We start from the raw sequence: 114465 nt of genomic DNA on the forward strand, positions 1-114465 counted from the left end.
GTGACGCTCTTCGGCGCGACCCTCCCCGTCCGTGCCGCCACCCTCGCCGTGATGATCGGGAGCGAGCACGTCGACCAGGGCTACGGGACGGAGGTGGTCCGGCTGATCACGGCCCACGGGTTCCGCGAGATGGGCCTCAACCGCATCGAGATCCGCGTCCACGCGTTCAACGAACGCGCGCGAGCCGTGTACGCGCGGTCGGGGTACCAGCAGGAGGGCGTGCGACGCGACGCCACCTTCCACGACGGTCGTTTCCACGACGAGATCGTCATGTCCGCGCTCGCCCGCGAGTGGCATGAGCCGCCGGTGCGTCCGGTCTAGTCGCCGAGCCCGAGGATGAGGCGTCTGAGGAGCCCCGCGAGCTGGTCTTGCTCGTCGTCGGACACCCCGGCGAGGATGTCCCGCTCCGCGCCGAGCAGGTCCGCGATCGCCGAGTCCACCGCGCTCCGACCGGCATCGGTGAGGGACACGAGGATGCCGCGGCCGTCCCTCGGGTCGGTCCGTCGTGCCACGAGCCCGCGTGCCGTCAGTCGGTCCACCCGGTTCGTCATCGTGCCGCTCGACACCAGGGTCTGCTGCAGAAGCGTCTTCGGACTCAGCTCGTAGGGCGCACCCGCACGCCGCAGTGCCGACAGCACGTCGAACTCCCACGGCTCCATGCCGCTCGCGTCGAACGCTGCCCGACGTGCTCGGTCGAGGTGCCTGGCGAGCCGGTCCACCCGCGACAGCACCTGCAACGGGGCGAAGTCGAGGTCGTCGCGCTGCCGCCCCCACGCCGCGACGATCCGGTCGACCTCGTCCTCATGCGGCATCCCTCCATCTTGGCCGAACGCCGCGCGCACGGCCACCGTTCCGGTCATGGGAGGATGGACGGGCCCTCCGTGGGCGTTCCGCCTTGGTGTAATGGCAGCACGACGGCCTTTGGTGCCGTTAGGTCCGGGTTCGAATCCTGGAGGCGGAGCTCGGCGTCGCTCGCGCACGTGTGGAGGCGCCTCTGCCGACCTGCTTGCCTGGCGTCTCGCGCCGCGTACTCGGCGTCCACAACGCGAGACGAGTCCGTAGGCTTGACGACGGTCCCGCCGCCGGGACCTGATCATGGACATCACCGCCGATGTGCCGCCCGCCGACGCATCGAAGGACCCGCATTGCCCACGAACACCGATCGGACGCGCCGTCCGCGCACCCGCACCCCAGAGGACCGCAGCGCGTACACGGTCGGCATGGAGACGACCGCCATCCCCGTGCTCCCGCCCGACGCCACGGCACGGAAGCGGTTCGTCCGCGTCGTCGCCGCGGTCGCCGCGGTCGGCGGTGCGCTCTTCGGGTACGACACCGGCGTGATCTCCGGCGCCCTGCTCTACGTGTCGTCGGACTTCACGCTCAGCGTGTTCGAGGAGGGCATGGTCACGAGTGTCCTCCTCATCGGCGCCGCGGTGGGCGCGCTCGCCGGTGGTCGGGTGGCGGACCGGGTCGGCCGCCGACTCGCGCTCGTGCTGGCGGGCGTCGTGTTCACCGTCGCGACCGTCGGGTGCGCCTTCGCGCCCGACTACGCCGTCCTGCTCGTCAGTCGCGTCGTGCTGGGGCTCGCCGTCGGGGTGTCGTCGATCATCGTCCCGCTGTACATCGCGGAGATGGCACCCGCCGACATCCGCGGACGCCTGGTCTCGCTCAACTCGCTGATGATCGTCACGGGGCAGCTCCTCGCGTACCTCGTGAACGCCTGGCTCGCGCAGTACGGCGCATGGCGCTGGATGCTCGGTCTCGCTGCGATCCCGGCGGTGGTCCTGGTGGTCGGCATGCTCCTGCTGCCGGACACCCCCACGTGGTACCGGATGCGGGGTCGCGCGGACGACGCACTGCAGGTGCTGCGCCGCACGTACCCGGAGCGTGAGGCGCACCGGCAGCTGCGCACGATCCGCGAGACCCAGGAGTCGCAGTCCGCGGAACGCCAGGGATGGAGCGGCTTCCGGGAGCCGTGGGTGCGTCGCTCGGTGCTCATCGCCGTCGGCGTCGCCGTGCTGCAGCAGGCGACGGGCGTCAACACCGTCATCTACTTCGCGCCGACGCTCCTCGTCGACACTGGGCTGCCGTCGTCTACCGCGGTCGTCGCGACGATCGCGATCGGCGTCATCAGCGTGGTGGCCACGATCGTCGGCCTGCGGCTCGTCGACCGGGTCCCGCGCAAGAAGTTGCTCATCGGCGGCTCGCTCGGTGGCGTCGTGTCGCTCGTCGCGCTCGGCTGCACCTTCCCGCTCACCGAACGCGGCCCCGGTTTCAGCTACCTGACGCTCGGCGTGATGGTGCTGTTCCTGGCGTTCCAGCAATCCGCCGTCGCCACGACGACCTGGCTGATCATCTCCGAGCTCGTTCCCTCGGCGGTCCGGGGGATCGGGATGGGCGTCGCCGGGGTGTTCCTGTGGCTGGCGAACTGGGCCGTGTCGCTCGCGTTCCTGCCGGTCGTGCACGCCATCGGCGGCGCGTGGACGTTCGTCGCGTTCGCGGCGATCGGCGTCCTCGGTGTCGTGTTCGTGTGGCGCGCCGTGCCGGAGACCGGCGGCAAGTCGCTGACCGACATCGAACACGAGATGCAGGACGCGACCGACTGACCGCCGGAGGTCGCCGCGGTGGGCGGTGGCGATGCCGGACGGGAGGCCCGTGGCGATGCCGCCACGGGCCTCCCGTCCGTCTGGTGCAGGTTCTCGGGGTGCCGGCCGACGGCCGGTCAGGCTCCCGGAACGACCTCGGCCGCCGAGGGGGGAGGCGTGGTGCGGGTTGTGCGTGATGAGGATCACGCCGATCCCGCGGTCTCGTGATGGAACGATCGGCATGCGCTGTGTTACCTTGTGAACAGTTCGTCCGGTGTGTGAGAAGTGATGCCGGTCGTTCCCGACCATGACGAAGGAGTCTTGATGTCCGGACAGATCCCATCGCGCGAAGCCACCGAGCTCCCGCCGTTGACCACAGGGCCACACCGCAAGCGGATCGGGTTCATCTCGGTCATCGCCTGCCTCGGCGGTCTCCTCTTCGGGTACGACACCGGTGTCAGCAACGGTGCCGAGATCTCAATCCAGTCCCAGCTCGGCCTCGACGACATCGGACTCGGTGTCGTCATCTCGTCGCTCGTGTTCGCCGCGGCGGTCGGTGGCCTCGTCGGCGGCCCGGTCTCCGACCGCATCGGTCGCCGGACGACGATCATCGCGATGGCGGTGTTCTTCTTCTGCGGCACCCTACTGGCGGTGTTCTCCCCGAACTTCGAGGTCCTGCTCGCCGGCCGCATCGCGGTGGGTCTCGCCGTCGGTGCCGCGTCGATCGTGGTGCCGGTCTACCTCGCAGAGCTCGCACCGCTCGAGATCCGCGGGATGATCACCGGACGGAACGAGCTCGCGATCGTGAGCGGGCAGCTCGCAGCGTTCGTGGTGAACGCGATCATCGGCCTGGTGCTCGGTGACGAGGGCGGCGTCTGGCGCGTCATGTTCTTCATCTGCGCGATCCCCGCCGCCTGCCTGTTCTTCGGGATGCTCCGGATGCCGGAGTCGCCGCGCTGGCTCGTCGAGCACGGCCACGAGGCGCGCGCGCTCGAGATCCTGAAGACCGTCCGCAACGAGGAGCGGGCCGAGGCCGAGCTCGCGGACATCCGCCGTGTCACCGCCGAGGAGCCGAACGAGACCCGCCTGAACGGCCTGAAGGCGCTGTTCTCCAGCCGCTGGCTCATCCGGATCGTGCTCATCGGGTGCGGCGTCGCCATCGCGCAGCAGGTCACCGGGATCAACTCGATCATGTACTACGGGCAGCGCATCCTCATCGAGTCCGGTTTCGGCTCGAGCGCGGCGCTCGTCGCGAACATCGCCCCTGGCATCCTCGCGGTGGTGGGCGGCCTCATCGCGCTCCGCAACATGGACCGCGTCGACCGGCGGAAGACGTTCATCCTCGGCCTGTCGCTCACGACCACGTGCCACATCCTGATCGGTGTCTCGTCGCTGGTGATCCCGGACGGCAGCCCGATCCGGCCGTACGTGCTGCTGTTCCTGATCTGCGCGTTCGTGCTGTCGATGCAGTCCTGCCTGAACATCGCCGTGTGGGTGTGGCTCGCCGAGATCTTCCCGCTCAACATGCGCGGCCTCGGGACCGGGATCGCTGCCTTCGCCGGCTGGATGATGAACGGCGTGCTCGCGCTCTACGTGCCGTCGCTCATCGAGGGCATCGGCATCACCGGGACGTTCTTCCTCTTCGCCGTCATCGGTGCGATCGCCCTGCTGTTCATCGTCACGCAGGTGCCGGAGACCCGCGGATGGTCGCTCGAGAAGCTCGAGGAGGAGGTCACGACCGGAGCGATCTACATCGACACGATCAAGGGCAAGGCGAAGCGGGCCGGTCGCGACGACCACTGACCGTGCTGCAAGATGTGGAGCATGGCTGACGACGGGTCCACGGGAGCGGCGCGGCGCGCGACCATGCGCGACGTCGCCGTCCGCGCGGCCGTGTCGAAGTCGCTGGTCTCGCTCGCGTTCAGTTCGCCGGAGTCGGTCAGTCAGGAGCGGCTCCGGCGGATCCTGGACGCGGCGGACGCGCTCGGGTTCCGCCCGAACCGGGTCGCCCGGTCGCTGAACGGGGCGCGGGACGACTTCGTCGGGATCCTCGTCGCCGATTCCCGGAACCCGGTGTTCGCCGAGGTGGTGGATGCGGCCAGGCTCTCGTTGTCGGCCGGTGGCCGCCTCGGGCTGATGACGAGCGCGGTGCTCCCCGGCGCGGGTGCCCGCCTGGACCTCGAGGCGGTCGCGATGCTCGGCGACCTGCAGCCTTCAGGGCTCATCGTCGTGGGGTCGGTGCCGAGCATGGACCGCGTGGTGGAGGCCATGGGGTCCGCCCGGATCGTCATCGCCAGTGCCAGACCGGAGCGGCTCGCCGGCGCCGCGACCGTGCGCGGGGATGACGAGGTCGGAGTCCGGCTCGTCGTGGACCACCTCGCCGCTCTGGGCCACCGTCGGATCGGGCACGTCGGGGGCGCCGGCGGTCGGGTGGCATCAGGGCGCGCCGATGCGTTCGTCGCGGCGATGCGGGAGCGCGGCCTCGACCCCGAACTCGTCGCGGAGAGCGACTTCTCCGAGGCGGCCGGGTTCCGTGCGGCGCACGCGCTCCTGGACCTCGACGGTCCACCGACCGCGATCACGGCGGTGAACGACCTGGCCGCGATCGGGGTGACGGCCGCGCTGCGGCAGCGCGGCCTGACGGACTCGGTCGCCGTCACCGGGTACGACAACACCTACCTGGCCGCACTGGGGGCCGTCGAGCTGACCTCGGTCGACCCCGACAACGCCACGATCGGCCACCGCGCGGCCGAACTCCTGCTCTCGGAGGAGAACCCCGGCGAGGTGCTCGTCGCACCCACCCTGCGGATCCGGGCGTCGTCCGTGCCCGTGCGCGGCTGACGTCGACCAGCAGTTGACACCGCTCGATCGCCGGTCGTAGATTGAACCGGTCCAAGATTTTGGACCGGTTCAAAACCAGGAAGCAAAGGAGCCCCTGTGGCAGACAACAGCGCGCCCCGCACCGTTGGTGTCGGACTCATCAGCGTCGGGTGGATGGGGCGACTGCACTCCCGCTCCTACGCCCTCCTCCCGCTCCTCTACCCGGAGCTCGGCATCCGCCCGCGCCTCGTCGCCGCCGCGGACGTCGCACCAGCCGGCCGGGACTACGCCGCGGACGTCCTCGGGTACGAGAAGGTCGTCTCCGACTACCGCGAGGTCCTGAACGACCCCGAGGTCGAGGTCGTCTCGATCTGCGCCCCGAACTCCCTGCACGCGGAGATCGGCATCGCCGCCGCCGAGGCCGGCAAACCGTTCTGGATCGAGAAGCCCGTCGGCCGTGGCGCATCCGAGACCGAGGCCGTCGCCGCCGCCGCGGACGCGGCCGGGGTCGCCACCACGATCGGCTTCAACTACCGGCACGTGCCCGCCGTGCAGCACGCCCGCCAGCTCGTCCTCGACGGCGCGCTCGGCCGGATCACGAACGTACGGGGACGGTTCTTCGGCGGCTTCTCCTCGAACCCCGAGGACCCGCTGACCTGGCGCTTCGTCCGTGCCACCTCGGGCAGCGGCGTCCTCGGCGACCTGATGGGGCACCTCGTCGACCTGATGCACTACGTCCTCGGCCCGATCGGATCGATCTCCGCCGCCACGGGCACCTACCTCACCGAGCGACCCGGGCTCCCCGGCACGCCCGACGCCGGCAAGCTGCTCCCCGTCGAGAACGAGGACTACGCCACGATGCTCGTCCGCTTCGACGAGTCCGCGGTCGGTGCCGGTGCGATCGGCAACCTCGAGGCGTCACGCATCGCGGTCGGTCCGCGCTCCGAGTACGCGTTCGAGGTCTTCGGCACCGAGGGGTCGGTCCGGTGGGACTTCGAGCGGCTCAACGAGCTCGAGGTGGCCCTCGCCCGGACCGGGCAGCACGTCGGCTACACCCGCGCGTTCGCCGACGGGTACTTCCCGGACTACTCCCGCTTCCAGCCGAGTTCCGGCACGAGCATGGGCTACGACGACCTCAAGGTGATCGAGGCCGCCAAGTTCCTCACCGCCGCGACCGGAGGGGAGGCCACCGGGTCCAACATCCACGACGCCGTCGCCTCGGCCCGCGTGCTGAGCGCCGCCGAGGAGTCCGCGGAGTCCGGCCGCTGGGTCGACCTGCCCGTCGAACCCGGTGCCACCGCCAACGTCCGTGCGACCGCCGTGCACGCCGCAGAAGGGACACGAGCATGAGCCTCCGCATCGCCACCGCACCGATCTCCTGGGGAGTCAGCGAGGTGGACGGCTGGGGCTACCAGCTGCCGCCGGAGCGCGTCCTGGCCGAGATGACCTCCCTCGGGTTCGCGGCCACCGAGCTCGGCGCCCAGGGCTTCCTGCCCCCGGCACCCGAGGACAAGGCGGCCCGCCTGGCCGAGTTCGGCATGACCGCGATCGGCAGCTTCGTGCCGGTCATCGCACACCAGCCCGGCATCGACCCGCTGCCGCGCATCGAGCAGGAGCTCGCGGACTACGCGGCTTCGGGGGCGACCGTGCTCGTGGTCTGCGCCGACAGCGAGCAGACCGGGTACGACGCCCAGCGCGAGCCGCTCACCGACGAGCAGTGGGCCACCCTGTTCGCGAACCTCGACCGCATCACCGAGGCCGCGGCGGCCGTCGGCGTCACCGCGACGCTGCACCCACACGTCGGCACGGTCGTCGAGACCAAGGAGGACGTCGACGCCGTCCTCGCCGGCTCCACGATCCCGTTCTGCTTCGACACCGGGCACCTGTTCCTCGGCGGGACGGACCCCGTCCGCTTCGCCGCCGAGCACACCGACCGCATCGCCTACATGCACCTCAAGGACGTGTCGCTCGACGGCATGCGCCGGGTCGCGGACGGCGAGATCAGCTACTTCGACGCGATCAAGGCCGACCTGCTCTACCGCCCGGTCGGCCAGGGCGACGTGGACATCCGCGCGATCCTGACGAGCATGGTCCAGGCCGGCTTCGACGGCTGGATCGTCCTGGAGCAGGACAAGGTCGTGCTCGAGGAGCCGGCCGCCGGTACGGGCCCGATCGCGGACGCCCGTGCAAGCGTCGAGTACGTCCGCGCCCTCGTCGCCGAGCTCGAGGCCGCCGAGGTCGCACGGTGAGGATCGGCGTCGCCGGGCTCGGCCGCATCGGCACGATGCATGCGCGGAACCTCGCGCGGACCGCGGGCGTCGACGAGGTCGTCCTCGTCGGCCGCGACCCCGGCAGGACCGAGGCGGTGCGGAAGCGTCTCGACGAGCAGCGCGGGGACGAGCAGGGCTGGGCGGCGCTCTCCACCACGGTCGACCCGCTCGCCGACGTGCTCCCGTCGCTCGACGGTGTGCTCGTCGCATCGGCGACCGACACGCACGCCGAGCTCGCCCGTGTCGTCGCGGACTCGCGCACCCCGCTGCTCATCGAGAAGCCCCTGGCACTCGGCGTCGACGAGCTGACCGAGCTCTCCCGCGACCTCGACGCGACGGGGACGCCGATCATGGTCGCGTTCCACCGTCGCTACGACCCGGGCTACCAGCGGCTCCGGCAGCACGTCCTCGACGGCGACGTCGGGACGCTCCGACTCGTCCAGGCGACGGAGAACGACCACTACGCCCTGCCGATCGACTACATCCCGCAGTCGCACGGCATGTGGCTCGACCTGCTCGTCCACGACTTCGACATCATCCCGTGGACGGTCGGCGACCCGATCGTCGAGGTCTCGATGATCGGGTCTGTGCTCGACGAGCCGGTCTACGGCGAGCACGAGGACACCGACACCGCGATGGTGACGCTGCGCTTCGCTTCCGGCGCGGTCGGCAGCATCGGCGCACTCCGCCGCAGCGACGCCGGCCAGGACGTCCGGCTCGAGGTCACCGGCTCGAAGGGCGCGTTCGGCGCCGGCTACGGCCCGCGCACCCCGATCACCTCGACGGAGCCGGGCGGGACCGCGCCGTCTGACCCGTACGACACGTTCGGCGACCGCTTCGTCCCCGCGTTCGAGGAGGAGATCGCCCACTTCGTCCGGATGGTCCGCGGAGCGTCGGAGAGCCTCACGCCGCCCGCAGCCGGACTCGTCGCCACCGCGCTCGCCGAGGCCGCCGCGGAGTCGTTCCACACCGGGCGTCCCGTCCGGCCCCGCACCACCGCGTAGACGCGGCACAACCCACCACCCAGGAGATTGCAATGACGCAACAGACCCGGATCGGCCTCTTCGGCACCGGTCGCATCGGACAGGTCCACGCCATGAGCGTCGCCGCCATCGACGACGTGGAGCTCGCGTGGGTCTGTGACCCGTTCGTCGAGGGCGCCGAGCGCACGGCCGCCGAGTACGGCGGCAGGGTCAGCACGGACCCGGCCGAGGTGTTCGCCTCAGGGGAGGTCGACGCCGTCATCATCGCGGCTCCGACCGCGACGCACGTCGACCTCATCGACGCTGCGATCGACGCCGGTGTCCCGGTTCTCTGCGAGAAGCCGATCGACCTCGACCTGGCCCGCGTCGACCGGCTGCGCGAGAAGGCAGCGGCGGCGACCGTGCCGATCGTGCTCGGGTTCAACCGCCGGTTCGACCGCCACTTCGCCGAACTGCACCGCCGGGTGACGGCGGGGGAGATCGGCACGCTCGAGCAGCTGCTCATCACGAGCCGGGACCCCGCCGAGCCGCCGGCGGCGTACCTCGCCGCATCGGGCGGGATCTTCCGGGACATGACCATCCACGACCTCGACATGGCGCGGTTCTTCGTGCCGGAGATCGTCGAGGTCACCGCCCGCGGTGCGAACACCTTCAGTGCGTCTGCCAGGGAGTTCGGGGACTTCGACTCGGCGGTCGTCACCCTGCGCGGGGCGAACGACGAGCTGGTCGCCATCACGAACTCGCGGCATGCCTCGTACGGGTACGACCAACGGTTCGAGGTCTTCGGCTCGGAGGGGCTGCTCCAGGTCGGCAACCAGACGGACACGCTCGTGCGGCACTGGGGAGCGGGTGCGGTCGAGTCGCTCGAGCCGTACCAGAACTTCTTCCTGCAGCGGTACGCCGAGGCGTACCGGCTCGAGGTCGTCGAATTCCTGAAGGCGGTCAGGGGCGAGCCGTCGCGCAGCCCCGGCTTCGAAGACGGTCGCGCGGCGCTCGTGCTCGCCGACGCCGCCGACCGGTCAGCGCGGACGGGTGCGTCCGTCGCGGTGGACCTGTCACGATGAGCCGGGTCAGCCAGGACCTCGTCGCGACGTGCTGGACGACGGCCGGGACCGCGGTGCCGGACGGTCCGTCGGAGCGGAGCTCGTTCTCGGCGCGCGAACGGGTCAGCGCCGCGGCCGATGCCGGGTTCGTCGGTCTCGGGTTCGTCGTCGACGACCTGGAGGTCGTCCGCGACTCGATCGGGTTCGAGGCGCTCCGCGAACACGCCGACCGGGTCGGCATCCGGCATCTCGAGGTGGAGCTGGTGAAGGACTGGTGGCGTGACCCGGACGAGCGTCCGTGGCGTGCCCGGTGGGAGCTGCTGGCCGAGGCCGCACGGGTGTTCGGCAGCCCGATGGTGAAGATCGCACCGCCGCCCGCGCCCACGGTGGACTCGCTCGAACCGTACGTCGGACCGTTCCGGCGCCTGGCCGACGAGGCTGCGGGGATCGGCACCCGTCTCGCGCTCGAGCCGCTGCCGTTCGCCGGGATCTCCTCGATGCCGCAGGGATCGGAGCTCGTCCGTGCGGTCGACCACCCGCACGCCGGGTTGGTCGTCGATTCGTGGCACGTCTTCCGGGCGGGGACGTCCCTCGACGAACTCCGTCACACGCTCGATCCGGCGACCGTGATCGGGGTCGAGGTGAACGACGCCGACGCACTGCCGCAGCCGGGTCTGAGCCTGTTCGAGGACACCCGCGACAACCGGCGGTACCCAGGAGAGGGCGCGCAGGACGTCGTCGGGTTCCTCCGCACGATGGCCGAGGTCGGGTGGTCGGGGCCGTGGGGTGTCGAGATGCTCTCCACCGAGCATCGTGCGAAGTCGCTCGCCGACGCGCTCGACGCCGCACGGGACACGACGCTGCGGTGCCTCCGGCTCGCCGGGGCCGACCGCCAACCGGCCTGAGACGCTTTTCTCACAGCGGACGGTTCGTCCAGCAAGCGATAAAAGCGCTATGCTCGTCCTGTCCGAACGCAACGACGCAGAGAGGATCACAACATGGTCGACCCGCAGGTGCTCAAGCACGGCGCATGGGACGTCATCACCCCGGAGATCGCCGGATGGGAGTACGTCACCTTCCAGGTGAAGACGTTCGGCGACGGCGAGACCGTCGAACTGGCAGCCGACGGCAACGAGCGGGCGTTCGTGAACCTGCACGGTGACCTCGTCCTCACCGTGGGTGGGGTCGAGTACCGCATCGGCGGCCGGGACACGGTCTTCGACGGACTCGGGCACACCCTCTACGTCCCCCGTGACACCGCCGTGACGGTCACCGCGACACCGGGTGCCGAACTCGCGATCGCGAGCGCACCGGCCACCGAGCAGCACGAGGTCGTCCTCGTCACGCCGGACGACGTCGGCTCCGCGACCCGCGGCGCCGGGAACGCGACGCGGCAGGTCTCGACGCCGATGTCGCCCGACTTCCCGGCCGACCGTCTGCACGTCGTCGAGGTGTGGACCCCCGGCGGCAACTGGTCGAGCTTCCCGCCGCACAGGCACGAGCACGACGTCGACGGCGAGGCGCAGCTCGAAGAGGTCTACTACTACCGCACCCGTGACCCGGAGAACGGGTGGGCACTCCAGCGGGTGTACAGCCCGGAGCGCGACTTCGACCTCGACGTCCCCGTCCGCGACGGTGACATCTGCCTGATCCCCTGGGGTTACCACACCACCGTGGCGGCGCACGACCAAGACCTCTACTACCTCAACGTCCTCGCCGGACCCGCGCCGAAGCGCACGCTGCAGGCCGCCGAGGACCCTGCGCTCGCTCCGGCCCGCGCCAAGTGGGACGACCTCGGCACCGACCCCCGCGTGCCGTTCGTCCCGGTCCGCCCCTGACCCACCACAGAAGGAAGTCCGCAATGGCGCAACATCCTCAGCCGACCCGCCGCCTCACGGTGGGCCAGGCGATCGTCGAGTTCATGCAGGCCCAGCACGTCGAGCGCGACGGCGTCACGACGCCGTTCTTCGGGGGTGCGTTCGGCATCTTCGGCCACGGCAACGTCGCGGGTCTCGGCCAGGCGCTCCTGCAGTACCAGGACGTCTTCCCCTACTACCAGGGGCGCAACGAGCAGGGCATGGTCCACATCGCGACCGGCTACGCGAAGATGCGGAACCGCCTCGGCGCGCTCGCCGTCTCCACGTCGATCGGTCCGGGCGCGACCAACATGGTCACGGGTGCCGGCACCGCGACGGTGAACCACATCCCGGTCCTGCTCTTCCCGTCCGACGCGTTCGCGACCCGGTCGACCGGCGCCGTCCTGCAGCAGCAGGAGCACCCGTACGCGATGGACGTCACCGCGAACGACTCCTTCCGCGCGGTCTCGCGCTACTTCGACCGGATCAACCGGCCAGAGCAGCTCGCGTCGGCACTCCTCGAGGCGATGCGGGTCCTGACCAGCCCCGCCGACACCGGTGCCGTGACCATCGCGGTCCCGCAGGACGTCCAGGCCGAGGCGTACGACTTCCCGGAGGCGTTGTTCTCGCACCGCGTCTGGCACGTCGCCCGCAACCGCCCGGACCGTGCGGCGATCCAGCGCGCCGCCGAGCTGATCAGGAGCGCCGACAACGCGGTGGTGATCGCCGGTGGCGGGGTCGTGTACTCCGACGCGACGGACGAGCTCGTCCGCTTCGCCGAGTCGACCGGCATCGGCGTCGGTGTCACGCAGGCGGGCAAGGCGGGCATGCCGTGGGAGCACCGCCTGGCGCTCGGCGCGCTCGGCTCGTCCGGGTCGGCGTACGCGAACGCCATCGCGAACGGTGCGGACGTCGTGATCGGCATCGGCACGCGCTACACCGACTTCACGACGGCCTCGAACACGATGTTCCAGAACCCCGACGTAGCGTTCGTCAACATCAACGTCGCCGAGGTCGACGCGTTCAAGGAGTCCGGCATCCCCCTCGTCGGCGACGCCCGTGAGACGCTCGCCGAGCTCCGCGCCGCGCTCGACGGCTTCGCGCTCGACGCCGACGTCGTCGCGTCGAACGAGCGGGCCGCGAGCGACTGGCGTGCCGAGGTCGACCGCATCATCGAGGTGCAGGACGGCCCGACGCTGTCGCAGGCCGAGATGCTCGGACTGCTCAACACCTCGGCCGAGGCCGACGACGTCGTCATCAACGCCGCCGGTTCGATGCCGGGGGACCTGCACCGGCTCTGGCGACCGGGCAGCCCGAAGGGCTACGACATCGAGTACGGCAACTCGTGCATGGGCTACGAGGTCGCAGGAGGCGTCGGCGCGCAGCTCGCGGCCCCGGACCGCCGTGTCCACGTGCTCGTCGGCGACGGCTCGTACCTGATGATGTCGCAGGAGATCATGACCGCGGTGCAGGAACACCTGCGCATGACCATCGTGATCGTCGACAACTTCGGGTACGGATCGATCGCAGCGCTGTCGGAGACGCTCGGCTCGCAGACGTTCGGCACCCGCTTCAACGAGCGCGGTGAGGCCCTGCGTCACGACGGCCGGCGCCTCGAGGTCGACTTCGTCGCGAACGCCGCGAGCTACGGCGCCGAGGTGTTCTCCGCCGACACCGCAGACACCTTCCGGAACGCACTCGACGACGCCCGTGCGTACGACGGCACCAGCGTCGTCTACGTCCGCGTCGACGCCCAGGGCCGCTTCGGCGGCTCCGGCGCCTGGTGGGACGTCCCCGTCGCCGAGGTCTCGACCCTCGACAGCACGAAGGACGCCCGCGCCGCCTACGACGAGCACAAGCGGGACCAGCGGCTCTACCTGACGCAGTCCGCCCCGCATGTCCGAGAACTGGAGCACTCATGACCGACGCGACCGACGTCCTGGACTCGACCACGGACTCGGCGACCATCGTGGCCGGGGTCCCCACGGGCCTCCTGATCGGTGGGGTCGAGCGAGCCGCGTCGGACGGCGCGACCTTCGACGTCCACAACCCCGTCGACGGCAGCGTGATCGCGACCGTCTCGAGCGGCACCCGGAACGACGCGCAGGCGGCGGTGGACGCCGCGGCGGATGCCGCCGCCGAATGGGCGGCGACCCCGCCCCGGAAGCGGTCCGAGATCCTGTCGCGCGCGTACGACCTGATGATCGAGCGTGCCGACTGGTTCGCCCGACTGATCACGGCGGAGAACGGCAAGGTGTTCGCGGACGCGCGCGGTGAGGTCGTCTACGCGGCCGAGTTCCTCCGCTGGTACGCGGAGGAGGCCGTCCGGATCCCCGGGTCGCTGCAGACCGCGCCCGGCGGTGCGAACAAGATCCTGGTCGAGCACCGGCCGATCGGCATCGCGATCCTCGTGACGCCGTGGAACTTCCCCGCGGCGATGGCCACCAGGAAGATCGGCCCGGCGCTCGCCGCCGGCTGCACCACCGTCCTCAAGCCGGCGAGCGACACCCCGCTCACCGCGCTCGCGATCGGGAAGCTCTTCGAGGAGGCGGGCCTGCCCGCCGGTGTCCTCAACGTGCTGCCGAGCCGGTCCTCCGGCACCGTCGTCGAGCAGATGGTCCGGGACCCGCGTGCCCGGAAGCTGTCGTTCACCGGCTCCACCGAGGTCGGCGTCAAGCTCATGAAGCTCGCGGCGGAGTCCGTCGTGAACACGTCGATGGAGCTCGGTGGCAACGCGCCGTTCGTGGTCTTCGACGACGCGGACCTCGACGAGGCAGTGGCCGGCGCGATGATCGCGAAGATGCGCAACGGTGGCGAGGCCTGCACCGCCGCGAACCGCTTCTACGTGCAGGAGGGCATCGCGGCCGCGTTCTCGGAACGGCTGGCCGAGGCAATGGGGGCACTGCGCACCGGCGACGGTCTGGCCTCCGACGTCCAGCTCGGTCCGATGGTGAACGAGGGCGCCCGTGACGACATCGCCCGTCTGGTGGACGGCGCGAAGGAGGACGGCGCGACGGTGCTCACCGGCGGCTCGTCCCCCGACGGGCCCGGCTGGTTCTACCCGGCGACGGTGCTGAGCGACGTCCCCGAGCATGCTCGCATCCTCAAGGAGGAGATCTTCGGGCCGGTCGCGCCGATCGTGACGTTCCGCACCGAGGACGATGCGGTGCGGCTCGCCAACGGCACCCCGTTCGGGCTCGTCTCGTACGTCTACACGCAGGACCTCGCGAGGGGCCTGCGCCTCAGCGGCAAGATCGAGTCCGGCATGGTCGGTCTGAACCGTGGACTGGTTTCGGACCCGGCGGCGCCGTTCGGGGGCATGAAGGAGTCCGGCATCGGCCGCGAGGGCGGTGCCGAAGGGCTCCTGGAGTACATGGAGTCGCAGTACATCGCGGTGAGCTGGTAGCCGGAAGCCGGCAGGTGCGCTACTGCAGCGGGGTCGTCAGTTCGCTGGCGACCCCGCGCTCCAGTTCTGCCAAGGCCCCGAGTGCCGCGTCCACGAACTCGTCCGCACGCTCCCGGATGTCCACCGACCGACCGGCGATCGACAGGCACCCGATGAGTTCGCCGGCCGAGCCGAGCACGGGGAACGCGAGGGCACCGATCCCGATGGTCGCGTCGTCGAGCGAGAGCGTGTGGCCCTGGGCGCGGGTGCGGCGCACGTCCTCGCGGAGCGCGTCGGCGTCCACCATCGTCTTGCTGGTCAGCGGACGACGATCCGGGCCGTCCGACAGGTACTCCTCGACGTCGCGGGTGTAGGCGAGGACGAGCCGGCCGGCACCCCCGGCGTACAGCGGGAGCGACCGACCAGGGGCGAGCGTCAGGACGCCGATGCCCCGACCGGGCGCCCAGTCGATGCAGACCGCCTCGTCGCCACGAGGCACCGTCAGGAACGCGGTCTGCTCCGTGCGCTCGGCCAGGTCGTCGAGGACCCGGCGTGCCGACGCCCACTCGGTCATGGCGTCACGCGCGGCATCCGCCAGGTGCAGCCACTTCACGCTGAGCCGCGCCCGGTTCTCGTCCGTCGTCGTGGCCATACCGACTGCCTTCAGTCCGTCGATGAAGCGGTACACGCTGGGTCGCGGGAGACCGGTGGCCTCGGCGAGTTCGGCGGGGGAGAGGTCGCCGCGCTCGGCGAGTGCTTCGACGACCGCCATCGAGTTGGCGAGGACGCGCATCGGTTTCCGGTCAGCCACGTCGTCCTCCGTCGTACCCGAGATCGGCGCTGATCGCCGCAGCGGTGGACACCACGAGTGCCCCGAGTTCCGGTTCGCGGTCGATGAGACGCTCGCGGAGCCCGCTGATGGACACCGCCGCGACGAGCTCGCCGCGGTGGTTGAACACGGGGCTGCCGAACGCCGCGATCCCGATCGTGACGTCCTGGTCCGAGCGGGCGTACCCCCGTCGCCTGGTCGTCTCGAGCTCGGCCTGCAGGTCACCGCGGGACGGCACCGGGTAGGCCGGGTCCGGCGCGGCGACGAGCTCGTCGACGACGGCGTGCTGTTCGCCGGCGGGCAGGAACGCCAGGAGCGCCCGGGGTGCTCCGCCGACGTGCAGCGGGAGCGCGTCACCGACCTGCATCGCCACGGAGCGGACGTCGTGCCCCTCGAGGCGTTCGACGCAGACGGCCCGGGTCCCGCGGCGGTAGCACAGCAGCGCGGCGACGCCCGCGGTGGAGCGGAGCTCCCGCATCCTCGGCAAAGCCAGTCCGCGCACGTCGAGGGAGTCCTCGAGAACGCCGCCGATCTGCATGCACGCGAGTCCGAGCCGGTACGTCCCGCGTACCGGAGCCGGGTCGACCCAGCCCATCGCGATGAGACTCTGCAGCAGCCGGTAGGTGGAGCTCGTGGGCTCGTCGACCGCGTCCGCGAGGGCACTCACGGTCAGTGCCTCGGCGTCCGCCAACGCGTCGATGATCGCGCCGGCCTTGCTGAGGATCTCGATCCCGCCGTCGTCGGAGGCGCCGTCTGCCATGTCGTCATCTTCCCATGACCGATGCGCTCGTTGAATCTCACTCAGTAGACATGTCGTTCACGGAGTGATAGTTTTGGCGCACCACCGCAGAGCAAAGGAGTCGCCGTGACACGCAACGACGCGAGAGACGTCGAACACCTCGAGACCGTCGCCCGAGAAGGGAGATGGCGCGTCCTCGAGACGGTGGCTGCGAGCAAGGCCGGCCACGTCGGCGGGCCCATGTCGGCCATGGACCTGATGGTGGCCCTGTACTTCCACCAGCTCCGGATCGACCCCGAGCGGCCGCACGACCCCGATCGCGACCGGTTCATCCTGTCCAAGGGGCACTCCGCGATCGGCCTGTACTCGGTCCTGGCGCTCCGCGGGTACTTCCCCGTCGAGGAGCTCGCCACGTTCGACCACGGCGACTCGCGCCTGCAGGGTCACCCGGACATGAAGCTCACCCCGGGGGTGGACTCCTCCACTGGTTCGCTCGGCCAAGGACTCTCCGCCGGCTCCGGCATGGCGATCGCCGCCAAGATGCAGGGCAAGGACTTCCACACCTGGGTCGTGCTCGGCGACGGCGAGATCGAGGAGGGCATGGTCTGGGAGACCGTGATCCACGCCCCCCGGTACGGCCTCGACAACCTCACCGCGATCGTCGACCTGAACGGCCTGCAGCAGTACGGCTGGCCGGCGGGCGACCATGACCGGTACGACCGCAGCGAACCGATGGGGCACGTCAACCTGCCAGCGGTGTTCCGAGGGTTCGGATGGAACGTCATCGAGATCAACGGGCACGACTTCGAGGAGATCCTCGATGCCTACGCCGAGGTCGACGCCGCCCGCGGCACGACCGGCAAGCCGACCGCGATCATCGCCCACACGGTGAAGGGCAACGGCGTCTCGTTCACCCGCGCGACGTTCAAGTGGCACAACGGCGTCCCGACCGCGGAACAGCTCGACACCGCTCGCGCGGAACTGCTCATCGACCAGAAGACGGAGGCCCTCGCATGAAGGCGCAGCGCGCAGTGTGGGGCGACACCCTCACCGAACTCGCCGAGACGGACGACCGCATCGTCGTCGTCGACGGTGACCTCGCCACCTCGACCATGGCCGTCACGTTCGCGAACGCGCACCCGGAGCGGTTCATCCAAGCCGGCATCGCCGAGCAGAACATGGTCGGGATCGCCTTCGGCATGTCCACCCTCGGGTACCGCCCGTGGCTGTCGTCGTTCGGCGTCTTCCTGACGAACCGGGCCCTCGACCAGGTGCGCATGCTCGTCTCGCAGACCAAGGCACCGGTCCGTCTGGCCGCCGCCTACACCGGGCTGCTCAACGGCGCGAGCGGCAAGACCCACCAGGACATCGAGGACCTGTCCGTGATGCGGGCGCTCCCGAACATGACGGTCCTCGCGCCCGCCGACGAGACGGAGGCGGCAGCGATCATCCAGTGGGCAGCGGAGCACGACGGCCCCGTCTACCTCCGACTCGCCCGCGACGCCGTCGCCGACGTCTTCGACAGCGGCTACGAGTTCCGGATCGGCCAGCCGGTCCTGTTGCGGGACGGCGGCGACGGTGCCGCCGCGGAGGTGACGGTGGTGTCGACGGGGGTGCAGACGTCCCGGACCCTCGAGGCGGTCTCGGCGGTCGAGACTTCTGGCCGCAGCGTGCGGCACGTGCACCTGCCGACGATCAAGCCCCTCGACGACGACGCGCTCTGGGCGCTGCTGGACGGTGCGCGCACCGTCGTCACGGTCGAGGAGCACTCGGTGGTCGGTGGCCTTGGCGACGTCGTCGCCGCCGTCCTCGCCGGACACGCCAGCGGCGCTCGACTGACGAAGGTGGGGCTCGCCGACTCATGGGCCGAGTCGGGACCGAACGACTTCCTCCTGGACAAGTACGGTCTGTCGGCCGACCGGGTCGCCGCGCGCATCCGCGACGCGGTCGGCGAGCGGGTGCCGTCATGAGCGTCGTCGACGCGACGGCCGCCGGCACGACCATCGAGCCGGGTCCCGGAAGGGAGGCCCTGCATCGTTGGGTGGACCAGGTCGCGTCCCTGACGGAGCCCGACCAGGTCGTCTGGTGCTCCGGCAGCGACGCCGAGAACCGCGCGTTGCTCGACGCGATGGTCACGTCCGGTTCGCTGATCGCCTTGGACCCCGGCCTCCGGCCGGACAGCTACCTCGCCAGGAGCGACCCCGCGGACGTGGCCAGGGTCGAGGACCGCACGTTCATCTGCTCCGTCGACGAGGCGGACGCCGGCCCGACGAACAACTGGCGTGATCCCGCCGCGATGCGCGCAGACCTCACCGACCGGTTCCGTGGCTCGATGCGCGGCCGGACGATGTACGTGGTGCCGTTCTCGATGGGCCCGATCGGGGGCGCCATCTCCCAGGTCGGCGTCCAGGTCACCGACTCGCCGTACGTCGTCGTCTCGACCCGCATCATGACCCGGATGGGGGACGACGCCCTCACACAGATCGACGAGGACACGGTCTGGGTGCCGGCAATGCACAGCGTCGGCATGCCCCTGGTCACGGACGACGGCGACCGGATCACCGACGTCCCGTGGCCGTCCAACGAGACGAAGACCATCGCGCACTTCCCGGAGACCCGGGAGATCTGGTCGTACGGCTCCGGGTACGGCGGCAACGCGCTGCTGGCGAAGAAGTGCTTCGCACTCCGGATCGCGTCATCGATGGCGCGTGACGACGGGTGGCTCGCCGAACACATGCTCCTCATCCGCGTCACGACACCGGCGGGCAAGGTCCTGCACGTCGCGGCCGCCTTCCCGTCCGCGTGCGGCAAGACGAACTTCGCGATGATGACCCCGACGGTGCCCGGGTGGAGGGTCGAGACGATCGGGGACGACATCGCGTGGCTCCGGCCGGGTGCCGACGGACGACTCTGGGCGATCAACCCGGAAGCCGGCTTCTTCGGTGTCGCTCCGGGAACCGGCCCGGACACGAACCCGGCGGCCATGTCGACCGTCCGGTCCGGCACGGTCTTCACCAACGTCGCGATGACGCTCGAGGGTGACGTGTGGTGGGAGGGCGCGTCCGACACCCCGCCGCGGCACCTGATCGACTGGCGTGGCCAGCCGTGGGAGCCGGGGAGCGCGACGCCGGCAGCGCATCCGAACGCGCGCTTCACGGTCGCCGCGGAACGGTGCCCGACGATCTCCGACGACTGGGACAGCCCGGACGGGGTCCCGATCGACGCCATCGTGTTCGGCGGACGGCGCGCGTCGAACGTGCCGCTCGTCGCCGAGGCCGAGGACTGGGAACACGGCGTGTTCTTCGGCTCGACGATCTCCAGCGAGCAGACCGCTGCCGCCGAGGGCCCGGTCGGCGAGCTCCGCCTCGACCCCTTCGCGATGCAGCCGTTCTGCGGCTACAACATGGCGGACCACTGGGCGCACTGGCTCAGGGTCGGCGACCGTCTCGGGACGAAGGCGCCCCGCGTCTTCCGTGTCAACTGGTTCCGCAAGTCCACCGACGGCGACTACCTCTGGCCGGGCTTCGGCGAGAACGTCCGCGTCCTCGAGTGGATCGCCGGTCGGCTCGACGGGAGCGCCGACGTGCGCTGGAGCCCTGTCGGCGGGCTCCCCGGTGTGGGCGACCTCGACCTCGACGGACTCGACCTCGACGGCTTCGCACTCGACGCCCTGTTCGCGGTCGACCCCGCAGCGTGGACCGACGAGGCCGAACAGCTCCGCGAGCACTTCGACCGGTTCGGTTCCCGCGTCCCGGCGCGACTCCGCGCGCGACTCGACCAGCTCGTCCGCCGGCTCGAGGAGGCGGCGTGAGCACCGACAGCGAGCTCTGGGATGACTGGGACGCGCAGCTCGGGCTCGCCGAGCAGATGATCCCCTTGATCGGTCGCCTGCACCGACGCGACGGTGTGGTCGCCGGGGTGCACGGACGCCGCCTCGTGAACCGATCGGCGATCGACATCGTCAGGGCCCACCGGTTCGCCCGACACGTCGACGGTGCACCTCTGCCACTCGCCGAGTCGCTGCGGATCCTGCGCGCGGCCGTCGACACCGGTGCCCCCGGCCCCGCGTCGCTCGACGTCGGCGCGCTCGCCGCACGGCTCAGGGCCACGGAGGACGACGACGTGCACCACGCGACCGCGATCGCGGAGCTCCTGCGGGACGCTGCCGCCGGCGGTGCGCTCCCGACCACCGACGTCGTGCTCTACGGATTCGGGCGCATCGGTCGCCTCCTCGCTCGCATCCTCATCTCCCACCAGTCCGGCGGGTCAGGACTCCGTCTCCGCGCGATCGTCCTCCGAGCGTCGTCGGGCCGGGACGACCTCGTGAAGCGCGCCAGTCTGCTCCGCCGCGATTCCGTGCACGGCCCGTTCGACGGCACGATCACCGTCGACGAGCACGCCGAGACGATCACCGCGAACGGCACGCGCATCCAGGTCATCCGCGCGTCGGACCCCGCCGCGGTCGACTACGCCGCCTTCGGGATCGAGGACGCGATCGTCGTCGACAACACCGGGAAGTGGCGCACCGAAGCAGAGCTCCGTCGACACCTGCTCGCCCATGGGGCCGGGCGGGTGCTGCTCACCGCTCCGGGCAAGGGCGATGTCCCGAACGTCGTGCACGGCATCAACAGCGAGCAGGCCGAGCGCGCCGACGTGGTCGCGGCGGCGTCCTGCACGACCAACGCCGTCGCACCGGTCCTCGCGGCGCTGCACGCGGAGTTCGGCGTCGTGCGCGGGCACGTCGAGACGGTGCACTCCTTCACGAACGACCAGAACCTCACCGACAACTTCCACAAGGCCGATCGCCGTGGTCGGGCCGCGCCGCTCAACATGGTCATCACGGAGACGGGTGCGGCGCAGGCGGTGGCGAAGGCCGTTCCAGGACTCGCTGGTCGGCTCACGGGCAACGCGATCCGGGTCCCGACCCCCGACGTGTCGCTCGCGATCCTGCACGTGACGACCGAGCGCCGGGTCACTCGGGACACGGTGAACACGTTCCTCCGCCGGACGTCCCTGGAGTCGGACCTCCGGTCGCAGGTCGACTACGTGGAATCGCCCGAGTTCGTGTCCTCCGACGTGCTCGGCTCGCGGTTCGCCGGTGTGGTCGACGGGCTTGCGACGCAGACGAACGGTGATCACGACGTCGTCGTCTACGTCTGGTACGACAACGAGTTCGGTTACTCCTACCAGGTGATCAGGGTGGTCGAGACGATGAGTCGCGCGCTGGCGGTCTCCCGGGTCGCCGTGGCGTGACCGACCGAGCGTCCGGCCGCGATCTCCTGCGTGCGCCGGGCTGCCGGGAGGGGGCCGCCGCCCCGTACGGTCCCCTCCCTTCCAGCGGTCACCTCGTGAGCACCGCCGCGACCTCCGGGATGCGGTCCACGTAGCCGCGGACCAGGTCGCGCGCCACGGAGACGCTGTCGACGAGCGGGTGCAGCGCGAACGCCTTGAGCGCCTCGTCCTTCGACCCGGTGAGCGCCGCCCGGATGGTGTGCCGTTCGACGGCCTTCACCTGCGACATCAGCCCGATCTGGTGCAGGTCGGGCTGGTCGGCCGTCATCGGGTGCACGCCGTTCGCATCGACCATCGTCGGGACCTCGACCACGGCGTCGCGGGGCAGGCCGGCGATGGTGCCGTTGTTCCTGACGTTGAGGATCATCGTCTGGCGCTCGTTCCGGCTGATCGCGGCCATCACACCGAGGGCGACGCCCGCGTAGCCCTGGTGCGACGGGTCGGTCTCCCGTTCCTTGGGGTCGAGCGGCTCGTCCTGCGTTCCGCCCTTCGCCTCGGCCATGTAGGAGGCGCTCCGCCGCTCGACGGTCTCCCGCCAGAGCTCGGCGACGCCGCCCCCGGCGGCGCTCGCCCGGTCGTAGAACGCGGACTGGCTCTCGGCGAGGAAGTCCCCACGGGTCTTGCCGGAGCCGACGATGGAGCGCACGGCGTCCCGGTTGAAGTAGTAGTAGAAGAGGTACTCGTTCGGGATCGCGCCGAGGGAGCGGATCCAGTCGAGGCCGAAGACGTGCCCCTCCTCCATGGCACCGAGTCGCTCGTCGTCCGCCATGAGCTCGGGCAGGACGTCGCGGCCGTCGTACATGACGCGGCGCATCCAGCCGAGGTGGTTCAGGCCGACGTAGTCCATCTGCACGCGGGTGTGGTCGAGGCCGAGCATGCCGGCGACGCGGCGGCCGAGCCCGGACGGGGTGTCGCAGATGCCGAGGACGCGGTCGCCGAGGACGCTCTGCATCGCCTCGGTGATGATGCCCGCCGGGTTCGTGAAGTTCATCACGTAGGCGTTCGGGGCGAGGTCGCGGATGACCTTCGCCGCCTCGACCATCACGGGCACGGTGCGGATCGCGTAGGCCAGCCCGCCGGGACCGGTGGTCTCCTGCCCGAGGACGTTCAGGTCGAGCGCGACGTGCTCGTCGCAACGGCGCCCTTCGAGTCCGCCGACGCGGAGCGCGGCGAAGACGTAGTCGCTGCCCTCGACCGCGCGGTGCAGGTCCGTCGTGGGCTTGAGGACGGGCGCGTCGGGGAAGGCGGCGGCGAGCTCGGTCAGGATCGCGACCATCGCGTGCAGCCGGACCTCGTCGACGTCGTACAGCGCGACCTCGTCGACGCGGGGTGAGCCGGTGTCGCGGAGCAGCGCCTGGTACACGTACGGCGTGCGGAACCCGCCGCCTCCGAGGATGCAGAGCTTCATGTGATGATGACCTCTCCGCCGGCGTTCCGGCTGTGTGCGAGTGTTTCGTCGGGGGCGCCGGTCGTCGTGATCAGCGTGTCGACGTCGGTGAGGGAACAGAGGCGGAGCGCCCCCGTCCCGGGGAACTTGGTCTCCGATGCGAGCAGGACGACGCGCTCGGCGGCGGCGATCATCGACTGCTTGATCGGGGCCTCGACGGCCATGTTGTCGACGACGTGACCGTTCGCGCGGACGCCGGTGCATGACAGGAAGACGACGTCGGCGCTGACGTGCTCGAGCGCGGCCTCTGCCAGCGACCCGACGAGCGTGCGGTAGTTCCGACGGACCACGCCGCCGAGGAGCACCAGACGCACGGCCTCGTCGTCGCGGAGGACGTCGAACACCGCCAGGTTCGTCGTGATGACGGTGATGTCGCGCCCGCGGAGGAGCTCGGCGATCTGCGGCGTGGTCGTGCCGATGTCGAGGATGACCACCTGGCCGTCGGTGACCATCGCGGCGGCGGCGGCGGCCATGCGGCGCTTGAGGTCGATGTCGCCGGCCTCCTCGAACGGGGTCTCGACGGGTTCACCGTCGTCGCCGTCCTGCGCGGTCTGCCGCGGTGCGAGGACGGCACCGCCCCAGGTGCGGACGAGTTCGCCGTTGCGGTCGAGCATCTCGAGGTCACGGCGGATCGTCGCCGGACTCACGGACAGGGCGTCGGCGAGTTCCTGGACCGAGGCCGCCCCGTCGAGCCGGAGCGCCTTGATGATGCGGTTCTGCCGCTCTCGCAGGATCATGCCGTCACCATATCCGAAATCGCGCACGATCACGCAAGATCAATCATGCAAACACCGATTCAGATCAGACTTAACAAATCTGGAGCAATCGGGTAACGTCCTCGCAACACGAACCACGCAGGCTTGAGCACCACCAGCGGATCGGAATCCCGAATCGCGCAGACCTGCGCAGGGATGATCCGCAATGACGAGGAGAAGCCGTGCCCGAGGCGAGCCCGACCACCGATCCCGGCGCCTTGCTGTTCGCCGGCGATGTGTTCTGTGACCTGGTGTTCTCCGGTGTCACGGCCCCGGAGCAGGGCGCCGAGGTGTACGCCGACGCGTTCGCCGTCACCCCGGGCGGCGTCGCGAACCGTGCGGTCGCCGCGGCCCGTGCCGGCGCGCCGACCCGCGTGCTCAGCCGCCTCGGCGACGACGTCCTCGGCCGGCACGTGCACGGGCTGCTGACCGCGGAGCCCCTGCTGGACACGAGCCTGCTCGAACTCGTGCCCGGTCACCAGAGCTCGGTCTCCGTCGCGCTGACGGGGCCGGAGGACCGGAGCTTCATCACGTACGAGGAGCAGCTCGAGCCCCTGACGATCCCCGACGACATCGGCCGGGTGGCCGCCACGCACGTCGGCATCGCCCGTCCGCTGCCGGCGTGGGTCGCGACGCTCCGCGCCTCGGGGACCACGGTCGTCGGCGGCGTCGGGTGGGACCACACCGGCGAGTGGTCCGGCGCGGTGCTCGACCGGCTCGCCGAGGTCGACGTCTTCGTGCCGAACGACGTCGAGGCGATGCGGTACACCAGGACCGACACCGCGCTGGAGGCCGCGAAGGTCCTGGCCGAGCGGGTCCCGCTCGCCGTGGTCACCCGCGGCCGGGACGGCGTCGTCGCGGTGGACTCGGCGAACGGCGTCGTCGCCACCGCCGAGACGATCCCCGTCGACGTGGTCGACCCGACCGGCGCTGGTGACGTGTTCGTGGCCTCGTTCATGGCCGGCACGCACCACGGCTGGGACCTCGACACCCGTCTCCGGTTCGCCGCCGCGAGTGCCGCGTACGCCGTCACCGGACTCGGCGGCGCCGCGAGCGCCCCGCACCCGGCCGAACTCGTCGCCTTCCTCCGCCGCACCGCCGCCCCCGGTGACTGGTCGTTCCTCGACGCGTCCGTGCCCACCCGCGCCTGACCCCACCGACCCTCCCCAGCACCATCCACCCACTCGCAGAACTGGATGACCATGAAGCACATCAGCAAGACGACGATGCTCATCGGCGTCGCCGCGGCGGTCGCGCTCGGCCTGACCGCGTGCACCCCCGGCGGATCCGCGGCACCTGCGGCATCACAGAGCCTCGGCCCCGTCTCGAAGGACGTCGGTTCGGGGAAGACGACGCTGACCGTCTGGGACCAGAACACCGACACCGGCATCAACGACGCGCAGCAGGTGCTCAACGACGAGTTCGAGAAGGCGCACCCGAACATCACGATCAAGCGGGTCTCGCGGTCCTTCGCCGACCTGAAGACGACGCTCAAGCTCGCACTCTCCGGGGACAACCCGCCGGACGTCGTGCAGGCGAACCAGGGCTACCCGGACATGGGCGCCTTCGTGAAGGCCGGGTTCCTCCGTCCCGTCGACGACTACGCGAAGCTCTACGGCTGGGACGACTACTACCCGTCGAGCCTGCTCAAGCTCAACTCGTTCTCCTCCGACGGCAAGACCTGGCAAGGGGACGACCTCTACGGCGTCTCGCAGACCGGCGAGCTCGTCGGGCTGTACTACAACAAGGCGGTCCTGAAGGACGCCGGCATCGACTCGCCGCCCACGACCGTGGCTGAGCTGACCGAGGACATGCAGAAGGTCAAGGCGGCGGGCACGCTCCCACTGAGCTACGGCGACGTCGAGAAGAGCCCCGGCATCCACCTCTACGGCCTGGTGCTCTCCGCGCTCGCCGGTCACGACGCCGTCAACGACCTCGTCGCCGGCAAGTCAGGCAGCTGGACGGGTGACGACGAGGTGAAGGCTGCGCAGACCATCACGGACTGGGTCGGCAAGGGGTACGTGACCGAGGGCGCGAACGGCGTCTCGCGCGACGACGCCGTCGCGGCGTTCGGCAAGGGCGAATCAGCGTTCCTCATCACGGGCACCTGGTACCAGGCGACGCTCGAGGCCGCGGCGAAGGCCGACGACATCGGCTTCACGGCGCTGACCCCGCCCGACGCGTCGAAGCCCGTCACGATGGGCGGCGAGGGGCTGGCGTGGGCCATCACCTCGAAGACGAAGAACGCGAACGCGGCCGCCGCGTACGTCGACTTCGTCACGAACGCGAAGGCCTCCGAGACGCTCGTCCAGAAGGGCAACCTGCCGACGGTGGTCCCGGACGACGACACCCCGGCATCCGGCACGATCGCGGGCGACATCACGAGCAACTACAAGTCGATCTCGTCGTCGAACAGCATCACGCCGTACCTCGACTACGCCACCCCGACGTTCTACGACACGATCACGGCCGCGATGCAGGACCTGGTCGCCGGCAAGGCCAGCCCGGAGCAGTACACGAAGACGCTCCAGGACGACTACGCCGGCTTCGTGAAGAAGTAGCGAGGACCCCCGTGACCCAGTTCACCGGAACCACGGCGGGTGCTGCCGACCGCAGCGCCCGCCGCGGGCGGACCCGCCGGACGGCCGGCGCCGTCCGGAAGCGGCGGCGGAGCCTCGTCGCGTACCTCTACATCCTCCCCGCGTTCGTCGTGTTCGCGGTGTTCCTCGGGGTGCCGTTCCTGCAGAGCATCCAGTACTCGTTCTACGACTGGGACGGGCTCTCGGCCGCGACCTGGGCCGGGTTCGCGAACTACGCTGGCGTCTTCACCGACGCCCAGCTCCGAGCGTCGTTCGGGCACGCGCTCGTGCTGATGGTGTTCTACGCGGCGATCCCCGTGGTCGTGGCGCTGTTCCTGACCGCGCTGATCTCGCGGGTGAACGGCCTCCGTGGGATGTCGTTCTTCCGTACCGTGCTCTTCCTTCCGCAGGTCATCGCCTCGGTCGTCGTCGCGACCATCTGGGTCTCGATCTACTCGTCCGACGGCCTGTTGAACGACGGGCTCCGGCTCGTGGGCCTCGGGCAGTTCGCGCAGGTCTGGCTCGGCGGATACGACACCGCCCTGCCCGCGATCGGCTTCGTCGGCACCTGGCTCAACGTCGGTCTCTGCCTGGTGCTCTTCCTGTCCGGCGTCGGCAACATCCACCCGAGCCTGTTCGAGGCCGCGCGCATCGACGGCGCCGGTGCCGCTCGGGAGTTCTTCTCGATCACGCTGCCGTCCCTCCGCGGGCAGATCGCCGCCGCGCTCACCCTCACGGTGGTGTCCGCACTGAAGACGTTCGACCTGGTCTACGTCACGACGAGCGGTGGGCCGGGCAACTCGACGTCGGTGCCCGCGTTCGAGGCGTACAACCGGGCGTTCCAGACCGGGCAGGTCGGGTCGGCCGCCGCGGTCGCCGTCTCGCTCACCGTCGTCATCATGATCGTCACGGCCCTGATCGGCCGCCTCCAGCCGAAGGACGTCGCATGAGGATCTCCGTCCGCGAGAAGACCGTGAACTACGTCATCCTGACGCTGTTCGCGCTCTTCGCGATCATCCCGCTCATCGGGGTGCTGCTGTCCTCGGTCACCCCGTCGGCGCAGAACTCCGGCGGGTTCAGCGTGCCGACGTCGATCGACCTCGGGAACTTCGGCGCCGCGTGGAACCAGGGACACTTCGCGAGCTACATGTTCTCGAGCGTGCTCGTCACGGTCTCGGTGGTCGTCCTCACGACCGTCCTGGCGGTGTTCGCCGGGTTCGCGTTCGCACGGCTCGACTTCTTCGGCTCGAACGTGCTCTTCTTCGTGATGCTCGCCGGCCTGATGCTCCCCGCCGAGGCGTTCATCATCCCGCTCTACTTCAACCTGCGGAGCGTCGGGCTGACCGACACCTACACGAGCCTGATCCTGCCGCAGACCGCGCAGTCCTTGGCGTTCGGGATCTTCTGGATGCGCAGCCAGTTCCGGAGCTTCCCCGGGGAGGTCATCGAGGCCGCCCGGCTCGACGGTGCCCGGGACGTGCGGCTGCTCTGGCAGGTCATCGTCCCCGCGGCCGTCGCCCCGATCATGACGATGGCGCTCCTCATCACGATGTGGACCTGGAACGAGTTCCTGCTGCCCCTGGTGCTCATCACGAGCGAGGACCACCGGACCGCGCCGCTCGGCCTCGCCTTCTTCAAGGGCGCCCACCTGACCGACTACTCGCTGTTGTCCGCCGCGGGGGTGATCGTCGCGCTGCCGATCGTGGTCCTGTACTTCTTCCTGCAGAAGCGGTTCATCTCCGGGATGCTCGGCGGCTTCGCGGACCGCTGAGGAGCGCCGACGTGGAGATCGTCATCCTGCCCACGCCCGCTGAGGTCGGTCGCGTCGCCGCGGCGAAGATCGCCTCGGTCGTGGCGAAGAAGCCGTCAGCCGTCATCGGTCTCGCGACCGGGTCCAGCCCCCAGGGCATCTACACCGACTTGCAGCGCCGCGTGGACGCGGGGGAGATCTCCTTCGCCGAGGCACGCGGGTTTGCCCTGGACGAGTACGTCGGGATCCCGCTGGAGCACCCCGAGTCGTACGCGTCGGTGATCGCGCGTGACGTGGTGGCGCCGCTGGGTTTCGACGCGTCGCGGGTCCGGGTGCCGGACGGTCGTGCTGCGGACATCGAGTTCGCGGCGAAGGAGTACGACGCCGCGATCCGTGCCGCTGGGGGGATCGACGTGCAGATCCTCGGGATCGGGGCGAACGGGCACATCGGCTTCAACGAGCCGACGTCCTCGTTCGCGTCACGGACCCGCATCAAGACGCTCGCACCGTCGACGCGGGAGGCCAATGCCCGGTTCTTCGACAGTCTGGACCAGGTGCCGACGCACTGCATGACGCAGGGGCTCGGCACCATCCTCGAGGCGCAGCAGCTGGTCCTCGTGGCGCAGGGGTCGGCGAAGGCCGACGCGATCGCGGCCGCGGTCGAGGGGCCGCTCAGCTCCTTCGTCCCCGGGAGTGCGCTGCAGCTCCACGAGCACGCGACCGTCGTCGTCGACGAGGAAGCAGCAGCCGGACTCCGGCTCGCGGACTACTACAAGTACACGTACAGCAGCAAGCCAGCCTGACGGTCGGACGACCGGTCGGTCCGTCACGGTGCGGGGGACTCGTAGGCTTGCCGGGTGATCGTTCGCGTCCTCGGTGCTGGTCGTCCGCTCGTCGCCCTCCACGGATTCGGGGTGGACCATCGCATCATGCTGCCGCTGGCGGACGCGGTGCAGGACCTGCCCTGGCGACTCGTGTTCCTCGACCTCCCGTGGACCGAGGCCGCCGCGGGCACCTCGACCGCGACGAGCGCGGGCGAGGTGGCCGACGGTGTCCTCGCGGAGATCGACGAGCACCTCGGCGACGAGCCGTTCGCCGTCATCGGGAACTCCTTCGGCGGCATGATCGCCCGTCATGTCGCGCACGAACGCCGGGACCGCGTGCTCGGTGTCGCGACCCTGGCGGGTGTCGTGCAACCAGCACACGCGGACCGCGCCGTCCCCGAGCGCACCGTGCTGCACACCGACCCGTCCGTGCTCGAGGCCGCCGGTGACGCGCGGGAAGCGTTCGAGGAGGTCAGCGTCATCCAGGACGCGGCCGCGTTCGCAGCGTTCGAGCAGTACGTGTTGCCCGGTCTCCGCGGCTCGGACGCAGCGATGATGGAGCGCATCGCCGCTGACTACGCGCTGGAGGCCGTGCCCGAGGAACGTCATCCGGCGCCGTTCACCGCGCCGGCGCTGCATCTGTTCGGTCGGCAGGACGACGTCGTCGGGTACGAGGACGGCCTCGCGCTCCGGGATCACTACCCACGAGGGAGCGTCGTCGTCCTCGACGCCGCCGGACACAACGTGCACCTCGAGCAACCCGAGGTCACCACCGCCCTGGTCCGCGACTGGCTCGCACGCATCGACCGGTAGCCCGTCCGTTGCCGGGGCAGCGATCAGGGACGGAAGACGGCCCTGACGCATCCGTCGGTCTTCTCCTTGAACATGGCGTAGCCGCCGGGTCCGTCGTCGAGTGGCATGACGTGCGTGGCGAGGTGCTCTGTGACGATCTCGTCCCGCGCCATCCGCTCGAGGAGCATCGGGATGTACCGGTGTCCGTGCTGCTGAGCGGACCGGAGCGTCAGGCCCTTGTTCATCACCGCCCCGAGGGGGAACTTGTCGACGAAGCCCCCGAAGACGCCCAGCACGAAGATGCTGCCGCCCTTGCGCGCAGCGAAGACCGCCTCACGGACGGCAGTCGGTCTGTCCGTCTGCAGCCGCAGCTGCTGCTTCAGCTGGTCGAAGGCGAAGTCGGGCCCGTCGCGGTGTGCCTCCATGCCGACAGCCTCGATGCACACGTCGGGGCCGCGGCCACCCGTGCGTTCTCGGAGCTCGGCCGTCACCTCGGCCGTCTCGTAGTTCATGGTCTCTGCACCGATGACCTGCTCGACCTGCGTGAGCCGTTCCTGGAAGCGGTCGATCACGATGACGCGTTCCGCGCCGAGCAGCATCGCACTGCGCGCAGCCATCTGGCCGACACCACCAGCGCCCCAGACGGCGACGGTGTCGCCGGGCCGCACACCCCCGAGGTCCGCTCCCATCCATCCCGTCGGGGCAGCGTCGGACGCGAAGAGCGCCCGCTCGTCGCTGACCCCGTCCGGGACGGGGAAGGCGCCCTGGTCCGCGTACGGCACCCGGATGTACTCCGCGTGACTCCCGGCCCATCCGCCCAGTGCGTGCGAGTAGCCGTAGCAGCCGCCGGGTGCCTGGCCCCAGAGCATCTCGGGGATGCCCGCGTTGGGGTTGCCGTTGTCGCAGAGCGAGAACAGTTCGTTGCGGCAGTACCAGCACTTCCCGCAGCTGATGAACGAGCACACCACGACCCGGTCACCGACCTTGTGCTCGGTGACGGCCGATCCGACGTCGACGACCTCGCCGATGAACTCGTGTCCGAGCACGTCGCCGCCCCCATGGTGGGGACGTACCCGCCGAGCAGGTGGAGGTCGGACCCGCAGGTCGTGCTCAACGTCACCTTGACGATGGCGTCCTGGGCGTTGAGGATCTCCGGGTCATCGACGTTCTCCACCGAGAGTTCGTTCACCCCGGTCCAGCACAGGGCCTTCACAGCGCACCCCCGCCCTTCGCATCGTCTTCTGCTTCGTCGACCGCGTGGCCGAGCAGCGTGCGTGGACGGTCGCCGTGCGGTCTCGGGGTCGCGCGCAGGACCTCGCCTGTCTCGAAGACCTGCTTGGCATCGCGCAGCGCTTCCCGCAGGGTCCGGTTCGGATCGCTGCCGTCCACTCCGAGGTCGGCACCGTCCCGCACGCGGGCATGCACCTCGAAGCCCTTGTCGCCCGGAGCGGGCTCGACCCGGATCTCGAGCGCCGCAGCCAGACGTCCGAGCGGCTCTGGGTAGCCGTCGCGCTCGAACGCATCGGCATCGCCCAGGACGGTTACCGCCTTCCATCCTTCCGGGTGCGCCGCGTCACCGTCCGATCCCCGCGGCTTCGTCACCAACGACCGGGCGACCAGGCCGACGGCGATCCCCGCGGCCCCGACCGCGGCGGCAGCTCTGCCCACCATGATCAGGACCGCTTCCCGGGCTTGAGGACGACCTTGGTCCACCCGTCGTCCCGGTTGTCGAAGTGCTCGTAGGCGTCGGGAGCACCATCGAGCGGCAGCTCGTGGCTGACGATGAACGACGGTGTCGCCTTGCCGGCAGCGATCAGGTCGCGGAGCGGCCGGTTGTACTTCTTGACCGGCGCCTGTCCGGTGCCCATGGTCTGGCCCTTGAACCAGTGCAGTCCGATGTCGAATGCGATCTGGCCCTGCTTCGCCAAGTCGTCGGAGCCGCCTGGGTCCTGCGGCACGAAGACGCCGACGGTTCCGATCCGTCCGGTGAACCGCACCGACTGCACCAGACGGTTGAGCGTGAGGTTCGGCTGCTCGTCACCACCGGGGTCGTGCGCCTGGTAGCCGACGCATTCGCAGCCGTTGTCGGCGCCGAGCCCCATCGTCTGCTCCAGGACGGCCTGCACGGGGTCGACCTTCGAGTCGTCGATGGCGATCGCGCCGATGGACTCCGCCAGCCGGAGACGGTCCGGATGCCGGTCGACGACCATCACCTTGCTCGCTCCCCGGATGGTGGCCGACAGGGCGGCCATCAGTCCGACCGGGCCGGCGCCGTAGATGACGGTCTGGTCGCCCGGCTGCACTCCTGCCATCTCGGTGGCGTGGTAGCCGGTCGGGAAGATGTCGGCGAGCATCACGTAGTCGGATGCCTTCTCCTCAGCGTCCTCGCCCAGTCGGAGGCAGTTGAAGTCCCCCCAGGGCACCCGCAGGAGTTCGGCTTGTCCGCCGGCCCATGGGCCCATGTCCGCGAATCCGTACGCCGCACCCGCCCACTCGGGAACGGGTTGCGCGGTGAGGCAGTAGTTGGTCAGCCCGCGCTCGCAGTTCTTGCAGTGCCCGCACGCCACGTTGAACGGCAGGACGACGTGGTCCCCGACCTTGACCTTGTCCACACCGCCGCCGACCTCGATCACCTCGCCCATGTTCTCGTGACCGAACCAGCGGCCGGTCTCGAAGCTGGTGCGCCCCTCGTACATGTGGAGGTCGGATCCGCAGATGTTGGTCGTGGTGACGCGCACCAGCACGTCGGTCGGGCGCTCGATGCGCGCATCGGGGACGTCCTGCACCGTGACCTTGCGCGGCCCCTCGTAGACAACGGCTTTCATGTTCGTCTCCTCTCGTGCGGGACGTGCCCTGGCTTGCGCCGCGGGCCGGTCTGCCGCGCGACACCCTCATCGCACGCCACCCGGAGCGGGAGCACCATCGGCAGACATGCCCATCCGACTTCGCGCAGTGTGGGCACGCGTACCGCATCACCGTGCTAGACCGGCGATAGACGGTTTTCGGACAACTCCTTCGATTCCCGCCGCCGATGGTCATGAGGTGGTCGAACCGTGACACGCACTGCTGCACTGCTGCTCGCTGAGATCGCAGCGCGCCCGGGTCCCGTCCACGATCGAGCGCAGGCGCTGCTCGATGAACTGCACCACCACATCCCGTTCGACGGCGCGTGGATGGCGCTGGCCGAACGGGGGAGCACGGGGTACAGCGCGGTCGCGAGCACGGACCTCGACGAGTCGAGCGTCCGCTACCTGAGCGGTCCCGAGGTGGCACGCGACATCGAGCGGACCGGTCTCGATCGCGCACGGCCTCCCACCAGTCTCTCCGACCTGCCCTATCCGTCGGCGGACCTGCAGACGTGGGCGGAGTGCCTGCTCCCCGCAGGATTCCACGAGGCGTTGTCCGTCGCACTGTTCGAGGACGGCGGGCGTCACGTGGGCTTCATGACGGTGCTGTTCCGGAGCGCGGTCCCGCCGTCGCGGACACTCCGCCGGCGACTCACTCGGCTCCTGCCCGAGTTCGCGTCGGGCATCGACTCGGTCCGGTCGCTGGCGACGTCGGCAGCCTCCGTCAGCGGAGCCCGGTCGGGCGTGGTGCTGCTTGCCGGCTCCGGGGTCACCCGCATACCGGGCCTGTCCGATGACGTGCTCCTCGCCGCCAACTCCGCGCTCGTCGATGCGGCCAGGGACGCCATCGGCGAGGGGCAGCGCTACGCCACGTTCCTGTGGCCGCGCGGGAGCCGACAGCTGCCGGACGGTTACACGCGGGTGACGGTGCTCGCCTGCGATCGGGATCTCCAGACAGCGGCTCGAGGGGTCGTCGTGCTCTCACCCGCCGGGCACCTGCGGGGCCTGACGCCGCGCGAACTCGAGGTGCTGGGCCACGTGATCGAGGGGTGCTCGAACCTCGAGATCGCCCGAGCGCTGATGATCGCCCCCCGCACGGTCGCTGCGCACATCGAGCACATCCTGTTCAAGCTCGATGCCACGTCGCGCACGCTCGCCGCCGTGCGCGCGGAGCGTGCCGGTCTCTACGTGCCGCTCTCGCGCGCCCGGCAGGGCTGAGCGACACGTGGTGGTCTCGAAGATGCATGCGCGACAGGACGAAGAACCACTGTTCAGGAAGGAAGGGTCATGTCCCACCTGTCGATGAAGGCCGGTGTCGGCGCGATCGTCGGGGCAGTGGTCGCGGTGATCGCCGCTCTCCTCGGTGTCCCCGATCTGTCGCCGTTGTTGGGCTGGGCGATCGCCGCAGGAGTGTTCCTCGTCTGGGCGTGGTCCGCGGCCTGGCCAGCAGATCCCGAGCGGACCCGTGCCCTCGCTCGCCACGAGGACCGGTCACGGAAGCTCGTCGACGTCCTCGTCATCGCCGCGACGGTCCTCAGCCTCGTCCTGGTGCTCTTCGCGCTCGTCCGCAGCCAGCAGAAGGACCCGGTCGGGTCTGCCGCTGCCATCCTCGCGGTCGTCGGCGTCGTGGCGGCCTGGGCAGTCGTGAACACCGTGTACGCCTTCAAGTACGCGCGCATGTACTACCTCGACGACAGCCACCGTTTCGACTTCGACCAGGACGAGGACCCGTCCTACAGCGACTTCGCCTACACGGCCTTCTCGATCGGGATGGCCTACAACGCGGGCAACATCACCCAGTCGTCCACCCCGTCACGCCGGATCGCCCTGGGTCACGCGCTGCTGTCCTACTTCTTCGGCACCTTCGTGGTCGCGGTCGCCATCAACCTGATCACCGGCCTCGCCCAGGGAGGGTGAGGACGATGCCAGCGGAATGGGTGAGCGGCACAGCACAACGCCCCGTCGCGGGTGCGACGGGGCGTTGGCTTTTCCGGTCTGTCATGCGCAGACGGAAACCTGCGCCAGGCGTGCTTACTTGATCTTGGCGGTGATGGTGGCGGTGCCGACCAGGAGGCCGCTCTTGACGGCGTCGGTCTTGAAGGTGCTGTTGAGCAGCTTCGCGGCGTCGCCGGAGACGTGGACGGTGGTGCCGGTGAGGATCGCGTTGTCCCCCTCGAGCTGCAGCGGCTTCAGCGTCCCACCGTGCAGGCTGAACAGGTACGCGTTCGCTGCGGCGACCTGCCCGTTGACCAGGACGTCACCGTAGAGCTTGGACGAGCCCGGGTTCACCACGAAGTTCTCCAGCGTCACCGTCGTGTCCCCGGCCTTCAGGGTCAGACCCGAGTCGTCGTGGTTCAGCAGGCCCTGCACGTAGGGGCGGTACTTGCCGTCCGGGCTCCAGTAGGTGACCGAGCCGGAGGTGATCGGGAACGACACGGCGCCGTCGGCGAGCTTGGCGTTGCCGGACACACCCGGGGTCAGGCCCAGCGAGGTGAGGGCGTCGGTGAAGCCGGAGTCCAGGGCGACGGAGGTGTCGCCACCGAGGACCTCGGGAACCGACGCGACCGGTGCGGGGATCTTCGACGACGACGACGCGACGGTGTGGATCGCCGGGGTGGAGGCGTTCGCGGCGGAGACACCGAACGCGGCACCGCCGAGGACGAGGGCACCCGTGGTGGCGAGGGTGATGGTGGTCTTGAGGGACTTGCGCATGATGGTCATTCCTTTGCTGTGTCGCGCTCGGCGCGGCGTACTGAAAGCGCGCCGAACACACTCCGACAAGGAGTGGAGAACCAGCTATCTGCGGCTGGTGAGCGCTCCGGGTGTTTCCCGGTCTGTGCATGGGATTCGGCACCGTCCCGGAAAGGGTTTGGACCGGTTCCCCCTCGTTACCGTTCCGTTATGCAACAGGCTTCGCCCTTCGTGTGCCCCGGACGTGCGGTAGCGGTGGCCTGACACGCTCCGCGAAGATCGGGCGAGGCGAAAGGGGGCGCAGGTGCAAGCGAGTTGGGTGGTCGTCGTCGCGGTTGCGGCGGCCCTGGTGGGTGGCGGGGCGTGGATCGGGGTCGCTGCATCGGATGACGGTGGTGTCCGTCGCATCGCCGACCGGGTCGCGGTGCCGTCGGGGTGGGAGCTCGAGCACGAGGAACTGACGCGCGGGGCCGGACTCTGCCTCCAGCTGTCCGGGTTCGGGCATCCGTGTCCGTCGGTGACGAGGACGTACTCGGCTCCGCCGACGCTCGACGACGCCGCCTTCCGTGGCATCCTCGATCGCTCCGATCTGGGTCTCCGACAGACCGGCTCGTGCACCCCTGTGGACGGCGCCGGTCTCGAGCTGACGTGCGGCGCGGAGGGCTCCGACGAGCGCTTCACCGTGCGGGTGTCGTACACGACCCCGTACTCGGGGTCGAAAGACGGATCGCTGCGGGTCTCGGTGACCCCTTCGGCCCGGCCGCGGTGAGCAGGGTGGACAGCGTAATTGCAACGTTGTAGCGTCGAGGCGACCCCCGGTACCAACTCAAGGAAGAGCCATGACCACGACCTCCTCGACGCCCCGCCCCGAGTACCCCCGGCCGCAGTGCACCCGCGAGCGGTGGATGAACCTCAACGGCCGGTGGGGCTTCGACTTCGATCCGGGTGACTCGGGCTTCGAGCGCGGCCTGTCGTCCCCTGATGCCGAGCTGTCGCGGGAGATCACGGTGCCGTTCGCGCCGGAGTCGACGCTCTCGGGCATCGGCGACGTCGACTTCCACCACGCCGTCTGGTACCGCCGACAGGTCTCGGTGCCGACGGACTGGGACGGGCGGATCCTGCTGCACTTCGGCGCGGTGGACCACGACACGACCGTCTGGGTCGACGGGCGAGAGGTCGGTCGGCACCGCGGCGGGTTCACGAGCTTCACGTTCGACCTCACCGCCCGCGCCGGGGTCCGCGCCGGCGACACGGTCACCCTGACAGTCCGCGCCCGTGACTCGAAGGACGCACCGCAGGCACGGGGGAAGCAGTCCACCGAGTACGCGAACCACGACGCCGACTACACCCGCACGACGGGGATCTGGCAGACCGTCTGGCTCGAGCCGGTTCCCGAGGTCGCGATCGGCCGTCCGCGGATCACGCCGGACCTCGAGGGCGAGCAGTTCGCGATCGAGGTCCCGCTGAACACCGGACTCGCGGGCGGACGCGTGCGCGTCGTCCTCTCCGACGACCGGGGCGAGATCGGCGCCCACGAGGTCCGTGCCGACCTCACCCTGACGCCGCGTGCCACCGTCCGCATCCCTGTCGATCGGGTGCGCGTGTGGTCGATCGAGGACCCGTTCCTCTACGACGTGCGCATCGAGCTCCTCGACTCGGCAGGCGAGCTCGTCGACTCCGTCGGCAGCTACGCCGGGCTCCGAAGCGTCGCGATCGTCGGTCGGTCGGTGTTGATCAACGGCGAGACGGTCTTCCAGCGGCTCGTGCTCGACCAGGGGCTCTACGCCGACGGACTCCTCACCGCGCCGTCGGACGCTGCGCTCGTGCACGACATCGAGCTCAGCATGCAGGCCGGGTTCAACGGTGCGCGCCTGCACCAGAAGGTCTTCGAGGAGCGGTTCCTGTACCACGCCGACCGCCTGGGCTACCTCGTGTGGGGCGAGTTCGGGGACTGGGGCTGCAAGACGACCGGTCCGAGCGATGACCGGCAGCAGCCCGACGCCAGCTACGTCGCCGAGTGGCTCGAAGCGCTCGAGCGCGACTACTCGCACCCGGCGATCATCGGGTGGTGCCCGCTCAACGAGACGCGCCAGCACATCTCCGACCGGATCACCGCGCTCGACGACGTCACCCGTGCGATGTTCCTCGCGACCAAGGCGATGGACACGACCCGTCCGGTGCTCGACGCGTCGGGCTACGCGCACCGCGTGTTCGAGACCGACGTCTACGACTCGCACAACTACGACCAGGACCCGGCCACGTTCAGCGCGACGCTCGGGATGCTCGATCCCACGACGCGGACGGCGTTCACCAACACCGAGGACGACGGCGACCGCCACGTGGAGGGCGCTCGCCCGTGGAGCCTGCCGTACAACGGTCAGCCCTACTTCTGCAGCGAGTTCGGCGGCATCTGGTGGAACGCCGAGGCCGCTGCGGCCGCCGATGCCCCTGAGCAATCAGGCACGACGTCGTGGGGCTACGGGGAGCGGGTCCGCTCCCTCGACGAGTTCTACGCCCGCTTCGAGGGGCTCGTGACCGCGCTCCTCGGCAACGAGCACATGTTCGGGTACTGCTACACGCAGCTCACCGACGTGTTCCAGGAGCAGAACGGCGTGTACGACTTCGCCCGCGGACAGAAGTTCGACATCGATCGCATCCACGAGATCCAGACGCGGATCGCTGCGATCGAGGCAGCTGCTCGTCCCTGAACGGCCCCGACCGGCAGGCGTGTGCAGCCACGTCTGCCACTACAACGATGTACCACTTCACGAAGGAGTGAACCCGAATGTCCCCCCTCTCCCGCCGGCAGTTGCTGGTCGGCGGCGCATCGATCCTCGGCGGCGCGGTGCTCGCCGGCGGCCTCACCGGCTGCGCGACCGGATCGACCGCCGCCTCCGGCGCCGACCGACTCCAGTTCTGGCACCTGCTGACCGGCGGTGACGGGGCGAAGATGGCCGACCTCGTCAAGCGTGCCGACGCGGCGACCGGTGTCGCCGCGCAGCAGACCGTCCTCGCATGGGGAACGCCGTACTACACGAAGCTCGCGATGGCGAGCGTCGGGGGCCGTGCACCGGACCTCGCGATCATGCACGCGAGCCGCCTCGAGGGCTACGCGCCCGGCGGCCTGCTCGACACGTGGGACGACGACCTGCTCGCCGAGTTCGGCGTCCGTGAATCGGACTACCCGGCGGCGGTGTGGAAGAAGACCTTCGTCGACGGCAAGCACTACGCCGTGGCCCTCGACGCCCACCCGTTCGTGCAGTTCTACAACACCGACATCCTCGACAAGGCCGGTGCGCTCGGCAGCGACGGTCGCATCGTGGACATCTCGAGCCCCGACCAGCTGCTCGAGGTCGGCCGAGCGATCAAGGGCGTCACGAAGACCCACGGCATCTCGTACGGGTACCTCAACGACGGCGCGAACCTGTGGCGGATGCTCTACACGCTCTACCGGCAGCAGGGCGCCACGATGGTGTTCACACCGGGCAAGAAGGCCGAGGTCGAGAAGGACGCGGCGATGGCCGCGCTCGACTTCATGAAGACGATGCTCGACGGCGACATCGCGGCCAACGCCGCCGACGGCGGCACCGCCCTCGCCGAGTTCGTCACGCAGAAGTCCGGGATCATGTTCACCGGCGTCTGGGACACCCCGTCGATGAAGGACGCGAAGATCCCGTTCGACGCCCAGCCGATCCCGACGATGTACTCCGAGCCAGCGGCCTACGCCGACTCGCACACCTTCGTGCTCCCGCACCAGAACGTCGTCGACGAGCAGAAGCGCCGTGACGCGCACGAGTTCGTCGCCGCGATCGTCAAGCGGTCCCTCAGTTGGGCGCAGGCGGGACACATCCCGGCGTACAACCCGGTCACCGACAGCGCCGAGTACAAGAAGCTGCTGCCCCAGGCGCACTACGCGGGCGCCGCGGACATCGCGAACTACGACCCGCAGGCGTGGTTCACCGGTGCCGGCAGCGACTTCCAGACCGCGGTCGGGAACGCGCTGCAGGGCGTGCTGCTCGGCCAGACCAAGCCCGAAGCCGGTTGGGACCAGCTGATGGGCGTCGTGAACAAGAAGCTCTCCGAGCCGAACCCGGCCGGCTGACGGACGAAGGAGTCCAGAACATCGTGGCATCAGCAACCGCAGGTCCGACACCGCACGCAGTCAGTGCCGGGGAGCGCGACGCGTCCCGCGCCAGGGGCCGGACCGTCAAGCGCAAGCGCGACAACCGCGCGGGGTGGGCGTTCGTCGCCCCCTTCGTCGTGTTCTTCATCGCGTTCCTCGTCGTCCCCATCGTCTGGGGCCTCTACCTCAGCTTCACCGCGACCAGCCTCACCGGGGCCGGCAACCACCTCGTCGGGTTCGCGAACTACTTCGAGGCCTTCGGCGACGCCGACATGTGGCGCTCGATGGGCAACACCGTCTGGTTCACCGTCCTGTCGACGATCCCGCTCGTGGTCGTCGCCCTCGCGATGGCGCTCCTGGTGAACACCGGCCTGCCGGGACAGTGGCTCTGGCGACTGTCCTTCTTCATGCCGTACCTGCTCGCGTCGACCGTCGTCTCGCAGATCTTCCTGTGGCTGTTCAACCCGCAGCTCGGGCTGTTCAACCACCTGTTGACCTCGATCGGACTCCCGCCGAGCAACTGGCTCAACGACCAGGACATCGCGATGTACGCCGTCGTCGGCACCACGGTCTGGTGGACCGTCGGGTTCAACTTCCTGCTGTACCTGGCCGCCCTGCAGAACATCCCGGAGTCGCAGTACGAAGCGGCATCGCTGGACGGAGCCGGCACCTGGCGGAAGCTCTGGTCGATCACGCTCCCGCAGCTCCGCGGCACGACCGGACTCATCGTCGTCCTGCAGATCCTGGCGTCCCTCAAGGTGTTCGACCAGATCTACCAGATGACCACCGGCGGACCGAACGGCTCCACCCGGCCGATCGTCGAGTACATCTTCGAGTCGGGGTTCACCGGGTACCGCTTCGGCTACTCGTCCGCGATCTCGTACATCTTCTTCGCGATGATCGTCATCATCTCGATCGCACAGTTCACCGCCGGGCGTCGTGGTGACGCCATCGCCCGTGCCGATCGGGCCGACGCGCGTCGCAAGCGCGCCGCCGTCCGTGCCGCCACGAAGGGACAGGCAGCATGAGCACCGCCACCATCGACCCGCAGTCGCTCCAGACGAGCACCCCCACGACGACCGTCCGGGTCCGGACCACGAAGCACCACGGGCCGAAGTGGGGGCCAGCACGCATCGGGGCGCTCGTCGTCCTGATCGTGCTGGCCGTCAGCTGGCTGCTGCCGATCCTCTGGGCGATCGACACCTCGCTGAAGTCCGAGACCGACGCCGCGGCCGCGCAGCAGTCCTGGATCCCGGCCGGTGGCTTCACGATCGATGCCTACGTCAAGGTGCTGACCCAGGGGCAGATCCCGGTCTGGATCTGGAACTCGCTGTTCACGTCCGTCGTCGTCACCCTGGTCACCGTGATCCTGTCGACGCTGGCGGCGTACGCGTTCAGCCGCCTCGACTTCTCCGGTCGGAAGTGGCTCTACGCCGCGATCATCGGCTCGATCATGGTGCCGCCGCAGGTGCTGATCATCCCGCTGTTCTACGAGATGCTGGCGATGAACCTCGTCGACACGTACCTCGGCATCATCCTGCCGCAGGTGATCGCGCCGGCCATGGTGTTCATCCTCAAGCAGTTCTTCGACCAGATCCCGGTCGAGCTCGAGGAAGCGGCGCGTGTCGACGGAGCCGGGCGCCTCCGGGTGTTCTTCACGATCGTGCTGCCCCTGTCGCGACCGATCCTGGCCGCCGTGGCGATCTTCGTGTTCATCGGGGCGTGGAACAACTTCCTCTGGCCGTTCCTCGTGACGAACCAGGCGAACCTGATGACGCTCCCAGTGGGGCTGCAGACCGTGAAGAGCGCGTTCGGCATCCAGTACGCACAGAACATGGCGACGGCGATGCTCGCGGCTGCGCCGCTCATCATCGTGTTCCTGTTCTTCCAGCGGCAGATCATCAAGGGCATCGCGACTACCGGGTTCGGTGGACAGTGACGTCCTGAACCGGGAACGTCGCGCTCAGCGCGCCGTCAGCACGATCCGCCCGAAGACGCTCCCGGCGTCCATCCGTCGATGTGCCTCGACGGCGTCGTCGAGCGGCAGGACCGCCTCGACGACCGGGGTCAGACCGCCGGCAGCGGCCGTGGCGAGGAGTGCGGCGCGGGCGTCGTTGCGCTCGTCGCGAGGGACGGTGTCGAGACTGAACGTCGCGAACGAGAGCGACCGCTGGAACAACCGCATGAGCGTCATGCCGAAGTCGGCCGGCGGGTAGCCGCCCACCACCCCGATCGAGACCGCGCGCCCGTTGGGGGCGAGCATCTCGAGGAACGACGGCAGCTCGGGGCCACCAGCGACGTCGACCAGGACGTCGAAGTCCGACGGAGCCGCGCCGTCGTCGAGGGGGCGACCGGAGCGATCGAGGACGTGGGTGGCACCGAGGCCCAGCAGTCGTCGGCCCCGTTCGGGCGACGACGTCGTGACCGCGATGGTCGTGGCGCCGGCCTGCGCTGCGAGCTGGACGGCTGCGATCCCGAGACTGCCGGCCGCGCCACGCACGAGGACCGATTCGCCTGCCGTCAGGTGTGCGTGCCGGAGCGCGAAGTGCGCGACCGTGGCGGCGCTGCCGACCGCGACCGCGTCGACGGCGGACAGGCCGTCCGGGAGCACCGTGACGTCCTCGAGCCGGGCCACGGCGAGCTCGGCGTACGCCCCGCTGGTGCCCGTGAAGCCCCACACCCGCCGGCCGACCCATGCGCCGTCGACGCCGTCGCCGACCGCGGTGACGGTCCCCGCGACCTCGCTCCCCGGGACCATCCCGACGGGGAACGAACTCCCGAGGGTCCCGCGGCGGATCACCGCGTCGACCCCGCCGACCCCGATCGCCTCGACCTCGATCAGCACCGAGTCCGGGCCGACGACGGGGTCAGGGCGCTCCGAGACGACGAGGCCCTCCGCTGGGCCGTACTCCTCGATCGACACTGCGCGCACGACGTCCTCCTCTGGTCCTGCCGGCACCGATCGGCCGGCGCGTTCGACGGTAGTGGACGCAGGCGTCCACTTCCGTAGAGTGAGAGACGTGCCTGCCCCGATGCCTCACTTGCGCTCCGACGCGCTCGACAACCGCGACCGCCTGCTCGACGCGGCCAGGACGCTGTTCGACGAGGTCGGCCTCGGGGTGACGATGCGCGAGGTCGCACGACGCGCCGGCGTGGGACCGGCGACGCTCTACCGACGGTTCCCGACGAAGCAGGACCTGGTCGGCGCGGCGTTCGCCGAGGAGCTCCGCGAGTGCCGTGCGATCGTCGAACTCGGGGCGGCCGATCCGGATCCGTGGCGTGGGCTCCGGGGGGTGGTCGTCGACTCGAGCGAGCTGAACGCCAGGAACCACGCGTTCGTCGAGGCCTTCACGAACGACTTCCCCGACGCCGTCGACTTCGCGCGCCACCGGGCCGAGCTGCTGCGGATCCTCGCCGGCATCGCGCGACGGGCACAGGCAGCGGGTGCACTCCGCGCGGACTTCGTCCTCGACGACCTCGTGCTGGTGCTGCTCGCCGGACGGGGCGTCTCCCGCGCGCCCGCCGCGCAGCGGCTCGCGGCCGCGCGGCGCTTCGCGGTCATCGCCGTCGACGGCCTCCGCGCGGACCGGCGGACGGACGACCGCGCGGACCGGCTGGCAGCGAGTCGCGCGGTGACCAGCTGACGGACGGGAGGCTCGTGACCGGCCCGCCACGAGCCTCCCGTCCGTCAGTGCGCGGTCTGGTGCCGCGGACCGCGCAGCCGGCCGACGCCGGTCACGACCGCGACCACGACCAGGCCGAGCGCCAGGCCGGCCACGGCCGACAGCGCCGTGTCGACGATCCAGGTGACGACGGGGCCGGCGGCCTCGATCGCGTGCTCGACGACGTGCAGCAGGTCCAGCGGGCCGTGCCAGAACGTCTCGGCGAGGTTCGCGATCACCAGGTGACCGCCCACCCACAGCATCGCGACGGTGCCGACGATGCTGATCACGCGGAAGACGGCCGGCATCGCGGCGACGATCCTGGCGCCGAGTCGCCGGGTGCGGCGGACGGGGTTCTTCATCATCTGGAGGCCGACGTCGTCGACCTTCACGAGCAGCGCGACGGCACCGTAGACGACCCCCGTCATCGCGAGGGCGATCACCGCGAGCGCGCCGAGCGTCGCCCAGAACCCGAGGCCCGTGTCAAGGCTCGCCAGCGCGATGAGCATGATCTCGGTGCTCAGGATGAGGTCGGTCCGGATCGCGCCGAACACCAGCTTCGGTTCGGTCGTCGTCTCCGCGGCACCGCTCTCGTGGTGGAAGCCGAACCACTCCATGACCTTCTCGGCACCCTCGAAGCACAGGTACGTGCCGCCGAGGACGAGCAGCCACGGCAGCACCCACGGGGCGAACGCCGTGAGCAGGAGGGCCAGGGGGATGATGATGACGAACTTGTTGAAGAGGCTGCCGAGGGCGATGCGCCCGACGACCGGCAGTTCGCGCGCGGGTTCGAGGCCCTGCACGTACTGCGGGGTCACCGCGGCATCGTCGATCACGACGCCGGCGGTCTTCGCGCTGGCCTTGAGGGCGGCCGACAGGATGTCGTCGACGACGGCGAGCAGGCCGACTGACATGCGTGGTCCTCCTGGGGATCGTGGCTGTCGGGACGCTCAGACTACTGGTCGTGGCCCGCGACTCACGTCGTGACGACACCCCACGGCGTGTGCAGCGCGGCGTGCACCCCGTGCAGGACGGGTGCGAAGCGGGCGTCCGCCTCGTTGCGGGCGAGCGGGTCCACGCCGCACGCCAGCATGGGAAGGAGCAGGACCGGACCGGCGGACCACGGGTGGCACAGGCTCTGGTCGTCGTCTCCGGCGTCGGGTGACCACCGTTCCCACCACGTGCCGGCCCCGGCGTCGAGCATGCGGCCCCAGTGCTCGTCGAGCCGGTGTCGTGCTGCCGTCGGCGCGCCGAGCACGACGAGCGCGCGGCAGAGCGCGAACGCGAAGTACCCGGTCTCGGGGACGAACCCCTCGAACACGGTGGTGTCGACGAGCCGACGGGCGTCAGCGGTGTCGAGTGCGCATGCGAGGATCGCGGCCGCGTGCGGGTGGTGGAGTCGCCCGGTCAGGCTCCGGAGGACCTCCTCGAGTCGCGCTCGGTGCTGCGCCGCCCGCTGGGGACGACCCGCGCGGTCGGCCAGTGCGCACGCCGACCGGAGCGCCGCGGCGTATTGCGCGTCCATCGCCGCGCTGCGTGCCTCGGCCGTGAAGTCCCACCAGTCGATGAACGACCACCAGCCGGGTTCGTCGGTGTCGAACCGGCCGTTGCGCCACCGTCCGTCCGCCCAGTCCGTCGTCCGGTCGAGGGCGGGCTCGAGCTCGGCGAGCAGAGCGTCGTCGCCCGTGAGCCGGACGTGCTCGTCCAGGTGGCACACCCACTGCAGCGAGAAGTCCGGGATGCGGTGGTGGGTGCCGCTCGGCGAGAGTGCCGGGATCATGCCGTCGGGGTCCTGCGTGCCCGCGAACTGCCGGAGCGACCGTCGCGAGGTGTCCGCGACCCCGGTCGTGGTGAGGTCGAACAGTGCCTGCAGTCGGGCATCCGCGACGTAGTGCCCACCCTCTCGGAGCGGGCAGTCCTCGTACAGGTCCTGCCGGCCGACGCGGACCGTCGCCGTGCTGACGGCGTGCATGCGTGCGTACCGATCCTCCTCCGCGACGAAGACCGGGTCCGGGCGGTCGGCGGTGACGGACGCGAACTCCGCGATCACCGTGACGGCGGCGGACCGGCCGACGACGGCGAGTTCCCGGAACGACCGGCGGTGCCAGAACCGATGCACGGTCCGACCGGCGGGGACCACGACGGTGTCGACCGCGGCGATGTCCTGCCGCGTGGCGGTCGGCCAGCCGAAGGCATCGGTCGCCTCGCCCATCACGACGTCCAGCACGGTGGTGGTCGGTGCGTCGACCGTCAGGGTGAGGAACCCGACCAGCTGGTGGGGGAGCCGGTACTGCACGAAGCCCGCGGCGCCGTCCGTGGGCGGACCCGGGAGTCGGATCCTGCCCGCGGCGACGAGTGCCGCGGCGCGGTCCGGCGTGTCGAGTGCCAGTCCGGCCCACGCCGCGGTCGGGACGTGCCCGACGTGCTGTCGGTGCGGCTCGAGGTCGACCGGGTGCTCGTGCACCGGCCGGTCGTACGGCCGCGGGCGCTGGTCGTCGGGGTAGGGCACGGCACCGGTCCAGCCGAGGTGCTCGTCGTCGAGGGAGCGGTCGGACCACTCGGTGAACCCGGTCGACCAGGCCGCCTGCTGGGTGCCCTGACGCCATCCCTGCGGGACCGCGGTCTGCCAGACGGCGTCGGTGTCGATGGGGTGGGTGGCGCCGGACGCGTCGGTGAGGCGTCCCTCCGCCCACAGGCCGCCCAGCGCTCGCGGCTCGTGGTGCGTGCCGATGCCGAGCAGGTGGACCCCGACCACGACCTCGACCTGCCGTCGACCGGTCAGCGCCGGCGCGAGGTCCACACGGACGGCGTCGTCGCCGGGATTGCTGCTCTGGACGTCGTGGTGCACGACGAACGCACCGTCGACCCACACCCGGAACGAGCCCCGTGCCGCCACGTGCAGCTCACCGGCGACCATGGCGTCGTCGCACGTGACGATCCGGCGGAGCAGCAGGAGCCGGTTCGGCGTCTGCCGGTGGAACGCGTCCCAGATCCAGGTGCTCACGCGGCGACCGCGACGTGTACGACGTGGTGACCGGTGGTGTCGCCGGGGACGCCGTTCGCCGGGTCGACGTCGATGCCGTCGATCGACAGGGCGCCCCGGTCCGCCGCCTCGATGGTGAGGTCGATCGTCGCGCCCCGGAACCGGATGCCGGAGGCGGTGACGACCTCCTCGGCGGCCGGTCGCAGTGGGTCGAACCGCACCGCGTCGAGGCCGGTACGGAGTCCCAGGGTCCCGAGGTGGACGAGACGGAGGAACGAGGTCGCCGACCAGGTCTGGTTGGGCTCGCTGTCCCAGTGGAACCCGCATTGCCAGCCGCCGGACGGTGCGCCGTTCACGGCGTCGTGGACCTCGTCGAAGCGGCCGTCACTCCGTGCGACGAGCGCACGGAGGTCCTCGAAGGTCTGGTCGACACCGTCGGTGTCGCGGACCGTGGCCGCGGCGAGGCCCGTCAATCCCATCACCATCGGCCAGCAGATCGCGTTGTGCCGACCCGGGTGGTCGTCGGAGTACCGGTCCGCGAAGTGCGGGGCGACGTTGACCGCCCCAGCAGGACCACGGCCGATCGAGGCGAGTACCGCGGCTCGTGCGTGCTCCGGTGCGACGTCGAACACCGTTGCGAGCGCGAGTCCCGCGGCTTCGCGGTGGTGCTCGAGCGTTCCGGCGGTCGGTCCGGTGCCGTGGACGAGGTACCCGAAGGTGTCGCCGTCGCCGAGGTGCTCACGGACGGCGTGGACCAGTCGGTCGGCGCGCTCGTCGAGGTCGCCCGCGTCCTCCCCGAGGTCCCGGGCGGTCGCGGCCAGGCACCGGTGGGCCGCGACGTAGAGCACGTTCGTCGACAGGGTCATGACCTCGTGCGCGTCCGGGTAGTCGAGCACGAAGGAGGTCGGCTCGTCGGTGGTGGCGGGCGGTGTCGGGAGCCCGGAGATGCCGTCCTGCATGAGTGCAGGACCCGAGTACAGCCCCCAGCGGGGCCGGAAACGCTCGCGGTCGAGGATCGCGAGCGAGGCACGACCGACGTCGAGGACCGTGCGCAGCAGGTCGGCGTCACCGGTCGTCACGGCGAGGTCGCGCGCGGCCAGCACCCACACGACCTGGTCCCACCACTGCTGGTCCTGCGCGATCACCCGGCGACCGTCCGGCAGCGTCTCGCAGACCCGCAGCAGGGTCGACCGCGCGGCGTCGGGACGCAGGATCGATGCGGCGCCCCAGCTGTTCAGGGCGGCGTCACGGGTCCACGGGTCGACGTAGCCGTCCCCTGCGCGGATGTACGTCCCGCGGTCGTCCGCGACGGTGTTCCGGTCGAGTGTCCAGACTGCGGTGTCGTTCAGCGAGCCGAGCCAGGGCCGCGTCGTCGAGGCGAGGTGGATGTCCATGACGTCATAGTGACAACGTTGACACCGACAGTCAACGTTGACACACTGCTCCCGTGCACACTGATCCACAGCGCATCATCGACCGCGCAGCCCGTGTCCTCCGCGAGCGCATCCGTCCCGCCACCGAGGCGGTGACGGCCCCGCTCACGATCGCCGTCCGCCACCTCGCCGGCGAACCCGAGTCGTTCGCGGTCGCGACGGCGCCGGTCGACGAGTTCCGCCCGGCCGCCGTCGGCGACCCGTGGGGACCGGCATGGACGACGAGCTGGCTGCACCTGACCGGCGCGGTCCCGGACAGCTGGCGGGGCGTGATCGAGGCGGCCGACCGCGACCGGGCGCGGCTCGGTTCCACGGGACCCACCCTGGTGGCACTCGTCGACATCGGCTTCGAGCCGGACTCCGGCCCGGGTTTCCAGTGCGAGGGACTGGTCCACCGTCCCGACGGCAGCATCGTCAAGGGCATCCACCCCCGCTCGCAGTGGGTGCCGCTCTCGGCGGACGATCCCACCGTCGACCTCTGGGTCGAGGCAGCGGCGAACCCCGACGTCGCCGCCGCCCAGTTCCGGCCGACCCACCTCGGCGACGGGATCGCGCCGGACGGCCCACCGCTCTACGAACTCGTCCGTGCGGACCTCGCGGTGCTCGACCCCGAGACCCAGGCGCTCGAGGTCGACCTCGAGGTCCTGCTCGGCTGGGCCGAGGAACTCCCCGCCGATCGGCCGCGTCGCGTGAAGCTCCTGCGCGCGATCGACCTGGCGTGCGACGCGCTCGACCTCGACGACGTCCGCGGCACCGCCGCCTCGGCCCGCGCGGTGCTCGCACCCGAGCTCGCCCGCCGCGCCGACGCCAGCGCGCACCGGCTCGCGGCGATCGGGCACGCGCACATCGACTCCGCGTGGCTCTGGCCGACACGGGAGACGATCCGCAAGTGCACCAGGACGTTCTCGAACGTGCTCGACCTGATGGACCGCTTCCCGGACTTCCGGTTCGCGTGTTCCCAGCCGCAGCAGTACGCCTGGATCGAGCAGACGCACCCCGACCTGTTCGCGCGGATCACGGCGGCCGTCGCCCGCGGCCAGTGGATCCCCGCCGGCGGCATGTGGGTCGAGTCCGACACGAACCTGCCCGGCGGCGAGGCACTCGTGCGCCAGATGGTGCACGGCAAGCGCTACTTCGCCGAGAAGTTCGGGGTCGAGCCGCACGAGGTGTGGCTCCCGGACTCGTTCGGGTACACCGCAGCACTCCCGCAGATCGCCGCGCTCGCCGGGTACCGCTGGTTCCTCACGCAGAAGCTGTCGTGGGGGAACCCGACGGACAGGTTCCCGCACCACACGTTCCGGTGGCAGGGGATCGACGGCACGACGCTCTTCAGCCACATGCCGCCGGTCGACAGCTACCTGTCCGAGCTCACCCCGCACGAGTTGCAGCACGCGTCGTCGAACTTCCGCGACCACGGCGACGCCACCACCTCGATGGTGCCGTTCGGGCACGGTGACGGCGGCGGCGGGCCGACGATCGTGATGCTGGAGCGGGCGCGACGACAGGCGGACCTCGAGGGCTCACCGGTGGTGGAGCACGCGACCCCGGAGTCCTTCTTCGAGGAGGCCGAGCGGGAGTACCCGAACGCCCCGACGTGGGTGGGGGAGCTGTACCTGGAGGGCCACCGTGGGACCTACACGTCCCAGGCCGCGATGAAGCAGGGCAACCGGCGGAGCGAGCACCTGCTCCGCGAGGCCGAGCTGTGGAGCGCGACCGCCACGGTCCGCCACGGGGTCCCGTACCCGGACGACGCCCTCGACCGGCTCTGGAAGACCGTGCTGCTGCACCAGTTCCACGACATCCTGCCGGGCTCGTCGATCGGCTGGGTGCACCGGCAGGCCGCGGAGGCCTACGTGGCCGTCCGCGACGAACTCGAAGCGATCATCGGCTCGGCGCTCGACGTCCTGGCCGGCGCCGGCGACCGTGCCGTCACCTTCAACGCCGCGCCGACGGCGGTGGACGGCGTGCCTGCACTCGGTGCCGGGCCTGCCGGGGACGACCAGGGCCTCCAGGCCGTCGAGGTGCGGCAGGACGGCGAGTCCACCGTCCTCGACAACGGGGCACTACGAGTCGTCGTCGACCGGACGGGAGGCGCGGTGAGCGTCCGCGACGTCGCTCGCGGTCGCGAGCTGGTCGCCGCCGGGGCCCGGCTCGGCGACCTGGTCCTGCACCAGGACGTGCCCAACGCGTTCGACGCGTGGGACGTGGACGAGCACTACCTCGCCACCGGGCGGGTGCTGGACGACGTCGACGCCATGCGCGTGGAGCGCACGGAGGACGGCTCCGCCACGGTCGTGGTGGAGCGGAGCTTCGGACGGTCGTCCTCGGTGCAGCGCATGACGCTGCGTCCAGGTCGCGGCGAGATCGACTTCGTGACCGAGGTCGACTGGCACGAGTCCGAGCGGTTCCTCAAGGTCGCGTTCCCGCTGGACGTCCGCACCGACGTGTCGACGTCCGAGATCCAGTTCGGCCACGTCCAGCGTCCGACGCACCAGAACACCACGTGGGACGCCGCGAAGTTCGAGATCGCCGCCCACCGCTGGGTGCACGTCGGCGAGCCGGGATTCGGGGTGGCGATCGCGAACGACTCGACCTACGGGCACGACGTCCGTCGCCGGGACGGGGACGACGGCGCGCTGCCGGGGACCGACGTGCGGCTCTCGCTGTTGCGCGCACCGCGCTACCCCGACCCGGAAGCGGACCAGGGTCGCCACCGCTTCGGGTACCGGCTCGTGAGCGACGCGAGCGTGGCGGACGCGGTCGACGCCGGCTACCGGCTGAACCTGCCGCCGCGCCGCCGGTTCGGCACGGGACCGGTCGCACCGCTGGTGCGCGTCGAGGACGCGTCGGGCGTGACGAGCACCAGGCACGGCGTCGTCGTCGAGAGCGTGAAGCTCGCCGAGGACCGGTCGGGCGACCTCGTCGTCCGACTGTACGAGTCGCTCGGCGCGCGTTCCCACGCACGCATCGCCTGGGACCTGGACGCCGGCGGCGTGGAGGTCGTCGACCTCCTCGAACGCCCGCTCGAGGTCCTGCACCCCGTGGACGGGACGGTCTCGCTCGAGTTCCGCCCGTTCCAGATCGTCACGCTCCGGATCCGCCGGAGCGCCGTACTCGAGGAGGAGAACGGATGACCAACACCACCGTGGAGGCCCCACCGGCCCCACTCGCGACCGCGGTCGACCGCCGTCGCAGCACGCCCACGAGGAGATCGGGGCGACGACGGCACGACGCCGTCGTCGGCTACCTGTTCATCCTCCCCGCGATCATCGGCCTGGTGCTGTTCGTCGCGTACCCGATGGTGACGTCGCTGTACCACTCGTTCACGGACTGGAACGGGCTCACCCCCGCGAAGTGGACGGGCCTCGACAACTACGTCCGGATGTTCACGCAGGACACCAAGTTCTGGCCGTCGATCGAGGTCACGCTGTTGTGGGTCGTGATCTCCGTGCCGGTCACCATCGCGGCCGGACTCGGGCTCGCCGTCGTCGTGAACCGCTCGCTCCGCGGAGTCCGGCTGTTCCGCACGCTGTTCTACCTGCCGGTGGTGCTGCCGGCCGTCGCGGTCCTGACCCTCTGGAAGTACATCTACGACCCGACGTACGGGCTCGCGAACGAGGTCCTCCGGGCGCTGCACCTGCCGACCAGCATGTGGCTCGGTGACTCGAAGGTCGCGCTCGCGTCGATCCTCATCGTCGGCGTCTGGGGCGTCGGCGGGACGATGATCATCTTCCTCGCCGGGCTGCAGGCCGTCCCCGTCGAGCTCATCGAGGCCGCGAAGGTCGACGGCGCCGGAGCCGTCCGCCGGTTCTTCAGGATCACCCTCCCGATGATCGGCCCGATCCTGCTGCTCCAGCTCGTCCTGCAGCTGAACGCGGCGTTCCAGACCTTCAACCAGGTCGCGATCCTGACGAAGGGCGGACCGGGCACGTCGACGAACCTCTTCATGTACAAGATCTACACGGACGGGTTCGCCAACTTCATCTCGTCGCCGCAGCTCGGCTACGCGACCGCCGAGGTGTGGGTCCTGTTCGTCATCGTGATGATCGTGACCCTGGTGATGCTCCGCGTCACCCGCGGTCGGTTCTCGGGCGGTGGTGAGGCATGAGCGCCGTGACGGACCGACCGAGGGCCACGCCCACGCGCGTCGAGGACATCCCGGCCACCCGCCGGGTCCCGCTCAACCAGCGCGTGCCGATGCTCCTGTCGCGCATCGCCTGGTACGTGCTCTGCGGGCTGCTCGGCGTGACGATGCTCGTCCCGCTGGTCTGGATGATCAGCATCGCGCTCAAGACGAACGGCGACATCAACCAGCTGCCGCCGACGTTCCTGCCGAAGGAGTTCGACTTCGGGAACTTCGTCGCCGGGCCGGCGCAGATCCACTTCTACCGGCTGCTGCTCAACACGGTGATCGTGACGGTCGTCTCGACCTTCGGCGCCGTCGCCAGCTCGATGATCGTCGGCTACGGGATCTCCCGGATCGAGTTCCCCGGCCGGAAGCTGTGGTTCGCGCTCATCTCCGGCAGCCTGTTCGTCCCCGGGATCGTCGGGCTCATCCCGCTGCAGCACCTGTACATCTCGCTCGGGGTCATCGACACGTGGATCCCGCTGGTCCTGCCGGCGTTCTTCGGCAGTCCGATCTTCGTGTTCCTCGCGCGGCAGTACTACCAGTCCATCCCGCGGTACATCGACGAGTCGGCGCTCATCGACGGCGCCGGGCACTGGACGATCTTCACGAAGATCATGCTGCCGATCACGAAGCCGGTCTGGATCACGGTCGCGATCATGTCCTTCCAGCTGGCCTGGAACGACTACCTCAACCCGCTCGTCTACCTGACGACGTCCTCGAAGTTCACCCTGTCGCTCGGCATGGCGTCCTTCCTCAGCGACACCGCGGGCTCCCAGTACAACTACTACATGGCGACGAACCTGCTGTTCATGCTGCCGCCACTGGCCCTGTTCTTCCTGGCTCAGCGGTACTTCATGGAGGGCATCGGCTCGCTGGGGACGATCTCGAAATGACCAGACAACGACGAAGCGCGCCGCGCGCGAAGTGGATCGCGGCACTCGCGGCCGCCGCGATGGTCGGGCTCGGCCTCACGGGGTGCAGTGCCCCGGGATCGGCATCCGGATCGGACGCCGTCACGTACATGACGTGGGAGTCGATCCCGACGAACACGGCGTTCGACAAGACCATGGCGAAGTTCGAGAAGTCGTCGGGTATCCGCGTGGAACGGAGCGACTCCCCGAACGCCGACTACGCCCAGAAGCTCGCCAGCCTGATGATCGCGCGGAAGGCACCGGACTTCTTCTGGTGCACGACCGCCGAGGCGCAGAACCTCGCCGACGAGGGACTGCTCTACGACTGGACGAGCAAGCTCCGTTCGGGGGACGGCCTCGACCCGGACTCGTTCTCCCCGGGCGCGCTCGCGTCGTGGACCACGCCGAAGGGCCGCATCGCCGGCATCCCGACCCTCGCGAACACCTACGGGTTCTTCTACAACGCGGACACGTTCGAGAAGGACGGGATCCCCGTCCCGAAGGCCGGTTGGACGTGGGACGACCTGTTCTCGGCGATGGCGAAGCTCAAGGCCGCTGACCCGTCGACGACGCCGCTCGTGAACCAGTGGCCGCTCCTCGACAGTCCACAGGGGGTGTCCGCGTACTCCGTGGCGAACGGCGGCAAGCCGTTCGTCGACGACCTCGTGCACGCGACGTCGGTGTCCACCGATGCGACGTTCCGCGAGGGCGCGAAGCGGTTCACCGACGCGATCGCCGCGGGGGAGATGACGAACCCCGACTACGACCCGACGAACGTGCCAGCGGCGTTCTCGAACGGCGCAGTGCCGCTGATGTTCGCCGGCCAGTTCGTGCAGCAGTTCATCGCACCGAACAAGCCGAAGTTCGACTGGGGCTACGCGCCGTGGCCGGCCGGGACGGAGGCCTCGGTGCAGCCGATCGAGACGAACGGCATCTGCTCGCCGTCCACCCTGCAGCATCCGGAACGGACGTGGAAGGCGATCTCGTACCTGGAGTCCACCGGGTTCAACGACGCGATGCGTGCCGTCCCCGTCGCGCCCATCGCCTACGAGCCCGGCACGAAGGGGTACTACGAGGGGCTCACCGCTGCCGGTGACCCAGCGTCGATGAGCATCGCCGCCACGGCGGAGTACGAGCTCGCCGCGAAGGACAAGTTCATCACCCAGTTCCTCGATCCATGGGCGACGAACGCGACCGACATCACCACCACGCAGTGGAACCCGATGCTGTCGGGTCGGGGAACGGTGGCCGGCGGCGTCGCCGACACCGCCGACGGGATCAGGAGGCTCATCGGATGACCAGCGCACCAGCGGACCATCCGCCGATCGGCTACCCGCCGATCGACTACCCGTTCGGGCCCTTCGTTCCCGCGGCGGAGAACCCCGTGCTCCGGCCGGGGCGGCAGCCGTGGGAGTCGGCGAACGTCTACAACCCGGCGGCGATCGTCGTCGACGACCGGATCGCCCTGCTCTACCGGGCGCACGCCGACGACATCGTGTCGTCGCTCGGGCTCGCCTGGAGCGACGACGGGTACACCTTCGAGACCGAACCCGACCCGGTGATGGTGCCGGAGCACGACTACGAGCGGTACGGCTGCGAGGACCCCAGGGTCGTCCGGATCGACGGCACCTACTGGTGCACGTACACCGGGTGGGACCGGCACACTGCGCGGCTCTGCATCGCGGAGTCCACCGATCTGCGCACCTGGACCAAGCACGGGCCGATCGTGCCCGGTGTCAACACGTTCGCCGGCGTCCGGGAGACCCCGGGGCCGGACTGGAGCAAGGGCGGGGTGATCCTGCCGGAACCCGTCGATGGCCGGTACCTGATGTGGTTCGGCGAGGGGAACATCCACCTCGCCACCTCGACCGACCTGCTGCACTGGGACGTCGTCGCCGAACCCGTCCTCCGACCGGAGCCCGGCACCTTCATGGGCGACCTCGTCGAGACCGGTCCGCAGCCGGTGGTGACCCGGACCGGGCACGTGCTGCTCATGCACAACAGCGCGATCGTCCGTGCCGTCGACGACGTCACGTACGCCTGCGGACAGGTGCTCATCGACCCGCGGCGGCCCGAGCGGGTCGTCGCGAAGGCGACCGAGCCCTGGCTCTCGCCGACGAGCGAGGAGGAGCGCCACGGGCTCGTCGACGACGTCACGTTCGTCGAGGGGCTGGTGTTCCACCACGGCACCTGGTTCGCCTACTACGGCCAGAGCGACACGACCATCGGCGTGGCCACCTTCACGCCGACCGAACGAGAGGACCTCGCATGACCATCACCCTCCGACCCGGGGACACCGTGATGTTCACGGGCGACTCGATCACCGACTGCCAGCACCTCGAGATCGAGCAGCCCCTCGGGTGGGGGTACCCGCTCCGGGTCGCCGGCGAGTGGGGCTTCCGCCACCCGGACCGGCAGGTCGGCTGGCACAACTCCGGGATCTCCGGCAACAAGGTGATGGACCTCGAACCGCGGTGGGAGCGCGACGTCCTCGACACGCGGCCCGATCTGGTCTCACTGCTCATCGGCGCGAACGACGTCGGGTGGAAGGACTACGCCGAGGACGGCTACGAGATCCCCGCGGAGGACTTCCGTGCCGGCATCCACCGTCTGCTCACCCCGCTTGCCGAACGCGGGACGCAGCTGATCCTCATCGAGCCGTTCCTGCTCCCCGTGAACGACGCGCAACGCGTGCAGCGCGAGGACCTGGACCCGAAGATCCAGGTCGTCCGGGAGCTCGCCAGGACGTTCGGTGCGCACCTGCTCGCCGCCGACGGGCTCTTCGCAGGGCTCGCGGCCACGACCGGACCGGAGTACTGGGCCGCCGACGGCGTCCACCCGACGCCGGCCGGCCACGCGGCGCTCGCCGACGCGTGGTTGCGGCTGGTGGACTGACCCGGCCATCCGGCGGACGGGAGGCCCGGTGCGGGCCCGCCACGAGCCTCCCGTCCGGCGCACCCGGCTCAGGAGGCCGGATCAGGTGCGCTCGCGCACCACGAGCCGCGCCGGCACCACGGCCCGCTGCGCGGGCCGTCCACGGTCCGCCAGCCGATCGAACAGGAGCTCGGCGCCGACCCTGCCCACCTCGTACGGGTCGCTGTCGATGACGCTCACCCCGAACTTCGGCGCGAGCGGGAAGTCGTCGAAGCTGAGCACGTCGACCGGGCGCTCGGCGTACCCGGTCGAGAGCAGCAGGCCCGTGCACAGGCGGTTGTTGTCCGTGAAGACCGCGGTCGGCGGGTCGGTGGCGACGAGCATCGACTCCGCGGCGGCCGTCGCGTCGGCGTCGGTGACGAGGCCGTCCCGGACGATGTCCATGTCGAGCGGCAGACCGGCCTCGGCGAGGGCGGCACGGTAGCCGTTCCACCGTTCGAGTGCGCCGCTGCCCGCTCGTGGGTGCCCGAGGAACCCGATGCGGCGGTGGCCGCGGGCGACGAGCATCGCGATGCCCTCGCGCGTGGACCGCTCGTTCGTCGTGGTGACGGCGTCGAGCAGCCCGTCGAGGCCGGGCGGCGGCGAGTCGACGAAGACGATCGCGGCACCGAACGAGGCCTCCTCCGCCAGGTAGGCCAGGTCGTCCCCGATCGGCGCGACGATGAGGCCGGCGACCCGGTGCGCGAAGAACTGCCGGATCACCCGGTGCTCCAGGTCGGCGTCGTTCTGCGCGTCGCCGGAGAGCACGAGGTGCTGGTGCCGGGTCGCCACGGAGTGGATCCCGCGGAGCATGGGGGCGAAGAACGGGTTCGTGACGTCCCCGAGCGTGACGCCGACCGTGGCCATCGACTGGTTCTTGCGGCGCAGCCCAGCGGCGATGTCGTTGAGCTGGAAGCCGAGTCGGTCGGCCTCGGCGAGGATGCGGGCGCGGGTCTCGTCCCGGACCGGCCCGTCGCCCCGGATCGCTCGGGAGACGGTCTTGATGCTCACGCCGGTGGCCTCGGCGATGTCCTGCAGCCGGGGTCGGCGACGTGGTCCGCCGACGCTCGCAGGGGTCTGCTCGGTGGGCATGCCCCGATCGTAGTGGCAACGATGTCACCCGCGGCTGCGCTGGGGGGTGCACGGAACGTTCAGGAACTGCACGGCCCCACCACTGTCGGAGCGCGGGTTCAACAGTGTTGAATGCGAGTGCCACCCAGCAACGACGCTCGTCGACCGGCACGGCCGGACCCGTGGTGGTGACGAAGGGAACGCACATGTCCGCACCGCTCACCGGCTCCTCCACCGTCGGCACGTGGCTCGACGACCCCACCGGGGGAGCCCTGCTCCGTGACCTGCTCGCCCCGGCCGGCCTCGACCCGGAGGTCCTGACGCCCGCCCGTGGCATGGCGTTGCAGCAGCTCGTCGTGATGTCCGGCGGGCAGTTGCCGCAGTCGGCCGTCGACGACCTCGTCCGGGCTGCCAACGGTGGCGAGATCCCCGAATCCACCGAGGACACGGGCTGGACCGAGCAGGTCACCGCAGGCCGGTTCGCAGGCAAGACCGTCGTCGTCACCGGCGCCGCGTCGGGGATCGGGCGGGCGACGGCGTCGCGGATCGTCCGTGAAGGCGGCCGGGTCGTCGCCGTCGACGTCTCCGCCGACCGGCTCGTCGACCTCGCAGCCGGCTTCGGCGGCGGTGCGTCGGCCGGCGGCGGCGAGGTCGTCACCGTCACCGGGGACATCACGAAGCAGGAGGACATCGATGCGATCGTCGCCGCCGCCGGTGACCGCATCGACGCCCTCGCCAACGTCGCCGGCATCAACGACGACTTCTCCCCGCTCCACGAGACCTCCGACGCCACGTGGGACCGGGTCATCGGCATCAACCTCACCGGCGGGTTCAAGCTCTCGCGGGCGGTCCTGCCCGTGATGCTCGCCGCCGGGAAGGGTGCGATCGTGAACGTCGCCTCCGAGGCCGGCCTCCGCGGGAACGCGTCCGGCAACGCCTACACGGTGTCGAAGCACGGCGTGATCGGGCTGACGAGGAGTGCCGCGTTCATGTACGCGCAACAGGGCATCCGGGTGAACGCGGTCGCCCCCGGAGGTGTCGCCACCGGCATCCCGATGCCCGCGCACGTCTCCGAGGTCGGCGCAGCCCGCCTCGGCCCGTTCCAGGCGGCGATCCCGTCCCTCGCCACGGCGGAGCAGCTTGCCGCGTCGATCACGTTCCTGCTCAGCGACGACGCCGTGAACATCAACGGGGCGGTCCTGGCCTCCGATGGCGGCTGGTCCGTGCAGTAGCCCGGTCGGGACGCACGCGGGGTCGATCAGCTGAGGTCGATCAGCTGGGGTCGATGAGCTCCTGCAGGAGCCGGCCGTACTTCGCGACGACCTGGTCGTGGTCGGCGGCGAGCAGCGTCTCGTCGCCGACCACCCAGAGCGCGTAGAGCAGCCCGCCGACCAGGCCGGCGGCGAGCGACGCGCGCAGGTCTGCGTCGGCGCCGGTCAGCCTCGCACGGAGCGGGCGGACGAAGGCGAGCTCGTGCTGTCGTCGGAGTTCCTCGTTGATGCTGTCCGAGTCCGCCGCGCGCAACATCGCGAGGAAGGTCGAGCGCACCTGCGGCCCAGCGTCGAGCACGAACCGGATGAACCGTTCGCCGAGCGAGTCGAGTGGCCCCTCCGAGATGGGGTGTTGCGGCCCGACGGACTCCAGGACGGCCAGGAACAGGCCGTCCTTCGAGCCGAAGTGGTGGATCACGAGTGCCGCGTCGGCGTCGGCCGCGCGGCCGATGTCGCGGAGCGACGTCCCCGCGTAGCCCCGGTCGACGAACAGCGTCGAGGCCGCGGCCAGGATGGCCGCCCGCTTGGTGGTCCGCGCATCCGTCACGTCGCGAGCATAGCCAGCCACGTCGCGGACGGGAGGTTCGGTGCGGGCCAGCACCGTGCCTCCCGTCCGGAGTGTGCTCACGTTCCCCGCTGCTGGTCGCGTTCCTGCTCGCGCTCCGCGATGCGTTCGGCCGCGCGCTCGAGGCGACGGGCCTCGGTCCGGCGGTCCTCGCGACGGACCCAACGGATCGCCGCCGTCAGGAGCGGGACGAACACGGCCGCCCCGACGACGAGGACGATCGTCCACGTCCGGGCGTCGTCGACGAGCGCGTCGCGGATCCGGTCGCTGCGGACGCGGGGCTCGTCGGGGTGGGCCGGGTCGATCATCAGCTGGACGCGCTGCCCGACCCGGTAGACGCCGGCCTGGTCCGCGGAGTCGTCGTCCAGCCGCGTCGACACGGTCGCGCCGCCGATGCGGGTGCGGACGGTCGGCGTGTACTCGGTCCAGTCCGGGTCGCCGACGTGCCGCGTCTCGCGGATGTCGGTGACCAGACCGGAGACGGTGCGGCCCTCATTGCGCAGTTGCGTGTCGTGGTGCAGCGCGACGTACTTCCCGGGGGTCGCGAACAGTCCGCAGAGGACCATCAGTCCGCTCCCCATGATGAGCAGCCCGGCCAGCAGGAACCAGGCGACGAGCGCGAGGCCCCTGCGGTCGTCCCGAGGCATCGTCCTGAGCCACGTCCAGGCGTGGCGGGTGCGGTCGAACGGCCGTCGCCTGGCGCGTGGCCCCACGTGCGTCATCGGTGTTCCCCCACTCTGCGAGGATATCGGTGACCACGAGGGGGGACGGTGGCCGGACGACACGGGTACTCGAAGACGGGGCTGGAGGACCGCCGACGGGAGTGGGCGCGTCAGCACCCGCGTCGTGCGTGGGTGCGGTGGTGGCTCACGCTCCTGCTGGTCTTCGTGCCGCTGCTGTCCGTGCCGGTCTTCGTCTTCGGTCTGCCGGTCTACGACCGCACCCACCCGGTCACGCTCGACTGCGCGGTCGACGGGGTGGCCGTCGGCATCACGACCGGCCGGTACTCGCACTCGCCGTTCGTGCGGTTCTCCTCGCCGGACTGCGGTGAGCTCACCCTGTTCCGCGGGGTCACACGGGAGAACCAGGACGACATCGCGGCCGAGGTGGAGCGGGGCGACCGCTACCGGGTCACGGTGGGTGGCGGGTCGTACCAGCTGCGCTCGTTCATCCGCGTGCTGAAGCTCCGGCCGGAGATCGTGCGGTACGAGCGGATCGGCTGAGGCTGCGGCCTCCCGGCGTCACCAGCCGAGGGTGCCCGGTTCGCCCTTGAACGGCCCGACGACCCTGGACGTGATCCAGCCGCCGTAGAAGTCGCCGGCCTGCGCCTGCACCCGTTCGCCGGCGACCTCGCAGGAGTCCATCTCGGCCGGGTAGATCGCGACTCGGTCGAGGAGCTCGCCGAAGCCCGGCTCGGGGGTCGGGTAGGTCCAGCCGGCGCGGGGCACGGTCGTGTCCCGGCCGTGCACGTCGAAGTAAGCCGCCCGGCCCTTGAACTCGCACATGCTCGAGCCGGTCGTCCGAGTCAGTGCGCCGGGGGCGAAGTCCGACGCGGGCAGGTAGTAGACCGGCGGGTGGCTCGTCTCGAGCACCCGCACGGCGGACGTCGTGTCGGCGATGACCTCGCCGCCGAGTCGTACGACGACCCGGTCGGAGGTGGGCTCGACGCGGGGTGGTCGGGGGTAGTCCCAGACGGACTCCTGGCCGGGGCCCGGGGTGATCGGCGCGGGGTGTCTCATGCGGCCGGTCTACTCGCCGTCCGCTGTGTTCCCGGTCCCGGTCGCGGTCGCGCGCCCGGTCGCAGGCACGTCCGCCAGGAACGCGAGCAGCACCTCGTTGAAGGCGTCCGGCTGGTCGAGGTTCGTGGCGTGGCCGGCGTCCTCGATGACGACGACGCGGCCGTTCGGGTTCGTCCCGACGGCCGCCTCGGCGTGCGAGCACGGCCAGAGCTGGCTGTCCCGCCCGGCGACCATCGTGAACGGCACGTCGAGCCGCTCGATCACGTCAAGCCAGTCCTGCTGCCCGTGGTCACGGAGCAGCCGGGTGGTCTCGGGTGCGTTCGGCATCCGGAAGTCGGGCATCCCGCCGATCCGCTCGACGAGCCGCACCATGCCGGCCCTGCCCGCGTCGACCCGGGCGCCGCGGCCGGTGTCCGGGATGCCGTCGTCGAAGAATGTCCCGCTGTTCTCCGGGGTCATCCCGTAGAAGCCGTGCGGCCAGTCGTCGGTGTTGACGAGCTTCGGCGTCTGGTCGATCGTCAGGACGCCGGCGATCCGGTCGGTGCCGAACAGGTCGACCGTCGCCCAGATGGTCGACGCGCCCATCGACTGGCCGACGAGCACCGCGTCGCGCAGGTCGAGCGCGACGAGGAGTTCGCGCAGGTCGGCACCGTGCCGGGCGACCCGCTGCCCCCAGAGCGTGTCCTCGCTGGCACCGTGCGAGCGGCGGTCGAACGCGATCACGCGGTGACCGGCCGCGACGAGGGCGTCCGCTTGCAACGCCCACCCGGTCGCGGGCATGGCGTACCCGGCGACGAGGACGACGTTCCGGCCGTCCGTACCGGCGCCGGAGTCCGTGTACGCGAGCGTCGCGCCGTCGGTCGTGGTGAACGTCTCGGGCATCAGAACGCCTTCCCGGGGTTGAGCGTGCCCGCCGGGTCGAGGGCGTCCTTGACCGAGCGGTGCATCGCGATGACGCGATCGCCGAGCTCCTCGCGGAGCCCGGGGAGCTTCAGGAGTCCGACGCCGTGCTCGCCGGTGACGGTGCCGCCGAGCGCCAGGCAGTCCGCGACGATCGCGTCGAAGGCGGCCTTCGCGCGGTCCTTCGCGGCGGCGTCGCCCTCGGGAGCGATGATGAGCGGGTGCAGGTTGCCGTCGCCGGCGTGTGCGATGTTCGCGATGGTGACGTCGTTCGCCGCCGCGGTCGCCTGGATCCGACGGAGCATCTCGGGGACCGCGCTCCGCGGGACGCAGATGTCCTCCGTCAGCACCGGTCCGAGCCGCTCGAGTGCCGGGTACGCGAGACGTCGCGCCTGGAAGAGCCGGTCGATGTCCTCAGGGTCGGTCGCACGTTCGACGTCGGTGCCACCCGCGTCCGCGAAGACGGCGGCGACCTGGTCCGCGAGTTCGTCGCCGGCGGCACCCCGTTCGTCGACACGGGCGAGCAGCAGCGTGTCGACGTCGGACGGCAGGCCGAGCTGCATCCACTCGTCCACGGCGCGCAGGCACGTCCGGTCGACGATCTCGAGCGCCGCGGGGATAATCCCCGCTCGCGAGATCGCGGCGACGGCGTCCCCGGCTGCGGTCAGCGACGGGAAGTACCCGATGACCGCCCGTTCGTCGCGTCCGGCGAGGGGGAGGAGCTTCACGGTGACCGACGTGACGATGCCGAGCGTGCCCTCCGACCCCACCACCAGCCCGGCGAGGTCGTAGCCGGCGACGCCCTTCGCGGTCTTGCGGCCGAGCTCCACGACGGACCCGTCGGCGAGCACGACGGTGAGGCCGAGGACGTAGTCCCGCGTCACGCCGTACTTCACGCAGCAGATGCCGCCCGCGTTCGTCGCGACGTTGCCACCGATCGTCGAGATCGCGGAGCTGGCGGGGTCCGGCGGGTACCAGAGGCCGTGTGTCGCCACCGCGGCACGGAGCGCGTCGTTGATCACCCCCGGCTGGACGACGGCGTACCGCTCGTCGACGTTCACCTCGACGACGGCGTCCATCAGCTCGAGCGACAGGACGATGCAGTTCGCCACCGCGTTCGCCCCACCGGACAACCCGGTGCCGGCACCGCGCGGGACGACCCGCACGCCGGCGGAGGCCGCCCAGCGGACGGCCGCCACGACGTCGTCCGTGCTCCGTGCGAGGACGACGGCCAGCGGCTGGACGAAGTCGGCCCACTCGGCGTCGTCATGGCTGTAGCGCGCGAGCGCGGCGTCGTCCCGGAGCACCTGATCGGCACCCAGCAGGTCGTCGAGCGCGGTGGTGTCGACTTTGGAGCTGACGGTCATGGAGCAGGGGTCCTTCCGGGACTCGGCGGTGAGACCCGACCGACGATACCCGTCGGGCGGATGCTGCCCCTGGACCGTTCGTCGCGTGGGCCGTACCCTGATCTGCACAGCTGCCCCAGACCCCGGCCGCCGTTCCAGTTCTGCCTGCCCCGACACTCGTCGGTGCGTCAGGACCGGCCGCCGAGGGCCCCTGATCCGCTCTCGGTCGGTCGACTCCGTGGTGACACCGGGGCGACGCACTCCCCGCCGCACCACGGCAGGTCGCACCGTGTCGACGGCGACACGAGGTGCGACCGGGTCGGCGGAACCTCGTACCCGACGAGGCTCCGCCGACTCCTTTCCGCGCGGGTGACCGCGCGAGTTTCGCGCCCAGCGACAGATCACGGCACCGAGCATGCGAGAACTGTCGCTCAGCGCGAAAGCCGGCGCCCGATCAGTCGAGGCAGAACTCGTTCCCCTCGATGTCCTGCATCACCAGGCACGACTCGTTCTCGTCGTCGGCCGGCAGTAGCCGCACGCGCGTCGCCCCTCGCTCGACCAAGCGGGCCGCCTCGGCCTCGAGCACCGCGAGCCGTTCCTCGCCGACCAGGCCGGTGCCGACCCGCACGTCGAGGTGCACGCGGTTCTTCACGACCTTGCCCTCGGGCACCTGCTGAAAGTACAGCCGCGGTCCGGAACCGTGCGGATCGCTCGCGGAGTCCTCGTCGGCGACGTACCCGAGCATGTCGGCCCAGAAGCGCGCGACGCGCGCCGGATCGGCGCAGTCGACGGTGACCTGGATCTCGCGGACGCTCGCCATCGACCCACCCTAGCCAGCAGGCGGACGGGAGGCTCGTGGCGGACACGGCCACGAGCCTCCCGTCTGCCCCGTGGCCGGGATGCGGGCCGTCAGCCGCCCGTCATGTGCGCGACGGTCCGCATGGCGGTGGCGAAGATCGTGAGCACCGGGTTGACGCCGCCGTTCGTCACGTGCACGGAGCCGTCCGCGACGCGGAGGTTGTCGTGTCCCCACACGCGTCCGAACTCGTCGACGACCGAGTTCGTCGGGTCGGACCCCATACGGAGCGTGCCGGCCTGGTGCTGCCCGCCGGACGGCCCGACCGGCGTGCCGCCCACCTCGACGGTCGTCCGAGCCCCCGCCGCGCGGAGCCACGACGCGGCCAGCGCGCTCGTCGCGTCACGGGCGCGGAGGTCCTCGGCGTGCACGGAACCACTCAGCCGGGCGACCGGGATCCCGTGCCGGTCGACGATCCGGTCGTCCACGCGGACGCGGGAGTCGGCTGACGTGACCTCCTGGATGGGGCCCATCAGCCGCATGGTCCGGCGGACCAGGTGTCGCATGCCGTCCGTCGACGCCCGGCCGGTCCGCGGCAGGAGCCCCGCGCCGACGAGGTACCGGTAGGTGTTCGACGGGGTGGCGACGAACTCGTTCGCGATCATCCCGCCGCCGACGATGCCGTCGTTGCCGTGTCGCCGGTCGGTGGTCGCGATCGAGGGTCCCGGCCCGACGAGGTCCTCGACGACGTCGTCGAACACCCCCGTCGCACCGCCGTACACGTGTCCCTGCAGGTGTCGCCCGACGAGGTCGTTGCCGTTGCCGATGCCGTCCGGCTCCCGGTCGCTCCGACTGTTCAGCAGCAGGCGCGCCGATTCGATCGCGCCGGCGGCGACGACGACCTCGGCGGCGTCGACGTCCTGCTGCCAGGGCCGCCCGTCGACCTCGCCGACGAGGGTGACACCGACGACACGTCCCGCCGCGTCGGTGCGCAGCCGGGCCGCCCGGGTGTCGAGGACGATCTGCGCCCGGCCGGTCGCGAACGCCCGGGGCAGCATGGTGTTCTGCGAGCCGTTCTTCGCGTCGACGGGGCAGGCGAACCCGACGCACATCCCGCAGTTCGCGCAGGTCCCACGTCCGAGCCACGGGGTGCTGTTCACCAGGAGCGGGACGTGCACCGTCCCCAGACCGAGGTCCGTCGCGGCCGCTGCGAGTCGTTCGCGCGACGGCCCCGACCGCACGGGCGGCATCGGGAGCGGCCGGGAGCGGTGGCCGGACCAGCGGCCGTCATCGGGCCCGCCGCTGACGCCGAGCTCCCACTCGGCGCGCGTGTAGAACGGCTCGAGGTCGTCGTAGTCGATCGGCCAGTCCGTCAGCGCGCTGCCGTCCGGGACGCCGTACGTCGTCGCCATCCGGAAGTCGAGCGGCGCGAACCGCCAGGCCTGTGCGCCGTAGACGCGGGTGCCGCCGCCCGCGGTGGACGCGTTGTTGTTCCACCCGGGGTCGGCGGGCCGGATCGGCAGTCCGGTGCGCCCGTCGTCCGTGACGCGGAGGTCGAGCGGGTCGGTCGGGCCGGACAGCGGCGCGAGACCCCAGTCGGAGCGGGGGTTCCGCAGGTGGTCGTGGGCGAGCGTCGCGGTGTCCGGCCACGCGCCCGCCTCGACCACGAGGACGCGCCGACCTGCCTCCGCCAGACCGCATGCCGCGACGCCACCGCCGGCGCCCGAGCCGATGACGACGGCGTCGTACCGAGGCGCCAGCTCGGACGGGTGCACCGTCACCGGCCGGTCCGTCGGAACGGGGACGGGCACGGGCCAGCCGTCGAGGGGCTCCGGCTGCCAGTCCAACGCGGGCCACGACGCCGGGTCGGCCCAGTGCCCGCCTGCGACGAGCTCGGCGAACCAGTCCCAGTCGGTGCTCTCCGACCCGCGCTCCGCGACGTCGCGGAACCGCGCTGCCCACTCGGGGCGTTCGGGGAGGAGCGATCGGAGGAAGTCGACGCCGGCGGCCGAGGAGCCGGGGACCACCTCGTCCACGCGCTCCCGGAGTCGCATCGCGGTCGCGTCGTCGAGCTGGGGATCCGGCACCGGGACTCCTTCGTCATGGCGGTGGTCGCCCTGTACGTCTACCACGGACGCGGCACGAGGTGTAGTTTTTGAACGTGTTCGAAAATGACGAAAAGCCGACCCCCAAGCGCGAGCGGACCCGCGCCGCAATCCGCGCGGTCGCGATCCGGTCGCTGCGCGAGAAGGGCTACGACGCCACGACGATGCGGGGGATCGCCGACGAAGCCGGGCTGTCGGTCGGCAACGCGTACTACCACTTCCCGACGAAGGACCACCTCGTGCAGGAGCTCTACGTGGACGTGCAGCACGAACACCGCGCGACCGCGCTCCCGCTGCTCGACACGACGGACGACCTGACCGCACGCATCGGCATCGTCCTGCGCACCGGGCTCACGAACCTCGCCGGGTACCACGCCATCGCGCCGCAGTTCCTCGCCGCGGCGGTCGCACCGAACTCGCCGATCAACCCGCTGGCGGCGGAGTCGTCCGAGGCGCGCGACCTGGTCCTCGACCTCTTCGCGCAGGCCGTCGGCGGCGCCAGGCAGCAGCTGCCAGGGCGCCTCGCCGAGGACCTCCCCTCGGCGCTGTGGATGGGCTACCTCCTCCTCGCGCTGTTCTGGACGTACGACAACTCCACGGCGCAGGGCAGGACGCACCGGCTCGTGGACGCCATGCTCCGCGTGCTCCGGTTCGCGCTCCCGATGCTCCGGATCCGGCCGTTCCGCGCCACCGTGACCGAGATCGTCGGCATCGTCGCGGGACGTGCGGCATGACCGGGGCGATGAGCCCGCGGCCGTCGACGCCCACGTGGTCGGACAGCTGGTGGCTCGTGCTCCGCGCGCTCGGGTGGCTGCTCGGGGTGACCCTCCCCGTCACCGTCGTGCTCGCGATGTTCCTCCCCGGTGCGATCGAGGGGTGGGGGATGCAGCCGGAGCCGTGGTGGCTGGCGATCGTCAACGTGCTGCTGTGGATGCTCATGGTCGTCGCGCTGTCGTCGTTGCCCGCCGTGCTCGCCGCCGTCGTCGCGTGGCCGCTCACGATGCTGCTCGGACGGGCGATGCGCTCGGTGCGGTCCCGGACGCTGCACGTCGTCGCGACGTCCGCGCTCGCCGGGGTCCTCGCCGCGCTCCCGCTCGCGCTCCTGCCCGTGTACGTCCTCTTCGTCCCGATGTCGATCGCGGCCGGTGCGGCCGCCGCCCTCGCGCGGAACGGCGAGTTCCGACGCGCCGACCGCCTGGCAGCCGCAGCCGCGCACGAGACCGACGAGACCGAGAGTGCGCCTGCTGGCTCATCCTGACCAGCGCCGCACACCGCGGCGAGGAGCGTGAGGGCTGCACGGCGACGACGTCGTGCACGAGGAGGACCCATGTACTTCCACGCTCAGACCTGGATCAACGAGATCCCCGCCGGAGACCCGGACCCCGCCGCCGCGAACGCACTGCAGGAGGGCCTCGGCGGCCAGTTCGGCGAGATGCGCACGATGATGCAGTACCTCTTCCAGGCGATGAACTTCCGGGGCCCGGCCGCGAAGCCGTTCCGCGACCTCATCCAGGGGGTCGGGACCGAGGAGATCAGCCACGTCGAACTCATCGGGACGACGATCTCCCGGCTGCTCGACGGCGCACCCGGCTACTCGGGCAAGCTGACCGACCCGCTGGACACCCCGGGAGCGAAGGGTGCGACGCCGCTGAACATCGCCCTCGACACCGGGAACATCCACCACTACCTCGTCGGCGCCCAGGGCGCACTGCCGGTGGACGCCGCCGGCAACCCCTGGAGCGGCAGCTACGTCTACAACTCGGGCAACCTGCCGCTCGACCTGCTCTACAACCTCATGCTCGAGTCGACGGGACGCCTGCAGAAGTGCCGCATCTACGAGATGACGGACAACCCGACGGCCCGGGCCACGCTCGCCTACCTGATCGTCCGCGACCAGGCCCACGAGAACGCGTACGCGAAGGCGCTCGAGTCGCTCGGCGTCGCGTGGAACACCCTGCTGCCGATCCCGAAGACGAACGCCGAGCGGTTCCCGGAGGTGAAGACACTCGTCGACCTGGGCCTGCAGAGCAAGCAGTACAGCTTCGACCTCGACGGGGCGTCGGAGGCGGCGAAGATCTTCCGCGGAGCGTCGCCGTCCGGCGACGGCACCGACCTGGTGGCGGACGAGCAGGCGCCGAAGGGCGTGCCGTCCTTCATCGCCGACGAGCGGCTCGAGGAGTTCGCGCCGGGGCTCGACGCCGATCTGCTGGCCCTCATCCAGCAGACGGCGGAGCTGGAACTCGACCAGGCCGAGACCAGCCTGTACGGCCCGGTGAGCTGACCGGAGACGGACGGGAGGCTCGTGGCGACCCCGCCACGGGCCTCCCGTCCGTCATCCCGGTCGATACCGGAGCCGCGAACCGGGTACCGTACCAGGATGAGCTCCGAGACGACCAGCACCACCGAACCCACCGACGAGGGGCCCGTGGTGACGTTCGCCGACCTGGGGCTCAGCGACAACGTCCTCAAGGCCGTCAAGGAGATCGGGTACGAGACTCCCTCCGCGATCCAGGCCGCCACCATCCCGACGCTGCTCGAGGGGCGCGACGTCGTCGGCCTCGCGCAGACCGGTACCGGCAAGACCGCGGCCTTCGCGCTGCCCGTCCTGTCCCGCATGGAGTCCGGATCGAAGCTGCCGCAGGCACTCGTCCTGTCCCCGACGCGCGAGCTCGCCCTGCAGGTGTGCGAGGCGTTCGAGCAGTACGCGTCGCACATGCGCGGCGTGCACGTCCTCCCCGTCTACGGCGGCCAGGCCTACGGCGTCCAGCTCTCCGCGCTCCGCCGTGGCGTCGACGTCGTCGTCGGCACGCCCGGGCGCATCATGGACCACATCGCCAAGGGCACGCTCGACCTGTCCGAGCTGAAGTACCTCGTCCTCGACGAGGCCGACGAGATGCTCAAGATGGGCTTCGCCGAGGACGTCGAGACGATCCTCGCCGAGACCCCGGACACCAAGCAGGTCGCACTGTTCTCCGCGACCATGCCCGCGCAGATCCGTCGCATCTCGAAGCAGTACCTCAACGACCCGGCCGAGATCACCGTCAAGGCGAAGACGACCACGTCCGCCAACACGACGCAGCGCTACCTCATCGTGTCGTACGCGCAGAAGGTCGACGCCCTGACCCGCATCCTCGAGGTCGAGGACTTCGAGGGCCTCATCATCTTCGTCCGCACGAAGAGCGAGACCGAGAACCTCGCCGAGAAGCTCCGCGCCCGCGGGTACGCCGCGGCCGCGATCAGCGGTGACGTCGCGCAGGCCCAGCGCGAGCGCACCGTGAACCAGCTGAAGTCCGGCAAGCTCGACATCCTCGTCGCGACCGACGTCGCCGCCCGTGGCCTCGACGTCGACCGCATCACCCACGTGGTGAACTTCGACATCCCCGTCGACACCGAGTCCTACGTGCACCGCATCGGCCGCACCGGTCGTGCCGGCCGCAGCGGTGCCGCGATCAGCTTCGTCACGCCGCGTGAGCGCCGCCTGCTCACCGCGATCGAGAAGGCGACGCGCCAGCCGCTGACCGAGATGACGCTCCCGAGCATCGAGGACGTCAACGTCACCCGCCTGACGCGCTTCGACGACGCCATCACGGCGGCGCTCGAATCCCGCGACCGCATCGAGGCGTTCCGCGACATCATCGCCCACTACGTCGAGCACCACGACGTGCCGGAGCAGGACGTCGCTGCAGCACTCGCCGTCGTCGCGCAGGGGGACACCCCGCTGCTGCTCGACCCGGCCGAGGACGCCCTCCGCCGCCAGGTCGAGCGCGACCAGCGTCGCGACGAGCGCAAGGGCCGCGAGCGCGAGGTGGACGGCGGCGACCGTCGCCGTCGCTCGGTCCCGATGACCCCGTACCGCATCGAGGTCGGCCGTCGTCACCGCGTCGAGCCGCGCCAGATCGTCGGTGCGCTCGCGAACGAGGGGGGCCTCCGCCGCGACGACTTCGGTGCGATCCGCATCCAGCCGGACTTCTCCATCGTCGAGCTCCCGACGGACATGCCCGGCGACGTGATCGACAAGCTCAGCGACACCCGCATCAGCGGCCGGCTCATCGAGATCAAGCCGGACCGCCGTGGCGGCGGTGGCGGGTACCGCCGCGGACCGCGGGACGACCGTGACGACCGCCGCGATCGCGACGACCGTCCGGCGCGCAAGCCCCGGTACTAGACCCCACCGACGACGGACTGGAGGCGCTGCGCACGACGTGCGCGGTGCCTCCAGTCCGTCTCGTGGTTGCGGGAGACCGCAGATCGCACCGCACATCGTCCTGCGGCGGTTCCTCACGGCCCCGCGCGGTGCTTCGCTGGCCGCGTGCGCGACGCAGGGAGCCGCGCGGACAGGGGATCGATCGTGTACAGAGCAGTGTTCACCGCCGCAGCGGCGGCCGTGCTCGTCGTCGCCGGGGCACTCCCGGCGCAGGCGGCACCACGTTCCAGCACGCCGGGGACGCCGACCTCGGTGTCGGTGACCGGTACGGCGACCGATGCCGACGTCACGTGGGGCCTGCCACGGTCCGGCGCGAAGGTGCTCGGGTGGGCCGTCACCGTCCGTCCGGCCGAGCACCAGCCGCGGCACGGGGTCGACCTGCTGCGCGCATCGGCGCGGTCCGACCACTTCGGCGACCTGACGGCCGGTACGACGTACTCCTTCACCGTGCGGGCGGTCGGCACCAGGGGCCCCGGCCCGGCCGCGACCGTGCGGTACCAGCCGGTCGCGCCCGCTCCGGTGGGGCAGTCGCTGTTCGCGCTCGACGCGGCGGGGAACGTCGTCCGCTACCCGACCACGGGCACCGGCACACCGACCACCATCGCGCCGAACGGTGCCGGCTACACGGCGAACGACGAAGGCGACGTGTTCGTGCCGTCGGCCGACCGGACCGCCATCGTGATGTACCCGGAGGGCGGGGGCGCTGCACAGACCATCGCGACGGGCCTGCACCTCACCGCTGATCTCCGGACGGACCTCACGGGCAACCTGTACTGGGTGGACAGCGTCACCGGCGGGGTGGTGAGGCTCGCCAGGGCTGGCGGGCCGGCGACGCCGTGGGTGTCCTTCGGGCCGGTGCCGAACTCGGGCACCACGACCCTCTGGGCCGTCGGACGGGACGGCACCGTGTCGACCTGGACGAGCACGACGACGACGGCCTCGGTCGTGACGAGGACTCCGGCGGGGACGACCACCACCAGGACCATCAGCTCCGGCGCGACGGGGGTGTTCGGCTACGTGCGGGCGCTCCTCGCCGACGCCCACGGTGGGCTGTACATCGACTGGAGCTCGCCCGGTGGAGCTGGCTCGTACATCTGGGCCGCGCTGCCCGCCGGAGCGACCACGTGGGTCTCGGCCGAACCCCGGCTGGCGTTCGAGTACGGCGCGACGAACGCGTCGTCGTTCCGGCTGTTGCAGTCGAAGGAGTGGTGCACCTCGCCCGCCGAGAACTCCGGGCAGTGCTCCGTCGACCGGTCGATCCCGTCGCTGCTCGTCCGGGCGCTCGACGGCACGACGTCGTCGGTCCCCGTGTCCGGGCTGACCGCCGGGTCGCGCGGATCGAACGTCGGCGCCGCTGACGAGGCCGGCGACGTGTTCATCGACGTCGACCAGGCTCCGACCGCCGGGCTGTGGCGGGTCCCGGCTGCCGGGGGTGCAGCGCAGCAGCTGTCCACCGCGCAGTTCTCCCGCTTGCTGGTGATCTAGCGGCGCTGCCGCCGGGCGGGCCGGGTGCGGGCCGGGCCGGCTGCCGAATCGCGCGTAGGAGGTCGAATCGCGCGTAGGAGGTCCGGATTTCCGACCCCCTACGCGCGATTCCGCCTGCTACGCGCGGTTCGGCCCAAGCGTCCGCGGGCAGTGCGCCCGGCCGCGTCAGGCGAGGCCGGCCGTCCGGCGGCAGACCTCGTCCCACGGGGTCGGCTCGATGCCGAAGTACTCGCGGGACGCCGTGTCGTCGAGCACGTACGGCGCTGTCCACTGGTAGCTCATCTCGGCGATCTCCCGCATCATCGGCGACACGAGCCCGATCGCCCGGATCGCACCAGCGGGCAGCCGCCGCACCGTCACCGGGGGCTTCCCCGCGGCGGCCAGCACGTCGGTCAGCGCCTCGACCTGCGACCTCGGCGGGTTCGACGGGACGTGCCAGACCCTGCCGAGCGCCTGCTCGTCGGCCGCCGCGGCGACGATCGTCCTGGCGACGTCCACCACGTCCGTGAAGGTGTGCGGCAGGTCGGTGCGGCCGATCATCGTCACCGCCTTGCCCTGCAGCGCCGCGGGCAGCACGCGGGTGACGTGCCCGTTCTCGCCGATGCCCGGGCCGACGTAGTCCGAGCCGCGGACCTCGACGGTGCGGATCCGTCCGGCCCGGTGCAGCTCGAGCGCGTCGTGCCACATCCGCGCCCGGAGCACGCCCTTGTGGTCGGTGGCGGCATCCGGCATGCCCTCGCGCATCGGGGAGTCGACCGGCCCGTACGGGTAGAGGTTGCCGGTGATCGCGTACACGGCCCCGGTCCGCTCGGCCGCCGCCAGCAGCGAGGCCGCGAGTGGGGGCCATGTCGTCTCCCACTGCGTGTAGTTCCCCGGGTTCGCGCAGTTGTACAGGACTGCAGCGCCCTCGGCGGCCCGGGTGAGCGCCTCGGGATCCGAGGCGTCCAGGGCGACGTGACCGACAGCCTCCAGGCCGGTGTCCCGACCCGAGCGGGTGGCGACCGTGACGCGCTCGCCGCGGGCCGCGAGCAGTTGCGCGACGTGCCGGCCGACGGGTCCGGCGCCGATGACCAGGTGGAGCTCCGACATGGTGTGTCCCTTCGGATCGATTGGGAGAGCAGTGCCCTCGTCCCCTTGAGCATGACATCGCTCCGAGGCAAAAGCAAGAGCACTGCTCTCTCTTGTGTGCAGTGCTCTCCCGTGGCAGGGTTGGGGCATGGCAGACCGGGCTCCGACCGCACGTGACCTCGCTCGCGAGACGATCCGGGCGCGCATCCTCGACGCCGCCCGGGCGCGACTCACCGAGGAGGGGCCGGCCCAGCTGAGCCTGCGTGCGGTGGCACGTGACGTCGGCATGGTCTCGTCCGCGACCTACCGGTACTTCCCGAGTCGCGACGACCTGCTCACCGCGCTGCTCGTGCAGGACTACAACGATCTCGGCGCGGCCGTCGAGCGCGCCGACGCGTCGCACGACCGGACCGACGTCGGCGGTCGGTGGATGGCGGCGTGCCGAGCGATCCGGGAGTGGTCGGTCGGACACCCCGGTGACTTCGCGCTGCTCTACGGCAGCCCGGTCCCCGGGTACGCGGCGCCGCAGGAGACGATCGAGCCCGCCACACGGGCGACGCTCGTGCTGGTCCGGATCGCGCTCGACGCCACGGCCGGGAGGCCCGGGTCGGCTCCGGCAGGCGCGCCGGCACCCGGGGTGGCCAGGTCGGGCCCCGCCGCGGCCGGGCCGTCGGCGGGGCCGGTGGTGGCCGATGCGGTGGCGTACATCCGGGCGCTCGGGTACGTGGAGGACATCGACGACGAAGTGGTCATGCGGACGCTGATGGCGTGGACGTCGCTCTTCGGCACGGTGTCGTTCGAGCTGTTCGGCCACTACGTCGGATCGGTGTCGGACCACGCCGCGTACTTCGACCTCGTCGCGGAGCGGCTCGCGGCGGACATCGGGTTCGTCGCGGTGGCATCAGGAGTTCCCAGTCCCGCTGTGGACGGTGCGGATCATCCCCAGATCGGGGCGGCACGCTGACGCGCCGGGCGCTCCTGGGGTAGACAGGTCCCGACGCCGAGACCGACCCGACGGCCGGATCAACCACCCGCAGCCGTGATCAGGAGGCATGTTGCAGCGCAGCACGACGCCCGTCGGGGCCCGCCGATGACCTCGCTCGACGTCAGCAGGCAGGACCGCCGTCGACTCGGGCGGGGGACCGCTCGTCGTCGCATCGTGACGGTCCGCACCGTCGCGCTCCTCGCGTCGCTCGCCGGCATCAACTACGTGGCGTGGCGCTGGGCCGCGTCCGTGAACTGGCACTCCTGGTGGATCGCGGTGCCGCTGATCCTCGCCGAGACCTACAGCGTCATCGACTCGCTGCTCTTCGCCTTCGGCGCCTGGCGACTCCGCGAGCGTGGCGAACCGCCGACGACACCGAGCACCGACGTCACCGTCGACGTCTTCATCACGACGTACAACGAGCCGGTCGAGCTCGTCGTGCGGACCGCCTCGGCCGCGAAGGCGATCACCTACCCGCACGCCACGTGGATCCTCGACGACGGCAACCGCCCCGAGATGCGCCGGGCGGCCGAGGAGCTCGGCATCGGCGTGATCACGCGCGGACAGGACTGGATCGACCGACCTCGTCACGCCAAGGCCGGCAACCTCAACAACGCGCTGCTCGCCACCCAGGGCGAGTTCCTGCTCATCCTCGATGCCGACCAGGTCCCCGACCCGGCGATCCTCGACCGCACCCTCGGCTACTTCAAGGACCCGAAGATGGCGCTCGTGCAGACGCCGCAGTGGTTCGAGAACGTGCCGGACGCCGACCTGCTCGGCAGCCAGGCACCCCTGTTCTACGGCCCCATCCAGCAGTCGAAGGACGGCTGGAACGCGGCGTTCTTCTGCGGGTCCAACGCGATCCTCCGTCGTGAAGCGCTGATGCAGCTCGGGATCTCGCGCTACGTCACCGAGGTCGAGGCGTCCGTGCAGCGCACGATCAAGACCTCGCGCAAGCTGCTGTCCCGTGCGCGGGAGACCGAGACCGACGACCGCGTGCTCGGGGCGCTCGACGACGCCGAGGCCGTGGTCGACCGGGCCCGCGACGCGATCACCCGCGGGGAGCCCCTCGGCGACGTCACGTACGAGTTCCAGCGCGGCATCGACGCGATCGCCTTCCGGTTCGCGGCGGCCGACCTCGAATCGGTGCGCAACGACCTGCAGGAACTCGCGGCGATGTCCACCGACGCGGGCACGTTCGCCGGGCTCGACGACGCGGCGCTCGACGTGCTCGGGCAGCGCGGCGCGTCACCGGTCGCCGCGATCGAGTCGATCGCCGTGCTCGCGCGGGCGGTCGACGTCAACCGTGGCGACGAGGCGCAGGCGATCATGCCGCTGGCGACGATCTCGGTGACCGAGGACATGGCGACCGCGATGCGCCTGCACGGCCTCGGCTGGAAGTCCGCCTACCACGACGAGATCCTCGCGAAGGGCCTGGCGCCGGAAGACCTGCCGACGATGCTCGTGCAGCGCCTCCGGTGGGCGCAGGGCACGATGCAGGTGTTCTTCCGCGAGAACCCGCTCGTGCAGAAGGGACTGTCGTTCGGGCAGCGCCTCATGTACTTCTCCACGATGTGGAGCTACCTGTCGGGGTTCGCGGCGATCGTCTACATCGCCGCGCCGGTGCTCTGCCTGTCGTTCGGGGTCGTGCCCGTGCAGGCCTACAGCGTGGACTTCTTCGCACGGCTGATCCCGTTCCTGGTCCTCAACCAGCTGCTCTTCTGGGTGGTGGCCGCCGGCAGACCGACCTGGCGCGGGCAGCAGTACTCCCTCGCGCTGTTCCCGGTGTGGATCGAGAGCGTCACCAGTGCGTTCGAGAACGTGTTCCGCGGCAAGCCGCTCGGGTTCCGGGTCACGCCGAAGGTGCGCGACGAGACCGAGCAGAAGCCACGGTGGGACCTGGTCCGCCCGCAGCTGTTCGCGATGGGCGCGCTCGTCGCGGCGCTGATCCTGATCGGCATCCGCTACCTCAGCGGCCAGGCCTCCGGGATCGCTCCGCTCGTGAACACCGCGTGGGTGGTGTTCGACCTGTGCATCTTCAGCATCGTGATCCGTGCCGTGCTCTACCGCGGCCCGTCGACCTCGGTGCAGTCCGAGCACGAGTCGAGCACCGCGGGGGGCCCGCTGTGACCGCCGCGTTCGACGTCCCGGCGACCGTGGAGTCGCTCGACACCGTGCAGGACCGCTTCGCCGCGTGGTGGGACGACCTCGGCATCGACGACGTCCGCCTCCGCTTCGCGCTCGAGACCGCCGTGGCGGAGATCGCTGCGAACATCGTCGAGCACACCCGCCGCACCGACCAGGAGGCCGGACGGCGGTACTCGGTCGAGCTCGACGCGACCGAGCACGCCGTGACGGCGGTGCTCCGCGACAACGGCCGGCCGGCGGACGTCGACCTCAGCGCCGTCACGATGGCGGACGTCGACGCCGAGAGCGGGCGTGGCCTGGCGCTCGCGATCGCCGCACTCGACCGGCTCGAGCACCGGCACGAGGACGGCCACAACGTCTGGACCCTGGTGTGCGCACGGTGAGGGGAGCGCTCGTCCGCACGGTCGCCGTCCTGGTCGCCTCGGCGAGCCTGCTCATCGGCGGAGCACTGCCGGCACAGGCCGTCGCGGCGTCGACGCCGGCGCAGCCCGCCACCGGGAAGACCTGGTTCGGACCAGACCTCGACTGGGGCTCCGACGCACCGGACGGGTACGAGGGCCGACTCGGAGCGACCCCTTCCAGCTACGGCGTCGAGATCGACTACCCGATCGACCGGAGCGCCGAACGAGAACTGCTCCGCTCGACCCGGGCTGCTGCGACGCAGGGCGCGACCCTCGTCGTGAGCCTCGAACCGGACGTGTCGCTCCGGTCGCTCACCACGGCAGACGCCCGGCACGCGAACGAGCTGCTGCAGGAGATCCACCGGCAGTACGACACGACGGTGCTCGTCCGTTTCGCGCCGCAGATGAACGGCACGTGGGTGCGGTGGGGGCAGCAGCCGACGCAGTTCGTCACGGCGTTCCGCACGCTGGCAGGGCAGGTGCACGCGGGAAACTCCGACGCGGCGATGGTGTGGTCGCCGTCGTACGGTGCCGGGTACCCGTTCGGCGAGTCCGCCGGACGGTTGCAGGACCTCTCCGCGGCCGACGTCTCGAAGCTCGACACCAACGGCGACGGACAGCTCACCGCCGCCGACGACCCGTACGAGCCGTACTGGCCGGGCGACGCTTCGGTCGACTGGGTCGGCCTGTCCATGTACTACTTCGGCAAGGGGAAGGCGACGGAAGCCGCTGGCCGCGACGTCCCGCTCACCACGAACGACGTGCCGGAGTCCGGAGAGGTCCAGGCGCGGTTCGACGAGACCTGGGGGTACGAGCAGTCACAGTCGCGTGGCGACTTCTACGACCGCTTCGCCGTCGGGCACGACCGCCCGATGCTCCTCGACACCGGGGCGCTCTACGACCACTCGCTGCAGGGTGCCGCGGAGCTCGACGTCAAGCAGGGGTGGTGGCGACAGGTCTTCACGGCGCTCGAGGACCGTCCGCTCATCCGGGGTGTGACCTTCCTCGAGACCAACCGTCGGGAGCCGGAGGCGGGCAACCGGGTGGCCGACTGGCGTGACACGGCCGTGCCGGGCATCGCCGGGTCGTTCCGCACGGACCTGCAAGCCGCGGACCGGTTCGTGTTCGGTCCGGTCACCGAACGGGTGACCCCGCAGGACGGCAACGCAGCGACGAACCAGCAGCTCGACACCGGCGGCGACCAGATGGCGTGGATCGTCTGGTGCGCCGTCGCACTGGCGATCGTGTTCCTGCTGAGCGGGGTGTTCGGCAGGCTGCTGCCGAGCTGGCGGTACCCCGACGACGGTAAGCCGGGGCGCGACCTGCGGCTCGACCTGTTCCGCGGGTTCATCATCCTGGCGGTCGTGATCACGCACATCGAGATCGGCGGCCCGTACTCGTACATCACCTTGCACGCCGTCGGAGCGATCACCGGCGCGGAGATGTTCGTGTTCCTGTCCGGCATGGTCCTCGGCATGACGTACCCGCTGGCGATCAAGAAGTTCGGCGAGTGGGTGGCCGCGGTCGGCGCGTGGAAGCGTGCGCGCAAGCAGTACCTCGTCACGCTGGTGGTGATCGCGGTCGTCTTCGCGCTGAGCTTCGTGCCGTTCCTGAACACCGACGCGATCACGACGTTCACGGACCGGGGGACCGGCACCGGCGGCGTCGGCGCAGAGGGGCGCGTCTACGACCTCTACCCGAACGCGATGCAGCTGCTCGCCTACCCGCCGCCCTGGTACGCGATTCGGCAGTTCCTGCTGCTCGAGATGGGCCCGTGGCCGTTCAACATCATGGGGCTCTTCGTGGTGCTGAGCCTGTTCATCCCGCCGCTGCTCTGGGTGATCCGCCGCGGCTTCTGGTGGGCGGTGCTCCTCGTCAGCTGGGCGCTGTACGTCTTCCAGGCCCTCGTTCCGGCGTTCCAGCCGCTGCACTCGCAGTTCGAGTCCGTCTTCCCGCTGCTCACCTGGCAGGTCGTGTTCACCCACGGGCTGGTGCTCGGCTCCTACCGGCGGCAGATCGTCGGCGCGCTGACCGGTCGGCTCGGCAAGATCCTCGTCGGGATCGGGATCTGCGGCTACGCCGGATTCCTGGTCTACGTGTGGGCGGCGAACCACTTCGGATTCACGCCGGTGCCGTTCCCCGCGTCGATGTACGACGACCTGTACAACACCGCCTACCAGCGCGTCGACCTGCAGTGGGGCCGATTGGTCGACATCGCGTTCTTCGCCATCGTCTCGTACGCGATCCTCACGGTGTTCTGGAAGCCGATCGCGGCGGCCATCGGGTGGCTGTGGATCCCGATCGGGCAGGCGAGTCTCTACGTGTTCGTCTGGCAGGTGTTCTTCGCGCTGGCGATCGCGTCGATCCCCGGTGTCGACTGGGGCAACGCCTGGATCGGCTTCGCGACCCACTCGGCGCTGATCCTGCTCGCCTGGTACATGGTCCGCAAGAAGTTCCTGTTCAGTGTGATCCCGCGTTGACGCCCGCCCTGGTGCGGTCCGCGGGCGGTCGAATCGCGCGTAGTGGGTCGAATCGCGCGTAGGCGGTCGGAACGTTTGACCACCTATGCGCGATTCCGCCTCCCATCGCGCCCGCCATGGGTCGGAACGCACGTGCGTGACGGACGGGAGGCACGGTGCCAGCCGGCACCGTGCCTCCTGTCCGTCGGCGATCAGCGCTGCCGCGTGGTCTCCGTGAAGAGGTCGTCGAAGAGCCCGGGTTCGTCCGTCTGCTCCTCGCCGAACTTCCACTTGCGGCGCATGCGCCGGAACGTCGTGATGCGGACCGGCTCGATGCCCGGCTCGGTGTCGTAGCTGCTCATGGTCCTTCCGCTCCTCATCCGTTCCCCGTCTGCATCCCCGCGGCGAGGCTACGTCGCCGCGCTGCGGGCCGACCGGATTTAGGTAGAAGAATTACCCTGTTGCGCTCCGTGGACAATCAGACGAACCGAGGGCACTGCTCCCTCTACTCTGCCGTTCAGGGCCTGGGGGCGCCGCCGTCGAGCGCCGTGATCACGCGCTCGATGATGCGCACGAACTTGGCCCTGTCCCGATCCGAGAAGGAGGCCATCAGCTCGTGCAGATGCTCGTTCGTGCTGTCCATGGCGGCTGCGTAGCGTGCTCGGCTGGTGTCCGTCAGCTCGATGAGCCGGCTGCGTCCGTCCTCCGGGTTCGGTCGTCGCTGCAGGTGTCCGGACCGCTCGAGCCGGTCGACCGCCGTGGTCACCGCTGGGCCCGTGATGCCGAGGTGGCTCGACAGGTCCTTCACACGGACGGGGCGCCCCGCCGACTCGGCACGGGACACGAACTGCACCACCGTGAGGTCGACGCCGGAGACACCCATGTGGTCGCGCAGACGCAACCGCAACGAGGTCGCCGTCGCCTCGAGCCGCGTCAGGGCCGCGTCGAGGTCCAGGTCGGTCTCGCTGCCCGTCACCGGGGTGCCTCCTCTGCGCCGTGCGGCCACGCGTCAGGGTACGCGGGCGCCGTCGGCACAGCGTATCCAGATCGCGCGGAGCCGGGTGGATGCCGACCCGCGGCGTGGCGATCGGTCGGCTGATGGACCAGATGATCCGCATCGAGATCGCTGCCCGCGATCCCGAGTCCGCGATCCGTGAGCTCGCGGCCGTCGACGTCGGCCGGCAGTGGAGTTCGCGGCGCACGGGGGACGAGTACTCGTTCCGGTACTCCGCGGTGGGCGACGACGAGGTCACGATCCGTCGCTCACGGATCCGCGGTCTGCTGCGGGGTCTCGTGCCACCAGGTGACGACCACGTCGTGCGGTGGACCACCGACGGCTCCGTCGTCATCGACGCGGCGGGGGCGCGCTTCGAGCTGCGGCACGACGAACCCGTGCTGTCGCCGTCTGACCGGGAGTACGTCTTCGTCGGCACCGACCACGACCAGCGGTTGGTGCACCTGGGACGCGCGTTCGTCGAGATCGTCGCCGCCGAACGGTACGGCGCCGCTTCCGGTCCGCTCGTGTTCGACCGCGTCCGCGTCGTCGACGACGCGGCGCTCGGACCCTGGCGCGAAGCACTCGGTGCCCTGTCGCGCGCACTGCGTGACGGTGTGGAGTCCGACGCCTGGGTCTCGGCGAAGCACGCGGCCGCCGAGGCGTTCCTCACGATGTTCCCGCCGCGGTTGGACGCGCTGCCCGCCGAGCTCTCGAGCCCACGGAACGCACGGCTCAAGTCCGTCGTCGAGTACCTCCACGCCCACGTCCGCGACTCGATCGCGGTGGCGGACCTGGCTGACGTCGCCGGGCTCAGCGTCCGGTCGGTGCAGGAGTCCTTCGCGCGGGTGCTCGGCGTCTCCCCGCTGACGTACCTCCGCGAGATCCGGCTCGACCGGGTCCGCGACGACCTGCTCGCACTCGATCCCCAGTCGGTGACGGTGGGGGACGTCGCACGGCGGTGGGGGTTCGCGCACCTCGGGCGGTTCTCCGCCGCGTACGTCGACCGGTTCGGCGAGTACCCGAAGCAGACGCTCCGCCGCTGATCGTCCCGAGCGGTCAGTCGGCTGCCGGCGGCGCGGTGCTCCGCCGCACCTGCAGGGTCGTCGCGAGCCGGACGTGCTCGGGGGTCGGCTCGCCGCGGAGCATGGAGAGCAGCATCTCCACTGCACTCGCGCCGAGTTCCGCGAGCGGCTGTGCGACCGTCGTCAGGGGCGGTGTGGTCATCGACGCCTGCGGGACGTCGTCGAAGCCGATCACGGAGAGGTCCTCGGGGACGCGGAGTCCGAGGTCGGCGGCCGCGTGCAGCACACCGATGGCGGAGGAGTCGTTCGCCGCGAACACCGCGGTGGGGCGGTGCGGGCCGGAGAGGAGTTCCCGGGCGACGGCGGCCGCGTTGCCCTCCTGGTAGTCGCCTGCCCGGAGGAGCGCGTCGTCCACCTGGATGCCCGCGGCGGCGAGGGCGGCGCGGTACCCGGCCTCGCGCAACTGTGCGGACGCCAGGTCGGCGCGGCCGTGGATGTGTGCGATGCGCGTGTGCCCGAGCGCGAGGAGGTGCTCCACGGCGATGCGTGCGCCGCCCTCGTTGTCGGTGTCGACGGTGGCGTGTCCCTCCGGCCCGGTGTGGGGGTCGATCGCGACCACGGGGATCGACGAGCTCGGCAGCGCGGTCGACGGCGTCACGACGATCGCTCCGTCGATGAGGGTGCCGGAGAGCCGGGAGAGCGATCGCCGTTCCCACCCGGGTTGGCTCGCGCCGGTGACGAGTCCGGCGTAGGCGAGCAGCTCGTAGCCGGTGCCGGTCGTCGCCGACGAGATCCCGCGCAGCAGCTCCGTGGAGAACGGCTCGAACTCGGGGACGAGGATGCCGATCACCCCGGTGCGTGAACTCCGGAGACTCCGCGCGACGAGGGACGTCTCGTACCCGAGGCGTTCCACGACCTCCTGTACGCGCAGCATGGTCGCGGGGGCGACACCGTCGCGGTGGTTCACGACCTTGGAGACGGTCGGGATCGACACCCCGGCTGCCCGTGCGACGTCGGCGATCGTCGCCCGCCCAGGGCTGCTGTCCACACCGGGAGCGGTCTCCATGTGCTCACCGTACCGCCGATGCCCCCGGTGAACGACCGCGGTCCATGCGTTAGAAAACGTTATCGATATCGATTGACAAAGCGACGCAGCGCCTGGCACGCTCTCCGCAGCGGCAGCAATGCCGCAGCGGCGACCGATGCCGCAGCTGTCAACGACGACACTTCAGGAGCTCCACGATGACGAGGAAGATCCGAGCCACGGCGGCCATCGCGCTGATCGGGGCCACAGCACTGCTGGCGACCGGCTGCTCGAGCGGTGGCAACGCCGCGGGCAGCGACGGCAAGGTCACGATGACCTTCTGGCACAACTCCACGACCGGACCCGGCAAGGCGTTCTGGGAGAAGACCGTCAAGGACTTCGAACAGGACCACCCCGACGTGACGATCAAGATCCAGGCGATCCAGAACGAGGACCTGGACGGCAAGCTCCAGACCGCGCTCAACTCGGGATCCGCCCCCGACGTGTTCCTGCAGCGCGGCGGCGGCAAGATGAACGCGATGGCCCAGGCCGGCCAGCTCATGGACATCACCAGCTCGATCGGGAAGACCGCGAAGTCCGAGGTCAGTGCCGGTGCGTTCAAGGGCTACGAGCTCGACGGCAAGACGTACGCCATGCCGGTCGACGTGAACCCCGAGGGCATCTGGTACAGCCAGGACCTCTTCGAGCAGGCGGGCATCGAGGGCACCCCGACCACGATGGACGAGCTGAACGCGGACATCGCCAAGCTGAAGGACGCCGGCATCCAGCCGGTCGCCGTCGGTGCGAAGGACGCCTGGCCCGCCGCGCACTGGTACTACAACTTCGCACTCCGCGCGTGCAGCGAGAAGACGCTGAACGGCGCCGCGAAGGACCTGAAGTTCACGGACAGCTGCTGGAAGGCCGCCGGTCAGGACACGAAGGACTTCTTCGACACGAAGCCGTTCAACGACGGCTACCTCACCACCGCCGCGCAGCAGGGCGCCGGCAGCTCGGCCGGCCTCATCGCGAACCACAAGGCCGCGATGGAGCTGATGGGCGCGTGGGACCCGGGAGTGATCTCGTCGCTCACCCCGGACGGCAAGCCGCTGCCCGACCTCGGCTTCTTCCCGTTCCCCGAGGTCTCCGGTGGCAAGGGCGCTCCCGGCTCGATGATGGGTGCTGTCGACGGCTACTCGTGCTCGGCGAAGGCCCCGAAGAAGCAGTGCACCGAGTTCCTCAACTACATGACCGAGAAGCCCGTGCAGGAGGCGTACTACAAGGCATTCAACGCGATCCCGGCGAACGAGTCCGCCCAGGCGGTCGTCACCGAGCCCTACCTGAAGACGGTGCTCGAGGCGTACAACAAGGCCCCCTTCGTGTCGAACTACCTCGACACCCTCTACGGCCAGAACGTCGGCAACGCGCTCAACACCAGCGTGGTGGACCTGCTCGCCGGCAAGGGCGACGTCGACGACATCGTCAAGACGGTCAACCAGGCCGCGGCGAAGGGCTGACCCGACCCATGGCCACATCAGTCGCCCCCCGTCCGTCCGGCTCGAGCGAGCTGACGGGCGCGGGGAAGGACCTGACCGGGGCCGGCGGCACCACGCCGTCGGCCCCCGCCGGCCGGGGCCGGAAGAAGCCGGTCGCCGACGTCCGCAAGCGGGTCGAGATCGCCCTGCTGGCCGGGCCCGCGACGATCATGTTCGTCGGGTTCGTGATCCTCCCCGTGGCGCTCGCCGCCTACTACGGCTTCTACAAGTGGCAGGGCTACGGGGCGCCGACGGACTTCGTCGGCCTCGACAACTACAAGATCATCTTCACCGACCCCGACTTCCGGGGCGTGCTGACCCACAACGCGTTCATCGTGATCGGCTCGCTGCTCGTGCAGGGTCCCATCGCGATCATCCTCGCGCTGCTGCTCAACCAGCGGATCCGCGGCCGTGGCCTCATCCGGGTGCTCATCTTCGTGCCGTACGTCATCTCCGAGGTGATCGTCGGCACCGGGTGGAGCCTGATGCTCTCCACGAGCGGCGCCGTCAACGACCTGCTCCAGGCGATCGGCCTCGGTGCGCTGCGGAACGACTGGCTGTCGAACCCGGACATCGCGATCTGGACCCTCCTCGCGATCATCTCGTGGAAGTACATCGGCTTCGCGGTGATCCTGTTCCTGGCCGGCCTGCAGAGCATCCCCGAGGAACTGTTCGAGGCCGCCCAGCTCGACGGCGCCGGCTACTGGCAGATCCAGCGGCGGATCACGCTGCCGCTGCTCGGCCCGACCATCCGCATCTGGGCGTTCCTGTCGATCATCGGCTCGCTCCAGCTGTTCGACCTGGTCTACATCATCTGGGGGCAGTACATCGCCTCGACGGCCGGGACCTCGACCATGGCGACGTACATGGTCGCGAACGGCCGGAACTCTGGCAACTACGGGTACGGCAACGCCGTCGCCGTGGTGATCTTCCTCATCTCGCTGGCGATCGCACTCGTCTACCAGCGGTTCGTCCTGCGTCGCGACACCGCCGGCGCCCTCACCGAGAAGGCAACACGATGACCACCACCACCGCCGACGCACGGGTCGCCGCACTGGCCGAGAAGGCAACACGATGACCGCCACCGCATCGATCGTCGCGCCCCGACGACGCCGGGACCGTGACAGCGGACCGGTCCGCCGCGAGCGCAACCTCGGCACGTACTTCATCGCGCTGCTGTTCATCGCGGTCTGCATCGGCCCCGTCGCGTACATCGTCCTCGGCGGCTTCCGTACCAACGCGCAGATCACCGCGAGCCCCGCTGGGCTCCCGGCACCGTGGAACTTCGGCAACTACGCCGAGGTCCTGTCCAGCGGAGTGTTCTGGCAGCAGCTCGGCAACTCGCTCATCGCCGGCGTCACCACCACGGTCGGCGTCGTCGTGCTCGGGCTGATGGTCAGCTTCGTGCTCGCCCGCTACCGGTTCCGCGGCCGCGGCGCGCTGTACTCGCTGTTCGCCGCCGGGCTGATGTTCCCGATCACCGTCGCGATCACGCCGCTCTACCTGCTGGTGAAGGACCTCGGGCTGACGAACAGCCTGGCCGGCGTCATCCTGCCGCAGATCGCGTTCGCGCTGCCGACGACCGTCATCATCCTGGTGCCGTTCCTGCGGGCGATCCCGGACGAGCTCGAGGAAGCAGCCTCCATCGACGGGGCCAGCCGCCTGGGGTTCTTCTTCCGGATGGTCGTGCCGCTGTCCCTGCCCGGCGTCGTCACGACGGGCATCCTGGCCTTCATCGGCAGCTGGAACAGCTACATCCTGCCGCTGTTCATCCTCAACGACGCGTCGGCGTACACGCTGCCGCTCGGGGTGCAGGCGTTCTCGTCGCAGTACTCCGTCGACACCGCAAGGGTGCTCGCGTTCACGTCGCTGTCGATGATCCCCGCGCTGGCGTTCTTCGCGGTGTTCCAGCGTCGCATCGTCGGCGGTCTGACCGGGGCGGTGAAGGGATGACCGCGACCGACGCGACAGCGTCGGCCACGGGCGGCCGGGAGGCTCGCCCCGCGTCGTCGACGCCGGTCACCGCGACCGACGCCCGGCCCGCGGCGCGTGGCGGGGCCGACCCGAGCCTCCCGTCCGCCCTGGCCCGACCGTCGGACCGGACACCCGTGCCGGACCGCGCCGCCGCCCTGCTGGCGGCCATGACGCTCGAGGAGAAGACGGCGCAGCTCGTCGGCTACTGGCTCGACCAGAACGGCGTGGTCGCGCCCATGCAGGGCGAGATGACCACCCGGTCGGACGGCCGCACGCTGGCGGACATCACCCGTGACGGCATCGGCCAGTTCACCCGCGTCTACGGCACCCGCCCCGTCGAGCCCGACGAGCGCGCCGCCTGGCTGTGGGACGAGCAGCGGCGCCTGAAGCGGGAGACCCGGCTGGGCATCCCGGCGCTCGTGCACGAGGAGTGCCTGACCGGCCTGGCCGCGTGGAAGGCCGCGACGTTCCCGACACCGCTGGCCTGGGGTGCCGCCTTCGACCCGGAGCTCGTCGAACGGGTCGGTGCCGTGATCGGCGACTCGATGCGACGGCTCGGGGTCCACCAGGGCCTCGCTCCAGTGCTCGACGTCGTCCGCGACCCCCGCTGGGGACGGGTCGACGAGTGCATCGGCGAGGACCCCTACCTGGTCGGCACCGTCGGCACCGCCTACGTCCGTGGGCTGCAGCGCGCCGGGGTCGACGCGACCCTCAAGCACTTCCTGGGGTACTCCGCGTCGCAGGCGGGCCGCAACCACGCACCCGTGCACGCCGGGGCGCGCGAGATCGCGGACGTGTTCCTGCCACCGTTCGAGATGGCGCTGCTCGACGGCGGCGCTCGCTCGGTGATGAACTCCTACGCGGAGATCGACGGCGTGCCCGTCGCGGCGAACGCCGACCTGCTGACCGGGCTGCTGCGGGACCGCCTCGGCTTCGACGGCACCGTCGTGGCGGACTACTTCTCGGTGGCGTTCCTCGAGGTCATGCACGGCATCGCCGCCGACCGTGGCGAGGCGGCAGCGATGGCGCTCGAGGCCGGGGTCGACGTCGAGCTGCCCACCGGCGACGCGTACCTGGAGCCACTGGTCGAGCGCGTCCGTACCGGCCTCGTCGACGAGGCACTGGTCGACTGTGCCGTGCTGCGGGTCCTCCGCCAGAAGGAGCGGCTCGGGCTGCTCGACCCGGACGTGTTCGAGGACGAGCCGCCCACCGGCATCGACCTGGACACCCCGTCGCACCGCGACCTCGCACGGCAGCTCGCGGCGGAGTCGCTCGTCCTGCTGTCGAACGACGGTGTGCTGCCCCTGGACCCCCTGCAGGGGGTCGTCGCGGTGATCGGCCCGAACGCCCACCGTGCCGAGGCCCTGCAGGGGTGCTACTCCTTCGCGAACCACGTGCTGGCCGACCACCCCGACCTGCCGCTCGGCTTCGCGATCCCGACCGTGCTCGAGGCGCTGCAGGCGTCTCTCGGCGGCACGGTGTCGACCGCGGTCGGCTGCGCCGTCGAGGGTGACGACCGCTCCGGCATCGCCGAGGCCGTCGCCGTCGCGCGGGACGCCGAGGTCGCGGTCGTCGTGGTGGGGGACCAGGCGGGCTTGTTCGGCCGCGGCACCGTGGGCGAGGGCAACGACACCGCATCGCTCGACCTGCCCGGCGTGCAGCGCGAGCTGGTCGAGGCCGTCGTCGCGACCGGCACCCCGACGGTGGTGGTCCTGCTCACCGGACGGCCGTACGCGATCGGCTGGGCGCTCGACGGACCTGGTCCCCGTCCGTCCGCCGTCGTCCAGGCGTTCTTCCCGGGGGAGGGCGGGGGACTGGCGATCGCCGACCTCCTCACCGGTGCCGTTGCGCCGTCCGGCCGCCTGCCGGTCTCGCTGCCCCGTGCTGCCGGTGCGCAGCCGTACACGTACCTGCACCCGAGGCTCGGCGGTCCGTCGGACGTCACGGCCGCCGACTCGACACCGGTCCGCCCGTTCGGCTTCGGTCTGACGTACACGGCCTTCGCGTACCAGGACCTGGTCGTCGACCACACCGTCACCACCGACGGCACGTTCACCGCGACGGTCACGGTCCGGAACACCGGGCAGCGCGACGGCTCGGACGTCGTGCAGCTCTACGGGAACGACGTGCACGCCAGCGTCACCCGTCCGGTCGTCCAGCTGCTCGGGTACGCCCGGGTCGACGTGCCGGCGGGGGAGTCCCGCAGCGTGCGCTTCACCGTGCCGGTACAGCGATTCGCCTTCAGCGGTCGCGACCTGCGGAAGGTCGTCGAGCCGGGAGACGTGCAGGTGTGGGTCGCGTCCCACGCGGCGGCGTCCCGGCCGGGAGGCCCGCTCGAGTCCGGTGGGATCGTCGCGCTGTCGGACGGGTCGGCCGCAGTGCCCCTGCCGGGTACCGCCACGGAGCGTGCGACCCTGCGGGTCACCGGGCCGGTGCAGGAGGTGCAGCTGACGGATCCCCGCCTCGTCACCTGGACGGTGGCCTGACCACGGGAACAGACGACGTCGGGTCCGCGCGACGGATCCGACGTTTTCTGTTCCCTCGACGGGCGGCGGGTGGCATGGCGCGGTATCCTGGTTGTGGTTAATCGATTAAGCATCGCCGGTCGACGGCGCGTGCCCAACCCGACGGTCGACCGCATCCCCAAGCAACGACGCTCGGAAGGAACCACACATGCACATCGGGTCGATCTCCAGGCCACGGCGCATCGTCGCCGCGGCACTCGGAGCCCTCGCTCTCGTCACCGGGAGCCTCTTCGCGACGACGGTCGGTGTCGGCAGCGCTGCTGCCGCCACGAACGGTCCGTGCGACACCTACGCCGGCGCCGGCACCTCGTGTGTCGCCGCGTACAGCTCCACCCGGGCGCTGTACTCCTCGTACAACGGGCCGCTCTACCAGGTGCAGCGTGCCTCGGACGGGGCGACCACGAACGTCGGGCTGCTCGCCGCCGGCGGGTACGCCAACGCCCAGACGCAGGACACCTTCTGCTCCGGCACGACGTGCACCATCCCGAAGATCTACGACCAGTCGTCCAACCACAACGACCTGACCGTCGCGGGGGCCGGGGACGCCGGACCCGCGAACCACGCTGCTGACGCCGGTGCGCTGCCGGTCACCATCGCCGGACACAAGGCGTACGGCATCTACATGCCGCAGCAGGTGGCCTACCGGATCTCGAGCACGGTCGCCAAGGGCACGGCCCGCGGCGCCAGCCCGGAGTCGATGTACGAGGTCGCCAGCGGCACGAACGTGAACCACGGCTGCTGCTCGGACTTCGGCAACGTCGAGACGCAGGCGAAGGACACCGGCAAGGGGCACATGGACGCCCTGAACCTGTCGATGCTCAACGGCACGGGCAGCGCCGGTCGCGGACCGTGGGTGCAGGCCGACCTGGAGAACGGCGTCTACGAGGGCAAGACCGCGATCAACACCGCGAACACCGGCAACACGTCGAAGTTCGTCACCGCGCTCCTCAAGAACGACGGCGTCGCGAACTTCGCGCTGAAGGGCGGGAACGCGCAGTCCGGGTCGCTGTCGAAGTGGTACGAGGGGGCGCTGCCGACCGACAAGGACGGCGACGGCCAGGGCTACACACCGATGAAGCTCGAGGGGTCGATCGTGCTCGGCGCCGGCGGGGACAACTCGAACCGCGGCACGCAGTCGTTCTTCGAGGGCGTCATGACCACCGGGTACTCGACCGATGCTGCCGACAACGCCGTGCAGGCGAACGTCGTCGCGCAGAACTACCAGGGTGTCTCGACCGGTGGTGGCCCCGGCGCCCCGATCACCGGACCCGGCGGCAAGTGCGTCGACGTCGCCGGCGACGACACCGGCGGGAACACCGCGGTCGTGCAGCTGTACGACTGCCAGACGCTCGCGGCCGACCAGCACTGGCTCGGCAACGTCTACGGAGCACACACACTCAGCACGCTCGGCCGCTGCCTGGACGTCAACGGCAACGGCACCGCGAACGGCACCCACGTCGAGCTCTACGACTGCAACGGCGTCGGCGGGCAGCAGTGGATCGTGCAGCCGGACGGGTCGATCAAGAACCCGCAGTCCGGCCGCTGCCTCGACGACCCCTCGGGCAACACCGCGAACGGCACGGCGCTGCAGATCTACGACTGCAACGGCAACCAGGCGCAGAAGTTCGTCGCGGCCGTCCCGATCAAGACGATCGGGTCCAAGTGCGTCGACGTCGCCGGCAACGACCTGCAGCAGAACGGTCAGCAGGTCCAGGTCTACGACTGCCAGACGCTCCTGACGGACGAACAGACGACCGATCAACAGTGGGCCTACAACCAGGCCGACCACACGATCCGGACGCTCGGGCGCTGCCTCGACATCGACGGCAACGCCACCGCGAACGGTTCGCACCTGGAGCTGTACACGTGCAACGGTGTCGGCGGCCAGCAGTGGGTGCCGCAGGCGAACGGCTCCGTGCTGAACCCGCAGTCCGGTCGGTGCCTCGACGTCCCGTCGGGCAACACCGCGAACCAGACGCCGCTGCAGCTGTACGACTGCAACAACCAGGCGCCGCAGGTGTTCAGCTTCAACTGAACCGTGTGACGGACGGGAGGCCCGGTGCCAGCTGGCACCGGGCCTCCTGTCCGTTGCCGGGTACGTCCCGGCCGCAGGACGCGTCTTCCCCACCGCGCGCCGGGCGCGTACAGTCCCACGCAACACACGACCGGCGGGCGGGGAGCGCGATGCGACTGATCACCGGGACGACACTGGTCGTGGCGCTGACGGCGGCCACGCTGATCGGGCTGGCGCCTCCGGCGAGCGCGGCCGGTTCGGGGACGATCGCCGTGCAGCTCGCGGCACCGGACGGCACCGCGATCCGGCTGGCGGACGTCCAACTCGCTGCGATCGGTACCGATGCCGTCGTCGGGAACGCCACCACCGACTCCGACGGCACCGCGACGTTCACCGGCATCCCTGCTCCGGACACCGTCACGGTGACGACACGGGTGCTCCCGCCGCACGGTGCGCAGACGTACGCGCCCGGTCTCCGCGCGGACATCGCGGTTCGCGGTGGCTCCACGGTGTCGGTCACCGTGCCGCTCGTGATCGGCGCCACGGTGCAGGGTGGTGTCGTCGGACCGACGGGACCCGCCGCCGGACGCCTGATGTACGCGTGGAACGAGGACACCTCGCAGGTGTTCCGGACGTCCACGGACAGCGCGGGCCGGTACCGGTTCGTCGGGCTGAGCACGGGTCGGTACCGCATCGAGGCGTACGCCAGCGGGACGGCGTCCCCTGCGGTCTGGAAGACCCGGGTGTACCAGCAGCGGGGGAGCCTCCCGGCTTCACAGGTGACGTTGTCGCAGCACTACGCGCACAGCGACTACGACCTGGTCGTCTTCGCGAACACGGCGTCCCGCACCCCGTCGGCGCAGCTCAGTGGAGCGAGTGTGGTGGTGACGAATGCAGCGACCGGCGCGTCGTTCTCGACCCGGTTCTCGACAATGCTCGACAGCGAGCAGACGGCGCAGTTCCAGATCCCGTCCGGGCAGTACGCGGTGGAGCTCCGGACGACGGCGACGACCGTGGCGCCGGCGCGGGTGCTGTGGCTCGGACGTCCGGGTGGGGTGTACCAGTACGTGGATGATCGGGCGCAGGCGGTCCCGGTGAAGGCCGCGTTCGGCGGGTTCAACGGTTGGGGTGGGGCGCTGCCGGAGGGAGTGTCGAGGTGATTCACGGACTGTCTCGCTGCGGCGCTCCGTGTGCTGGGAGGCGCCATGGACGACCCTCACCACGATCGGATGTTCGGCGCAACGGGCGCCCCGCCGGCTGATGCCGGCAACAGCGCGAACCAGACGCCGCAGGTGTGCAGCTTCGACTGAACCGTGTGACGGACAGGAGGCCCGGTGCCAGCTGGCACCGGGCCTCCTGTCCGTCCATCCGTCCGATCAGGACGCAACGGCCTCGTGGGTCGGACGCGCCCGTGCCAGCTCGATGCGTTCGTAGATCCCCTGGAAGTGCACGCGCATGGCGTCGCGAGCATCGTCGGCGCTGCCGTTGGCGAGGGCGAGGACGATCCGTCGGTGCGCTTCGACCGATCCGCTGCCGTAGGGGGAGACCTCGGCGAGCTGGTCGTGCGCATCGTGGTAGGCGTCCCAGAACACGTCCACGAGTTGTCCGACGAGCGGGTTCGCGAGGTGGCTGTACAGCACGCGGTGGAATTCGCGGTCGGCTTCGGCGCTCCCGTCCGCGTCGCCGATCTGTTCGCACAGTTCGAGCAGGTGGTCGAGGTCGGTTGCGTCCAGTCGGTCGGTCAGCTCCGCGATCGCACTCGTCTCGAGCATCTCGCGTACCTTCGCCAGGTTCTCGAGCGCGTCGAGACCCTTCGGCCCCGCGACGAGCGTCCTGAACACCAACGACGGCGCCAGGGCCTGCAGCGACGGGGAGGCAACGAACGTCCCGTGTCCGTGCCTGATGTCGACGATGCCCCACGCGCGCAACTCGCGGATCGCCTCTCGCACCGTGTTGCGGGAGACGTTGAGCCGTTCGATGAGTTCGAGCTCGGTGGGCATGCTGTCGCCGGACGTCAGCCGGAGTTCCCGGATGATCTCAACGATCTGCTGGGCCACCGGCTGTCGTTCCTTGCGCGTGACCATCACCGCACTCCCGTCCGGGCGCGTTGCGCCCCTCGGGACCCCATGTTAGCGTGAGGCCAACGTCCAACGTCCAACGTTGTGTCACGCCGGCGATGCCGGCCCGATCGGAAAGCAACCAATGACGACTGCTCCTCCTGCACGACGCGCTCCCTGGTACCGAGAGGTCTCCCGAAGCCAATGGCACCAGTTCCTCGCCTCATGGCTCGGCTACCTGCTCGACGGCTTCGACTTCGTGATCATCACCCTGGTCCTGACGGACATCGCGAAGACGTTCGACCTCAGCGTCGTGGAGAGCGCATCGCTCATCTCGGCGGCGTTCATCAGTCGTTGGTTCGGTGGACTCGCCCTCGGCGCCCTCGGGGACCGCTTCGGCCGGAAGACCGCGATGATCTCCAGCATCGTGCTGTTCTCGCTCGGCTCGGCTGTGTGTGCGATCGCTCCGTCCTACTGGGTGCTGTTCGCCGCTCGTCTCGCGATCGGGATGGGGATGGCGGGCGAGTACGGATCGAGCTCGACCTACGTGATCGAGTCGTGGCCGAAGCACCTCCGCAACAAGGCGAGTGGGTTCCTCATCTCCGGGTACTCGATCGGGACGGTCATCGCCGCGCAGGTGTACCAGTTCGTCGTGCCGGCCTTCGGGTGGCGGGCCATGTTCGCCCTCGGACTCGTCCCCATCGCGATCACCCTGTGGTTGCGCCGCGCGCTCCCCGAGTCGAAGGACTGGTCGGAAGCGCGGAGCGCGCGCGCCGGTGGAGCCGCCGCAGCGCCGAACGTCTTCGGCATCCTGTTCGCCGGCAGGTACCGCGTCGTCAACATCATCACCGCGGTGATCGCCATCGGCCTCCTCGCTCTGGTCTTCGGGCAGCTGATGCCCAACGGCGCCGCGGTCGCCGTCGGTGCGGTCCTCGTCGGCGCGATCTTCGTGTCCTACATCGTCCAGTTCTCGAAGCGGCGGTGGCCAGCCGTCGTCGCGGTGACCGTGACGATCTTCGCGGCATTCCTGTACTCGTGGCCGATCCAGGCGCTGCTCCCGACCTACCTCAGCACGGAGTTGCACTACGACCCATCGCACGTCAGCAACGCGGTGTCCTTCGCCGGGTTCGGAGCCGCGGTGGGCTGCTGGGTCGCCGGCTTCACCGGCGACTGGCTGGGCACCCGTTGGGCCTACGTCGCGAGCCTCGTCCTGTCGGAGGTCCTCATCTTCCCGATGTTCGCCGTGGGCGGGTCGTCGCTGCTGCTCCTGGGAGCGTTCCTGTTCGTGCAGCAGACGTTCGGTCAGGGGATCGCCGGCCTGCTGCCGAAGTGGATCGGCGGGTTCTTCCCCACCGAGCAACGAGCCGCCGGCCTCGGGTTCACCTACAACGTCGGGGCGCTCGGTGGCGCCGTGGCACCGATCCTCGGCGCAGCACTCGCCGGGACCTTCGCCTCGCTCGGCACCGCACTCGCCGTGATCTCGTTCTCCCTCACCGCCGTCGTCATCGTGTTCATGGTCGTCAACCTCCCCGCGAGGGTCCAGAAGTGGATCCACCCCGACGCGAGCTGGCGCGGCGACTTCGCCCGCGACGGTGGACTGTCCCTGGACGACGACCCCGTCCTCGAGCCGTCCGCGCTCCGGCAGAACGCCGCTCAGTAGCGCCGCGGACTCCGCCCATCCCTGTCCAGCTCCACGACCTCGACCAAGAAGGACCCCGTGAACTCGCACGCAACGAACACGCTCGCCGGCATCATCCCCCCGTTGTCGACACCGCTCACCGCCGATGGCGACGTCGACGTCCGCTCACTCGAACGGCTCGTCGAGCACCAGCTCGGAGCGGGAGTCCACGGGCTCTTCGCCCTGGGATCGACCGGTGAGGTCGCGTTCCTCCGTGACGAGCAGCGGACCCAGGTCATCGAGACGACGGTGCGCGTCGCGGCAGGCCAGGTACCGGTCGTCGCGGGACTGATCGACATGACCACCCCGCGGGTGATCGCGCAGTTGCGGCGCGCAGAAGCCGTCGGCGCGGACGCCGTCGTGGCGACCGCGCCCTTTTACACACGCACGCACCCTGCTGAGGTCGAGCGCCACTTCCGGCTGATCGCGGATGCGGCGGACGTACCGGTCATTGCGTACGACCTCCCCGTGTCCGTGCACACGAAGCTCAGTGCCGCGCTGCTGCTCGAACTCGCCGCCGACGGCGTCCTCGCTGGCGTGAAGGACAGCAGCGGTGACGACGCCGGGATCCGTGCACTCGTCCTCGCGGCGCGGCGGCTCGACCGACCGTTCGCCGTCCTCACCGGTTCCGAACTGACGGCGGACTCGGCGCTGACGTTCGGCGCGACCGGCGTCGTCCCGGGGCTCGGTAACGTCGATCCGCGCGGGTACGTCCGGCTGTGGGAGGCGACGCAGCGCGGTGACCTGGTCGCAGCGCGGGAGGAGCAGGAGCGACTGTTCGGGCTCTTCCAGCTCGTGAACGCCGGCGACAGCTGCCGCATGGGCCCCGCCTCCTCCGCGCTCGGCGCGTTCAAGGCAGCCCTGCACCTGCTGGGGATCATCGACTGCGCTCGGACCGCCGACCCGTACATCCCGTTGGACGACACCGAGATCGCCGTCGTCCGAGAGCGGCTCGAAGCCGCCGGCCTGCGCTGAGGGACCGTCGTGCGTATTGCTCGGATCAGCACGGACGACGGTCCGCGGACGGTCGTCGCAGACGGGGACGAGTGGGTCGGAGTGGTCTCGGCGTTCGACCTGACGCCGACCGGAGCGCGACACTCCGGAACAGCCGCGTTGCTCGCACCCATCGAACCGGGCGCGATCGTCGGCATCTCCCATCCGACGACCGCCGACGGCACGCCGCGCGTGCAGGGCTGGTGGAAGTCGCCCCGCACACTGGGCGGGCCAGGTGCGACCATCCACCTCAACGAGTGGAGCGACTCGACCGTCGGCGAAGGCGAACTGGCCGTCGTGATCGGCAGTCGGGCGAACGCGCTCAAGCAGGAGGACGCACTGGCTCACGTGCTCGGCTACACGGTCGCGAACGACGTCACCGTGGTTGCTCCGCTCGTGGACTCCGTGTTCTTCGCCGCGAAGGTCGGTGAGAACGCCACGCCGCTCGGTCCCTGGATCGAGACGGATCTCCCGAACCCGGACGCGGCCCAGATCGAGGTGCGCATCGACGGGGACGTCGTCCTGACGAGCAGCACCGCCCACCTGCCGAACACCGTCTCCGAGATCCTGGTCGCGATCACCGAACAGATCGTCCTCGAGGCTGGGGACGTGGTGCTCACCGGGTCACCGCAGACGGCGGCGGAGCTCCACTCCGGACGGTCCGTCGACATCACGATCACGGGTGTCGGCACGTTGCGGAACACCGTCTCGTGACCGTCCTCTGCATCGGCATCGACATCGGTGGGACGAAGACCGCGGCAGGACTGGTCCGTGAGGACGGGACGGTGTTCGGCCGGATCGAGGCTGCCACGCCCGCGCGATCGGGCCCGGCCGCGGTCATCGGCCGAGCGGAGGAGCTCGTGCAGAGGCTCCGACAGGTCGCCGACGACACCGTGGAAGGTGTCGGCGTCGGTGCCGCCGGGGTCATCGACCCCTGTTCCGGTCGCGTGAGCGCTTCGACGGACCTCATCGCGGGATGGGCTGGTACCGATCTCCGCGGTGACCTCGAGCACCGCCTGCGGCTGCCCGTGACCGTCATCAACGACGTCCACGCACACGCCGTCGCCGAAGCGCGCGTCGGAGCCGGTTCCGGGGTGGGGCGGATGCTGCTCTTCGGGCTCGGCACCGGTATCGGTGGTGCGCTCACCCAGGACGGGGTCGTCGAGATGGGCAGGCGGGGCGTCGCCGGACACTTCGGTCACATGCCGTGCAAGGAGGCGGTGGGCGAGACCTGTTCGTGCGGTAAGGCCGGGCATCTCGAGGCCGTCGCCTCCGGACCGGCGATCCTGCGTCGCTACCGCCGCGCAACCGGGGACCGGCACGTCCCCGACACGCGAGCAGTCTTCGCACGAGCCGCCGCGGGCGTCCGAGCGGCCGAGGAGGTCGTCGAGACCGCGAGCGTCGCGATCGGCGAAGCGATCGGTGGGATGGTGAACGCCTGCGACCCGGAACGGACGGTCCTGAGCGGTGGCCTCGCCTTCGCCGGCGCGGCATGGCTCGAACAGATCCGAGACGCAGCACGCAACACGCTGCTGCCGCACCTTGAGGACTGCCCCGTCCTGCTGTCCCCGCTGAACGGCGATGCCGCGATCATCGGAGCAGCCCTGCACCACCGACGACCCGGAGGACACCGATCGTGACGAACACCGTGCTCGAGCAACTGCAGGGAGGCGTCGTCGTCTCCTGTCAGGCGTACCCCGGGGAACCGATGCGCCATCCGGAGACGATGGCGCAGCTTGCCGAGGCGGCGATCGTCGGCGGAGCGATCGGCATCCGCGCGCAGGGCGTCGTTGACGTCGCCCTGATCGCTGACCGTGTCGATGTGCCGACCATCGGTCTGTGGAAAGTGGGAGCAGACGGGGTCTTCATCACGCCGACCCTGCAGCACGCCGTGGTGATCGCAGGGGCGGGGGCATCGATCGTCGCGGTCGACGGCACCCGGCGCACGAGGCCCGACGGACGCACACTGAGCGAGACCGTCCGCGCCTTCCGTCAGGAGTCGGATGCGCTCCTGATGGCCGACGTGGGGAGCGTCGCCGACGGCGACGCCGCAATCGAGGCCGGGGTCGACTGCCTCAGTACCACCCTCAGTGGGTACACGCTCGACCGTCCGACGACGATCGGACCGGACCTCGAGGTGCTCGCAGCACTCGTCGAACGTTCTCCGGTCCCCGTCTTCGCTGAGGGCCGGATCCACACTCCGGACCAGGCCAGGGGCTGCATGGAGTCCGGTGCCCACGCCGTCGTCGTCGGCACCGCGATCACCCACCCGTCGACCATCACCCGCTGGTTCGGAGACGCGGTCCGCGGCAGCGCGTGAGCACGGTCATGGCTGACGACGACGCCCGGGTACCGACTCCACGTCGGCACCCGGGCGTCGTCCGCGTTCACCTGGTGATGCACACGACCAGTCGGGTCGTGTCCATCACCGGAGATCGACGCGAGCGCCGATGACGCGCGCGGTCGACGTCGACGCACGGGTCACCGTCCAGGTCGTGTCCGGGACGAAAAAGCCCTGCGTCGCCTCAGCCGCGGTCACCGTGTGCCGCGGTGTCGTGCAGGTGTAGGTCGCTCCTGCGGCGAGGTTCGAGTACCGGCAGTTCCCCGCGCCTGGCGGCACGAGCGGGTTGACGTTGCCCGCCGTCGGCGCGACGGTCGCCGGCGAGGACGAACCGTTCGTGACGGTGAACCGGTACGCGACGGTCTCTCCCGCCGTGTAGGGGCTCGTCGAGACGTCTCGTCCGCTGTCGTTCCGGCTCCCGGTGACGTGGACGAGGTCGATGGACGACGTCGCGGTCGTGGAGGCGGCACAGGTGGAGTCCAGCCAGGCGTCGTCGAACGAGGCGAACTGGATACCGGTGGTGTAGCTCGATTCGTAGAGCACGCCGATCATGCCGTCGTCCAGTCGGGTGGCGGTCGAGTAGGCCGAGAAACCCGGAGCGATCGATCGGACGGACGACCAGGTGGTCCCGTCGTCGCAGGAGACCCGAGCGGACACGTTCTGCCGCGACGTGGTGCTGTCGGCATTCGTGAACAGCAGTTTCGCTGCGTCGGCAGATCCCTGCGCAGCGTCCGGAAAGAGTCGTACGATCGAGGCGTTGTTGCCCGGGTCAGGCAGGTCTGTGTCCTCGGACACCGCGCCCCAGGTCGCCCCACCGTCGTTCGAGATCGCGATCTTCCGATCGCCACCGGCATGGTTCCGGGAGTTCAGCAGGACACGACCGTCGGAGAGCTCGACGACCTTGTTCTCGTCCATGCCAGTCCCCACGAACGCTCCGCGCTGCCACGTGATGCCGTGGTCGTCGGAGAACACCGAGTACGCCTGGAGCGCGTTGCTGCCGTCGGCCTGACGGACGGTGCCGGCGTACTGCTGGACCAGCCGTCCGGCGTGCGTGCCGTACCGGAGCTGGATGCCCTCACCCGATGACGCGAAGGCGCCCTGGACGTCCCCGGGCGCGGGGACCGTGCTGCTCGCGCCCGGCTTCACCACACTCGTGATCAGTCGGGGAGCACCCCAGGTCACGCCGAGGTCGTCGGACTCGGAGACCTGCGCGCTCAGGACGTTTCGGTCGGTGTCCGAGTTCCCGAACGTGCTGCCGCTGAACCCCTGGTCCTTCGAGTACACGGAGAACAGGAACAGCTTGTGCGCAGTCGCGTCCCACACCAGGCTCGGGTCGCTGTACCCGTCCTTGGACGCTCCGCCGTGCGCGGTGTCCGGGTCCCCCGCGCGCGGCACGGTGAGCGCGCTCCACGTCGAACCGTTGTCGGTGCTGCGCCGCATGACGATCGAGTTCGGGTTGGGGGCGTCGGCCGCGGACGTCGGTCGACCGTCCCAGGCAGCGACGACCGTGCTGTTGCCGAGGAACGCCAGCGCGGGGATCCGGTACGCGGCGAAACCCGGGGCGAGCGTCGCCCCGAGGTTCTGTTGTGAGAACGAGCCCGGCGGATCAGACGGTGCGGCGTCGGCCTGCTGGGGCCCGGCCAGTCCGACCAGGGCGATTGCAGTCGCTGCGCTCAGCGCGACCACCCATCGTTGCGACTTCACTGCATCTCCTTTGACTTGTAGGACATCCAACGTCCAATGAGTAACACCGTAGGTGCGCTCCTGCGCGGCGTCAATGGAGAGGGGGCGAGGGGTGCCGCTCCCGGCCGATATCCGGACAGTGCTTGCTTCATCGATTAAGCACGTGCATGATGTGTGTAGTTAATCGATAAAGCGCGTCGTTCCCGAAGGAGGCGACCCCCATGCCGAAGTCCGTCACCCTCAAGGACGTGGCCGCCAAGGTCGGTGTCACGTCCGCCGCCGCGAGCATGGCGCTCGCCGGCCACGAGCGCATCAGCGAGCGCACCCGCGCCGCCGTCAAGCAGGCCGCGGACGAACTCGGCTACGTCCCGAGTTCCGCCGGCCGGGCACTGCGCAGCCAGCGAGCGGACGCCGTCGCGCTGATCGTCCCGAACTCCTCGGCCCACGTCTTCGGCCACCTCTACTTCATGCACGTGCTGACGGGGATGTCGACGGCTGCGAACGCCCACGACGCCCAGGTCATCGTGTCCACGAACGCCGACACCGGCTCCGGCGACGTCGCGTACGAGCGGGTCATGCGGTCCCGGACGGCGGACGGCGCGATCGTCACGAGTGCGGCGATCGACGACGACCACGTGCAGACCCTCGTCGCATCCGGCCTCCCGGCGGTCCTGATCGGCAACTACCCGCACCTGTCCGACGCGGTCACGGTCGGCATCGACGACGTCAGCACGACCGAGCGCCTGGTCGACCACCTCGTCGAGGTGCACGGACGCCGCCGCCTGCTGCACGTCACGGGAACGCTCGACCACCAGACCGGGCTCGATCGACGCGCCGGATTCCTGGCGGCTGCGGAGCGGCACGGCATCGACGACGTGACGGTGATCGAGGGGGACCTGTCCGAGACCTCCGGCGCGGCGGCGATGGAGCAGATGCTCGCGGGCGGCCCCCGCCCGGACGGCATCGTCTTCGCGAACGACGACATGGCGGTGGGGGGCCTGCACACCCTGCGGCGTGCAGGAATCGACGTCCCCGGAGACGTCTCGGTCGTCGGCTTCGACGACTTCGGGCTCGCACGGGTCACCACCCCCGGCATCACGACCGTGCGCGTCCCCGCCGAGGAGATGGCACGCATCGCGACCGAGCGGCTGTTCGACCTGGTCGACCGCCGCGCGGGGACGCCGACCCGGACAGAACTGCCCGTCGAGCTCGTCATCCGCGCGTCCTGCGGATGCGACCCGGACGCCGAGCGCGTCCGCACCTGACCAGCACCACCCGACACCAGCACCACCCCACGCCGCACCACCCCCACAACCCAGCACCACGCAGCAGCAACGCAAAGGAGCGTTCCCCGATGCAGCACACACGCACCACCCTCGCCATCGGCGCCCTCGCCACCGTGGCGGCCCTCACCCTCACCGGGTGCTCTGCCGGCGGCAACGCCAGCACGTCCGGCCCCGTCACCCTGAAGGTCTGGACCGGCTTCACCGGCGGCGACCGCCCCGGCTACGCCACCATCGTCAAGGACTTCGAGAAGGCCCACCCCGACGTCAAGGTCGACATGACCGTGCAGCCGTGGGACACCATCCAGCAGAAGCTCCCGTCCGCATGGCTCACCGGGCAGGGTCCCGACGTCGCGGCGGTCAGCTCCGACCCGAACGCCGTCGCGCAGTACGTCAAGACGAACTCGGTGCTGCCGATCACCGAGACCGGCAGCGGCGACGGCAAGATCAACACGTCCGAGTTCGCCCCAGGCACCGTCAAGGAGTTCACCTACGACGGCAAGCTCTACGGCGTCCCGGCGAACTTCGCCACGCTGAGCCTGTACTACAACAAGAAGCTCTTCGCGGACGCCGGCATCAGCGACCCGCCGACGACCGTGCAGGAGATGGCCACCGACGCCCAGAAGCTCACGACCGGCGGCAAGTACGGCATCGCGCTCGCCGACAACCAGACGATCCAGATGTGGCCCGTCCTGCAGTGGCTCGAGGGCGGCGACATCGTCAACGCGAAGAACTGCAGCGTGGTCCAGACGGACGCCGGGCAGCAGTCCCTGAAGACCTGGGCGGACCTGGTCGCGAACGACAAGGTGAGCCCGGTCGGGCTGACCGGCGCCGAGGCCGACTCGCTGTTCTCGGCTGGCAAGGCCGCGATGGAGATCAACGGTCCGTGGGCGGCCCCCGGCTACAAGTCGGCCGGCATCGACCTCGGCATCGTGAAGGTCCCGGTGGGCGTCGACGGCAAGTCCACCACGCTCGGCTCGATCGCCCCGCTGTCGATCTCCGCGAAGACGAAGTACCCGAAGCAGGCGCAGGAGTTCCTGGCGTACTGGACGTCGAAGACCGCGCAGCAGAAGTTCTCGCTGCAGACCGGCTTCCCGCCGCTGCGCACCGACCTGTCCGACGACGCCAAGCTGAAGGCCGACCCCACGGTGAGCGTCTTCGCCAGTCAGGTGCCCGACTCGCGGCTGTACCTGCCGCACGTGCCGGACGCCACCAAGGTCGACTCCGACGGCTACGTCCCGATGATCGGCAAGATCACCAGAGGCACCTCCGTCGCCGACGCGACGAAGGAAGCCGCGCAGACGATCGACGGCCTCACCGGCTGCAGCAAGTGACCAGTCAACTCACCGGGTCGGCCCCGGCACGCGGCGCGCGTGCCGGGGCCGACACTCCCGGAACCGGACGGGAGGCTCGCCCCACCCGCCGTCGACAGCGGCGGTTCCAGCCCGCTTGGCTCTTCATGGCCCCCTCCCTGGTCATCCTGGGTGCGTTCGTCGTCTTCCCGATCCTGCGGTCGCTCTGGTACTCGTTCTTCGACTGGACGGTCGGTGCGACCTCGCAGCCGTTCGTCGGGTTCGGGAACTACACGAAGCTGTTCCAGGACCCGCAGTTCTGGAACGCCCTGCGGATCACGCTCGAGTACACGATCGTCTCGGTCGTGCTGCTCGTCGTCCTCGGGTTCGTCGCCGCGCTGCTCCTGCAGGAGGACACCCTGGCGAACCGGATCGTCCGGAGCGTGTTCTTCTTCCCGACCATCGTGTCGCTCGTCACGATCGGTCTGGTCTGGAAGTTCCTGCTCGACCCGGACATCGGGCTCGTCGGTGGCATCACCGCGATGCTCGGGCTGCCGAGCGTCGCCTGGCTGCAGTCCACCTCGCTCGCCCTGCCGACGATCATCTTCGTGTCGGTCTGGAAGAGCATCGGCTTCGCGATGATCCTGTTCGTCGCCGGACTCAAGGGGGTGCCGGCGGAACGGTACGAGGCCGCAGAGCTCGACGGCGCGAACCGTTGGCAGACCGTCTGGCGGATCACCCTGCCGAGCATCCGCCCGACCATGCTCTTCACGTCGATGATCCTGACGATCCAGTCGTTCCAGGTGTTCGACCTGGTGTACGTGATGACCGGCGGTGGACCGGTCTTCCACACCGACACGCTCGTGAACCTGCTCTACCGCGACGGGTTCGTCAACTACCAGACCGGCTACGCGTCGGCGATCTCCTGGGTCCTCTTCGTGATCATCATGCTCATCTCGCTCCTGCAGCTGCGCCTCTTCCGGTACGACGATGTCGACTGAGGCCGGCGTCCGCCGGTCCCTGCGACGCACCGGCCTCGCACGCACCGGGTCCCTCGTGAAGTGGGTGTACCTCGGCATCGGACTCGTGTTCGCGCTCGTGCCGTTCATCTGGATGGTCAGCGGGTCGTTCCGCTCCGAGGCCGACCTGTTCGGTCACCCCGCCAGCCTGTTCCCGACGAGCATCACCCTGCACGGCTACACCGGCGTCTGGCAGCAGCTGCCGTTCCTCCGGCTCCTGCTCAACTCGTTCGTCTTCACGGTCGTGACCACCGTGCTGACGCTGCTGTTCGACTCGATGTGTGCGTACGCCTTGGCCCGGATGCGGTTCGTCGGCCGGAACGTGGCGTTCGTGCTCGTCATCGCGACGCTCATGGTGCCGTTCCAGGTGACGCTCATCCCGGTGTTCGTGGAGCTGTTCCACCTCGGGTGGCTCAACACGTACCAGGGGCTCATCATCCCGCGGGCCACCAGCGCGTTCGGCATCTTCCTGTTCCGGCAGTTCTTCGTCGACATCCCGACAGAGCTCGACGAGGCCGCCCGCATCGACGGCGCTGGACACTGGCGGATCTACTGGCAGGTCGTCCTGCCGCTCGCGAAGCCCGCCATCGCCACCGTGGCCGTGCTGAACGGCATGGCGCTCTGGAACGACCTGCTCTGGCCGCTCGTCGTGACGACCTCGAACGACATGCTGACCCTGCCGGCCGGGTTGACGCTGTTCGGCGGCGCACACGTCACCGACCACGCGGTGCTGCTTGCCGGCGCCGTGATCTCGCTGCTGCCCATTGCCCTCGGGTTCTTCTTCGCGCAGAAGTTCTTCGTGGCGGGTGTCGCGACGACGGGGTTGAAGTGACCATCGGGGCGTTCGCGCCGGGGACCTTCACCTTCGTCGCCGGCATCGAGGACACCTGCGTGTACCCACCCGCGCGGTTCGACATGCTGCCGCTCGACGAGCACGAGCTGACCGGGCACGACAACGCGTGGCGGAGCGACCTGGACGTCGTCGCGTCGCTGGGTGCCACGGCACTCCGCTACGGGGTCGACTGGCCGCGCGTGCACCTCGCGCCGGGGGTCTTCGACTGGGCGGTGCTCGACGAGCGACTGTCGTACGCCGCGTCCCTCGGGCTCACCGTGATCGCCGACCTGGTGCACTACGGCACCCCGACCTGGCTCGACGACTCGTTCGCCGACCCGGCCTACCCGGCGGCGGTCGCCTCGTTCGCCGGTGCCTTCGCCGCCAGGTACGCCGGCGTCGTCGACCACCTGACCCCGCTCAACGAACCCATCACGACCGCGTCCTTCGCCGGCCTGCGCGGCGTGTGGCCGCCGGCGCTCATCGGGTGGGACGGATGGACCAGGGTCGTGCTCGGCATCGCGACGGGGTTCCAGCAGTCGGTGGCCGCGGTGCGGTCCGCGAACCCGGACGCCGTGATCGTCCACGTCGAGGCGTCGTCGCTCTACACGACGGACTCGGCGGCGCTCGTCGGCGAAGCAGCGCTGCTCGAAGCGGTCGGCTGGATCCCGACCGACCTCGTCACGGGCCGTGTCACGCCTGATCACCCGTCCCACGACTGGCTCGTCGAGCACGGCGCATCCAGGGCATCCCTCGCCGAACTCGTCGACGGTGCCGTCACGATCGACCTGCTCGGCGTCAACTACTACCCGGACCTCTCGCCGCGCCGCCTCGTCGGGGGAGCGGGCGGCACCGTGCAGCAGGCGTACGACCGCTGGTCCGACGGCCTCGTCGAGTCGCTGACCCGGTTCGCTGATCGGTACGGCCTGCCGATGGTCGTCACCGAGACCTCGATCGAGGGAGACGACGCGGTCCGCGAATCCTGGGTCCGCGACTCGATCGCCGCGGTCCGGACGCTCGCGGCCGCAGGTGTCGACGTCCGCGGGTGGACGTGGTGGCCGGTGTTCGACTTCATGGACTGGTCGTACGCATCAGGCGGTCGGAACGTCGAGGAGTTCGCCGTCGCACCGGAGCTGGTCGCCGACCGGATCGCCGCCGGCGCGAAGACCCCGTTCCTGCGGCGGATGGGGCTCGTCCGACTGGAAGAGCAGCCGGACGGGTCGCTCCTCCGGGTCCCGACCGGTGCTGCCGACGTCTACCGGGAGCTCGCCGCCGTCCGCGACACCGCGCCCGTCGATGACGCTCGATGACGCCGGGCGGTCACCATCCGGGTGAGCCTGCTTATGCTCCGTGGAACGGCCGCGTCGGCCGCGCCTGAACCCGGAGGTCCCGAGATGCCAGCACCGTCCATCGCCACGCAGGTCGACACGTTCAACGAGGGGTTCACCGAGCAGATCGGTCCGGAGCTCTCAGCGGTGTTCGAAGGTGAGCAGGAGGATCTCCGAGCTGCCGGGGTGCCGGAGACGGCCATCGGCGAGGGCGATGTCTTCCCGGACGCCGAGCTCCTGACGGCGACTGGAGACGCGCAGGGCCTGCGGGACGCGCGTGGGGACGGCGTGAGCGTCCTCGTGTTCTACCGGGGCGCGTGGTGCCCCTACTGCAACCTGACGCTCCGGACCTACCAGCAGGAGCTGCTGCCGGCCCTGCGCGAGCGCGGTGTCTCCCTGATCGCGATCTCGCCGCAGACGCCGGAGGCGTCCGAGCAGGCGGTCGCGAACGGCGAGCTCGAGTTCGCCGTGCTGTCCGACGTCGGCAACGCGCTCGCCGAACGCATCGGGATCGTCACCGAGCCGAGTGCCGACGCGCGGCGGGCGCACACCGCGCTCGGGTTCGACGTCGCGGACAGCAATGCCGACGCGACCGCTCGGATCCCGTTCCCGTCCGTGTTCGTCCTCGACGCCGACGGAGTGGTGCGGTTCGCCGACGTCAAGGTCGACTACACCACGAGGACCGAGGTCGCCACGATCCTCGACGCCGTCGAGCGCGCGACGAGGTAGTCGCGACGCACCGGTCGGAGCGTGCTGGTCAGGCCTGGGCGACCGGTCCATCCGGTGCGGGTGGACCGGGCACGAGCGGGAGCGCGTCGCTGGTGGAGCGGAGGGACTCCTGTCGGAGTTCGAGCTGCGCGACCGCCAGCGCCGCGAGGTCTCGCAGGTTCGCGAGGTCGGCCTCGGTCGCGGTCCTGGACCGCGTGTCGAGCACCGCGAGGGTCCCGATCGGGGCTCCGTCGTGCCGCAGCAACGGGACGCTGACGTAGAAGCGGATACCGAGGGGGCCGGTGACGAGCGGGCTGTCGCGCATCTCCGGGTGGGTCGACCCGTCGGGGATCACCACCGGGACCGCGACGGGGGCGAACCCGTTCCGGAAGCTGATGTGCCGGGCGGCGTCGTCCACGCCGTCCGCGATGTACGACTGCGACCACTCCCGGTCCTCGTCGAGCGCCTCGACCAGCGCGATCGGTGCGTCGAAGAGTCGGGCGGCCATGGCGGTGGTGCGCCGGAGGGCTTCCTCCGGCAGGACGTCGAGCGTCGCCGGGCGGTCGCTCTCGGCGGGTCGAGACGACGCGGACGTCGTCGGCTCGACCACGTGGTCGGCGCTCGAGGAGTCGGCGATCACGACGTCCCGGAGCAACGCCACGAGCGCAGCCCCGGTCGGCCGCGATGCGGGGTCCCGCGCGGTCATCGCGGAGAGGAGTCCGCTCCAGTGTGCCGGCAGGGGATCGGGGACCACCGGGTCACGGGACAGCCGGGCGACCGCCGACTCGACGAGCGACCCGGGGAACTCCCGCCGTCGTGTGAAGCACTGGAGCAGGACCAGTCCGAGTGAGTACACGTCGCTCGCCGGTCCGACGTCGGACCCGCTCGCCTGTTCCGGGCTGAGGTAGGCGGCCGTCCCGGTGGTCACGCCGTCGGCCGTCAACCGTTCGACCCCCTCGGCGAGGGCGATCCCGAAGTCGGTCAGGCTGGCCCTGGCGCGGTCCGAGCCGTTGCCGTAGTCCACGAGCAGGATGTTCGACGGCTTGATGTCGCGGTGGACGACGCCGCGCGCGTGGATGTAGTCGAGCGCTTCCGCCATGTCGAAGCCGATCTCGGCGATGTGCCGGGACGCCAGTGGCCCGACGGCCAGACGCGCCTCGAGGTCCTGTCCGGTCACGAGCGCCATCACGATGAACCGGCGGTGGCGGCCCTCGTGGTCGTCGACGACGCCCGCGTCGAGCAGGCTCACGAGGTTGTGGTGCTGCAGGGACGCGAGGACGCCCTGCTCCGTCTCCTGGCGCGCGATGTCGACCGTGCCGGCGTGGAACACCTTCACCGCGACCGGGCGGTGCAGGACCTCGTCCCATGCGCGGTGGACGACGGACATGCCGCCCTGACCGATGACGGACTCCAGGCGGTACCGCCCGGCGAGGAGCGTGGCATCCTGGCCTTGATCGTCCAGCGGGGGCATCGTTCCTCGTTCTCGTTCCGGTGATCGAGATGCATCATCCCATCCCGGAGCCCGCCGGAGCCGCCGCCACACATGGGCCGCGTCGTCAGAGTGCGTGCGCGCCGAGCAGGGTGCCCGCGAGCCACGTCGCCGCCAGGGCTGCAGCGCCACCGATCACGACGCGTGTGGCAGCACGACCTCGGGGAGCGCCGCCGAGCACCGCGCCCGTCGTGCCCGTCGCGGCGAGTGCCAGGAGCACGGCCACGACGATGACGGCGACGCGCACCGACTCCGGCACGAACACGGTCGCCAGGAACGGCAGCAGGCCGCCGGCGGTGAAGGTGGCCGCGGAGACCCAGGCCGCTCGCCACGGACTGACGACCTCGTCCTGTGCGGCCCGTTCCTCGGCGGCGATCCAGTTCTCACGGACCTCCGGGCGACCGAGCTCGGCGGCGATCGACCGTGCCACGTCGTCGGACACCCCGATCGAGCGGTAGGCGGCCGCGATGTCCGAAGGCCCGACCGCGTCGGTCGCCCGACGGGCGGTACGGGCAGCCTGCCCGGTGCGCTGCGCGTCACGGGCGCCGCTCACGGAGACGTACTCGCCGAGCGCCATCGAGACGGCACCGCCGACGAGGGCGGCTCCGCCGGCGGCGAGGACCGGGCCGACCGGTGCGCCGGCCCCGGCGACACCGACCACGACGGCGGCGACGGAGACGATGCCGTCGTTCGCTCCGAGCAGCCCGGCACGCAACCAGTTGAGCCGGGCCGCGTTCGTGGGATCCGCGGGCGACGCGGTCGGCAGTGCGGGAACGGTGGTGGTGGCCATGTCGGACAGCAAAGCACTCCGGACGGCCCATGACTAGGCAGGAAAGGCTGCCCTGACCTGGGGTTTGTCAGGGCAGCCTGTCCTCACTCAGCTGCTCTGGTGATCGACGGCCGCGCGGTAGCGCTCGAGCACCTCGGGATGCGGGTCCGCGGCGACGGTCGTGGTGTCGAGCGCCCAGGACGGCAGGGTCCCGGTGAGCGCCCACGCCGCCTGCTTCGCCGCGCCGGCTGCGACGTACTCGCCCGGTTCCGGCAGGTGCACGTCGCGTCCGAACACCTGCGCGGCGATCGTGCGGACGGCCTCGTTGCGTGCGGCGCCGCCGATCAGCAGCAGCCGCTCGACGGTGACGCCGGTGGCCTCGACGGCCGCCAGTCCGTCGGCGAGTGCGCAGAGCATGCCCTCGACCGCGGCGCGGGCGAGGTGCTGCCGGTCGGTGGTCGCCGGGGTCATCCCGAGCAGGGACGCGGTGGCGTCCGGACGGTTCGGCGTGCGCTCGCCGACGAAGTACGGCACGAGGACGAGGCCGTCGGCGCCGGCCGGCGCCGCCAGCGCCAGGTCGCCGAGCTCGCCGTGGTCGACGCCGAGCAGGCCGCCGATCACCTCGAGCACGCGGGCCGCATTGAGCGTCGTGACGATCGGGAGGCGCGCCCCCGTCGCGTCGGCGAAGCCCGCCACGGTCCCGCTCGGGTCCGCCACCGCGGTGTCGGTGACGCCGAAGACGGTCCCGCTGGTCCCGAGGGACACCGCGACGTCGCCGGGTCCGAGTCCGAGTCCGAGCGCGGCACCGGCGTTGTCGCCGGTGCCCGCACCGACGACCAGGCCGCCGTGGGCGACCCCGCCACCGGGCAGCGGTACGTCGGTGTCGAGTGTGCCCATCGCCTGGTCGGCCTCGACGATCCGTGGGACGAGCACGTCGCCCCCCGACTCGCCGGCGACCCGCATCGACCGTCCGAGGGCGAGCTCGAACAGCTCCGGGTCGTACGCCGTCCGTGCCGGATCCCAGTACGCGGTGCCGCTGGCGTCCGAGCCATCGGTCGCGAGCGCGTCGAGGTCGGGGCCGAGCGGGCTCTCGTCGGCCGGACCGTAGCCGCGCAGCCGCCACGACAGCCAGTCGTGGGGGAGTGCGACCGCCGCGACGCGGCGTGCGCTGTCCGGCTCGGCGTCGCGGAGCCAGCGCAGCTTCGTGCCGGTGAACGAGGCCACCGGGACCAGACCGGTCCTGGTGACCCATGCCTCCCGTCCGAGCTCCTCGACCATCTGCGCTGCCGCGTCGGCGCTGCGGACGTCGTTCCAGAGGAGCGCGTCGCGGATGACGACGCCGTCGGCGTCGAGCACGAGCATGCCGTGCTGCTGGCCGGCGACCGCGATCGCCGCCACGTCGTCGAGCCCGCCGGCGTCCGCGATCGCGGTGCCGAGCGCGTCCCACCAGTGGCGGGGGTCGACGGACGTGCCGTCCGGGTGGGACGCGCGTCCCTCCCGGACGACCGCACCGGTGACGGCGTCGCGGATCGTGACCTTGCAGGACTGCGTCGAGGAGTCGACGCCAGCGACGAGGCTCAACGAGCGCCCATGAGATGCTCGACCGCGAGCTGTTGCAGGCGCACGAAGCCGAAGCCCTTGCCGCCGAAGTACGCGTCGGCGTCGAAGTCCTCGAACGCGGACCGGTCCGCGAGGAACGCGTCGTACGACTCGCCCTCGTCGAGCGTCGGCGTCGACAGCTCGTCGACCTTCGCCGCGGACAGCGCCGCCTGGACCTCGGGATCGGCGCGGAACGCCTGCGCACGCTCCTTGAGGAGCAGGTACATGCGCATGTTCGCGGCTGCGGAGTCCCAGACGCCGGAGATGTCCTCGGTGCGGCTCGGCTTGTAGTCGAAGTGGCGCGGGCCGTCGTACGCGACGCCGCCCTGGGGTGCGCCGTGCTCGAGCAGGTCGACGAGCGAGAACGCGTTCTGCAGGTCGCCGTGGCCGAAGACGAGGTCCTGGTCGTACTTGATGCCGCGCTGGCCGTTGAGGTCGATGTGGAAGAGCTTGCCGGAGTACAGCGCCTGGGCGATGCCGGCGGTGAAGTTCAGACCGGCCATCTGCTCGTGGCCGACCTCGGGGTTCACGCCGAACAGCTCTGGACGCTCGAGCGTGTCGATGAACGCGATCGCGTGGCCGAGCGTCGGCAGCAGGATGTCGCCGCGGGGCTCGTTCGGCTTCGGCTCGATCGCGAAGCGGATGTCGTAGCCCTTGTCGGTGACGTACTGCGCGAGCAGGTCGACCGACTCCTTGTAGCGGGAGAGCGCGGCCTGCACGTCCTTGGCGGAGTCGTACTCGGCGCCCTCGCGACCGCCCCACATGACGAACGTCTTCGCGCCGAGCTCGGCGGCCAGGTCGACGTTCCGCAGCACCTTCCGGAGTGCGAACCGGCGGACCTGGCGGTCGTTCGAGGTGAAGCCGCCGTCCTTGAACACCGGGGCGGAGAAGAGGTTCGTCGTCACCATCGGCACGACGATCCCGGTGGCCTCCAGAGCACCCTTGAGTCGATCGATCTGGGTCTGTCGTTCGGCGTCGGTCGAACCGAACGCGAACAGGTCGTCATCGTGGAAGGTCAGGCCGTAGGCGCCGAGCTCGTCGAGCTTCTCGACCGCCTCGACCACGTCGAGCTGGGGGCGGGTGGGACCGCCGAAGGGATCGGAGCCGTTGTATCCGATGGTCCAGAGACCGAAGGAGAACTTGTCTGCACGGGTGGGCGTCGTCGCCATGGTGGTCACCGTTCGTCGTCGAAACAAAATGTTGCCGCGCCCAACATAAGCGGTAGTGTTGACTCTCGCAAGGACACGATCGCAAGGGAGCGAACGGATGGCACGCAGACCCCTCCGGGTGGCGATGATCGGTCACGGCTTCATGGGAGCCGCCCACTCTCAGGCGTGGCGGACAGCGCCCAGGTTCTTCGACCTCGACGCCGAACCCGAGATGACCGTGGTCGTCGGCCGTGATCCCGACCGGACCGAAGCGGCCCGCGTCCAGTACGGCTGGCAGCACGCCTCGACCGACTGGCGTTCCGTGGTCGCCGACCCGGACATCGACGTCGTCGACGTCGTCTCGCCCGGGTCCTCGCACGTCGAGATCGCCATCGCCGCACTGCAGGCCGGCAAGCACGTCCTGTGCGAGAAGCCCCTCGCCAACACCGTGGCCGAGGCCGAGGCGATGGCCGATGCCGCCCGCGCTGCGCGCGAGCACGGTGTCCGTGCCATGGTCGGCTTCAGCTACCGGCGCGTGCCGGCGATCGCGTTCGCCCGGCAGCTGGTGCAGGACGGGAGGCTCGGGACGGTCCGGCAGGTCCGTGCGCTGTACCTGCAGGACTGGTTGACCGACGAGGACGGTCCGATGACGTGGCGCCTGGACAAGGCGCTCGCCGGGTCCGGTTCGCTCGGTGACATCGGCGCGCACGCCATCGACCTCGCCGAGCACGTCACCGGCGCACGGCTGTCGACCGTGTCCGGCACACTCGAGACCTTCGTGCACGAACGCCCGTTGCTGGCCGAGGGCGTGGGGCTCTCCGGCACGGCGTCGTCCGAACGCGGGCAGGTCACCGTCGACGACGCCGCGTTCTTCCTCGGACGCCTGAGCGGCGGCCGCGCGGACGGGGCGATCGGCACCTTCGAGGCCACCCGCTACGCCACCGGCCGGAAGAACGGGCTGACGCTCGAGGTCTCCGGGTCGGCCGGCGCGATCCAGTTCGACCTGGAGTCGATGAACGAACTCCGACTGTACGAGTCGTCGGCCCCCGCCGGTGAGCAGGGCTCCCGACGAATCCTCGTCACCGAACCCGAGCACCCCTACATGGCGGCATGGTGGCCCACCGGGCACCTCATCGGGTACGAGCACACCTTCAGCCACCAGGTGAAGGACCTGGTCGACGCGATCACGAGCGGCATCGACCCGTCGCCGTCGTTCGAAGACGGGCTGCACGTGCAGCGCGTGCTCGACGCCGTCGAACGCAGCGCCGCCGACGGCAGCAGCTGGACCACCATCGAGCGATCGGCAGGCGAATGAGCGACCAGGACGAGACCACAGGACGCCGCGCACTCGTCGTCCGAGGCGGCTGGGACGGCCACATGCCGGTCGAGACCACCGACGCGATGCTGCCGTTCCTGCGGGACAACGGGTTCGACGTGCACGTGTCCGACTCGACCGCCGTCTACGCGGACGCGGCCGTGATGGACGGCGTCGACCTCATCGTGCAGGTCGTCACGATGTCGACGATCGCCGACGACGAGTTCGCCGGACTGCAGCGCGCCGTGCTCGGCGGTACCGGACTGGCCGGGTGGCACGGCGGCATCGCGGACGCCTTCCGGAACACCGCCGACTACCTGCACATGATCGGCGGGCAGTTCGCGCACCACGCGGGCAAGCACCCGTCGGAGCGCACCGGGGAGCAGTCGGACAACTACATCCCGTACACGGTGCACATCACCGACGCCGGACGGCAGCACCCGATCACGCAGGGCATCGAGGACTTCGACCTCGTCACCGAGCAGTACTGGGTGCTGTCCGACGAGTACAACGACGTGCTGGCGACCACGACACAGGAGGCCCGCGACTTCGACGCGTGGAACCGCCCGGTCACGGCGCCGGCCATCTGGACCAGGCAGTGGGGGCATGGACGCGTGTTCGTGTCCGCTCCGGGGCACCGGCTCGAGGTCGTCGAGTCGCAGCCGCTCCGCACGATCATCGAGAGGGGACTCCTGTGGGCAGCCCGGTGAACGACCGTCCGCTCCGGGTCGGTGTCATCGGCGTCGGCAACATCAGCCGGCAGTACTTCGAGCACTTCCCGGCACTGCGCGGGCTCGAGCTCACGGCGGTCGCGGACCTCGACGTCGACCGGGCGCGGGCCGTCGGCGACGAGCAGGGCGTGCGCGGGACGAGCGTCGACGAGCTGCTGGCAGCGGACGGCGTCGACGTGGTGCTCAACCTGACGATCCCGGCCGCACATGCCGAGGTCGCCACCCGCGCACTCGAGGCGGGCAAGCACGTCTACGGCGAGAAACCGCTCGCGCTCGCGACGGCCGAGGCGGAACCCGTGCTGGCGCTCGCCACCGAGCGGGGCCTCCGGGTCGGCAGCGCACCCGACACCGTGCTCGGGACCGGCATCCAGACCGCCCGTGCCGCGATCGACGACGGGCGCATCGGCGACCCCGTCGGCGCCGCCGTGTCGTGGAGCGCACCTGGTCACGAGCTCTGGCACCCGGCTCCGGCGTTCTACTACCAGCCGGGCGGCGGTCCGCTGCTCGACATGGGCCCGTACTACCTGACCAGCCTCGTGCAGTTCTTCGGCCCGGTCGTCCGAGTCAGCGGGAGCGCCTCGCGCTCGACCCGCGAGCGGACGGTCGCCTCCGGACCAGCCGCCGGCACCGCGATCCCCGTGGACGTCGACACGCACGTCGTCGCGATCCTGGAGCACGCCTCCGGGGTCCTCTCCACCGTCACCGTGTCGTTCGAGGTCTGGGCGACCCGCAGCCCGCTCTTCGAGGTGCACGGCACCGCGGGGAGCCTCGCCGTGGCCGACCCGAACCGGTTCTCCGACCCGGTGTCGATCGCGACTGCCGACGACCGCGAGTGGCGGGAGCTGCCGGTGTCGGCGGGCTACGCCGACGCGGGTCGCGGGTACGGCCTCGCGGACATGGCGCACGCGATCGCCACCGACCGTCCGCACCGCGCGAGCGGCGAGCTCGCGTTCCACGTGCTCGAGGTGATGGAGGCGATCGCCACAGCCGGCCGCGAGCACACCGTCATCGAGGTCCGCTCCCGCGTCGACCGTCCGGCGGCGGTGCCCGACGGCACGGAACCGGACACCTGGTGAACCGGCCGCAGGAGGAAGGAAGCAGCATGACGGACCCGACACGGCCCACTCGGCCGGTCACGCTCTTCACCGGTCAGTGGGCCGACCTGCCCTTCACGGAGGTGGCCAGGCTCGCCGGCGAGTGGGGCTACGACGGACTCGAGATCGCCTGCTGGGGCGACCACCTCGACGTCCGTCGCGCAGCGACGGACGCGGCGTACGTCGCCGAGCTGCGCGCGGTGCTCGACGCGAATGGCCTCGGGGTCTGGGCGATCGCGAACCACCTGGTCGGCCAGGCGGTCTGCGACGATCCGATCGACCAGCGGCACGAGGACATCCTGCCGCCGCACGTCTGGGGGGACGGTGACGCGGAGGGCGTCCGGCAGCGGGCTGCCGAGGAGCTCCGCTGGACGGCCCGTGCGGCCGCGGCGCTCGGCGTGGACACCGTCACGGGGTTCTCCGGGTCGTCGATCTGGAAGACCGTCGCCGGGTTCCCGCCGGTACCGTCCGGCATGGTCGACGCCGGCTACCAGGACTTCCACGACCGGTGGGCGCCGATCCTCGACGTGTTCGAGGAGGTCGGGGTCCGGTTCGCCCTCGAGGTGCATCCGTCCGAGATCGCCTACGACTACTGGACCGCTGCGCGGGCCCTGGAGGTGTTCGCGGACCGGCCGGCCTTCGGCTTCAACTTCGACCCGTCGCACTTCGTCTGGCAGGACCTCGACCCCGCTGCGTTCCTGCTCGACTTCGCCGACCGGATCTACCACGTGCACTGCAAGGAGTCCGTCAAGCAACTCGACGGGCGGAACGGCCGACTCGGCTCCCACCTGCCGTGGGGCGACCCCCGGCGTGGGTGGGACTTCGTCACCGCGGGACACGGCGACGTCCCGTGGGAGCGGGTGTTCCGCGTGCTCAACCACATCGGGTACGAGGGGCCCACGAGCGTCGAGTGGGAGGACGCCGGCATGGACCGCCTGGTCGGCGGCCGCGAGGCGCTCGAGTTCGTCAGGCGCCTCGGCACCATCGCGCCGCCGGACGCCTCCTTCGACGCCGCCTTCTCGCAGCGGCGCTGATGTCGCCCGACGTCCCGCGTCGCACCGCGCTCGTCGTCCGCGGTGGCTGGGACGGGCACCAGCCTGTCGAGACCACGACCTGACGCCTGGTGACCTCGCGATCGTGAGAACGCATTTGTTGCCGAGAACCACAAAAGGCTTGCGGTCGGCACCGCCGCCCTGTTAGCGTCGCCGTCGCAGGTTGTCGAAGCGCTTCGCTTCGACTTGGGAGCTCCGTCAGGGAACGACCCGGCCGACCGCAGATGACGAGCACGAGGGGGTGCGGGATGGTGACGATCAACGAGGTGGCGAAGGCCGCCGGCGTCTCGATCTCGACCGTCTCGTACGCCCTCTCCGGGAAGCGGACGATCTCCGCCACCACCCGCGCCCGCATCGACCGCGCGGTCGCGGAGCTCGACTACCGTCCGAACGCCGGAGCCCGCATGCTCGCCGGTGCCCGCACGGACATCCTCGCGCTCTCCGCGCCGATCCGGCCGGACGCGCACCTGCCGACCCACATGCGGTTCGTCACCGCGGTCGTCGAGGCCGCTCGGGCACACGACGACGACGTCCTGCTGCTGGCACGCGACGACGAGGTGACCGGCATCCAGCGGGTCGCGCACTCGTCCCTCGTCGACGGCGTCGTCGTCCTCGGGGTCTCCACCGACGACGAACGCGCCGACGTCGTCCGCGCATCGGGCGTCCCCGCTGCCTTCGTCGGCGTGCCGGGCGACACCACCGGCCTGACCTGCATCGACCTCGACTTCGCCGAGGCCGGCCGGGCATCCGTCCGGCGGCTCGTCGCCGACGGACACCGCAGCA

Annotated in this window: 101 protein-coding genes and 1 tRNA gene (2 of these 102 only partly in view); 71 read left to right on the forward strand and 31 right to left on the reverse strand. The window is 70.5% G+C overall.

What is annotated here, in order from left to right:
- On the forward strand, positions 1-321 hold the 3' portion of the coding sequence (locus ACIPJ2_RS07155; RefSeq protein WP_402728193.1) for a GNAT family N-acetyltransferase. Its footprint begins 270 nt before the window's first position; the window shows 321 of its 591 coding nt (coding positions 271-591); its start codon lies beyond the left edge, outside the window; its stop codon occupies positions 319-321.
- Here the strand turns inward: ACIPJ2_RS07155 and ACIPJ2_RS07160 are convergent.
- Entirely contained in the window at positions 318-812 is a 495-nt protein-coding gene (locus ACIPJ2_RS07160; protein WP_402728194.1) for a MarR family winged helix-turn-helix transcriptional regulator, read from the reverse strand. The genes ACIPJ2_RS07155 and ACIPJ2_RS07160 overlap by 4 nt on opposite strands.
- 77 nt (positions 813-889) lie before the next feature.
- Between ACIPJ2_RS07160 and ACIPJ2_RS07165 the strand changes: the two genes are divergently transcribed.
- The 12 genes from ACIPJ2_RS07165 to ACIPJ2_RS07220 all read left to right on the forward strand — a co-directional run bounded on the left by ACIPJ2_RS07165 (position 890) and on the right by ACIPJ2_RS07220 (position 14963).
- A tRNA-Gln gene (locus ACIPJ2_RS07165) sits at positions 890-961 on the forward strand.
- Between the two features lie 259 nt (positions 962-1220).
- A complete protein-coding gene (locus ACIPJ2_RS07170) occupies positions 1221-2606 on the forward strand; it encodes a sugar porter family MFS transporter (protein WP_402728195.1) in 1386 nt (461 codons plus the stop codon).
- Positions 2607-2909: 303 nt separating this feature from the next.
- On the forward strand, positions 2910-4388 hold the full coding sequence (locus tag ACIPJ2_RS07175) for a sugar porter family MFS transporter (protein ID WP_402728196.1): 1479 nt from the start codon (positions 2910-2912) through the stop codon (positions 4386-4388).
- A gap of 21 nt (positions 4389-4409) precedes the next feature.
- Positions 4410-5426: a LacI family DNA-binding transcriptional regulator gene (locus ACIPJ2_RS07180; protein WP_402728197.1), complete on the forward strand. Its 1017-nt coding sequence runs from the start codon at positions 4410-4412 to the stop codon at positions 5424-5426.
- Positions 5427-5522: 96 nt separating this feature from the next.
- A complete protein-coding gene (locus tag ACIPJ2_RS07185) occupies positions 5523-6755 on the forward strand; it encodes a Gfo/Idh/MocA family protein (protein WP_402728198.1) in 1233 nt (410 codons plus the stop codon).
- The gene (locus ACIPJ2_RS07190; RefSeq protein ID WP_402728199.1) at positions 6752-7654 is read left to right on the forward strand and encodes a sugar phosphate isomerase/epimerase family protein; all 903 of its coding nucleotides are present in this window, start codon (positions 6752-6754) and stop codon (positions 7652-7654) included. Before ACIPJ2_RS07185 ends, ACIPJ2_RS07190 begins: the two co-directional genes overlap by 4 nt.
- Positions 7651-8679: a Gfo/Idh/MocA family oxidoreductase gene (locus ACIPJ2_RS07195; protein WP_402728200.1), complete on the forward strand. Its 1029-nt coding sequence runs from the start codon at positions 7651-7653 to the stop codon at positions 8677-8679. The genes ACIPJ2_RS07190 and ACIPJ2_RS07195 overlap by 4 nt, the downstream gene beginning before the upstream one ends.
- A 32-nt stretch (positions 8680-8711) precedes the next feature.
- Positions 8712-9722 (forward strand): inositol 2-dehydrogenase, encoded by a 1011-nt coding sequence (gene iolG / locus ACIPJ2_RS07200; RefSeq protein ID WP_402728201.1) that lies wholly within the window; start codon positions 8712-8714, stop codon positions 9720-9722.
- The gene (locus ACIPJ2_RS07205) at positions 9719-10606 is read left to right on the forward strand and encodes a sugar phosphate isomerase/epimerase family protein (protein WP_402728202.1); all 888 of its coding nucleotides are present in this window, start codon (positions 9719-9721) and stop codon (positions 10604-10606) included. Before iolG ends, ACIPJ2_RS07205 begins: the two co-directional genes overlap by 4 nt.
- 93 nt (positions 10607-10699) lie before the next feature.
- A complete protein-coding gene (gene iolB / locus ACIPJ2_RS07210; RefSeq protein WP_402728203.1) occupies positions 10700-11539 on the forward strand; it encodes a 5-deoxy-glucuronate isomerase in 840 nt (279 codons plus the stop codon).
- 23 nt (positions 11540-11562) lie between these two features.
- Complete coding sequence (iolD, locus tag ACIPJ2_RS07215; RefSeq protein ID WP_402728204.1) at positions 11563-13479, forward strand: 3D-(3,5/4)-trihydroxycyclohexane-1,2-dione acylhydrolase (decyclizing); 1917 nt, start codon at positions 11563-11565, stop codon at positions 13477-13479.
- On the forward strand, positions 13476-14963 hold the full coding sequence (locus ACIPJ2_RS07220) for an NAD-dependent succinate-semialdehyde dehydrogenase (RefSeq protein WP_402728205.1): 1488 nt from the start codon (positions 13476-13478) through the stop codon (positions 14961-14963). The genes iolD and ACIPJ2_RS07220 overlap by 4 nt, the downstream gene beginning before the upstream one ends.
- A gap of 19 nt (positions 14964-14982) precedes the next feature.
- Here the strand turns inward: ACIPJ2_RS07220 and ACIPJ2_RS07225 are convergent, their stop codons facing one another.
- Both ACIPJ2_RS07225 and ACIPJ2_RS07230 read right to left on the reverse strand, forming a co-directional pair.
- Positions 14983-15753, reverse strand: a complete 771-nt coding sequence (locus ACIPJ2_RS07225; protein WP_402728206.1) for an IclR family transcriptional regulator — start codon at positions 15751-15753, stop codon at positions 14983-14985.
- The gene (locus tag ACIPJ2_RS07230) at positions 15746-16531 is read right to left on the reverse strand and encodes an IclR family transcriptional regulator (protein WP_402728207.1); all 786 of its coding nucleotides are present in this window, start codon (positions 16529-16531) and stop codon (positions 15746-15748) included. The genes ACIPJ2_RS07225 and ACIPJ2_RS07230 overlap by 8 nt, the downstream gene beginning before the upstream one ends.
- Positions 16532-16636: 105 nt before the next feature.
- On the opposite strand from ACIPJ2_RS07230, the gene ACIPJ2_RS07235 reads away from it, so the two are divergent.
- Genes ACIPJ2_RS07235 through ACIPJ2_RS07250 form a run of 4 tightly spaced genes read left to right on the forward strand, consistent with a single transcriptional unit; the run spans position 16637 to position 21763 of the window.
- On the forward strand, positions 16637-17527 hold the full coding sequence (locus ACIPJ2_RS07235) for a transketolase (protein ID WP_281266998.1): 891 nt from the start codon (positions 16637-16639) through the stop codon (positions 17525-17527).
- A complete protein-coding gene (locus ACIPJ2_RS07240; RefSeq protein ID WP_402728208.1) occupies positions 17524-18480 on the forward strand; it encodes a transketolase family protein in 957 nt (318 codons plus the stop codon). Before ACIPJ2_RS07235 ends, ACIPJ2_RS07240 begins: the two co-directional genes overlap by 4 nt.
- A complete protein-coding gene (locus tag ACIPJ2_RS07245; protein ID WP_402728209.1) occupies positions 18477-20321 on the forward strand; it encodes a phosphoenolpyruvate carboxykinase (GTP) in 1845 nt (614 codons plus the stop codon). The genes ACIPJ2_RS07240 and ACIPJ2_RS07245 overlap by 4 nt, the downstream gene beginning before the upstream one ends.
- On the forward strand, positions 20318-21763 hold the full coding sequence (locus ACIPJ2_RS07250; protein WP_402728210.1) for a glyceraldehyde-3-phosphate dehydrogenase: 1446 nt from the start codon (positions 20318-20320) through the stop codon (positions 21761-21763). The genes ACIPJ2_RS07245 and ACIPJ2_RS07250 overlap by 4 nt, the downstream gene beginning before the upstream one ends.
- A gap of 88 nt (positions 21764-21851) precedes the next feature.
- On the opposite strand, the gene ACIPJ2_RS07255 is transcribed toward ACIPJ2_RS07250, so the two are convergent.
- On the reverse strand, positions 21852-23210 hold the full coding sequence (locus ACIPJ2_RS07255; protein ID WP_402728211.1) for a 6-phospho-beta-glucosidase: 1359 nt from the start codon (positions 23208-23210) through the stop codon (positions 21852-21854).
- Positions 23207-23986 (reverse strand): DeoR/GlpR family DNA-binding transcription regulator, encoded by a 780-nt coding sequence (locus ACIPJ2_RS07260; protein ID WP_281267003.1) that lies wholly within the window; start codon positions 23984-23986, stop codon positions 23207-23209. Before ACIPJ2_RS07260 ends, ACIPJ2_RS07255 begins: the two co-directional genes overlap by 4 nt.
- A 200-nt stretch (positions 23987-24186) precedes the next feature.
- Here ACIPJ2_RS07260 and ACIPJ2_RS07265 point away from each other — a divergent pair, with 200 nt between their 5' ends.
- Genes ACIPJ2_RS07265 through ACIPJ2_RS07290 form a run of 6 tightly spaced genes read left to right on the forward strand, consistent with a single transcriptional unit; the run spans position 24187 to position 29970 of the window.
- Entirely contained in the window at positions 24187-25155 is a 969-nt protein-coding gene (locus ACIPJ2_RS07265; RefSeq protein ID WP_402728212.1) for a carbohydrate kinase family protein, read from the forward strand.
- Positions 25156-25200: 45 nt separating this feature from the next.
- Complete coding sequence (locus ACIPJ2_RS07270; protein ID WP_402728213.1) at positions 25201-26565, forward strand: extracellular solute-binding protein; 1365 nt, start codon at positions 25201-25203, stop codon at positions 26563-26565.
- Positions 26566-26576: 11 nt separating this feature from the next.
- Positions 26577-27533 (forward strand): carbohydrate ABC transporter permease, encoded by a 957-nt coding sequence (locus tag ACIPJ2_RS07275; protein WP_402728214.1) that lies wholly within the window; start codon positions 26577-26579, stop codon positions 27531-27533.
- Positions 27530-28354 carry a carbohydrate ABC transporter permease gene (locus tag ACIPJ2_RS07280; protein ID WP_281267007.1) on the forward strand — a complete coding sequence of 275 codons (825 nt, stop codon included), beginning with the start codon at positions 27530-27532 and terminating at the stop codon, positions 28352-28354. The genes ACIPJ2_RS07275 and ACIPJ2_RS07280 overlap by 4 nt, the downstream gene beginning before the upstream one ends.
- A gap of 11 nt (positions 28355-28365) precedes the next feature.
- On the forward strand, positions 28366-29136 hold the full coding sequence (gene nagB, locus ACIPJ2_RS07285; RefSeq protein WP_402728215.1) for a glucosamine-6-phosphate deaminase: 771 nt from the start codon (positions 28366-28368) through the stop codon (positions 29134-29136).
- Positions 29137-29190: 54 nt separating this feature from the next.
- Positions 29191-29970 carry an alpha/beta fold hydrolase gene (locus tag ACIPJ2_RS07290; RefSeq protein WP_402728216.1) on the forward strand — a complete coding sequence of 260 codons (780 nt, stop codon included), beginning with the start codon at positions 29191-29193 and terminating at the stop codon, positions 29968-29970.
- Between the two features lie 23 nt (positions 29971-29993).
- On the opposite strand, the gene ACIPJ2_RS07295 is transcribed toward ACIPJ2_RS07290, so the two are convergent.
- The 3 genes from ACIPJ2_RS07295 to ACIPJ2_RS07305 form a co-directional block, all read right to left on the reverse strand.
- Positions 29994-30995 (reverse strand): zinc-binding dehydrogenase, encoded by a 1002-nt coding sequence (locus ACIPJ2_RS07295; protein WP_402728217.1) that lies wholly within the window; start codon positions 30993-30995, stop codon positions 29994-29996.
- 163 nt (positions 30996-31158) lie between these two features.
- Positions 31159-31620, reverse strand: coding sequence for a hypothetical protein (locus ACIPJ2_RS07300; protein WP_402728218.1), 462 nt, complete (start codon positions 31618-31620; stop codon positions 31159-31161).
- Between the two features lie 2 nt (positions 31621-31622).
- Positions 31623-32774, reverse strand: a complete 1152-nt coding sequence (locus ACIPJ2_RS07305) for a glutathione-independent formaldehyde dehydrogenase (RefSeq protein ID WP_402728219.1) — start codon at positions 32772-32774, stop codon at positions 31623-31625.
- 228 nt (positions 32775-33002) lie between these two features.
- Between ACIPJ2_RS07305 and ACIPJ2_RS07310 the strand changes: the two genes are divergently transcribed.
- Positions 33003-34013 (forward strand): response regulator transcription factor, encoded by a 1011-nt coding sequence (locus ACIPJ2_RS07310; protein WP_402728220.1) that lies wholly within the window; start codon positions 33003-33005, stop codon positions 34011-34013.
- A 69-nt stretch (positions 34014-34082) separates the two neighbouring features.
- Positions 34083-34712 (forward strand): DUF1345 domain-containing protein, encoded by a 630-nt coding sequence (locus ACIPJ2_RS07315; protein ID WP_402728221.1) that lies wholly within the window; start codon positions 34083-34085, stop codon positions 34710-34712.
- Positions 34713-34826: 114 nt separating this feature from the next.
- Here ACIPJ2_RS07315 and ACIPJ2_RS07320 read toward each other — a convergent pair whose 3' ends face one another.
- Positions 34827-35507, reverse strand: a complete 681-nt coding sequence (locus ACIPJ2_RS07320; protein ID WP_402728222.1) for a hypothetical protein — start codon at positions 35505-35507, stop codon at positions 34827-34829.
- A 283-nt stretch (positions 35508-35790) separates the two neighbouring features.
- Here ACIPJ2_RS07320 and ACIPJ2_RS07325 point away from each other — a divergent pair, with 283 nt between their 5' ends.
- The 5 genes from ACIPJ2_RS07325 (at position 35791) to ACIPJ2_RS07345 (ending at position 41548) form a co-directional block, all read left to right on the forward strand.
- Positions 35791-36255 (forward strand): hypothetical protein, encoded by a 465-nt coding sequence (locus ACIPJ2_RS07325; protein WP_402728223.1) that lies wholly within the window; start codon positions 35791-35793, stop codon positions 36253-36255.
- Positions 36256-36325: 70 nt separating this feature from the next.
- Positions 36326-38194 (forward strand): glycoside hydrolase family 2 protein, encoded by a 1869-nt coding sequence (locus ACIPJ2_RS07330; protein ID WP_402728224.1) that lies wholly within the window; start codon positions 36326-36328, stop codon positions 38192-38194.
- Between the two features lie 77 nt (positions 38195-38271).
- Positions 38272-39588 (forward strand): extracellular solute-binding protein, encoded by a 1317-nt coding sequence (locus tag ACIPJ2_RS07335; RefSeq protein ID WP_402728225.1) that lies wholly within the window; start codon positions 38272-38274, stop codon positions 39586-39588.
- Positions 39589-39611: 23 nt separating this feature from the next.
- Entirely contained in the window at positions 39612-40637 is a 1026-nt protein-coding gene (locus tag ACIPJ2_RS07340; protein WP_402728226.1) for a carbohydrate ABC transporter permease, read from the forward strand.
- Positions 40634-41548 carry a carbohydrate ABC transporter permease gene (locus ACIPJ2_RS07345; protein WP_281267019.1) on the forward strand — a complete coding sequence of 305 codons (915 nt, stop codon included), beginning with the start codon at positions 40634-40636 and terminating at the stop codon, positions 41546-41548. The genes ACIPJ2_RS07340 and ACIPJ2_RS07345 overlap by 4 nt, the downstream gene beginning before the upstream one ends.
- A gap of 24 nt (positions 41549-41572) precedes the next feature.
- Here ACIPJ2_RS07345 and ACIPJ2_RS07350 read toward each other — a convergent pair whose 3' ends face one another.
- A complete protein-coding gene (locus ACIPJ2_RS07350; protein ID WP_402728227.1) occupies positions 41573-42541 on the reverse strand; it encodes a zinc-dependent alcohol dehydrogenase family protein in 969 nt (322 codons plus the stop codon).
- 100 nt (positions 42542-42641) lie between these two features.
- Between ACIPJ2_RS07350 and ACIPJ2_RS07355 the strand changes: the two genes are divergently transcribed.
- Entirely contained in the window at positions 42642-43253 is a 612-nt protein-coding gene (locus ACIPJ2_RS07355; protein WP_402728228.1) for a TetR/AcrR family transcriptional regulator, read from the forward strand.
- 44 nt (positions 43254-43297) lie between these two features.
- Here ACIPJ2_RS07355 and ACIPJ2_RS07360 read toward each other — a convergent pair whose 3' ends face one another.
- The 3 genes from ACIPJ2_RS07360 to ACIPJ2_RS07370 form a co-directional block, all read right to left on the reverse strand.
- On the reverse strand, positions 43298-44185 hold the full coding sequence (locus tag ACIPJ2_RS07360) for a DUF808 domain-containing protein (protein ID WP_402728229.1): 888 nt from the start codon (positions 44183-44185) through the stop codon (positions 43298-43300).
- Positions 44186-44247: 62 nt separating this feature from the next.
- Positions 44248-46275, reverse strand: a complete 2028-nt coding sequence (locus ACIPJ2_RS07365; protein WP_402728230.1) for a hypothetical protein — start codon at positions 46273-46275, stop codon at positions 44248-44250.
- Entirely contained in the window at positions 46272-47648 is a 1377-nt protein-coding gene (locus ACIPJ2_RS07370) for an MGH1-like glycoside hydrolase domain-containing protein (RefSeq protein ID WP_402728231.1), read from the reverse strand. Before ACIPJ2_RS07370 ends, ACIPJ2_RS07365 begins: the two co-directional genes overlap by 4 nt.
- 53 nt (positions 47649-47701) lie before the next feature.
- On the opposite strand from ACIPJ2_RS07370, the gene ACIPJ2_RS07375 reads away from it, so the two are divergent.
- The 6 genes from ACIPJ2_RS07375 to ACIPJ2_RS07400 are packed head-to-tail and all read left to right on the forward strand — an operon-like array spanning position 47702 to position 55622.
- A complete protein-coding gene (locus tag ACIPJ2_RS07375) occupies positions 47702-50821 on the forward strand; it encodes an alpha-mannosidase (protein WP_402728232.1) in 3120 nt (1039 codons plus the stop codon).
- Complete coding sequence (locus ACIPJ2_RS07380) at positions 50818-51795, forward strand: carbohydrate ABC transporter permease (RefSeq protein WP_402728233.1); 978 nt, start codon at positions 50818-50820, stop codon at positions 51793-51795. Before ACIPJ2_RS07375 ends, ACIPJ2_RS07380 begins: the two co-directional genes overlap by 4 nt.
- The gene (locus ACIPJ2_RS07385; protein ID WP_281267027.1) at positions 51792-52709 is read left to right on the forward strand and encodes a carbohydrate ABC transporter permease; all 918 of its coding nucleotides are present in this window, start codon (positions 51792-51794) and stop codon (positions 52707-52709) included. The genes ACIPJ2_RS07380 and ACIPJ2_RS07385 overlap by 4 nt, the downstream gene beginning before the upstream one ends.
- Positions 52706-54025, forward strand: a complete 1320-nt coding sequence (locus ACIPJ2_RS07390; RefSeq protein ID WP_402728234.1) for an ABC transporter substrate-binding protein — start codon at positions 52706-52708, stop codon at positions 54023-54025. Before ACIPJ2_RS07385 ends, ACIPJ2_RS07390 begins: the two co-directional genes overlap by 4 nt.
- A complete protein-coding gene (locus ACIPJ2_RS07395) occupies positions 54022-54999 on the forward strand; it encodes a glycoside hydrolase family 130 protein (RefSeq protein WP_402728235.1) in 978 nt (325 codons plus the stop codon). Before ACIPJ2_RS07390 ends, ACIPJ2_RS07395 begins: the two co-directional genes overlap by 4 nt.
- Positions 54996-55622 (forward strand): SGNH/GDSL hydrolase family protein, encoded by a 627-nt coding sequence (locus tag ACIPJ2_RS07400; RefSeq protein ID WP_402728236.1) that lies wholly within the window; start codon positions 54996-54998, stop codon positions 55620-55622. The genes ACIPJ2_RS07395 and ACIPJ2_RS07400 overlap by 4 nt, the downstream gene beginning before the upstream one ends.
- Positions 55623-55703: 81 nt before the next feature.
- On the opposite strand, the gene ACIPJ2_RS07405 is transcribed toward ACIPJ2_RS07400, so the two are convergent.
- Complete coding sequence (locus tag ACIPJ2_RS07405; RefSeq protein WP_402728237.1) at positions 55704-56732, reverse strand: LacI family DNA-binding transcriptional regulator; 1029 nt, start codon at positions 56730-56732, stop codon at positions 55704-55706.
- 185 nt (positions 56733-56917) lie between these two features.
- Here ACIPJ2_RS07405 and ACIPJ2_RS07410 point away from each other — a divergent pair, with 185 nt between their 5' ends.
- Positions 56918-57943, forward strand: a complete 1026-nt coding sequence (locus ACIPJ2_RS07410; RefSeq protein WP_402728238.1) for an SDR family NAD(P)-dependent oxidoreductase — start codon at positions 56918-56920, stop codon at positions 57941-57943.
- Between the two features lie 40 nt (positions 57944-57983).
- Here ACIPJ2_RS07410 and ACIPJ2_RS07415 read toward each other — a convergent pair whose 3' ends face one another.
- On the reverse strand, positions 57984-58529 hold the full coding sequence (locus ACIPJ2_RS07415; protein ID WP_402728239.1) for a TetR family transcriptional regulator: 546 nt from the start codon (positions 58527-58529) through the stop codon (positions 57984-57986).
- Positions 58530-58606: 77 nt separating this feature from the next.
- Entirely contained in the window at positions 58607-59194 is a 588-nt protein-coding gene (locus tag ACIPJ2_RS07420; protein WP_402728240.1) for a DUF3592 domain-containing protein, read from the reverse strand.
- A 123-nt stretch (positions 59195-59317) separates the two neighbouring features.
- Between ACIPJ2_RS07420 and ACIPJ2_RS07425 the strand changes: the two genes are divergently transcribed.
- On the forward strand, positions 59318-59770 hold the full coding sequence (locus ACIPJ2_RS07425) for a hypothetical protein (protein ID WP_402728241.1): 453 nt from the start codon (positions 59318-59320) through the stop codon (positions 59768-59770).
- Between the two features lie 18 nt (positions 59771-59788).
- On the opposite strand, the gene ACIPJ2_RS07430 is transcribed toward ACIPJ2_RS07425, so the two are convergent.
- The 5 genes from ACIPJ2_RS07430 to ACIPJ2_RS07450 all read right to left on the reverse strand — a co-directional run bounded on the left by ACIPJ2_RS07430 (position 59789) and on the right by ACIPJ2_RS07450 (position 65415).
- Positions 59789-60286 carry a DUF427 domain-containing protein gene (locus tag ACIPJ2_RS07430; protein ID WP_402728242.1) on the reverse strand — a complete coding sequence of 166 codons (498 nt, stop codon included), beginning with the start codon at positions 60284-60286 and terminating at the stop codon, positions 59789-59791.
- A 9-nt stretch (positions 60287-60295) separates the two neighbouring features.
- The gene (locus tag ACIPJ2_RS07435; protein WP_402728243.1) at positions 60296-61168 is read right to left on the reverse strand and encodes an alpha/beta fold hydrolase; all 873 of its coding nucleotides are present in this window, start codon (positions 61166-61168) and stop codon (positions 60296-60298) included.
- Positions 61168-62553: an FAD-binding oxidoreductase gene (locus ACIPJ2_RS07440; RefSeq protein ID WP_402728244.1), complete on the reverse strand. Its 1386-nt coding sequence runs from the start codon at positions 62551-62553 to the stop codon at positions 61168-61170. The genes ACIPJ2_RS07435 and ACIPJ2_RS07440 overlap by 1 nt, the downstream gene beginning before the upstream one ends.
- 433 nt (positions 62554-62986) lie before the next feature.
- A complete protein-coding gene (locus ACIPJ2_RS07445) occupies positions 62987-63352 on the reverse strand; it encodes a VOC family protein (RefSeq protein WP_402728245.1) in 366 nt (121 codons plus the stop codon).
- Positions 63353-63441: 89 nt separating this feature from the next.
- Positions 63442-65415, reverse strand: a complete 1974-nt coding sequence (locus ACIPJ2_RS07450) for a GMC oxidoreductase (protein ID WP_402728246.1) — start codon at positions 65413-65415, stop codon at positions 63442-63444.
- A 74-nt stretch (positions 65416-65489) separates the two neighbouring features.
- Between ACIPJ2_RS07450 and ACIPJ2_RS07455 the strand changes: the two genes are divergently transcribed.
- The 5 genes from ACIPJ2_RS07455 (at position 65490) to ACIPJ2_RS07475 (ending at position 71122) form a co-directional block, all read left to right on the forward strand.
- A complete protein-coding gene (locus tag ACIPJ2_RS07455) occupies positions 65490-66167 on the forward strand; it encodes a TetR/AcrR family transcriptional regulator (RefSeq protein ID WP_402728247.1) in 678 nt (225 codons plus the stop codon).
- Positions 66164-66691 carry a hypothetical protein gene (locus tag ACIPJ2_RS07460; RefSeq protein WP_402728248.1) on the forward strand — a complete coding sequence of 176 codons (528 nt, stop codon included), beginning with the start codon at positions 66164-66166 and terminating at the stop codon, positions 66689-66691. Before ACIPJ2_RS07455 ends, ACIPJ2_RS07460 begins: the two co-directional genes overlap by 4 nt.
- Before the next feature lie 69 nt (positions 66692-66760).
- Complete coding sequence (locus ACIPJ2_RS07465) at positions 66761-67714, forward strand: manganese catalase family protein (RefSeq protein WP_402728249.1); 954 nt, start codon at positions 66761-66763, stop codon at positions 67712-67714.
- Positions 67715-67810: 96 nt separating this feature from the next.
- Positions 67811-69598: a DEAD/DEAH box helicase gene (locus tag ACIPJ2_RS07470; RefSeq protein ID WP_281267044.1), complete on the forward strand. Its 1788-nt coding sequence runs from the start codon at positions 67811-67813 to the stop codon at positions 69596-69598.
- A 183-nt stretch (positions 69599-69781) separates the two neighbouring features.
- Complete coding sequence (locus ACIPJ2_RS07475) at positions 69782-71122, forward strand: fibronectin type III domain-containing protein (RefSeq protein WP_402728250.1); 1341 nt, start codon at positions 69782-69784, stop codon at positions 71120-71122.
- A gap of 165 nt (positions 71123-71287) precedes the next feature.
- On the opposite strand, the gene ACIPJ2_RS07480 is transcribed toward ACIPJ2_RS07475, so the two are convergent.
- Positions 71288-72211, reverse strand: a complete 924-nt coding sequence (locus tag ACIPJ2_RS07480; protein WP_402728251.1) for an NAD-dependent epimerase/dehydratase family protein — start codon at positions 72209-72211, stop codon at positions 71288-71290.
- Between the two features lie 127 nt (positions 72212-72338).
- Between ACIPJ2_RS07480 and ACIPJ2_RS07485 the strand changes: the two genes are divergently transcribed.
- From ACIPJ2_RS07485 to opgC, 4 genes are all read left to right on the forward strand, one after another.
- Positions 72339-73154: a TetR/AcrR family transcriptional regulator gene (locus ACIPJ2_RS07485; protein ID WP_402728252.1), complete on the forward strand. Its 816-nt coding sequence runs from the start codon at positions 72339-72341 to the stop codon at positions 73152-73154.
- A gap of 126 nt (positions 73155-73280) precedes the next feature.
- The gene (locus ACIPJ2_RS07490) at positions 73281-75305 is read left to right on the forward strand and encodes a glycosyltransferase (protein ID WP_402728253.1); all 2025 of its coding nucleotides are present in this window, start codon (positions 73281-73283) and stop codon (positions 75303-75305) included.
- Positions 75302-75706 carry an ATP-binding protein gene (locus ACIPJ2_RS07495; RefSeq protein ID WP_402728254.1) on the forward strand — a complete coding sequence of 135 codons (405 nt, stop codon included), beginning with the start codon at positions 75302-75304 and terminating at the stop codon, positions 75704-75706. The genes ACIPJ2_RS07490 and ACIPJ2_RS07495 overlap by 4 nt, the downstream gene beginning before the upstream one ends.
- Positions 75703-78204, forward strand: coding sequence for an OpgC domain-containing protein (gene opgC / locus ACIPJ2_RS07500; protein WP_402728255.1), 2502 nt, complete (start codon positions 75703-75705; stop codon positions 78202-78204). The genes ACIPJ2_RS07495 and opgC overlap by 4 nt, the downstream gene beginning before the upstream one ends.
- Before the next feature lie 191 nt (positions 78205-78395).
- Here the strand turns inward: opgC and ACIPJ2_RS07505 are convergent, their stop codons facing one another.
- Complete coding sequence (locus ACIPJ2_RS07505) at positions 78396-78545, reverse strand: hypothetical protein (RefSeq protein WP_281267051.1); 150 nt, start codon at positions 78543-78545, stop codon at positions 78396-78398.
- 155 nt (positions 78546-78700) lie between these two features.
- A complete protein-coding gene (locus tag ACIPJ2_RS07510; protein WP_402728256.1) occupies positions 78701-79159 on the reverse strand; it encodes a MarR family winged helix-turn-helix transcriptional regulator in 459 nt (152 codons plus the stop codon).
- Positions 79160-79248: 89 nt separating this feature from the next.
- Here ACIPJ2_RS07510 and ACIPJ2_RS07515 point away from each other — a divergent pair, with 89 nt between their 5' ends.
- A complete protein-coding gene (locus ACIPJ2_RS07515) occupies positions 79249-80223 on the forward strand; it encodes a helix-turn-helix domain-containing protein (RefSeq protein WP_402728257.1) in 975 nt (324 codons plus the stop codon).
- A 13-nt stretch (positions 80224-80236) separates the two neighbouring features.
- Here ACIPJ2_RS07515 and ACIPJ2_RS07520 read toward each other — a convergent pair whose 3' ends face one another.
- Positions 80237-81268, reverse strand: coding sequence for a LacI family DNA-binding transcriptional regulator (locus ACIPJ2_RS07520; protein ID WP_402728258.1), 1032 nt, complete (start codon positions 81266-81268; stop codon positions 80237-80239).
- A gap of 176 nt (positions 81269-81444) precedes the next feature.
- Between ACIPJ2_RS07520 and ACIPJ2_RS07525 the strand changes: the two genes are divergently transcribed.
- From ACIPJ2_RS07525 to ACIPJ2_RS07550, 6 genes are all read left to right on the forward strand, one after another.
- The gene (locus ACIPJ2_RS07525; RefSeq protein WP_402728259.1) at positions 81445-82740 is read left to right on the forward strand and encodes an ABC transporter substrate-binding protein; all 1296 of its coding nucleotides are present in this window, start codon (positions 81445-81447) and stop codon (positions 82738-82740) included.
- A gap of 8 nt (positions 82741-82748) precedes the next feature.
- Positions 82749-83780, forward strand: a complete 1032-nt coding sequence (locus tag ACIPJ2_RS07530) for a carbohydrate ABC transporter permease (RefSeq protein ID WP_281267056.1) — start codon at positions 82749-82751, stop codon at positions 83778-83780.
- 52 nt (positions 83781-83832) lie between these two features.
- Positions 83833-84711: a carbohydrate ABC transporter permease gene (locus tag ACIPJ2_RS07535; RefSeq protein WP_402728260.1), complete on the forward strand. Its 879-nt coding sequence runs from the start codon at positions 83833-83835 to the stop codon at positions 84709-84711.
- Between the two features lie 188 nt (positions 84712-84899).
- Positions 84900-87218 (forward strand): glycoside hydrolase family 3 N-terminal domain-containing protein, encoded by a 2319-nt coding sequence (locus tag ACIPJ2_RS07540; RefSeq protein WP_402728325.1) that lies wholly within the window; start codon positions 84900-84902, stop codon positions 87216-87218.
- Positions 87219-87405: 187 nt separating this feature from the next.
- Entirely contained in the window at positions 87406-89292 is a 1887-nt protein-coding gene (locus tag ACIPJ2_RS07545; RefSeq protein ID WP_402728261.1) for an arabinofuranosidase catalytic domain-containing protein, read from the forward strand.
- A gap of 149 nt (positions 89293-89441) precedes the next feature.
- A complete protein-coding gene (locus tag ACIPJ2_RS07550) occupies positions 89442-90431 on the forward strand; it encodes a carboxypeptidase-like regulatory domain-containing protein (RefSeq protein ID WP_402728262.1) in 990 nt (329 codons plus the stop codon).
- 216 nt (positions 90432-90647) lie between these two features.
- Here the strand turns inward: ACIPJ2_RS07550 and ACIPJ2_RS07555 are convergent, their stop codons facing one another.
- Positions 90648-91328: a FadR/GntR family transcriptional regulator gene (locus ACIPJ2_RS07555; protein ID WP_402728263.1), complete on the reverse strand. Its 681-nt coding sequence runs from the start codon at positions 91326-91328 to the stop codon at positions 90648-90650.
- Between the two features lie 145 nt (positions 91329-91473).
- Here ACIPJ2_RS07555 and ACIPJ2_RS07560 point away from each other — a divergent pair, with 145 nt between their 5' ends.
- From ACIPJ2_RS07560 to ACIPJ2_RS07580, 5 genes are read left to right on the forward strand one after another with little or no spacing between them, the layout of a single operon-like run.
- Positions 91474-92988: an MFS transporter gene (locus ACIPJ2_RS07560; protein ID WP_402728264.1), complete on the forward strand. Its 1515-nt coding sequence runs from the start codon at positions 91474-91476 to the stop codon at positions 92986-92988.
- A 57-nt stretch (positions 92989-93045) separates the two neighbouring features.
- A complete protein-coding gene (locus tag ACIPJ2_RS07565) occupies positions 93046-93981 on the forward strand; it encodes a dihydrodipicolinate synthase family protein (RefSeq protein WP_402728265.1) in 936 nt (311 codons plus the stop codon).
- 9 nt (positions 93982-93990) lie between these two features.
- Entirely contained in the window at positions 93991-94713 is a 723-nt protein-coding gene (locus tag ACIPJ2_RS07570) for a fumarylacetoacetate hydrolase family protein (RefSeq protein ID WP_402728266.1), read from the forward strand.
- Positions 94710-95639 carry an ROK family protein gene (locus ACIPJ2_RS07575; protein ID WP_402728267.1) on the forward strand — a complete coding sequence of 310 codons (930 nt, stop codon included), beginning with the start codon at positions 94710-94712 and terminating at the stop codon, positions 95637-95639. The genes ACIPJ2_RS07570 and ACIPJ2_RS07575 overlap by 4 nt, the downstream gene beginning before the upstream one ends.
- Positions 95636-96319, forward strand: a complete 684-nt coding sequence (locus ACIPJ2_RS07580) for an N-acetylmannosamine-6-phosphate 2-epimerase (RefSeq protein ID WP_402728268.1) — start codon at positions 95636-95638, stop codon at positions 96317-96319. Before ACIPJ2_RS07575 ends, ACIPJ2_RS07580 begins: the two co-directional genes overlap by 4 nt.
- Positions 96320-96424: 105 nt before the next feature.
- On the opposite strand, the gene ACIPJ2_RS07585 is transcribed toward ACIPJ2_RS07580, so the two are convergent.
- Positions 96425-98044, reverse strand: coding sequence for an exo-alpha-sialidase (locus tag ACIPJ2_RS07585; protein ID WP_402728269.1), 1620 nt, complete (start codon positions 98042-98044; stop codon positions 96425-96427).
- A 200-nt stretch (positions 98045-98244) separates the two neighbouring features.
- Here ACIPJ2_RS07585 and ACIPJ2_RS07590 point away from each other — a divergent pair, with 200 nt between their 5' ends.
- The 6 genes from ACIPJ2_RS07590 (at position 98245) to ACIPJ2_RS07615 (ending at position 104506) form a co-directional block, all read left to right on the forward strand.
- Positions 98245-99288, forward strand: a complete 1044-nt coding sequence (locus ACIPJ2_RS07590) for a LacI family DNA-binding transcriptional regulator (RefSeq protein WP_402728270.1) — start codon at positions 98245-98247, stop codon at positions 99286-99288.
- A gap of 89 nt (positions 99289-99377) precedes the next feature.
- Positions 99378-100640: an extracellular solute-binding protein gene (locus tag ACIPJ2_RS07595; protein ID WP_402728271.1), complete on the forward strand. Its 1263-nt coding sequence runs from the start codon at positions 99378-99380 to the stop codon at positions 100638-100640.
- 125 nt (positions 100641-100765) lie between these two features.
- Positions 100766-101599, forward strand: coding sequence for a carbohydrate ABC transporter permease (locus ACIPJ2_RS07600; RefSeq protein WP_402728272.1), 834 nt, complete (start codon positions 100766-100768; stop codon positions 101597-101599).
- Positions 101589-102449 carry a carbohydrate ABC transporter permease gene (locus ACIPJ2_RS07605; protein WP_402728273.1) on the forward strand — a complete coding sequence of 287 codons (861 nt, stop codon included), beginning with the start codon at positions 101589-101591 and terminating at the stop codon, positions 102447-102449. Before ACIPJ2_RS07600 ends, ACIPJ2_RS07605 begins: the two co-directional genes overlap by 11 nt.
- Positions 102446-103759 carry a family 1 glycosylhydrolase gene (locus ACIPJ2_RS07610; RefSeq protein ID WP_402728274.1) on the forward strand — a complete coding sequence of 438 codons (1314 nt, stop codon included), beginning with the start codon at positions 102446-102448 and terminating at the stop codon, positions 103757-103759. The genes ACIPJ2_RS07605 and ACIPJ2_RS07610 overlap by 4 nt, the downstream gene beginning before the upstream one ends.
- An 84-nt stretch (positions 103760-103843) precedes the next feature.
- Positions 103844-104506 (forward strand): peroxiredoxin-like family protein, encoded by a 663-nt coding sequence (locus ACIPJ2_RS07615; RefSeq protein ID WP_402728275.1) that lies wholly within the window; start codon positions 103844-103846, stop codon positions 104504-104506.
- A gap of 28 nt (positions 104507-104534) precedes the next feature.
- On the opposite strand, the gene ACIPJ2_RS07620 is transcribed toward ACIPJ2_RS07615, so the two are convergent.
- From ACIPJ2_RS07620 to xylA, 4 genes are all read right to left on the reverse strand, one after another.
- Positions 104535-105956, reverse strand: a complete 1422-nt coding sequence (locus ACIPJ2_RS07620) for a protein kinase (RefSeq protein WP_402728276.1) — start codon at positions 105954-105956, stop codon at positions 104535-104537.
- A gap of 85 nt (positions 105957-106041) precedes the next feature.
- Positions 106042-106764 carry a VIT1/CCC1 transporter family protein gene (locus tag ACIPJ2_RS07625; protein ID WP_402728277.1) on the reverse strand — a complete coding sequence of 241 codons (723 nt, stop codon included), beginning with the start codon at positions 106762-106764 and terminating at the stop codon, positions 106042-106044.
- Between the two features lie 87 nt (positions 106765-106851).
- Positions 106852-108324 (reverse strand): xylulokinase, encoded by a 1473-nt coding sequence (locus ACIPJ2_RS07630; RefSeq protein ID WP_402728278.1) that lies wholly within the window; start codon positions 108322-108324, stop codon positions 106852-106854.
- A complete protein-coding gene (xylA, locus tag ACIPJ2_RS07635) occupies positions 108321-109511 on the reverse strand; it encodes a xylose isomerase (RefSeq protein WP_281267075.1) in 1191 nt (396 codons plus the stop codon). The genes ACIPJ2_RS07630 and xylA overlap by 4 nt, the downstream gene beginning before the upstream one ends.
- A gap of 97 nt (positions 109512-109608) precedes the next feature.
- On the opposite strand from xylA, the gene ACIPJ2_RS07640 reads away from it, so the two are divergent.
- The 5 genes from ACIPJ2_RS07640 to ACIPJ2_RS07660 form a co-directional block, all read left to right on the forward strand.
- A complete protein-coding gene (locus ACIPJ2_RS07640; RefSeq protein ID WP_402728279.1) occupies positions 109609-110805 on the forward strand; it encodes a Gfo/Idh/MocA family protein in 1197 nt (398 codons plus the stop codon).
- Entirely contained in the window at positions 110802-111515 is a 714-nt protein-coding gene (locus tag ACIPJ2_RS07645) for a ThuA domain-containing protein (RefSeq protein ID WP_402728280.1), read from the forward strand. Before ACIPJ2_RS07640 ends, ACIPJ2_RS07645 begins: the two co-directional genes overlap by 4 nt.
- Entirely contained in the window at positions 111500-112612 is a 1113-nt protein-coding gene (locus ACIPJ2_RS07650) for a Gfo/Idh/MocA family protein (RefSeq protein WP_402728281.1), read from the forward strand. Before ACIPJ2_RS07645 ends, ACIPJ2_RS07650 begins: the two co-directional genes overlap by 16 nt.
- Positions 112613-112638: 26 nt before the next feature.
- Positions 112639-113664 (forward strand): sugar phosphate isomerase/epimerase family protein, encoded by a 1026-nt coding sequence (locus ACIPJ2_RS07655; protein WP_402728282.1) that lies wholly within the window; start codon positions 112639-112641, stop codon positions 113662-113664.
- A gap of 266 nt (positions 113665-113930) precedes the next feature.
- Positions 113931-114465: the 5' portion of a LacI family DNA-binding transcriptional regulator gene (locus ACIPJ2_RS07660; protein ID WP_402728283.1), read on the forward strand. The gene runs 473 nt beyond the window's last position; only the first 535 of its 1008 coding nucleotides appear in the window; it begins with the start codon at positions 113931-113933; its stop codon lies off the right edge, out of view.

Origin of the sequence: Curtobacterium sp. NPDC090217, assembly GCF_044746705.1 — a bacterium.
Classification (GTDB): Bacteria; Actinomycetota; Actinomycetes; order Actinomycetales; family Microbacteriaceae; genus Curtobacterium.

Excerpts from the sequence above, each read along its gene's own strand:
- ACIPJ2_RS07160 (WP_402728194.1), bottom strand. The coding sequence starts at position 812 with ATGCCGCATGAGGACGAGGTCGACCGGATCGTCGCGGCGTGGGGGCGG.
- ACIPJ2_RS07170 (WP_402728195.1), top strand. The coding sequence starts at position 1,221 with ATGGAGACGACCGCCATCCCCGTGCTCCCGCCCGACGCCACGGCACGG.
- ACIPJ2_RS07175 (WP_402728196.1), top strand. The coding sequence starts at position 2,910 with ATGTCCGGACAGATCCCATCGCGCGAAGCCACCGAGCTCCCGCCGTTG.
- ACIPJ2_RS07180 (WP_402728197.1), top strand. The coding sequence starts at position 4,410 with ATGGCTGACGACGGGTCCACGGGAGCGGCGCGGCGCGCGACCATGCGC.
- ACIPJ2_RS07190 (WP_402728199.1), top strand. The coding sequence starts at position 6,752 with ATGAGCCTCCGCATCGCCACCGCACCGATCTCCTGGGGAGTCAGCGAG.
- iolG (WP_402728201.1), top strand. The coding sequence starts at position 8,712 with ATGACGCAACAGACCCGGATCGGCCTCTTCGGCACCGGTCGCATCGGA.
- ACIPJ2_RS07205 (WP_402728202.1), top strand. The coding sequence starts at position 9,719 with ATGAGCCGGGTCAGCCAGGACCTCGTCGCGACGTGCTGGACGACGGCC.
- iolB (WP_402728203.1), top strand. The coding sequence starts at position 10,700 with ATGGTCGACCCGCAGGTGCTCAAGCACGGCGCATGGGACGTCATCACC.
- iolD (WP_402728204.1), top strand. The coding sequence starts at position 11,563 with ATGGCGCAACATCCTCAGCCGACCCGCCGCCTCACGGTGGGCCAGGCG.
- ACIPJ2_RS07220 (WP_402728205.1), top strand. The coding sequence starts at position 13,476 with ATGACCGACGCGACCGACGTCCTGGACTCGACCACGGACTCGGCGACC.
- ACIPJ2_RS07230 (WP_402728207.1), bottom strand. The coding sequence starts at position 16,531 with ATGGCAGACGGCGCCTCCGACGACGGCGGGATCGAGATCCTCAGCAAG.
- ACIPJ2_RS07240 (WP_402728208.1), top strand. The coding sequence starts at position 17,524 with ATGAAGGCGCAGCGCGCAGTGTGGGGCGACACCCTCACCGAACTCGCC.
- ACIPJ2_RS07245 (WP_402728209.1), top strand. The coding sequence starts at position 18,477 with ATGAGCGTCGTCGACGCGACGGCCGCCGGCACGACCATCGAGCCGGGT.
- ACIPJ2_RS07255 (WP_402728211.1), bottom strand. The coding sequence starts at position 23,210 with ATGAAGCTCTGCATCCTCGGAGGCGGCGGGTTCCGCACGCCGTACGTG.
- ACIPJ2_RS07260 (WP_281267003.1), bottom strand. The coding sequence starts at position 23,986 with ATGATCCTGCGAGAGCGGCAGAACCGCATCATCAAGGCGCTCCGGCTC.
- ACIPJ2_RS07270 (WP_402728213.1), top strand. The coding sequence starts at position 25,201 with ATGACCATGAAGCACATCAGCAAGACGACGATGCTCATCGGCGTCGCC.
- ACIPJ2_RS07280 (WP_281267007.1), top strand. The coding sequence starts at position 27,530 with ATGAGGATCTCCGTCCGCGAGAAGACCGTGAACTACGTCATCCTGACG.
- ACIPJ2_RS07300 (WP_402728218.1), bottom strand. The coding sequence starts at position 31,620 with ATGGTGGGCAGAGCTGCCGCCGCGGTCGGGGCCGCGGGGATCGCCGTC.
- ACIPJ2_RS07305 (WP_402728219.1), bottom strand. The coding sequence starts at position 32,774 with ATGAAAGCCGTTGTCTACGAGGGGCCGCGCAAGGTCACGGTGCAGGAC.
- ACIPJ2_RS07315 (WP_402728221.1), top strand. The coding sequence starts at position 34,083 with ATGTCCCACCTGTCGATGAAGGCCGGTGTCGGCGCGATCGTCGGGGCA.
- ACIPJ2_RS07320 (WP_402728222.1), bottom strand. The coding sequence starts at position 35,507 with ATGCGCAAGTCCCTCAAGACCACCATCACCCTCGCCACCACGGGTGCC.
- ACIPJ2_RS07330 (WP_402728224.1), top strand. The coding sequence starts at position 36,326 with ATGACCACGACCTCCTCGACGCCCCGCCCCGAGTACCCCCGGCCGCAG.
- ACIPJ2_RS07335 (WP_402728225.1), top strand. The coding sequence starts at position 38,272 with ATGTCCCCCCTCTCCCGCCGGCAGTTGCTGGTCGGCGGCGCATCGATC.
- ACIPJ2_RS07345 (WP_281267019.1), top strand. The coding sequence starts at position 40,634 with ATGAGCACCGCCACCATCGACCCGCAGTCGCTCCAGACGAGCACCCCC.
- ACIPJ2_RS07355 (WP_402728228.1), top strand. The coding sequence starts at position 42,642 with ATGCCTCACTTGCGCTCCGACGCGCTCGACAACCGCGACCGCCTGCTC.
- ACIPJ2_RS07360 (WP_402728229.1), bottom strand. The coding sequence starts at position 44,185 with ATGTCAGTCGGCCTGCTCGCCGTCGTCGACGACATCCTGTCGGCCGCC.
- ACIPJ2_RS07370 (WP_402728231.1), bottom strand. The coding sequence starts at position 47,648 with ATGGACATCCACCTCGCCTCGACGACGCGGCCCTGGCTCGGCTCGCTG.
- ACIPJ2_RS07380 (WP_402728233.1), top strand. The coding sequence starts at position 50,818 with ATGACCAACACCACCGTGGAGGCCCCACCGGCCCCACTCGCGACCGCG.
- ACIPJ2_RS07385 (WP_281267027.1), top strand. The coding sequence starts at position 51,792 with ATGAGCGCCGTGACGGACCGACCGAGGGCCACGCCCACGCGCGTCGAG.
- ACIPJ2_RS07390 (WP_402728234.1), top strand. The coding sequence starts at position 52,706 with ATGACCAGACAACGACGAAGCGCGCCGCGCGCGAAGTGGATCGCGGCA.
- ACIPJ2_RS07395 (WP_402728235.1), top strand. The coding sequence starts at position 54,022 with ATGACCAGCGCACCAGCGGACCATCCGCCGATCGGCTACCCGCCGATC.
- ACIPJ2_RS07400 (WP_402728236.1), top strand. The coding sequence starts at position 54,996 with ATGACCATCACCCTCCGACCCGGGGACACCGTGATGTTCACGGGCGAC.
- ACIPJ2_RS07405 (WP_402728237.1), bottom strand. The coding sequence starts at position 56,732 with ATGCCCACCGAGCAGACCCCTGCGAGCGTCGGCGGACCACGTCGCCGA.
- ACIPJ2_RS07410 (WP_402728238.1), top strand. The coding sequence starts at position 56,918 with ATGTCCGCACCGCTCACCGGCTCCTCCACCGTCGGCACGTGGCTCGAC.
- ACIPJ2_RS07420 (WP_402728240.1), bottom strand. The coding sequence starts at position 59,194 with ATGCCTCGGGACGACCGCAGGGGCCTCGCGCTCGTCGCCTGGTTCCTG.
- ACIPJ2_RS07430 (WP_402728242.1), bottom strand. The coding sequence starts at position 60,286 with ATGAGACACCCCGCGCCGATCACCCCGGGCCCCGGCCAGGAGTCCGTC.
- ACIPJ2_RS07435 (WP_402728243.1), bottom strand. The coding sequence starts at position 61,168 with ATGCCCGAGACGTTCACCACGACCGACGGCGCGACGCTCGCGTACACG.
- ACIPJ2_RS07440 (WP_402728244.1), bottom strand. The coding sequence starts at position 62,553 with ATGACCGTCAGCTCCAAAGTCGACACCACCGCGCTCGACGACCTGCTG.
- ACIPJ2_RS07445 (WP_402728245.1), bottom strand. The coding sequence starts at position 63,352 with ATGGCGAGCGTCCGCGAGATCCAGGTCACCGTCGACTGCGCCGATCCG.
- ACIPJ2_RS07460 (WP_402728248.1), top strand. The coding sequence starts at position 66,164 with ATGACCGGGGCGATGAGCCCGCGGCCGTCGACGCCCACGTGGTCGGAC.
- ACIPJ2_RS07465 (WP_402728249.1), top strand. The coding sequence starts at position 66,761 with ATGTACTTCCACGCTCAGACCTGGATCAACGAGATCCCCGCCGGAGAC.
- ACIPJ2_RS07470 (WP_281267044.1), top strand. The coding sequence starts at position 67,811 with ATGAGCTCCGAGACGACCAGCACCACCGAACCCACCGACGAGGGGCCC.
- ACIPJ2_RS07480 (WP_402728251.1), bottom strand. The coding sequence starts at position 72,211 with ATGTCGGAGCTCCACCTGGTCATCGGCGCCGGACCCGTCGGCCGGCAC.
- ACIPJ2_RS07485 (WP_402728252.1), top strand. The coding sequence starts at position 72,339 with ATGGCAGACCGGGCTCCGACCGCACGTGACCTCGCTCGCGAGACGATC.
- ACIPJ2_RS07490 (WP_402728253.1), top strand. The coding sequence starts at position 73,281 with ATGACCTCGCTCGACGTCAGCAGGCAGGACCGCCGTCGACTCGGGCGG.
- ACIPJ2_RS07505 (WP_281267051.1), bottom strand. The coding sequence starts at position 78,545 with ATGAGCAGCTACGACACCGAGCCGGGCATCGAGCCGGTCCGCATCACG.
- ACIPJ2_RS07515 (WP_402728257.1), top strand. The coding sequence starts at position 79,249 with ATGCCGACCCGCGGCGTGGCGATCGGTCGGCTGATGGACCAGATGATC.
- ACIPJ2_RS07520 (WP_402728258.1), bottom strand. The coding sequence starts at position 81,268 with ATGGAGACCGCTCCCGGTGTGGACAGCAGCCCTGGGCGGGCGACGATC.
- ACIPJ2_RS07525 (WP_402728259.1), top strand. The coding sequence starts at position 81,445 with ATGACGAGGAAGATCCGAGCCACGGCGGCCATCGCGCTGATCGGGGCC.
- ACIPJ2_RS07530 (WP_281267056.1), top strand. The coding sequence starts at position 82,749 with ATGGCCACATCAGTCGCCCCCCGTCCGTCCGGCTCGAGCGAGCTGACG.
- ACIPJ2_RS07535 (WP_402728260.1), top strand. The coding sequence starts at position 83,833 with ATGACCGCCACCGCATCGATCGTCGCGCCCCGACGACGCCGGGACCGT.
- ACIPJ2_RS07540 (WP_402728325.1), top strand. The coding sequence starts at position 84,900 with ATGACGCTCGAGGAGAAGACGGCGCAGCTCGTCGGCTACTGGCTCGAC.
- ACIPJ2_RS07545 (WP_402728261.1), top strand. The coding sequence starts at position 87,406 with ATGCACATCGGGTCGATCTCCAGGCCACGGCGCATCGTCGCCGCGGCA.
- ACIPJ2_RS07550 (WP_402728262.1), top strand. The coding sequence starts at position 89,442 with ATGCGACTGATCACCGGGACGACACTGGTCGTGGCGCTGACGGCGGCC.
- ACIPJ2_RS07560 (WP_402728264.1), top strand. The coding sequence starts at position 91,474 with ATGACGACTGCTCCTCCTGCACGACGCGCTCCCTGGTACCGAGAGGTC.
- ACIPJ2_RS07590 (WP_402728270.1), top strand. The coding sequence starts at position 98,245 with ATGCCGAAGTCCGTCACCCTCAAGGACGTGGCCGCCAAGGTCGGTGTC.
- ACIPJ2_RS07595 (WP_402728271.1), top strand. The coding sequence starts at position 99,378 with ATGCAGCACACACGCACCACCCTCGCCATCGGCGCCCTCGCCACCGTG.
- ACIPJ2_RS07600 (WP_402728272.1), top strand. The coding sequence starts at position 100,766 with ATGGCCCCCTCCCTGGTCATCCTGGGTGCGTTCGTCGTCTTCCCGATC.
- ACIPJ2_RS07605 (WP_402728273.1), top strand. The coding sequence starts at position 101,589 with ATGTCGACTGAGGCCGGCGTCCGCCGGTCCCTGCGACGCACCGGCCTC.
- ACIPJ2_RS07615 (WP_402728275.1), top strand. The coding sequence starts at position 103,844 with ATGCCAGCACCGTCCATCGCCACGCAGGTCGACACGTTCAACGAGGGG.
- ACIPJ2_RS07620 (WP_402728276.1), bottom strand. The coding sequence starts at position 105,956 with ATGCCCCCGCTGGACGATCAAGGCCAGGATGCCACGCTCCTCGCCGGG.
- ACIPJ2_RS07625 (WP_402728277.1), bottom strand. The coding sequence starts at position 106,764 with ATGGCCACCACCACCGTTCCCGCACTGCCGACCGCGTCGCCCGCGGAT.
- xylA (WP_281267075.1), bottom strand. The coding sequence starts at position 109,511 with ATGGCGACGACGCCCACCCGTGCAGACAAGTTCTCCTTCGGTCTCTGG.
- ACIPJ2_RS07640 (WP_402728279.1), top strand. The coding sequence starts at position 109,609 with ATGGCACGCAGACCCCTCCGGGTGGCGATGATCGGTCACGGCTTCATG.
- ACIPJ2_RS07645 (WP_402728280.1), top strand. The coding sequence starts at position 110,802 with ATGAGCGACCAGGACGAGACCACAGGACGCCGCGCACTCGTCGTCCGA.
- ACIPJ2_RS07655 (WP_402728282.1), top strand. The coding sequence starts at position 112,639 with ATGACGGACCCGACACGGCCCACTCGGCCGGTCACGCTCTTCACCGGT.